Annotated in this window: 95 protein-coding genes and 1 pseudogene (2 of these 96 only partly in view); 51 read left to right on the top strand and 45 right to left on the bottom strand. The window is 45.1% G+C overall.

The annotated features are described in order from the left end of the window. The 4 genes from BMX82_RS03050 to BMX82_RS03035 all read right to left on the bottom strand — a co-directional run. On the bottom strand, positions 1-1806 hold the 5' end (the start) of the coding sequence (locus tag BMX82_RS03050; protein ID WP_091765941.1) for an AraC family transcriptional regulator. Its footprint begins 1977 nt before the window's first position; 1806 of the gene's 3783 nt are visible here — the first part of the coding sequence; its start codon is at positions 1804-1806; its stop codon lies beyond the left edge, outside the window. 19 nt (positions 1807-1825) lie between these two features. Further along, positions 1826-2773 (bottom strand): KpsF/GutQ family sugar-phosphate isomerase, encoded by a 948-nt coding sequence (locus tag BMX82_RS03045; RefSeq protein ID WP_036913146.1) that lies wholly within the window; start codon positions 2771-2773, stop codon positions 1826-1828. A gap of 4 nt (positions 2774-2777) precedes the next feature. Further along, positions 2778-3542, bottom strand: coding sequence for a 3-deoxy-8-phosphooctulonate synthase (gene kdsA, locus BMX82_RS03040; protein ID WP_036913143.1), 765 nt, complete (start codon positions 3540-3542; stop codon positions 2778-2780). Positions 3543-3622: 80 nt separating this feature from the next. Further along, positions 3623-5962 (bottom strand): mechanosensitive ion channel family protein, encoded by a 2340-nt coding sequence (locus BMX82_RS03035; protein WP_091765937.1) that lies wholly within the window; start codon positions 5960-5962, stop codon positions 3623-3625. A 143-nt stretch (positions 5963-6105) separates the two neighbouring features. On the opposite strand from BMX82_RS03035, the gene BMX82_RS03030 reads away from it, so the two are divergent. From BMX82_RS03030 to BMX82_RS02945, 18 genes are all read left to right on the top strand, one after another. Next, entirely contained in the window at positions 6106-6996 is an 891-nt protein-coding gene (locus BMX82_RS03030) for a hypothetical protein (RefSeq protein ID WP_091765934.1), read from the top strand. Positions 6997-7240: 244 nt separating this feature from the next. Then, positions 7241-8542: a glycoside hydrolase 5 family protein gene (locus tag BMX82_RS03025; RefSeq protein WP_036913137.1), complete on the top strand. Its 1302-nt coding sequence runs from the start codon at positions 7241-7243 to the stop codon at positions 8540-8542. A gap of 90 nt (positions 8543-8632) precedes the next feature. Continuing rightward, the gene (locus BMX82_RS03020; RefSeq protein ID WP_091765931.1) at positions 8633-9946 is read left to right on the top strand and encodes an acetylxylan esterase; all 1314 of its coding nucleotides are present in this window, start codon (positions 8633-8635) and stop codon (positions 9944-9946) included. A 7-nt stretch (positions 9947-9953) separates the two neighbouring features. Continuing rightward, the gene (locus BMX82_RS03015; RefSeq protein ID WP_091765927.1) at positions 9954-11072 is read left to right on the top strand and encodes a glycoside hydrolase family 26 protein; all 1119 of its coding nucleotides are present in this window, start codon (positions 9954-9956) and stop codon (positions 11070-11072) included. A 12-nt stretch (positions 11073-11084) separates the two neighbouring features. After that, positions 11085-12251 (top strand): glycoside hydrolase family 130 protein, encoded by a 1167-nt coding sequence (locus tag BMX82_RS03010; RefSeq protein WP_036913127.1) that lies wholly within the window; start codon positions 11085-11087, stop codon positions 12249-12251. A gap of 1 nt (position 12252) precedes the next feature. Continuing rightward, positions 12253-13596 carry an MFS transporter gene (locus BMX82_RS03005; RefSeq protein WP_036913124.1) on the top strand — a complete coding sequence of 448 codons (1344 nt, stop codon included), beginning with the start codon at positions 12253-12255 and terminating at the stop codon, positions 13594-13596. Between the two features lie 17 nt (positions 13597-13613). Then, the gene (locus tag BMX82_RS03000) at positions 13614-14879 is read left to right on the top strand and encodes an AGE family epimerase/isomerase (protein ID WP_317039578.1); all 1266 of its coding nucleotides are present in this window, start codon (positions 13614-13616) and stop codon (positions 14877-14879) included. Beyond that, positions 14876-16393, top strand: a complete 1518-nt coding sequence (locus tag BMX82_RS02995; RefSeq protein WP_091765923.1) for an alkaline phosphatase family protein — start codon at positions 14876-14878, stop codon at positions 16391-16393. The genes BMX82_RS03000 and BMX82_RS02995 overlap by 4 nt, the downstream gene beginning before the upstream one ends. 152 nt (positions 16394-16545) lie before the next feature. Further along, a complete protein-coding gene (locus BMX82_RS02990; RefSeq protein ID WP_036913119.1) occupies positions 16546-16896 on the top strand; it encodes an NADH-quinone oxidoreductase subunit A in 351 nt (116 codons plus the stop codon). Continuing rightward, positions 16887-17621, top strand: a complete 735-nt coding sequence (locus BMX82_RS02985; RefSeq protein ID WP_036913117.1) for an NADH-quinone oxidoreductase subunit B — start codon at positions 16887-16889, stop codon at positions 17619-17621. The genes BMX82_RS02990 and BMX82_RS02985 overlap by 10 nt, the downstream gene beginning before the upstream one ends. Further along, the gene (locus BMX82_RS02980) at positions 17618-19180 is read left to right on the top strand and encodes an NADH-quinone oxidoreductase subunit D-related protein (protein ID WP_036913114.1); all 1563 of its coding nucleotides are present in this window, start codon (positions 17618-17620) and stop codon (positions 19178-19180) included. The genes BMX82_RS02985 and BMX82_RS02980 overlap by 4 nt, the downstream gene beginning before the upstream one ends. Positions 19181-19192: 12 nt before the next feature. Continuing rightward, on the top strand, positions 19193-20281 hold the full coding sequence (nuoH, locus tag BMX82_RS02975) for an NADH-quinone oxidoreductase subunit NuoH (RefSeq protein ID WP_036913111.1): 1089 nt from the start codon (positions 19193-19195) through the stop codon (positions 20279-20281). A 9-nt stretch (positions 20282-20290) separates the two neighbouring features. Then, the gene (locus BMX82_RS02970) at positions 20291-20836 is read left to right on the top strand and encodes a 4Fe-4S dicluster domain-containing protein (protein WP_036913109.1); all 546 of its coding nucleotides are present in this window, start codon (positions 20291-20293) and stop codon (positions 20834-20836) included. 6 nt (positions 20837-20842) lie between these two features. Next, a complete protein-coding gene (locus BMX82_RS02965) occupies positions 20843-21358 on the top strand; it encodes an NADH-quinone oxidoreductase subunit J family protein (protein WP_091765920.1) in 516 nt (171 codons plus the stop codon). Beyond that, complete coding sequence (nuoK, locus tag BMX82_RS02960; protein ID WP_036913104.1) at positions 21355-21663, top strand: NADH-quinone oxidoreductase subunit NuoK; 309 nt, start codon at positions 21355-21357, stop codon at positions 21661-21663. The genes BMX82_RS02965 and nuoK overlap by 4 nt, the downstream gene beginning before the upstream one ends. Positions 21664-21692: 29 nt before the next feature. After that, the gene (nuoL, locus tag BMX82_RS02955) at positions 21693-23684 is read left to right on the top strand and encodes an NADH-quinone oxidoreductase subunit L (RefSeq protein WP_091765917.1); all 1992 of its coding nucleotides are present in this window, start codon (positions 21693-21695) and stop codon (positions 23682-23684) included. Between the two features lie 4 nt (positions 23685-23688). Next, positions 23689-25209, top strand: coding sequence for a complex I subunit 4 family protein (locus tag BMX82_RS02950; protein ID WP_036913097.1), 1521 nt, complete (start codon positions 23689-23691; stop codon positions 25207-25209). Positions 25210-25229: 20 nt separating this feature from the next. Next, entirely contained in the window at positions 25230-26654 is a 1425-nt protein-coding gene (locus BMX82_RS02945; protein ID WP_091765914.1) for an NADH-quinone oxidoreductase subunit N, read from the top strand. A 429-nt stretch (positions 26655-27083) separates the two neighbouring features. Here the strand turns inward: BMX82_RS02945 and uvrA are convergent, their stop codons facing one another. Then, positions 27084-29909 (bottom strand): excinuclease ABC subunit UvrA, encoded by a 2826-nt coding sequence (uvrA, locus tag BMX82_RS02940; RefSeq protein WP_091765910.1) that lies wholly within the window; start codon positions 29907-29909, stop codon positions 27084-27086. Between the two features lie 3 nt (positions 29910-29912). Further along, positions 29913-30215 (bottom strand): annotated as a pseudogene (locus BMX82_RS02935) (gliding motility-associated C-terminal domain-containing protein); the annotation flags it as partial. Positions 30216-30394: 179 nt separating this feature from the next. Here BMX82_RS02935 and BMX82_RS02930 point away from each other — a divergent pair. The 5 genes from BMX82_RS02930 to BMX82_RS02910 are packed head-to-tail and all read left to right on the top strand — an operon-like array spanning position 30395 to position 36570. Beyond that, complete coding sequence (locus tag BMX82_RS02930; protein WP_036913086.1) at positions 30395-31753, top strand: PBP1 and LysM peptidoglycan-binding domain-containing protein; 1359 nt, start codon at positions 30395-30397, stop codon at positions 31751-31753. A gap of 22 nt (positions 31754-31775) precedes the next feature. Then, the gene (locus tag BMX82_RS02925; protein WP_255396536.1) at positions 31776-32615 is read left to right on the top strand and encodes a porin family protein; all 840 of its coding nucleotides are present in this window, start codon (positions 31776-31778) and stop codon (positions 32613-32615) included. Between the two features lie 3 nt (positions 32616-32618). Then, positions 32619-34154 carry a peptide MFS transporter gene (locus BMX82_RS02920; RefSeq protein WP_091765907.1) on the top strand — a complete coding sequence of 512 codons (1536 nt, stop codon included), beginning with the start codon at positions 32619-32621 and terminating at the stop codon, positions 34152-34154. Continuing rightward, positions 34155-35564, top strand: coding sequence for a Na+/H+ antiporter NhaC (gene nhaC / locus BMX82_RS02915; protein WP_091765904.1), 1410 nt, complete (start codon positions 34155-34157; stop codon positions 35562-35564). After that, positions 35551-36570, top strand: a complete 1020-nt coding sequence (locus BMX82_RS02910; protein ID WP_255396535.1) for an endonuclease/exonuclease/phosphatase family protein — start codon at positions 35551-35553, stop codon at positions 36568-36570. The genes nhaC and BMX82_RS02910 overlap by 14 nt, the downstream gene beginning before the upstream one ends. A gap of 3 nt (positions 36571-36573) precedes the next feature. On the opposite strand, the gene BMX82_RS02905 is transcribed toward BMX82_RS02910, so the two are convergent. The 6 genes from BMX82_RS02905 to yidC form a co-directional block, all read right to left on the bottom strand. Then, the gene (locus BMX82_RS02905) at positions 36574-38307 is read right to left on the bottom strand and encodes a phosphoethanolamine transferase (RefSeq protein ID WP_091765901.1); all 1734 of its coding nucleotides are present in this window, start codon (positions 38305-38307) and stop codon (positions 36574-36576) included. A gap of 3 nt (positions 38308-38310) precedes the next feature. Then, positions 38311-39651 carry an MFS transporter gene (locus BMX82_RS02900; RefSeq protein WP_091765898.1) on the bottom strand — a complete coding sequence of 447 codons (1341 nt, stop codon included), beginning with the start codon at positions 39649-39651 and terminating at the stop codon, positions 38311-38313. A gap of 8 nt (positions 39652-39659) precedes the next feature. Next, a complete protein-coding gene (locus tag BMX82_RS02895; protein ID WP_036913075.1) occupies positions 39660-41126 on the bottom strand; it encodes a DUF1846 domain-containing protein in 1467 nt (488 codons plus the stop codon). A gap of 7 nt (positions 41127-41133) precedes the next feature. Beyond that, positions 41134-42756: an MFS transporter gene (locus BMX82_RS02890; protein ID WP_091765896.1), complete on the bottom strand. Its 1623-nt coding sequence runs from the start codon at positions 42754-42756 to the stop codon at positions 41134-41136. A gap of 100 nt (positions 42757-42856) precedes the next feature. Next, positions 42857-45019, bottom strand: coding sequence for a dipeptidyl-peptidase Dpp5 (locus BMX82_RS02885; RefSeq protein ID WP_091765893.1), 2163 nt, complete (start codon positions 45017-45019; stop codon positions 42857-42859). Positions 45020-45023: 4 nt separating this feature from the next. Beyond that, entirely contained in the window at positions 45024-46910 is a 1887-nt protein-coding gene (yidC, locus tag BMX82_RS02880; protein WP_091765890.1) for a membrane protein insertase YidC, read from the bottom strand. 129 nt (positions 46911-47039) lie between these two features. Between yidC and BMX82_RS02875 the strand changes: the two genes are divergently transcribed. Further along, entirely contained in the window at positions 47040-48218 is a 1179-nt protein-coding gene (locus tag BMX82_RS02875) for a DUF3078 domain-containing protein (protein WP_091765888.1), read from the top strand. Positions 48219-48644: 426 nt separating this feature from the next. Here the strand turns inward: BMX82_RS02875 and BMX82_RS02870 are convergent, their stop codons facing one another. Continuing rightward, a complete protein-coding gene (locus BMX82_RS02870) occupies positions 48645-49034 on the bottom strand; it encodes a DUF1573 domain-containing protein (RefSeq protein WP_036913065.1) in 390 nt (129 codons plus the stop codon). A gap of 148 nt (positions 49035-49182) precedes the next feature. Here BMX82_RS02870 and aspS point away from each other — a divergent pair, with 148 nt between their 5' ends. The 3 genes from aspS (at position 49183) to BMX82_RS02855 (ending at position 51848) form a co-directional block, all read left to right on the top strand. Further along, the gene (gene aspS, locus BMX82_RS02865) at positions 49183-50964 is read left to right on the top strand and encodes an aspartate--tRNA ligase (RefSeq protein ID WP_091765886.1); all 1782 of its coding nucleotides are present in this window, start codon (positions 49183-49185) and stop codon (positions 50962-50964) included. A 167-nt stretch (positions 50965-51131) separates the two neighbouring features. Then, positions 51132-51446: a winged helix-turn-helix domain-containing protein gene (locus BMX82_RS02860; RefSeq protein ID WP_036913684.1), complete on the top strand. Its 315-nt coding sequence runs from the start codon at positions 51132-51134 to the stop codon at positions 51444-51446. A 60-nt stretch (positions 51447-51506) separates the two neighbouring features. Next, on the top strand, positions 51507-51848 hold the full coding sequence (locus BMX82_RS02855) for a hypothetical protein (RefSeq protein ID WP_036913059.1): 342 nt from the start codon (positions 51507-51509) through the stop codon (positions 51846-51848). On the opposite strand, the gene BMX82_RS02850 is transcribed toward BMX82_RS02855, so the two are convergent. Then, on the bottom strand, positions 51845-52435 hold the full coding sequence (locus tag BMX82_RS02850) for an acyltransferase (protein WP_091765884.1): 591 nt from the start codon (positions 52433-52435) through the stop codon (positions 51845-51847). The two genes, BMX82_RS02855 and BMX82_RS02850, sit on opposite strands and share 4 nt — an antisense overlap. Before the next feature lie 84 nt (positions 52436-52519). Between BMX82_RS02850 and glf the strand changes: the two genes are divergently transcribed. Together glf and BMX82_RS02840 are read left to right on the top strand one after the other, a co-directional pair. Then, complete coding sequence (gene glf / locus BMX82_RS02845; RefSeq protein ID WP_091765881.1) at positions 52520-53653, top strand: UDP-galactopyranose mutase; 1134 nt, start codon at positions 52520-52522, stop codon at positions 53651-53653. An 11-nt stretch (positions 53654-53664) separates the two neighbouring features. Continuing rightward, a complete protein-coding gene (locus tag BMX82_RS02840) occupies positions 53665-54801 on the top strand; it encodes a glycosyltransferase family protein (protein WP_091765878.1) in 1137 nt (378 codons plus the stop codon). A gap of 4 nt (positions 54802-54805) precedes the next feature. On the opposite strand, the gene BMX82_RS02835 is transcribed toward BMX82_RS02840, so the two are convergent. Continuing rightward, positions 54806-55711: a glycosyltransferase family 2 protein gene (locus tag BMX82_RS02835; protein ID WP_091765875.1), complete on the bottom strand. Its 906-nt coding sequence runs from the start codon at positions 55709-55711 to the stop codon at positions 54806-54808. 85 nt (positions 55712-55796) lie between these two features. Here BMX82_RS02835 and BMX82_RS02830 point away from each other — a divergent pair, with 85 nt between their 5' ends. The 4 genes from BMX82_RS02830 to BMX82_RS02815 are packed head-to-tail and all read left to right on the top strand — an operon-like array spanning position 55797 to position 60002. Beyond that, on the top strand, positions 55797-56957 hold the full coding sequence (locus BMX82_RS02830; protein ID WP_091765872.1) for a glycosyltransferase family 4 protein: 1161 nt from the start codon (positions 55797-55799) through the stop codon (positions 56955-56957). An 8-nt stretch (positions 56958-56965) separates the two neighbouring features. Further along, the gene (locus tag BMX82_RS02825; RefSeq protein WP_091765870.1) at positions 56966-57997 is read left to right on the top strand and encodes a glycosyltransferase family 2 protein; all 1032 of its coding nucleotides are present in this window, start codon (positions 56966-56968) and stop codon (positions 57995-57997) included. Positions 57998-58007: 10 nt separating this feature from the next. Then, the gene (locus BMX82_RS02820) at positions 58008-59144 is read left to right on the top strand and encodes a glycosyltransferase family 4 protein (RefSeq protein ID WP_091765867.1); all 1137 of its coding nucleotides are present in this window, start codon (positions 58008-58010) and stop codon (positions 59142-59144) included. Between the two features lie 12 nt (positions 59145-59156). Beyond that, entirely contained in the window at positions 59157-60002 is an 846-nt protein-coding gene (locus tag BMX82_RS02815; protein ID WP_091765864.1) for a glycosyltransferase family 2 protein, read from the top strand. Here BMX82_RS02815 and BMX82_RS02810 read toward each other — a convergent pair. Genes BMX82_RS02810 through BMX82_RS02800 form a run of 3 tightly spaced genes read right to left on the bottom strand, consistent with a single transcriptional unit; the run spans position 59962 to position 63850 of the window. Next, on the bottom strand, positions 59962-61140 hold the full coding sequence (locus BMX82_RS02810; RefSeq protein ID WP_091765862.1) for a glycosyltransferase family 4 protein: 1179 nt from the start codon (positions 61138-61140) through the stop codon (positions 59962-59964). The two genes, BMX82_RS02815 and BMX82_RS02810, sit on opposite strands and share 41 nt — an antisense overlap. Beyond that, the gene (locus BMX82_RS02805) at positions 61137-62687 is read right to left on the bottom strand and encodes a lipopolysaccharide biosynthesis protein (protein WP_091765859.1); all 1551 of its coding nucleotides are present in this window, start codon (positions 62685-62687) and stop codon (positions 61137-61139) included. Before BMX82_RS02805 ends, BMX82_RS02810 begins: the two co-directional genes overlap by 4 nt. Before the next feature lie 2 nt (positions 62688-62689). After that, the gene (locus BMX82_RS02800) at positions 62690-63850 is read right to left on the bottom strand and encodes a glycosyltransferase family 4 protein (RefSeq protein WP_091765856.1); all 1161 of its coding nucleotides are present in this window, start codon (positions 63848-63850) and stop codon (positions 62690-62692) included. Positions 63851-64017: 167 nt separating this feature from the next. Between BMX82_RS02800 and BMX82_RS02795 the strand changes: the two genes are divergently transcribed. Both BMX82_RS02795 and BMX82_RS02790 read left to right on the top strand, forming a co-directional pair. Next, the gene (locus BMX82_RS02795) at positions 64018-65052 is read left to right on the top strand and encodes a glycosyltransferase family 2 protein (RefSeq protein ID WP_091765854.1); all 1035 of its coding nucleotides are present in this window, start codon (positions 64018-64020) and stop codon (positions 65050-65052) included. Between the two features lie 12 nt (positions 65053-65064). Further along, on the top strand, positions 65065-66081 hold the full coding sequence (locus BMX82_RS02790; RefSeq protein ID WP_091765851.1) for a glycosyltransferase family 2 protein: 1017 nt from the start codon (positions 65065-65067) through the stop codon (positions 66079-66081). Positions 66082-66084: 3 nt separating this feature from the next. Here the strand turns inward: BMX82_RS02790 and BMX82_RS02785 are convergent, their stop codons facing one another. After that, positions 66085-66984 carry a WaaS/CpsH family glycosyltransferase gene (locus BMX82_RS02785; protein WP_036913029.1) on the bottom strand — a complete coding sequence of 300 codons (900 nt, stop codon included), beginning with the start codon at positions 66982-66984 and terminating at the stop codon, positions 66085-66087. A gap of 1 nt (position 66985) precedes the next feature. Next, positions 66986-67927 (bottom strand): glycosyltransferase family 2 protein, encoded by a 942-nt coding sequence (locus BMX82_RS02780; protein WP_177171995.1) that lies wholly within the window; start codon positions 67925-67927, stop codon positions 66986-66988. Positions 67928-68041: 114 nt separating this feature from the next. Here BMX82_RS02780 and BMX82_RS02775 point away from each other — a divergent pair, with 114 nt between their 5' ends. After that, a complete protein-coding gene (locus tag BMX82_RS02775) occupies positions 68042-69190 on the top strand; it encodes a glycosyltransferase family 4 protein (protein WP_036913027.1) in 1149 nt (382 codons plus the stop codon). Further along, positions 69187-70290: a glycosyltransferase gene (locus tag BMX82_RS02770; RefSeq protein WP_091765845.1), complete on the top strand. Its 1104-nt coding sequence runs from the start codon at positions 69187-69189 to the stop codon at positions 70288-70290. The genes BMX82_RS02775 and BMX82_RS02770 overlap by 4 nt, the downstream gene beginning before the upstream one ends. A 13-nt stretch (positions 70291-70303) precedes the next feature. On the opposite strand, the gene BMX82_RS02765 is transcribed toward BMX82_RS02770, so the two are convergent. Further along, a complete protein-coding gene (locus BMX82_RS02765) occupies positions 70304-71326 on the bottom strand; it encodes an acyltransferase family protein (RefSeq protein ID WP_091765842.1) in 1023 nt (340 codons plus the stop codon). Positions 71327-71406: 80 nt separating this feature from the next. On the opposite strand from BMX82_RS02765, the gene BMX82_RS02760 reads away from it, so the two are divergent. After that, the gene (locus tag BMX82_RS02760; protein ID WP_091765839.1) at positions 71407-72420 is read left to right on the top strand and encodes an acyltransferase family protein; all 1014 of its coding nucleotides are present in this window, start codon (positions 71407-71409) and stop codon (positions 72418-72420) included. On the opposite strand, the gene BMX82_RS02755 is transcribed toward BMX82_RS02760, so the two are convergent. After that, positions 72411-73289, bottom strand: coding sequence for a UbiA prenyltransferase family protein (locus tag BMX82_RS02755; protein ID WP_036913019.1), 879 nt, complete (start codon positions 73287-73289; stop codon positions 72411-72413). The two genes, BMX82_RS02760 and BMX82_RS02755, sit on opposite strands and share 10 nt — an antisense overlap. A 286-nt stretch (positions 73290-73575) precedes the next feature. On the opposite strand from BMX82_RS02755, the gene BMX82_RS02750 reads away from it, so the two are divergent. Together BMX82_RS02750 and BMX82_RS02745 are read left to right on the top strand one after the other, a co-directional pair. Further along, positions 73576-74430: a glycoside hydrolase family 16 protein gene (locus tag BMX82_RS02750; RefSeq protein WP_091765836.1), complete on the top strand. Its 855-nt coding sequence runs from the start codon at positions 73576-73578 to the stop codon at positions 74428-74430. A gap of 18 nt (positions 74431-74448) precedes the next feature. Then, complete coding sequence (locus BMX82_RS02745; RefSeq protein WP_091765833.1) at positions 74449-75567, top strand: glycosyltransferase family 4 protein; 1119 nt, start codon at positions 74449-74451, stop codon at positions 75565-75567. Here BMX82_RS02745 and BMX82_RS02740 read toward each other — a convergent pair. The 8 genes from BMX82_RS02740 to BMX82_RS02705 all read right to left on the bottom strand — a co-directional run bounded on the left by BMX82_RS02740 (position 75564) and on the right by BMX82_RS02705 (position 85085). Continuing rightward, positions 75564-76733, bottom strand: a complete 1170-nt coding sequence (locus BMX82_RS02740; protein WP_091765831.1) for a glycosyltransferase family 2 protein — start codon at positions 76731-76733, stop codon at positions 75564-75566. The two genes, BMX82_RS02745 and BMX82_RS02740, sit on opposite strands and share 4 nt — an antisense overlap. Then, positions 76730-77902: a glycosyltransferase family 2 protein gene (locus tag BMX82_RS02735; protein ID WP_036913010.1), complete on the bottom strand. Its 1173-nt coding sequence runs from the start codon at positions 77900-77902 to the stop codon at positions 76730-76732. Before BMX82_RS02735 ends, BMX82_RS02740 begins: the two co-directional genes overlap by 4 nt. A 14-nt stretch (positions 77903-77916) precedes the next feature. Then, positions 77917-78795, bottom strand: a complete 879-nt coding sequence (locus tag BMX82_RS02730; RefSeq protein ID WP_036913007.1) for a glycosyltransferase family 2 protein — start codon at positions 78793-78795, stop codon at positions 77917-77919. Then, on the bottom strand, positions 78779-80299 hold the full coding sequence (locus BMX82_RS02725; RefSeq protein WP_091765827.1) for an O-antigen ligase family protein: 1521 nt from the start codon (positions 80297-80299) through the stop codon (positions 78779-78781). The genes BMX82_RS02730 and BMX82_RS02725 overlap by 17 nt, the downstream gene beginning before the upstream one ends. Next, positions 80299-82371, bottom strand: coding sequence for a GumC domain-containing protein (locus BMX82_RS12945; RefSeq protein ID WP_255396534.1), 2073 nt, complete (start codon positions 82369-82371; stop codon positions 80299-80301). The genes BMX82_RS02725 and BMX82_RS12945 overlap by 1 nt, the downstream gene beginning before the upstream one ends. A gap of 117 nt (positions 82372-82488) precedes the next feature. After that, positions 82489-83448 (bottom strand): TolC family protein, encoded by a 960-nt coding sequence (locus tag BMX82_RS02715; RefSeq protein ID WP_036912999.1) that lies wholly within the window; start codon positions 83446-83448, stop codon positions 82489-82491. A 38-nt stretch (positions 83449-83486) separates the two neighbouring features. After that, positions 83487-84704, bottom strand: coding sequence for a sugar transferase (locus tag BMX82_RS02710; RefSeq protein ID WP_036912997.1), 1218 nt, complete (start codon positions 84702-84704; stop codon positions 83487-83489). Between the two features lie 15 nt (positions 84705-84719). Continuing rightward, positions 84720-85085, bottom strand: a complete 366-nt coding sequence (locus BMX82_RS02705) for a response regulator transcription factor (RefSeq protein ID WP_036912994.1) — start codon at positions 85083-85085, stop codon at positions 84720-84722. A 186-nt stretch (positions 85086-85271) separates the two neighbouring features. Between BMX82_RS02705 and BMX82_RS02700 the strand changes: the two genes are divergently transcribed. Beyond that, complete coding sequence (locus BMX82_RS02700) at positions 85272-86762, top strand: xylulokinase (protein ID WP_091765821.1); 1491 nt, start codon at positions 85272-85274, stop codon at positions 86760-86762. A 26-nt stretch (positions 86763-86788) separates the two neighbouring features. Next, entirely contained in the window at positions 86789-88111 is a 1323-nt protein-coding gene (gene xylA, locus BMX82_RS02695) for a xylose isomerase (RefSeq protein WP_091765818.1), read from the top strand. 528 nt (positions 88112-88639) lie between these two features. Here xylA and BMX82_RS02685 read toward each other — a convergent pair. The 7 genes from BMX82_RS02685 to mltG all read right to left on the bottom strand — a co-directional run bounded on the left by BMX82_RS02685 (position 88640) and on the right by mltG (position 96965). After that, positions 88640-89815, bottom strand: a complete 1176-nt coding sequence (locus BMX82_RS02685; RefSeq protein ID WP_036912983.1) for a GDP-L-fucose synthase family protein — start codon at positions 89813-89815, stop codon at positions 88640-88642. Further along, the gene (gene gmd, locus BMX82_RS02680) at positions 89805-90896 is read right to left on the bottom strand and encodes a GDP-mannose 4,6-dehydratase (RefSeq protein ID WP_036912980.1); all 1092 of its coding nucleotides are present in this window, start codon (positions 90894-90896) and stop codon (positions 89805-89807) included. The genes BMX82_RS02685 and gmd overlap by 11 nt, the downstream gene beginning before the upstream one ends. A gap of 10 nt (positions 90897-90906) precedes the next feature. Next, positions 90907-91974, bottom strand: a complete 1068-nt coding sequence (locus BMX82_RS02675; RefSeq protein WP_036912977.1) for a mannose-1-phosphate guanylyltransferase — start codon at positions 91972-91974, stop codon at positions 90907-90909. 80 nt (positions 91975-92054) lie between these two features. Next, on the bottom strand, positions 92055-92693 hold the full coding sequence (locus BMX82_RS02670) for a DedA family protein (protein WP_036912974.1): 639 nt from the start codon (positions 92691-92693) through the stop codon (positions 92055-92057). After that, positions 92690-94114 carry a tetratricopeptide repeat protein gene (locus BMX82_RS02665; RefSeq protein ID WP_091765812.1) on the bottom strand — a complete coding sequence of 475 codons (1425 nt, stop codon included), beginning with the start codon at positions 94112-94114 and terminating at the stop codon, positions 92690-92692. The genes BMX82_RS02670 and BMX82_RS02665 overlap by 4 nt, the downstream gene beginning before the upstream one ends. A 3-nt stretch (positions 94115-94117) precedes the next feature. Beyond that, positions 94118-95860, bottom strand: coding sequence for a glutamine--tRNA ligase/YqeY domain fusion protein (locus tag BMX82_RS02660; RefSeq protein ID WP_036912968.1), 1743 nt, complete (start codon positions 95858-95860; stop codon positions 94118-94120). Between the two features lie 79 nt (positions 95861-95939). Then, on the bottom strand, positions 95940-96965 hold the full coding sequence (gene mltG, locus BMX82_RS02655; protein ID WP_036913674.1) for an endolytic transglycosylase MltG: 1026 nt from the start codon (positions 96963-96965) through the stop codon (positions 95940-95942). A 101-nt stretch (positions 96966-97066) separates the two neighbouring features. Here mltG and BMX82_RS02650 point away from each other — a divergent pair, with 101 nt between their 5' ends. Both BMX82_RS02650 and BMX82_RS02645 read left to right on the top strand, forming a co-directional pair. Then, positions 97067-99679, top strand: a complete 2613-nt coding sequence (locus BMX82_RS02650) for a 4-alpha-glucanotransferase (protein WP_091765809.1) — start codon at positions 97067-97069, stop codon at positions 99677-99679. A 12-nt stretch (positions 99680-99691) separates the two neighbouring features. Then, positions 99692-100330, top strand: coding sequence for an HAD family hydrolase (locus tag BMX82_RS02645; protein WP_036912963.1), 639 nt, complete (start codon positions 99692-99694; stop codon positions 100328-100330). Positions 100331-100338: 8 nt separating this feature from the next. Here BMX82_RS02645 and BMX82_RS02640 read toward each other — a convergent pair whose 3' ends face one another. Continuing rightward, positions 100339-100938: a riboflavin synthase gene (locus tag BMX82_RS02640; RefSeq protein WP_036912961.1), complete on the bottom strand. Its 600-nt coding sequence runs from the start codon at positions 100936-100938 to the stop codon at positions 100339-100341. A 303-nt stretch (positions 100939-101241) separates the two neighbouring features. Between BMX82_RS02640 and BMX82_RS02635 the strand changes: the two genes are divergently transcribed. Further along, entirely contained in the window at positions 101242-102306 is a 1065-nt protein-coding gene (locus BMX82_RS02635; RefSeq protein ID WP_036912958.1) for a UDP-N-acetyl glucosamine 2-epimerase, read from the top strand. Positions 102307-102340: 34 nt separating this feature from the next. Here BMX82_RS02635 and rbr read toward each other — a convergent pair whose 3' ends face one another. After that, on the bottom strand, positions 102341-102883 hold the full coding sequence (gene rbr / locus BMX82_RS02630; RefSeq protein ID WP_091765806.1) for a rubrerythrin: 543 nt from the start codon (positions 102881-102883) through the stop codon (positions 102341-102343). 339 nt (positions 102884-103222) lie between these two features. Here rbr and BMX82_RS13145 point away from each other — a divergent pair, with 339 nt between their 5' ends. Then, on the top strand, positions 103223-104509 hold the full coding sequence (locus BMX82_RS13145) for an OmpA family protein (protein ID WP_036912952.1): 1287 nt from the start codon (positions 103223-103225) through the stop codon (positions 104507-104509). A gap of 53 nt (positions 104510-104562) precedes the next feature. Here BMX82_RS13145 and BMX82_RS02620 read toward each other — a convergent pair whose 3' ends face one another. Continuing rightward, a complete protein-coding gene (locus BMX82_RS02620) occupies positions 104563-105594 on the bottom strand; it encodes an asparaginase (RefSeq protein WP_091765803.1) in 1032 nt (343 codons plus the stop codon). Positions 105595-105701: 107 nt separating this feature from the next. On the opposite strand from BMX82_RS02620, the gene uxaC reads away from it, so the two are divergent. From uxaC to BMX82_RS02605, 3 genes are all read left to right on the top strand, one after another. Continuing rightward, the gene (gene uxaC / locus BMX82_RS02615; protein WP_036912946.1) at positions 105702-107108 is read left to right on the top strand and encodes a glucuronate isomerase; all 1407 of its coding nucleotides are present in this window, start codon (positions 105702-105704) and stop codon (positions 107106-107108) included. A 131-nt stretch (positions 107109-107239) separates the two neighbouring features. Continuing rightward, entirely contained in the window at positions 107240-108136 is an 897-nt protein-coding gene (locus tag BMX82_RS02610; protein WP_091765800.1) for an RluA family pseudouridine synthase, read from the top strand. Next, positions 108136-108291 (top strand): sulfate transporter, encoded by a 156-nt coding sequence (locus BMX82_RS02605; RefSeq protein WP_091765797.1) that lies wholly within the window; start codon positions 108136-108138, stop codon positions 108289-108291. Before BMX82_RS02610 ends, BMX82_RS02605 begins: the two co-directional genes overlap by 1 nt. Here BMX82_RS02605 and BMX82_RS02600 read toward each other — a convergent pair. Then, positions 108281-108922: an HD domain-containing protein gene (locus tag BMX82_RS02600; RefSeq protein WP_091765794.1), complete on the bottom strand. Its 642-nt coding sequence runs from the start codon at positions 108920-108922 to the stop codon at positions 108281-108283. The genes BMX82_RS02605 and BMX82_RS02600 overlap by 11 nt on opposite strands. A gap of 71 nt (positions 108923-108993) precedes the next feature. Between BMX82_RS02600 and menA the strand changes: the two genes are divergently transcribed. Further along, complete coding sequence (gene menA, locus BMX82_RS02595; RefSeq protein WP_091766240.1) at positions 108994-109908, top strand: 1,4-dihydroxy-2-naphthoate octaprenyltransferase; 915 nt, start codon at positions 108994-108996, stop codon at positions 109906-109908. On the opposite strand, the gene BMX82_RS02590 is transcribed toward menA, so the two are convergent. The 4 genes from BMX82_RS02590 to uvrB form a co-directional block, all read right to left on the bottom strand. After that, positions 109901-112264 carry a putative porin gene (locus tag BMX82_RS02590; protein ID WP_091765790.1) on the bottom strand — a complete coding sequence of 788 codons (2364 nt, stop codon included), beginning with the start codon at positions 112262-112264 and terminating at the stop codon, positions 109901-109903. The two genes, menA and BMX82_RS02590, sit on opposite strands and share 8 nt — an antisense overlap. Before the next feature lie 3 nt (positions 112265-112267). Beyond that, a complete protein-coding gene (locus BMX82_RS12940) occupies positions 112268-112432 on the bottom strand; it encodes a hypothetical protein (protein WP_156097674.1) in 165 nt (54 codons plus the stop codon). A 3-nt stretch (positions 112433-112435) separates the two neighbouring features. Then, positions 112436-113053 carry a DUF4468 domain-containing protein gene (locus tag BMX82_RS02585; protein WP_091765787.1) on the bottom strand — a complete coding sequence of 206 codons (618 nt, stop codon included), beginning with the start codon at positions 113051-113053 and terminating at the stop codon, positions 112436-112438. Between the two features lie 100 nt (positions 113054-113153). Beyond that, the gene (gene uvrB, locus BMX82_RS02580; RefSeq protein ID WP_091765785.1) at positions 113154-115190 is read right to left on the bottom strand and encodes an excinuclease ABC subunit UvrB; all 2037 of its coding nucleotides are present in this window, start codon (positions 115188-115190) and stop codon (positions 113154-113156) included. Between the two features lie 108 nt (positions 115191-115298). Here uvrB and BMX82_RS02575 point away from each other — a divergent pair, with 108 nt between their 5' ends. Further along, a protein-coding gene (locus tag BMX82_RS02575) for an outer membrane protein assembly factor BamD (protein WP_091765781.1) crosses the window boundary here: on the top strand, positions 115299-115343 show its start. The gene runs 783 nt beyond the window's last position; the window shows 45 of its 828 coding nt (coding positions 1-45); its start codon is at positions 115299-115301; its stop codon lies off the right edge, out of view.

Genomic DNA, 115343 nt, shown 5'->3' with positions numbered 1-115343 from the left:
ATTGCGCTGTACGACGATACGGCTTACGCCACGACTGGTAGTCACCCAGATGTTGTGGTTCTTGTCTTCTGCGATGCCACAGATGTTATTGTTGCAGAGTCCCTGTTTCTCTGTGAGGTACTCGAGGTCATCGGTCTCGAGGTTCAGAATGTTCAGACCTTCGCGTGTTCCCACCCAGATGAGGCCTCGTGAGTCCTGTAATATCTGGGTGATATAGTTGTTGGTGAACGGCTTGATATTGTTCGAATTGCCTGTCACGAGTTTCTTCTCCGTGGTTGACAGATTCAGGATGATAAGTCCCTCGGCTGTACCAATCAGCAGGTTGTTAGTCGTGCCGCTGGCGTTGTAGAAAAGACTGGTGATGTTATTGGTGGTCAGTTTGCCGTTTTCGCGTGTATAAGAAGAGAATGAGTTCATCCTAGGATTATACACCTGCAGACCGCCATTGGTTGCAATCCATAGGTTGCCGATCTTATCCTTACACAGGTCGTTGATGTGATCATCGATAAGGGTTGCCGTACTGTCGCGGGCCAACGAGTACACGGTCGACACACCGTTCTTGATGCGAGTCAGACCATTTCGCTTAGATCCTATCCACAAGCTGCCGTCAGGCGTTGTCTCCATACAAGAAACCTTTAAACTGGCGAGTGGACCATCATAGCCGATGATACCCTTGTCGCTTGTTCCATACCAGACGGTGCCGTTTGCATCTTGTGTCATGGCAGTGATGTCGCCCATGAGGTTAGAGCCGAAGCGGTAGATGAAATGTCCGCAATAGGCTACGCCAGATTTCTCCGTACCAACCCACAGAAGGTCGGTATCATCAACATAGACGCTTTGGATGCTGATGATTTCCTTGATCCACTGGTTGTCGTTGATGTTACGTGGCTGAACATTTTCTGTTGTGTGCGTGTTCTGGTCCATCTTGATAAGTCCCAGCTGATCGGAGCCAATCCAGATGTTTCCGTTCTTATCGCCTGTCATACCGTTGATGTTACGATCCACACCGATGCCTGTTAATCCCAGACGTTCGCCAACACTGGTGTCCCAAGTAGCAGTGTTTTTATTGTACATCATCAGTGTACCTTGTCCGTAGAGCCAGATGTTGTCTTGCTGATCAGCATAGACCTTCAGCGACTTAGTGCGCTTACGCTTCAGGGAGGGGAAACTTTCTGTTGCCCATACCGTATGCTGTTGATGCATCACGTCGCAACATACCAGTCGGCCGTCGTCGTAGACGATGATGGCGCCGTCGCGACACTCGCCAATAGAGCAGACCGTACCCTGCGGAACGCCGTGAGCATCGTCGGTATAGCCAAATTCATAAAGCAACTGCTGCTGTTGATTGTAACATACCACACCTTTGTTGGGAATGGCGCCCCAGAGATTCTTATGATGGTCTATGAAAACTATCGATGGGATGGTTTCGATACCCATGCGTGCAAAGGTCTGCTTCATGTCGCGCTCGAAACTCTCTGTCTGCGGGTGGTAGATGCAATAACCCGAGGAGGTCGAGATCAGCAGGTTTCCGTCGAGCATCTCCTGAATGGAGTTGATGTAACTGTCGTTCAGCGACGAACCGTCTTGCGAGTCGCTTTGGAAATTGCGGAAGGTATAGCCGTCGAAACGGTATAATCCTGCTGGCGTACCAAACCATACATAGCCACGTGAGTCTTTCAGAATGCAGTTCACCTGGCTGGATGTCAGTCCGTCGCGGGCATCCAGGGTCTTGAACAGATAGTCGGCTACCACCGCCATTGGCAGGGTCAGCAACAACACAATCAGAAGTTTCTTTATAGTTTTCATAAGGCTTCGGTTTCCTAAATTAAATCATACACGAGTAGTGGTCGACAACGCCCAGCAGATGATGGTCATCGTCAGTCACCAGAACGGAGTGTACTTTATACTGGTTCATGATTCGTTGTATCTCAGTAATCTTAGTCTCAGGTCTTACAGTCTTCGGTGTACGGGTCATGATATCGCTCACCGTTCTGTCGAAGAACTCTGCCCTCCACTTTTCCATTGCGCGACGGATGTCGCCATCGGTAATCAATCCAACGATTTTCCCTTCTACCTCTGCGATGCCAAGTCCCAGTTTACCTTTGCTCACGAGGATAATGGCTTCGCCCAGATGCATCTCAGGCGGCAGAGTGGGCAGGTCGTCCTTGAACATTACGTCCTGTGCTGTTGTAAGCAGTCGTTTGCCGAGTTCACCTCCTGGGTGGAACTGTGCGAAGTCGCGTGGCTGGAAGTTACGCTTCTCCATCAGTGCGATGGCGATAGCATCGCCCATGGCCAGCTGGGCCATCGTAGAACTTGTTGGAGCCAGATTCATTGGACAAGCCTCTTTCTCAACGCTTACGTTCAGATGGTAGGTAGAATATTTGGCCAGCAGTGACCCTGGATTGCCACTCATGCCGATAATGGGAATATGCATATGAAGTACCATGGGGATGAAACGTAGCAGTTCGTCAGTCTGTCCTGAGTTTGAGATGGCAAGCACCACATCGTCGGAGGTCATCACTCCTAAGTCGCCATGAAACACGTCGAGTGGGTTGATGAAGAACGAGGGGGTTCCTGTAGATGAGAGTGTTGCGGCGATCTTAGCGCCGATGTGCCCGCTCTTGCCTACACCTGTTACGATGACTTTTCCTTTGCACTCGAATATCAGACGTATAGCTTCGTCGAAATTCTCGTCGAGTTGTGAGATTAATCCGACTACGGCTTCAGCCTCGTCCTTGAAACATTGTATTGCGTATTCTCTTGATGTCATGGTTTTATTCTGATATTAGTTTCTCTACCAGCGACTCCAGCTTTTCCAGCTCCAGCATGTTGGCTGCGTCGCTCAGACCCTTGTCTGGGTCAGGGTGTACTTCAAAGAAATAGCCTGTGGCTCCAAAAGCCTTGGCTGCAAGTGCCATCTGAGGCACGAAACGGCGGTCGCCGCCAGTCTTTCCGTCGCTGCCGCCTGGGCGCTGTACGCTGTGTGTACAGTCCATGATGACCGTAGGTACTATCTCAAGCATATCAGAGATATTACGGAAGTCTACTACCAAGTTGTTGTAGCCCATCATGTTGCCTCGTTCTGTAAGCCATACGTCTTTAGCTCCTGACTCGCGTACCTTTTCTACTGGATATTTCATGTCTTTTCCACTCAGAAACTGTGCTTTCTTGATGTTTACGATACATCCCGTCTTAGCGGCTGCTACTAGCAGATCGGTCTGTCGGCAGAGGAAAGCGGGAATCTGCAGCACGTCGCACACTTCGCCAGCAGGACCGGCCTGATGGTGCTCGTGAATGTCGGTCAGAATCCTCAGTCCGTACTTCTCCTTTACGTCGGCCAGCATCTGGAGTCCACGCTCCAATCCTGGGCCGCGAAAAGAGTGGATTGAGGTGCGGTTTGCCTTGTCGAACGAAGCCTTAAAGATAATGTCAGTGCCCAACTTGGTGTTGATTTCCACCAGTTTACGTGCCACGGTGTCAAGCAGCTCGGCCGACTCTATGACGCAGGGACCAGCTATGATTGTTGTTTTTCTATTCATTTTATTGCTGCAAAAATACTTATTTTAATCAATTCTACCAAATTTTTGGCAAAAAAAGTTCGCTCATGTCTGTTGATGGCTCACTTTTCGCTGATGATATGTACATCGTGCTGTGGGAACGGTATCTCTATGTTGTTCTGATACAGAGTGTCGTAGACACATTTCAGCACTTCGCTTGTCACGTAGGATTTCTTCGGAGCCTCAGCCCAAACGGTAAGTTTGAAGTTTACGCTCGAGTCACCCATCTCAGAGACAACGCACTTCACTGGTTTCTTCTTGTCCATCCATTCTATATCCAGCTGGTTGGCAGCCGTCTCCACGAGTTCGGTTACCTGCTTTAGGTTTGAACCATAGGCTACACCGAAGGGCACGATGGTGAGCACGTAGTTGTGGTTTCGTGTCAGGTTCTTGTAGTTCTTAGCGAAGAGCTGTGCGTTCTGGAATGTGATAACCTCGCCGTAAATCGACTCTACCACCGTTGAAGTGTAACTGATGCTGGCAACTTTTCCCATGCGTCCGTCGACCTCAATCCAGTCGCCCACTTTTATGCGTCCTGTCATCAACGTGGCACCGTAGTAGATGTTCTCGATGATATCTTTCGAAGCGAAACCGATACCTGTCGACAGACCGCCAGAGATGGCGAGCAGCCAGCCTACGCTGATGTGGAGCAGTGAGAGCGATATCATAAGCCAAATACCCCATACGAATACCTGAATCACGTTCTTGCCCATTACCTCTTTCGAGGCTGCTGTGGTGGGGTCGCTATCTTCGTAGTGTAGCTTCAGCAGCGCTAGCACGGTTTTTACGATATAACGGAACACATACCACAGGGTGATGACCATCGCAAGCTTCAGAATGCTCACTAGCAGGTTCTCCATGTTGATGAAGTTGTATTTGAATATCCGCCAGCACAGTTCGCTGAGGTTGAACACTTTGGCTGCCCAGTAGACGGAGAACATGACAGAGTAAACGCTCAGCACAGGCATCACCACCTTCTCTATAAACAGATAGGCCCAGGTCTGTGTGATTGGTTTTTTGTCGTAGCCCTTACGTTTTGCATAGATAGCCAGATACTTGCTCACACAAGTGATGGTGAGAATGCATGTCAGCTGCATGATCCACCAGGTGATGAGTTGTACGGCAAGTAGCGTGTAGCCCACCCATGAGCAGACGACCGAGGCGATGGATACCGTGAGTGAGATATAAGTGTAGAAGATGTCTGACTTGGGGATGTTCTGGTTATGCTTTCTGATAACGAGCCATTGCCAGATGGTGCAGGCGAGCAGAATTGGCGGGAGGGCTATGTTCACCAACTCGTTAGGAATCAGGATGATTCTACATCCTATCACGATGAAGCCTACGGCTATCAGTGGTGCATAGATACGGAATGCACTACCCAGTTGGTCCCCTTTTACGCGCAGGAGCAGTGAGATAAGAATGACGCCCAGCAGCCAGGCATATTCCACCAACAGGTTTGAGGCCATGATGAGGAAGTTCTGGCTGGCGTTGTTCATCAATACCCCTTGTATGATGGCAAACGTGATCGTGGTGGTGGCCATTGTGATGGCGCCCTGCTTCTCCTTGAACTCTTCGGTCTTGAACCGCTTGGGCAATATAAAACGGAAGAACAGCAGGTTGAGTACCACGGCGATGATGATGTAGAAGGCGATGGCTACGAACAGACCGAAAATCCATCGCGAGCTCCACTGCGAGTTGTCGTTGTCATTGATGGTGTACTTCTTCTTTACCGTCTCGACCATCGAGTTCCAGCGCCGTCCGATATTGCTTAGCAGGGTGGGGTAGCTGTCGCCACCGTTGATGAAGATGCTGCGCTGAATGTCGCTGTATCGCTTCTGTGCATAGTCGTTGAGTTCGCTTAATCGCTGTTCCGTCTGATTGTAGTAGCGTATGTTGCGCTTCAGCTGGCTCTCGTTCTCAATCAGCGTCGAGCGTATGCTCTTGGCCAGTTTCAGACATGAGTCGCGTCGTTGCGCGCCGTATTTCGTGGTCATGATCTCAGGCAGCGCCTCCAGTCTTCTTACCAGACTGTCGTAGCGTGCACGGTCGCGCTCACTCCTTTCCAGAAATGCCGTAAACGGTATCTGACGTTTGTGAAAACTTCTGTACTGTTTCGTGGCTTCCTGACAGGCGTAGGTCATGTTGAACACGTTATCCTGATCCTGTGAATATAGCATCAGAGCATTCTGGTCGGCCTGCTTCATGGTGAGAAACAGCTGGGTGATCATCTGCTTCGTGCGTGCCTTCCGTACGGTGGAGCGCATAATAAGCTCGTTGTTATATTGTTCCAATTCAGCCTGAAGAATCATGAGTGTCTGTTCCAAATCCTTCTCTTTCAGCACGGCACTAGCCTCGACGGCACAGCCCAGCAGGATGGCGAATGTCAGTAGAAAGCGTTTCATATTGTTCGTTTATCTTGATGTGAATTTAGCACTGCAAAGGTACAAAAAAAATATGACTAAAAGAAAGTTTTCCGCCATAATCTTGCAGTTTTATATCTTTTTTGATTACTTTTGCAGTCAGAAACCACTTAAACATAAATAATATGATTCTAATAGCCGATAGCGGAAGCACTAAGACTGATTGGGCCATCGTCACCAGCGGTCAAGAACCTGTAGTCATTAATACCCAAGGCATCAACCCTGTTCATCAATCGCGTGAGGAGATAGTCCGTATCCTGCGTGAAGAGTTTGGAACAAAGATGACTGAAGATCCTGATGTGAGACGTTTGAAAAGTTCTAATATCCTGACCCCTCAGTTTCCTTATGCTGTATATTTTTATGGTAGCGGCGTACGCCCTGAGATGGAGTCGCTGATGACTTCGCTTTTGCGTGAGACATTTCCTCAGGCCGATGTTATTGAGGCGCATAGCGATCTGCTGGGAGCTGCACGAGCTCTATGTGGACGTAATTGCGGAATAGCCAGTATATTGGGTACCGGTGCCAATTCGTGCCTGTATGACGGCGAAAAGATTATTCAGCATACGCCAGCCCTTGGTTATATCATTGGCGACGAGGGTAGTGGTGCTGCGCTTGGGAAGCGTTTTGTGCATGATTTGTATGGTGGTGTTTTGTCAGAAGAAATCAAAACTGCTTTCGAGGCGGAGACGAAACTGTCACTGCCTGAAATCATTAACCGTGTATATCGCCAGCCGCTGGCCAACCGTTTCCTGGCTTCTCTGTCTGTGTTTATTCAGGACCATATAGGCGACGCAGGCGTGCACAAGGTGGTGGTTGATAACTTCATCGACTTCCTGGACTACCATATAGCCCCTTACCAGCGCAAAGATCTGCCTGTCTCGTTCATCGGAAGTGTGGCTTTTCACTACCAGGAACAGCTCAGGGAGGCTGCCGAGCGGCTGGGGTATACTATCGGAACCGTCTATGGCAGTCCGCTTGCGGCACTTATCCGCTTTCATACCAGAGGGATGGAGTAGGGGCTTCTCGTAAACCAACCCCTTCGGTATTTACGACAAACGCCCTTTTCTCGTTATGCCCCCACATTGTACACGCATATACGCATTGTGGTAGGGGCACGCAGTTTCACTGTTTCAAAATGTAACTGTGTGAGGGGGAATTGGTGCTTACCAAAAAATATTGAATTTTTCTTCCCGGAACTCTTGCATGTGTCATATTTTTATTGTACCTTTGCATCCGTTTGTGAAACTATAAATATACGATATGAAATTGAAACTTATTACCACCATTCTGATAGCAGCTGTCCTTTCATCCTGCGCTTCGAAGCAGGGTTCAGTGCAGTCTCCATTCGTAAAGGTGGAGGACGGACACTTTGTGAAAAATGGCCAGCCATATTATTATGTGGGTACGAACTTCTGGTATGGTGCTATTCTCGGCTCAGAGGGACAGGGCGGTAATCGTGAGCGCCTTTGTAAGGAACTCGACCTGATGAAGCAGATGGGAATTGACAACCTGCGTATTCTTGTGGGTTCCGACGGTGAGCGTGGTTTCAAAACCAAGGTGGAACCAACGCTGCAGGTAGCTCCGGGCGTGTATAACGACACAATCCTCGCAGGTCTCGACTACCTGTTGCAGGAGATGGGTAAGCGTGAGATGGTGGCTGTGCTTTACCTGAACAACTCGTGGGAGTGGAGTGGCGGCTACGGCTACTATCTGGAGCAGGCTGGCGAAGGGAAACAGCCGAGACCAGACGATGTAGGCTATCCTGCTTTCATGCAGGCGATGAGCAAATATGCCACTAACGAAAAGGCGCACAAGTTGTTCTATGACTATATTCGTTTCATCATCGGTCGCACCAATCGCTATACCGGTCTGGCGTATAAAGACGATCCTGCCATCATGTCGTGGCAGATAGGCAACGAGCCTCGTGCCTTCTCTACAGAGGCGCTGCCTGCCTTTGAGAAATGGCTCGGTGAGGCCTCGGCACTTATCCGCGAACTTGACCCTAACCATCTGATCTCGATAGGCTCAGAGGGCGCGTGGGGCTGTGAGGGCGACTTTGGCTGCTGGGAGCGTATTACGGCCGACAAGAATATTGACTATGCCAACATCCATCTTTGGCCCTATAACTGGGGGTGGGCAAAGCAAGACTCACTGATAGAGAACCTGCCGCGTGCCAAAGCCAATACGAAGGAGTATATAGACCGTCACTTGCAGATATGCGAGAAGATCAGAAAACCGCTGGTGATGGAGGAATTCGGCTATCCTCGCGATGGCTTCAATTTCGCTCTCGGCACTCCTACACAGGGTCGCGACGGTTTCTATGAATATGTGTTCTCCCTTGTGGGCGACAATATGGAGCAAGGGGGATACTTTGCTGGCTGTAACTTCTGGGGATGGGGCGGACTGGCCCAGCCGAAACACGAGCAATGGCTCATAGGCGACGACTATACGGGTGACCCCGCTCAGGAGGCTCAGGGATTAAACTCCGTGTTTGCTGGCGACAAGTCGACGCTGGCAGTTATCAAGGCCCAAATAGACAGAATCGGCACTTTGGCAAAATAGTGTAAGTAATGAGCAAATAAAAGTACTGACGTTCGCGTAATAAGTCGTATCTTTGCACCGCAATTTTGTAATCATCTTAAAGCAAAAGCAATGAAAAGACTACTATCAATTATTTTCTGTATGATGGCGTTCTCGACGCTGTCTGCACAGATTCGCGGCAGCAGTATTCAGGTTGTGGTGCAGCCTGATCATCAGGACTGGACGTACAAGGCGGGCGAGAAAGCCGGTTTCGTGGTTCAGGTGCTCAAGTCGGGCACGCTGCTCGACAACGTAAGCATTGATTTAGCGGCTGGTCCGGAGATGTATCAGGATGTCAAGAAAAGCATGACGCTCAAGGATGGTACCTATAAATTGACGGGTACTATGAGCCAGCCTGGTTTTTATCGTGTCGACGTGACGGCCCATGTAGACGGCAAGGATTATAGGGGCGCTTGTGGCGCAGCTTTCTCGCCAGAGCGGCTACAGCCGTCGACGGTGATGCCTAGTGACTTCTGCGATTTCTGGCAACATGCCATCGCCCAAGCCCGCAAGACGGAGCTGAACCCAACGAAGCGCCTGCTTCCTGAGCGATGCACGAAGGATGTCAACGTGTATGAGGTCTCATTCCAGAATATGCAGGCTGGCTATCGTACGTATGGCATCCTCTCAGTACCAGTAAAAGAGGGCTGCTATCCAGCCCTTCTGCGTGTGCCAGGTGCTGGCGTACGTCCTTATGGCGGCGATATCTGGACAGCCTCTCAGGGCGCAATCACCCTCGAAATCGGTATTCACGGCATACCTGTGACGATGGAACAGAAGGTCTATGACGATATATACAATGGTGCGCTCTCTGGCTATTGGGAGTATAATATGGATTCGCGCGAGAAACATTATTATATGCGCGTGATATTGGGTTGTATCCGTGCGCTTGACTATATCGAGCAGTTTACGCCCTGGAACGGAAAGGAACTGGGTGTGACAGGTTCGAGTCAGGGCGGCTTTCTGTCGCTGGCCACAGCTGGTCTCGACAAACGCGTCACCTTCTATGCTCCTGTTCACGCTGCCCTCTGCGATCATACTAATTCGCTTAAGGGCGCAGCCTGCGGTTGGCCACACTATTTCTATTGGCAATCGGCCGAAGGACGCTCGCAAGGCGAGATCAAAGGACGGGAGAAGCAGATAGAAGTGAGTCGCTACTACGACGGCGTTAACTTCGCCCGTCTGATTACTGACCAGCAGAAAGGCTGGTTCTCGTTTGGCTATAACGACGATGTTGTGCCTCCGACAACGGCCTGGGCTACCTATAACACAGTGAAGGGACCGAAAGAGATTTCCCCCTATCAGGCCACCTGGCATTTCTGGTTCCAGGAACAATGGGACGAGTGGGAAGCGTGGCTGCTTAAACAAATGAATATAAAAAATTAGAGGAATTATGAAGAAGCTTGTTTTTATGACGATAATAGCGTTTGCTGTGGCAGCATGTTCTACGGCAAAGCATAGCGAGAATGAGAAAACCAAGGCGGAGCAGCTGATGGAGCGCCTCGACACACTTCGCCAGAAAGGCTATATGTTCGGTCATCAGGACGATTCGTTCTATGGACTAACTTGGGAGTATCAGAAAGACTCGAGCGACGTGAAGAACGTGTGTGGCGACTATCCCGCCGTGATGGGTTTCGAGCTCGGTGGTATCGAGATGGGCGACGAGAAGAGTCTCGACAGCGTGCCCTTTACCAGAATATCTGAAGAAATCATCGCCCACCATCAGCGTGGAGGTATCATAACCATCAGTTGGCATCCGCGCAATCCCCTCACTACCATCGAAGGCGGCGGAAATGCAGGACAGCAGTACCCTGAAGGTACAGCCTGGGATATCAGCGACACAACTGTGGTGAAGAGCGTCCTCGAAGGTGGTTTGAAACATGAACTTTTCCAGACATGGATGCAGCGCCTCTCTGACTTCCTCGCTACCTTGAAGACGCCAGATGGAGAAAAAGTTCCTGTTATCTTCCGTCCTTGGCACGAGAATACAGGCTCTTGGTTCTGGTGGGGCGAGAGACTCTGTACGGCAGAGGAATACAAGGCTCTGTGGAATATGTTGCAGGATAAGCTCACTGCCGACGGCCTTGACAATCTGCTCTGGGCATATTCACCAGGAATGGCTCCTGACCTGACGGCAGAAAAGTACATGGAACGCTACCCTGGTGACGACCGTGTAGGAGTGGTAGGTTTTGACGGCTATCAGTGGGCGCCAGATGGTAAGATTGATTTTCAGCGTCTGTTGGATATGAATCTGACGATGCTCTGCAAGTTTGCCGAAGATCATGGCAAGGTGGCTGCGCTGACAGAATGCGGACTGAAGAATCTGAGCGATCCGACATGGTGGACTTCCACCTTGCAGCCTGTGGTTGAGAAACATCTCATCAGCTACCTGCTGGTGTGGCGCAATGCGCCTCACGAGTGGTTCGGTCCTTCGCCCGGTAAGCCCGATGCCCAGTATTTCGTCGACTTTCACAACAATGAGAAATCATTATTCCTAAACGATATTAAATAAACAGAAAAGATAATGCAGAATTTCAATGATAAAGTTGCTGCTCTCCGTAAGCATCATGAGGAGCTGTTGAGTCGTAGAAACGAACCCTTGGAGTGGGGCAACGGCATATATGACAAGTATAAGTATCCCGTAGTGACTGCTGCCCATATACCCTTGGAGTGGAAGTACGACTTCAACGAGAAAGATAACCCCTATCTGATGCAGCGCATCATGTGTAACGCAACACTGAACTCTGGCGCCATTAAATGGAATGGTAAGTATCTGCTCATCGTTCGTGTTGAGGGTGCCGACCGAAAGAGCTACTTCGCTGTGGCTGAGAGTCCTAATGGCATTGACAATTTCCGTTTCTGGGAAGAGCCTATCACAATGCCTGACGACGTGATTCCTGCCACCAACATCTATGATATGCGTATCACACAACATGAGGATGGCTGGATTTATGGTGTGTTCTGTGCAGAGCGTCATGACGACTCGCAGCCTGGTAATCTCAGTGCTGCCACTGCTACGGCAGGTATCGCTCGCACCAAGGACTTGAAGACCTGGTATCGTCTGCCAGACCTGAAAACCAAAAGTCAGCAGCGCAACGTGGTGCTTCACCCTGAGTTCGTAGACGGAAAGTATGCTTTCTACACACGTCCTCAGGACGGATTTATCGACACTGGTAGTGGTGGCGGTATAGGGTGGGCACTGGTAGACGACATCACTAATGCAGAGGTGAAAGACGAGAAGATTATCAATGCCCGTCACTATCATACCATCACTGAGGTGAAAAACGGCGAAGGTCCGCACCCCATTAAGACACCCAAGGGCTGGCTCCATCTGGCTCATGGCGTGCGTGCTACGGCCGATGGCCTGCGCTATGTGCTCTATATGTATATGACTGCGCTCGAAGACCCCACAAAGGTAATAGCTCAGCCTGGCGGCTATTTCCTCGTGCCTGAGGGTGATGAGTATCTGGGCGATGTGATGAACGTAGCCTTTGCCAATGGTTGGATAGCCGATGAAGACGGCAAGGTGTTCATTTATTACGCATCGGCCGACACCCGTATGCATGTGGCTACGTCGACCATCGATAAGCTCATCGACTACTGCATGAATACGCCAGAAGACGGCCTTACCACAGCAGCCAGTGTTGAGACCATCAAACGCTTGATAGCAAAAAATAAAAACTTAAAATAATATGGCTACACTAAAAGAAAAGATCGGTTACGCCTTGGGCGATGCTGCTGCTGGAGGTATCACATGGAAAATTATGTCGATAGCCTTTCCACTGTTTTTTACAAATGTGTTCGGATTGACGTTTGCTGACGCTGCTACACTGATGCTGATAGCACGTATGTTCGATGTGGTGACAGACCCGTTGATGGGCTCGCTTGCCGACCGTACGCAGAGTCGTTGGGGCACTTATCGTCCATGGCTGATATTCGGTGCCATCCCATTCGGACTGGTGTTTGCACTCTTGCTTTATACCCCTGAATTTGGACTGACGGGTAAACGCATCTGGGCTTACAGCCTGTATCTGCTGATGATGGCTATGTATACGGCTGTGAACGTGCCTTACGGATCGCTGTTGGGTGTAATGACCGACGATGACAATGAGAAGAACCAGTTCTCGAGTTTCCGTATGGTGGGTGCCTATGCTATGGGATTCATTACCCTACTGTCGTTCCCGTATCTACAGCGGTTGGTGGGTGGCACAGAGCAGCATCAGTATGCCGTTCTGGGCGCTTTCTTCGGCTTTATCGCCGCCGCTGGTACGTTGGCTTGCGGATTCCTGACAAAGGAACGGCTGAAGCCCATACGCGCAGAGAAATTCTCGTTCAAGCAGTTTGGCGATCTTTTTAAGAATAAGCCTTGGATTATATTGACGTTGATAGGCATCTGTACCAACTTCTTCAATGGATTCCGCTATGCCGTAGCCGGTTATCTGTTGGAGTATTGTCTGCATGGTGATGTGACGGTAAGCGGACTGATTATCAATTACACAGTGTTTATGACCTTTGGTGAACTGACTTGTATGATTTTCGGCGGTGTGTCGCCAAAGTTCACACAGATCATCGGTTCAAAGCGTAAGGCTTTTATGGCGGCGGCCCTCATTTGTGTAATCTTTTCGGTAGCATTCTTCTTTGTGCCGATGGACCCAAGTTATATCTGGGTGATGGTGGCATTGGTGATACTTACGTCAATAGGCATCGGACTCTATTCGCCTCTGTTGTGGAGTATGTATGCCGATGTGGCCGATTATGCTACAGAGAAGAATGGAACATCATCGACAGGACTGATATTCTCGTCAGGTACGATGGCGCAGAAATTTGGTACCGCCATTTCTGGCTCGCTGGTGGCCCTCTTCTTGGGATTGGCTGGTGCAAGTATGATTACAGATGACATGGGTAATACGATGGTTGACCCTGCTTCAATCACAGAGTCGGTGCTTGCCATGGTGTGGTCGCTCTTCTCGCTGTTCCCAGCCATCATCGCTGGACTGATTGTTGTTCTTACCTGGATCTATCCTATTAAAAAATGAGCGGGCACGTAGAAACAATGAAGCAAGAGATGCAGGATGTTTTGGAAAAGAACATCCTGCGCTTTTGGCTCGATAAAATGGTCGACCATGAGAATGGAGGCTTCTATGGACGTATCGACGGCAGTGGGGTGCTCCATCCTAAGGCAGAGAAAGGCGCCATCCTCAACGCCCGTATTCTATGGTCGTTTTCTGCTGCTTATCGCGTGCTGGCCAATCCGGAGTATCTGGAGGCTGCCACTCGTGCAAAGGACTATATCATCGACCACTTTATCGATAAGGAGTATGGTGGCGTTTACTGGAGCCTCGACTATAAGGGTAATCCCCTTGATACCAAGAAGCAGTTCTATGCTATCGGTTTTGTCATCTATGCGCTAACGGAGTATACAAGGGCTACGGGTGATAGGGAGACGCTGGACTATGCACTCCAACTCTATGACTGCATAGAAGAACACGCCTTGGATCGCGAGCATAACGGCTATATTGAAGCTTGTACGCGAGAGTGGGAAGAAATTGCAGATATGCGACTCTCAGAGCTCGACGCCAACTATCCTAAGTCGCAGAACACCCATCTGCACATTATCGAGCCCTATACAAATCTGCTGAGGTGTCTTAAAGAAATGCGTGCTCAGGAATCGTGCGACTATGTACCAGTCATCGGATCGGTACTTCCTGTGGGGATTAGTGTTCCTCAGGAAACCATTGTCGGTGTAGAAGCCTCGCTGCGCAACCTGATTAATATCTTTACTGATAATATCCTGAACCCTGAGACCCATCATCTCGATTTGTTCTTTGAGATGGATTGGACGCGAGGCGCTGGTCATCTGGAGAGCTATGGACATGACATTGAATGTTCGTGGCTGCTGCATGAGGCTGCGCTGGTATTGGGCGACCAGAAAGTGCTGCAGAAAGTGGAGCAGGTGGTGCGTGAAGTGGCGAAAGCTTCAGAAAAGGGCTTGCGGCCAGATGGCTCGATGATTCATGAGGCCAATCTGGATACAGGCCATGTTGACGATGATCTGCATTGGTGGGTGCAGGCCGAAAACGTGGTGGGTTGGTTTAACCTCTATCAGTATTTTGGCGATGAGCAGGCCTTAGAGCGTGCCGTACGCTGTTGGGAGTATATCAAGACTCAACTGATTGACTGGGACAATGGGGAGTGGCACTGGAGCCGTCATTCCGATGGTACGTTGAATACCGTTGATGATAAGGCCGGTTTCTGGAAGTGCCCTTACCATAACAGCCGTATGTGTTTGGAAATTATAGAACGTTTAAAGGAAATATGAAAAAACTATTACTATTTATTACAATGACAATGTGTCTGTCGGCTCAGCTACAGGCGCAGACAAAATTTAACGAGCGTCCGAAGCTCGTAGTGGGAATTATGGTAGACCAGATGCGTTGGGACTATCTGGGCAGGTATTATGATCAGTTTGGTGATGACGGACTGAAGCGTCTGATTAATAAGGGATATAGCTGTGACAACTGTCTGATTAACTACATCCCTACCATAACAGCCATCGGTCATACCTCAGCCTATACAGGCACAACGCCAGCTTTCCATGGCATCTGTGGTAATGACTTCCAGATTGATGGAGTGCCCGTTTATTGTACCGATGATAAGTCTGTAGATCCTGTAGGTTCTGACAATCGCAAGAAAGGATGTATGTCGCCCAAGAACCTGTTGGCATCGACGATTGGCGATCAGATCAGGTTGCATACAGACTTTAAGTCGAAGGTGATAGGCGTGTCATATAAAGACCGTGCAGCTATTCTCCCTGCCGGTAGAAGTGCCAACGGTGCTTATTGGCTTGACACGGAAAACGGACAGTTCATCACAAGTACCTATTATCGTACGGAACTTCCTGATTGGGCAAAGAGCTATAATCTTGAACTGAAGAAAAACAAGGAACTCCAGAAGGTGGGCAAACAGGTAGGCTTATATCCTCTATGCGGACATATCACCACTGATATGGCTATCGCGGCTTTGAAGGGTGAATCTCTTGGTAAGGGCGAGGCCACTGATATGCTTTGTGTCAGCTTCTCGCAGACCGATGTTATCGGACATGAGTGGAGTACTCGAGGCGAACATACGGACGAGGCCTATATTGAACTCGACAAAGATATCGCACGATTACTGAAGGCATTGGACGACCAAGTGGGCGAGGGAAACTATCTGCTTTTCCTTTCTGCTGATCATGGCGCAGCTCATAATTTCCAGTTTATGATTGACCATAAGCTTGGAGGCGGCGCATGGAAGTGGTCGGATGAGATAGCTCCTCAGTTGGAAAAAGAACTGAAAGAGAAACTGAATACTGACCTGAAGGTTATTTCTTCAGTGTTGGCATATCGCATCTATCTCAATAAGAAGTATATTGCTGAACAGGGTCTTGACGAGGCTAAGGTCCGCAAGACGATTGTTGACTTCCTGAAGACTGCTCCCCATGTGCAGTTTGTGGCCGACTTCGAACATGTTCAGAATGCCGCCATCCCTGATCTGATTCGTTATCGTGCATTGATGGGCTATCATCCTCGTCGCTCTGGTGATATCTTTGTTGTTCCTGAGCCAGGATGGTATGAGTTCAGCAGATGGTCGTCGCCAGTGGGAACAACTCATGGTGAATGGAACCCCTATGATGCCCATATCCCCCTGTTGTTCTATGGATGGAACGTGAAGCATGGCGCTACCAGTCGTGAGGTGCATATCACCGACATCGCTCCAACGATATGTCAGAAGCTCCATATTCAGCAACCAAATGCTTGTGTCGGAGAAGCAATCACCGAAGTAATCGACGACTGAATATACAATAATTAACGATTTTTTTATAAATATTCGTTAGTTTTACAACTATAATTAGTACCTTTGCAGCTGAAAAGCCGTGAAGGTACTTTCATTTTTGCCCTAACTGCTTAAGAACGAGAACGATATTGTTATAACATTATAAATTATTTATGAACTTTACTTTGTTAATTACCGTTTTATTGACGGCTTTGACATTGGTGGCGGGGGCTTACGTTGTCGCTAAGTTGATTGGTCCGCGATCTTATGCAAAGGTAAAGGGTGAACCTTATGAGTGTGGTATTCCCACACGAGGGTCCAGCTGGTTGCCTATTAGTGTGGGATTCTACCTGTTCGCCATCCTGTTCCTGATGTTTGACGTGGAGACAGTATTCCTGTACCCGTGGGCTGTGGTTGTGAAGGAGTTCGGTGCTATGGCATTGCTGAGCATTGGTTTCTTCTTAGTAGTTCTGGTTTTAGGCTTGGCATATGCCTGGCGGAAAGGAGACTTGGAATGGAAGTAAGAAAGCCTCACATCAAAAGCATCCCCTACGAGGAGTGGAATGACAATGCTTCGTTAGAGAAGATTATCGACCAGCTCCATGAGGGTGGTGTCAATGTCCTGACGGGTTCGCTCGATCAGCTGATAAACTGGGGACGTAGTAACTCACTATGGTCGCTTACCTTTGCAACCTCTTGTTGTGGTATTGAGTTCATGGCCTGCGGATGCGCCCGTTATGACTTCGCCCGCTTCGGTTTCGAGGTTACGCGTAACTCTCCCCGTCAGGCCGACCTGATTATGTGCGCAGGAACGATTACACACAAGATGGCTCCGCTGCTGAAGCGCCTGTACGATGAGATGGCAGAGCCCAAGTATGTGATTGCCGTAGGTGGCTGTGCTATCAGCGGTGGCCCATTCAAGTCGAGCTATCATGTAGTAAAGGGTATCGAGGAAATTGTGCCCGTTGACGTGTTTATCCCAGGTTGTCCTCCGCGTCCAGAGGCTATCATGTACGGCATGATGCAGCTGCAGCGTAAGGTGAAGATTGAGAAATTCTTTGGAGGCGCCAATCACAAACAGACCAAGGAAGAGCGTGAACTCGGTGTTTCTAACGAGGAACTTACATTCCGCAATAAGTTAGGCGATCATCGCCGTGAGCCGATGGTTATAACGGATGTACCCCAGGAGTTTGTTGAAGAGATCAAGTCTGCACAGACGGAAACTAAAGTAGAGGAGGGCAAGGCATGAAATTAGAATTCTTATCATTCGATTTTGACAAGTTCGCCTCAGAGATGCAGAACTTGAAGGAGAAGAAGCATTTTGACTATCTGATTACCATTGTTGGTGAAGATTTTGGCGAGGAAGGCCTTGGCTGTATCTATATCTTAGAGAATACTACAACCCATGAACGTTGTAGTGTTAAGATGCTGGCTAAGACTCAGAAAGAAACTCCATATATTCCTACGGTTTCTAATATCTGGCATGTGGCTGACTTGCTGGAGCGTGAGGTTTACGACTTCTTCGGTATCGTGTTCCTCGGTCATCCAGACATGCGTCGTCTGTTCCTTCGTAGCGACTTCAAAGGATATCCCTTCCGTAAGGATTGGAAATTCGATGATTCTTATACGCTTGATGACGATAACGAGCCTGATTACGGTCTGGAGTATTATCTTGACAAGGATGGTGTTCTCCAGTCTAAGCAGAATAAGCTCTTCGGTCCTGATGCCTATGTTGTGAACATAGGTCCTCAGCATCCTTCTACCCACGGTGTGCTTCGTCTGCAGACTGTGCTTGAGGGTGAGACGGTGAAGCGTGTTTATCCACATCTCGGCTATATCCATCGTGGTATCGAGAAGATGTGTGAGTCGATGACTTATCCTCAGACTCTGGCTCTGACCGATCGCTTGAACTACCTTTCTGCTATGATGCATCGTCATGCTTTGGTGGGCGTCATCGAGGAAGGTATGGGTGTAGAACTTACCGATCGCATCAAGTATATCCGTACTATCATGGACGAGTTGCAGCGTCTTGACAGTCACTTACTGTATGTTGGCTGCTGTGCTCAGGATATGGGTGCTCTGACAGCATTCCTCTATTCAATGCGTGACCGTGAGCACGTGCTCAACGCGATGGAGGAGACCACAGGTGGTCGCCTGATTCAGAACTATTACCGCATTGGTGGCTTGCAGGATGATATCGATCCGAACTTCGTGAAGAACGTGAAGGACCTTATCAAATATATGAAGCCCATCATTCAGGAGTATGTTGATGTGTTTGGTGATAATATTATCACACACAACCGTTTCGAGAAGGTTGGTCCTATGTCAATGGAAGACTGTATCTCTTACGCTGTTACAGGTCCTGCCGGACGTGCTTCTGGTTGGAAGAACGACGTGCGTAAGAATCATCCTTACGATATGTATGACAAGGTTGAGTGGGATCAGATAACAATGACAGGTTGTGATACGATGGATCGTTACACTTGTCATATTCAGGAGATGTACCAGAGCTTGCGTATCATTGAGCAGCTCATCGACAACATTCCTGAGGGTGATTTCTACGTGAAGCAGAAGCCTATTATCAAGGTACCTGAGGGACAGTGGTATTTCGCTGTTGAGGGTGCAAGCGGTGAATTCGGTGTATATCTTGATTCTCGTGGCGATAAGAGCCCGTATCGTCTGAAGATGCGACCCATGGGTCTCTCACTGACTGGTGCGCTCGATCCGATGCTGCGTGGTCAGAAGATTGCCGACCTTGTAGCTACAGGTGCTGCTATTGACTTTGTAATTCCTGATATTGACAGATAAAAGCGAAGGATTATGTTTGATTTTAGTATTGTTACACAATGGTTCGACGCTCTCCTGAGAGATACGTTTGGATTAGGAGATTTTCTGTCGATATTGATTGAGTGCGTGCTGGTGGGTGCTGGCATTCTGGCCGGATATGCCCTGCTTGCAATCGCATTGATATTCATGGAGCGTAAAGTGTGTGCCTACTTCCAGTGCCGTCTTGGCCCGATGCGAGTAGGTTACTGGGGCTTGCTTCAGGTGTTTGCCGACGTATTTAAGATGCTCATTAAGGAGATCTTCATCGTCGACCGTGCTGATAAGCTGCTTTATATCGTTGCTCCTATCCTTGTGATTTTCGGTTCTGTTGGCGCTTTCTCTTTCCTGCCTTGGAATAATGGTGCTACGGTGCTCGATTTCAATGTGGGTGTGTTCCTGCTCACAGCCATCTCTTCGATTGGCGTAGTAGGTATCTTCCTTGCAGGATGGGGCTCAAATAACAAGTATTCTGTTGTTTCGGCTATGCGTGGTGCTGTGCAGATGATTTCTTACGAGATGTCGCTCTGCCTCTGTCTGATTACTGCTGTGATTCTGACAGGTACAATGCAGATGAGTGGTATCGTTGAGGCACAGACTGGTCCTTGGCGCTGGTTAATCTTCCAAGGACATATTCCTGCCATCATTGCCTTCCTCGTTTTCCTCGTAGCAGGTAATGCTGAGGCTAACCGTGGTCCGTTCGATATGGCGGAGGCTGAGAGTGAGTTGACCGCCGGTCATCATACAGAGTACTCTGGTATGGGCTTTGGCTTCTTCTATCTCGCAGAGTTCCTCAACCTCTTTATCATCGCTGGTATTGCCGCTACCGTATTCCTTGGTGGCTGGGCTCCCGTTAACATCGGTATAGATGCCTTCGACGAGGTGATGAACTATATCCCAGGTATTGTCTGGTTCTTGGGTAAGGCCTTCTTCCTGGTTTGGATTCTGATGTGGATTAAGTGGACGTTCCCTCGTCTGCGTATCGACCAGATTCTGAAACTTGAGTGGAAGTATCTCATGCCGCTGGCTCTGCTCAATCTTGTGATTATGACTGTAGTAGTAGCTCTTGGCTTATATATTAAATAAGGTATAGCAATGGAAGATAATAAATCATATTTCGGAGAAATCGGACATGCTGTCAAGACTTTGGCTACTGGCATGAAGATTACTTGGAAGGAATATTTCAAGGATTTCTTCACCAACAAGTCAACTGAGCAGTATCCCGAGAACCGCAAGACCACACTTCATGTGGCAAAGCGTCATCGTGGTCGCTTGACTTTCAAGCGCAACGAGGACGGCAGCTACAAGTGTACGGCTTGCACATTGTGTGAGAAGGCCTGTCCTAATGGAACCATCAAGATTACCGCTCACATGGAGGAAGATCCTGAGACAGGCAAGAAAAAGAAGGTGCTCGATGATTATCTGTACGATCTGGGCGACTGTATGTTCTGTCAGCTCTGTACTAATGCCTGCAACTTCGACGCAATTGAGTTTACAAACGATTTCGAGAACGCTGTGTTTGATCGCAGTAAGCTGGTACTTCACCTGAACAAGGAGGTTTACAAGGGTGGTTCACTGCCTAACCTGATTGATGGTGGCGCTCCTCTCGAGGTTGGTAAGTTTAATACTAAAACTAAGTAACGCCGTATGGGAAATATAGTAATGTTTTGCATTCTTGCGGTTGTCATTGTGGCTTCAGCGCTGCTTTGCGTGACAACTACTAAGATTATGCGAGCCGCAACCTATATGTTGTTCGTGCTCTTTGGTGTGGCAGGTATCTATTTTCTGCTTGACTATACATTCCTGGGGGCCGCTCAGATCTCTGTCTATGCCGGTGGCGTTACGATGATCTATGTGTTCGCTATCCAGTTGGTGAGCAAGCGTACTCTTCAGGGACTTGAGGAGAGAGTTAAGTCTGGCAAGATGATAGGTGGAGCACTGGCAGCCTTTGCAGGCTTGGTAGTGGTTAGCCTGATTTTGCTGAAGACTGGCTTCTATACTCAGGAGATTGCCAATGTAGAGGTGCCGATGAAGGAAATCGGTATGGCACTCGTTGGTTCAGAGAAGTATCAGTATGTACTGCCTTTCGAGTTCATCTCAGTATTCCTGCTGGCATGTATCATCGGAGGTTTGGTTGTAGCAAGAAAGGAGGATAAGCAATGATACCTGTTGAATGTTATTTCGCACTTAGTGCTCTGTTGTTCTTTATCGGTGTCTATGGTTTCGTCACTCGTCGTAACCTGATTGCCATGCTCATTTCTGTCGAGTTGGTACTTAATGCCGTTGATATCAATTTTGCCGCCATCAACCGCCTTCTCTATCCCAATGGAATGGAGGGTATGTTCATGACGCTCTTTGTGATTGGTGTTGCAGCCGCAGAGTCGGCTGTGGCTATTGCCATCATCATCAATGTGTATCGCAACTTCAAGAGCGATAGTGTTGATGCTATTCAGAATATGAAACGATAGTAAAGTAAAAAAGTAAAAAGGTAAAGAATATGTTCGAATACACATTATTTATCATGCTTCTGCCGTTGCTGTCGTTCATCGTTCTTGGACTGGCTGGCATGAAGATGCAACATAAAGTTGCCGGACTTATCGGCACTTGTTCACTGGCTATAGTGACAATTCTGTCTTACCTCACAGCGTTCCAGTACTTCACTGCTGATCGTGTGGAGGGTGTCTATCAGACAATTGTCCCCTATAACTTCACTTGGTTGCCTCTGGGCAATCTGCACTTCGACCTCGGTATTCTGTTGGATCCTATCAGCGTAATGATGCTGATTGTTATCTCTACGGTTTCACTGATGGTTCATATCTACTCATTCGGCTACATGCATGGTGAGAAGGGATTTCAGCGTTATTACGCTTTCCTCTCTCTCTTCACGATGTCTATGTTGGGCTTGGTATTAGCTACCAACATCTTCCAGATGTATATGTTCTGGGAGTTGGTAGGTGTAAGCTCATACCTGCTCATCGGTTTCTACTACCCTCTGAAGCCCGCTATTGCTGCTTCTAAGAAGGCATTCATCGTGACGCGTTTTGCCGATATGTTCTTCCTCATTGGTATTCTGACCTTTGGTTATTTTACCGATTCATTCAGCTTCTGGTTTGCCGATCAGGGTACCGATATCGTAATGGGCGCTGGTTCAACTCCGTTCATCCCTGGTAACATGCTGAAGGCTGTTACTGCCGGTGGACTTATCATCCCTACAGCTCTCACGCTGATGTTCATTGGTGGTGCCGGTAAGAGTGCCATGTTCCCGTTGCACATCTGGTTGCCAGATGCCATGGAAGGTCCTACACCTGTTTCTGCGCTCATCCATGCTGCTACGATGGTGGTAGCTGGTGTGTTCCAGATTGCCCGTATGTTCCCTCTCTGGCTTCAGTACGCCCCCGAGGCTCTGAGCATCGTGGTATGGGTGGGTGTGTTCACCGCTTTCTATGCTGCTGCTGTGGCTTGTGCCCAGAGCGATATCAAGCGTGTGCTGGCCTTCTCGACAATCTCTCAGATTGCTTTCATGATGGTGGCACTCGGTGTATGTCTTGTAGGTCACGAGCGTATGTGGGACAATCACGCACAGCTTGGTTTCATGGCTGGTATGTTTCATTTGTTTACTCACGCCATGTTCAAGGCTTGCTTGTTCCTTGGTGCTGGTTGTATCATCCATGCCGTTCACTCAAATGAGATGGCTTTCATGGGTGGTCTCCGCAAGTACATGCCGATTACGCATATCACGTTCCTCATCTCTTGTCTGGCCATCGCCGGTATTCCATTCTTCTCTGGTTTCAGTTCAAAGGATGAGATTATCACTGCCTGCATGCACTACAGTCCTGTTGTAGGATGGATCATGACAGGCATTGCAGCAATGACTGCTTTCTATATGTTCCGTCTGTACTACGGCATCTTCTGGGGAACAGAGAATAAGGAGGCCCATGAGCATCATACTCCTCATGAGGCTCCGCTCACAATGACCATTCCTCTGATTGTGCTTTGTGTGATTACTGTTGGTGTTGGTGTTTACACCACGCTTGGTGGTTTCCTCGGATGGGGCGGCTCTTTCGGCAGTTTCGTTACTGCAAGCGGTGAGGAGTACACCATTCACTTCGATCCACAGATCGCAGCTACATCTACGATTATTGCCATCTTGAGCATTTGTCTGGCCACCTATATCTATAAAGGTGAAACCCAGCCAATTGCCGATCGACTGTATAAGACGTTCCCCAAGTTGCATCGTGCAGCCTACAAGCGTTTCTATCAGGACGAGATATGGCAGTATGTAACACATCGAATTATCTTCCGTTGCGTCAGCACGCCTATCGCTTGGTTCGACCGTCATGTCGTTGATGGTACATTCAACTTCCTGGCATGGGGTGCCAACGAGGCTGGTGAGAGTATCCGTCCTTGGCAGAGTGGCGATGTCCGTCAGTATGCCGTATGGTTCCTTACTGGTACGGTTGCATTAACATTAATCCTTTTATGCATCTAAAGATATGAGTATATTAACATTATTCGTAGTAATCCCCGCTCTGATGTTGCTTTGCCTCTGGTTGGCAAAGAACCTCAATCAGGTGCGTGGCGTGATGGTGACGGGTGCCAGCTGCCTGTTGGCCCTCTCTATCTGGCTGACGATCTATTTCGTTCAGGAGCGTGCTGCAGGTAATACGGCTGAGATGCTGCTTACTTATAGTGTGCCCTGGTTCAAGCCTCTTAATATTGCCTATTCTGTAGGTGTCGATGGCATTTCTGTTGTCATGCTGCTGTTGTCGAGTATCATTGTGTTCACTGGCACATTTGCTTCATGGCAGCTGAAGCCCATGACAAAGGAGTATTTCCTTTGGTTCACACTCCTTTCAACGGGTGTATATGGTTTCTTCATTTCAACAGACCTCTTCACCATGTTCATGTTCTATGAGGTGGCTCTGATTCCCATGTATCTGCTGATTGGCGTATGGGGTAGTGGTCGTAAGGAGTATTCGGCCATGAAGCTTACGCTGATGCTGATGGGAGGTTCAGCCCTGTTGATTCTCGGACTGCTGGGTATCTATTATTTCAACGGTCTCTACAGTGGCGAATACACCTTTGAGCTCACCAAGATTGCCGCTGCCCATAAGATTCCGAGCGACATCCAGAACGTGTTCTTCCCCTTCATCTTCATTGGTTTCGGTGTGCTGGGCGCCCTGTTCCCATTCCACACATGGAGCCCCGACGGTCATGCCTCAGCGCCTACCGCCGTGTCTATGCTCCATGCCGGTGTGTTGATGAAGCTCGGAGGCTATGGTTGCTTCCGTGTAGCTATGTACCTGTTGCCTGATGCTGCTCAGGATCTCTCTTGGATCTTCCTCATCCTGACTACAATCTCTGTAGTCTATGGTGCCTTGAGTGCTTGCGTTCAGACCGACTTGAAGTATATCAATGCTTACTCTTCAGTGTCACACTGTGGTCTGGTGCTCTTCGCCCTGCTGATGATGAGTCAGACGGCTGTAACCGGTGCTGTGCTCCAGATGCTGTCTCACGGTCTGATGACGGCTCTCTTCTTCGCCCTCATCGGTATGATCTACGGTCGTACCCACACTCGTGACATCCGTGAGCTGGCTGGTCTCATGAAGATTATGCCTTTCCTCGCTGTTGGTTATGTGATTGCCGGTCTGGCCAACCTCGGTCTTCCCGGTTTCTCTGGCTTCATTGCTGAGATGAGCATCTTCGTTGGCGCATTCACTGCCCATCCGATGGATGGCGATCCCAACACATCGTTCCGCATGGTGGCTACCATCATCGCTTGTACGTCGATTGTCGTAACGGCAGTCTACATCCTGCGTGTTGTCGGTAAGATTCTGTATGGCGAGGTAGAGAACAAGCACTTCCTCGAGCTCACCGATGCTACATGGGATGAGCGCGTCGCAGTGATCTGCCTTATCTTCTGTGTGGCTGGTCTCGGTTGTATGCCGTTCTTCTTCAGCGATATGATTTCGCCTGCGGCAGGCAGCATACTTCATTCAATTGGTGTCATGTAAAAGTTAGGAGGACTTAAGATATGAATTACGGACAATTCTTAAATATGATGCCTGAGGCATTACTCGTTCTCTGGCTTTTGATAGTGTTTGTGGCCGACTTCAGTCTGATGAAGAGCGAGCGTAAGGTCAGTGTGCTTGGTAAGCTGACAGCTACCCTGTTGCTGTGTCAGACCATCCTGATGTTCGGCATCCAGCCCTCTGAGGCCTTCGGCGGACTCTATGTGTCGTCGGCAGCCGTGAATGTTATGAAGACCATCCTGGCCTTTGGTACGTTTATCGTTGTGATGATGGCCCAGTCGTGGGTTGAGACCCGTAAGCACTTGGCTGGTGAGTTCTACATGTTGATTCTCGCCACCCTGCTCGGTATGTATGTCATGATGTCGAGTGGCAACTTCCTGCTGTTCTTCCTTGGTCTTGAGACTGCCTCTGTGCCTCTGGCATGTATGGTGGCCTTCGATAAGGATCGTAAGAATTCAGCCGAAGGAGCTGCCAAGTACATCCTTGTGGCTACTTTCTCAAGTGGTGTGATGCTGTTTGGTATCTCGTTCATCTATGCCGCTACAGGTACGCTCTACTTCGATGATGTCGCAGCAGTGATTACTGCCAAGCCTCTCACCATCATGGGTCTGGCATTCTTCTTCAGTGGTCTTGGCTTCAAGATCTCACTCGTGCCTTTCCACTTCTGGACGGCCGATACCTATCAGGGTGCTCCAACCCCTGTTACCGGTTATCTGAGTGTTATCTCCAAGGGTGCTGCTGCCATCACACTGTGCACCATCCTTATGAAAGTGTTCCAGCCCATGGTAGAGTATTGGGATTACATGCTCTATGTAGTCATCGTTCTCTCTATTACCGTGGCCAACCTGTTTGCCATCCGTCAGAGCGAACTCAAGCGCTTCATGGCGTTCAGCTCTATCTCGCAGGCCGGTTATATCATGCTTGCCGTGGTTGGTAACAATCAGTTGGGCATCGCTGCACTTACTTACTATGTACTTGTTTACATCGTAGCCAACATGGCAGTCTTCACCGTTATCAACGTAGTGGAGCGCAACAACGAAGGTCGCACCGATATGGCTGCCTATAACGGATTCTACCAGACAAACCCCAAGCTCTCGTTCCTCATGACCTTGGCGCTGTTCTCTCTGGCAGGTATTCCTCCGTTCGCAGGTATGTTCTCGAAGTTCTTCGTGTTTATGGCTGGTGTCCAGAACGGTGAGCCCTTGGCTTACTTCGTAGTATTCATCGCCTTGGTCAACACAGTAGTGTCACTCTACTACTACCTGCTGATTGTGAAGGCTATGTACATCACGAAGACCGACACTCCGCTGCCAACGTTCCAGAGCGACGTTAACACGAAGATGGCCCTCGCCATCTGTACTGCAGGCATCGCCCTCTTCGGCGTTGTAAGCTGCATCTACGAGTGGATCGCTGCCGCTGGCATGTAAAGAAATAATGCTTAAAAAGCGCCTCCCGCTTTGCTCAATCTAGAGCTGCGGGAGGCGCTTTTGTTGGTTAAAACCGATAGGAAACGGGTTTCTCGTAATGAAACTATGGGTTGTATTACGACAAACTTAGGGTTTCATTACGACAAACCCAGGACCTTTTCAGATAAAACAAGTTGTTTTATCTTGGTTCAGATAGTCTCTAAAGGTATTGCAGATTGTCTCTTCGGGTACAAAACAACTTGTTTTGTACCCGAAGATGACGTCTTAACGAAGGAGGGAAATTGTCTTTTTCCGTAAAGGGCACGTTATCAGAGACTTACGAAAACGGTCCAAAACTCGCATATTTGCGACCATTGGACCGTTTGCTGACTACGGCGCGATTCTCACGAGACCGTTTGTAAACAATATTTGCAACCCTTTCTGAATAGCTTATTTCAACACGTTCTTAAGGAACTTGGGGGTGTAACCCTTCTTGCTCTTGGCCACTTGTTCTGGAGTGCCAGTGCTGAGAATCTGACCTCCCTTGCGGCCGCCCTCAGGACCGATGTCGATAATCCAGTCGGCCAACTTGATGACGTCGAGGTTATGCTCAATGATGACGACGGTGTTTCCACGGTCTACGAGCTTATTGAGCACATCCATCAGGATGCGGATATCCTCGAAGTGCAGGCCTGTAGTCGGTTCGTCGAGTATGTAGAGCGTCTTACCCGTATCTTTCTTGGAGAGTTCGGTTGCCAGTTTCACACGCTGGCTCTCGCCACCGGATAGGGTGGTGGACGACTGTCCCAGCTTGATGTAACCCAGACCTACATCCTGAATGGTCTTGATCTTACGCAGGATATCGGGTACGTTCTCAAAGAACTCTACAGCCTGGTTGATGGTCATGTCGAGTACGTCGGCAATAGACTTTCCCTTGTAGCGCACCTCTAAGGTCTCGCGGTTGTAGCGCTTGCCGTGACATTCCTCGCAGGGCACTTGGATGTCGGGCAGGAAGTTCATCTCGATGGTCTTGTAACCATTACCGCCGCACGTCTCACAGCGTCCGCCTTTCACGTTGAACGAGAAGCGGCCCGGCTTGTAGCCTCTGATCTTGGCCTCGGGCAGGTTGACGAAAAGTGAACGGATATCAGAGAACACACCAGTATAAGTGGCGGGATTTGAACGGGGTGTTCGTCCGATAGGCGACTGGTCGACATCGACCACCTTGTCTATATATTCCAGTCCTTCGATACTCTCGTAGGGCATCGGTGCTTTCAGCGAACGATAGAAGTGCTTTGACAGGATGGGCTGGAGGGTCTCGTTGATGAGCGTCGACTTACCGCTACCGCTGACACCTGTTACGAGGATGAGTTTGCCCAAAGGAAACTCAACGTCTACGTGCTTCAGGTTGTTGCCCGTGCAGCCGCGCAGGACGAGACTGTGTCCGTTGCCCTTGCGCCGCTCTTCCGGAATGGCGATCTTTTGCTGGCCGTTCAGATACTGTGCTGTAATGGTGTTGGTCTGCAACATCTCTTTGGGTGTGCCCTGGAACACCACCTCGCCGCCTTTTCTTCCGGCGCGTGGACCGATGTCTACGATATAGTCGGCATTGAGCATCATGTCTTCGTCGTGCTCTACTACAATCACTGTGTTGCCCAGATCGCGCAACTCCTTGAGCGACTTAATGAGCCGTTCATTGTCGCGCTGATGCAGTCCGATGCTGGGCTCGTCGAGAATATAGAGCACGTTGACGAGCTGTGAGCCAATCTGCGTGGCCAGGCGTATGCGCTGACTCTCACCACCCGAGAGCGAGGCCGACTGACGGTTCAGGGCCAGATAGTCGAGTCCCACCTCAAGCAGGAAGTCGAGTCGGGTGCGTATCTCTTTCAGAATCTCGTGGGCTATCTGCTGCTGATGATGGTCAAGGTGGCTTTCTACCTCGTCTAACCATTCGCGCAGTTCGTTGATATCCATCGAGGCCAGCTGGCTGATGTTCTTGTCCCATACCTTATATGAAAGCGCCTCGCGGTTGAGTCGCTGCCCGTGACATTCAGGACACTCGCACTCTGCCAGAAACTGGTCGGCCCATTTCTGTCCGGCAGCGGAATCATCGTTCTCCATGACATTGCGCAGATATTTGATGATACCATCGAAAGAGATGAAGTAGTCGCTCGAGGTGTGAACCAGTTCCTTGTCAATACGTACATTCTCGAGTGAGCCATAGAGCACTTCCTGCATGGCGTCGTCGGGGATGTCCTGAATAGGGGTCTTGAGGTTGCACTCATACTTCTTGAGGATGGATTCCACCTGCCAGAAGATCATCTGGTTCTTGTATTTCCCTAGGGGAACGATGCCACCGTCGTGGATGTTCATCTTCTTGTCGGGCATCACTTTCTCAAGGTCGATCTGGTTGATTGTACCAAGGCCCTTGCAATAAGGACATGCACCTTGGGGAGAATTGAACGAGAAGTTGTTGGGTGCGGGATCGCTATAGCTGATACCGGTAGTGGGGCACATCAGGCGTTTGGAGAAATGCTTAATGGCTCCCGTTTCCTTATCGAGAATGAGTATCAGACCTTCGCCCTGCTTCATGGCTATCTGTACAGATTTCTTGAGTCGCTCCTCATCCTTGGGCGATACGGCCAGCTTGTCGATGACCACCTCAATGTCGTGGTTCTTATATCGATCCACCTTCATGCCACGGGTAATCTCCATGATTTCACCATCAACACGGATATTCAGATAGCCCTTGCGGCGCATGGCCTCAAAGAGTTCACGATAGTGTCCCTTACGGCTGCGAACTAGGGGGGCGAGGATGAAGATCTTCTTACCCGCATAGTCGTTCAGTATCATGTCGAGCACTTTCTCCTCGGTATATTTCACCATCTCCTCGCCAGTGGCATAGCTATAGGCTTTTCCGGCTCGGGCATAGAGCAGTCGCATGTAGTCGTAGATCTCAGTGGTCGTACCTACTGTAGAGCGCGGATTCTTGTTGGTGGTCTTCTGCTCGATGCTGATAACAGGCGACAGACCGGTTATCTTATCCACATCGGGGCGTTCCATGCCACCGAGAAAATTTCGGGCATAGGCCGAGAAAGTCTCGATATAGCGTCGTTGACCCTCGGCAAAGATAGTGTCGAAAGCCAGTGAAGACTTGCCGCTGCCACTGAGACCGGTAATCACGGCCAGCGAATTGCGCGGAATCTCCACATCGATATTCTTCAGGTTGTGTACACGAGCTCCGTATACGTTTATCTTATCGTCTTCTCTCTTCATTTCTTACTTCTCACTATTGATAAAGCCTCTTAGCAGATTCACATCTTTACGGATGTTGTACGTCTTGCCGTCTACACCTTTCGCCTTGGCGAGTACGAAGTATACACCCTCTTTCACATTCTTGCCGTTGTAGGTGCCGTCCCAGCCCTCAGCAGGGTCGGTCCACTCATAGAGCTTCTGTCCCCCTCTATTAAAGATGTATGCATGGAACTCTGCCAGTCCCTGTTGCTCTTTGGCCTTGTAGATATCATTGATTCCGTCGCCGTTTGGCGAGAAGGCATTGGGGAATGTCAGCTTGCTCTCACTGGCATTAGGTATGTCATCCTGTGCTTGAACGAGAAGCGGTAGAAACGCCATCAAGGCGACTGAAAGAATGTGTTTTATTCTCATTTTTATCTGCATTATCGTGCAAAGATACGAAATAATTTGTATATATCACAATTATTATGTACTTTTGTAGGCGAAAATTGCTAATTTCGAAGTTTATGACACGACTATTAAGATCTTCATTGCTTGTAATAGCACTCTTCTTGGCTGTAGGCATTGCTTCTGCCCAGGTTACTGATTCTATCCGTGGCTTGCATAAGGTTAAGAAGAAGGAAACCATCTTCGGTATCTCCCGGATGTACGACATCACCATAGATGAGTTGATAGAGGCAAACCCGGATATGAAGGCTCCTGGCTATGAACTGAAGAAAGGAGTAGTGCTCAGGATTCCTTATGCGGCAGGTCAGGCAAAGCCCGCAAAACCAATAGCCGAGGTCAAGGCTTCTGCCGACGATGTGCGTAATCGCGCCATCCGTCTGGGTGTGATGCTGCCGCTGCACGACATCAATGGTGATGGCAAGCGGATGATAGAATATTATCGTGGTGTGTTGATGGCATGTGACAGTGTGAAGAAACTGGGTATCTCTGTGGATGTTCATGCCTGGAATACCCCAGAGGACTGGGATATCCGTCAGACTTTGCTCGACGAGGCTGCCGCCAAGTGCGACTTGATTATCGGTCCGCTATATTCCAAACAGATGGATGCACTGTCGGCCTTTGTTGCAAAGCATGACATAAAGCTGGTGATTCCTTTCTCAATCAATGCGCCCCAACTGAATGACAACCGTCATATCTTCCAGATTTATCAGACACAGGCCGAGATTAACGAGGCTTCGGTAAATCTGTTTGTCGACCAGTTCAAAGGTTTCCATACGGTAATCATCGACTGTAACGACTCTACTAGTAAGAAGGGACCTTTTACCGCAGGTGTGCGCCGCCAGCTGGAACAGCGCGGGCTGGAGTATTCTGTGACTAGTCTGAAGTCGGGAGAAGATGATTTCTCAAAAGCGTTTAGCCGTAAGAAGTCGAATGTGGTGATACTCAATACCGCTCGCTCTCAGGAGTTGGGCGTCGCCTTCTCGAAGATTGACGGACTGAAAGTGGTTAGTCCAGAACTAAATATCACGATGTTCGGCTATACAGAGTGGTTGATGTACAATCGTTCGTACTTGGAGAATTTCTATAAGTATAATACTTATATACCATCAACGTTCAACTATAACCCGTTGACTCCATCAACTCAACGAATAGAACAGAATTATCGCAAGAACTTCCATTCGGATATGCAGAACCGTTTGCCACGATTAGGTATTACGGGTTTTGATCAGGCATATTTCTTCCTGCGTGGACTCCATAAGTATGGTAAGACATTCAATGGCGCTGCAGGTATGCTGGGCTATGAGCCGGTGCAGACACCATTGAAGTTTGAGCGTTATGGCAATGGCGGGCTTCGCAACAGGTCTATTGTGTTGGTTCACTATGCCCCCAGCCATAAGATAGAAACTATCAAGTTTTGAAAAGTAAAAAGAAAATAAGTAGATGAGAAATGTGATGAAAGGGTTCCTATGCTGTGTGGTAAAGGCCGTACCTTTATACTTTCTTACCCTTTTACCCTTAAATACATCGGCTCAGGTAGGTGAGTATCGTACTGATTTCGCTATAGGTGTGAACGGTGGTTATGTGTTGAGTAACGTAGCTTTTGTACCAAAGGTTCCCCAGTCTATGTTTGGTGGTGTCACAGGTGGTATATCGGCACGTTACACTTGTGAGAAGTATTTCAGTAGTATATGCGCCGTAACGGCCGAGGTTAACTATGCGCAGATAGGTTGGAAGGAGAATATTCTCACGATGAATGATCAGCCAGTGCCGCTGCATACTGATCCCTCACAGAATCTCAGTTTTTCAAGGAAGATGACCTACGTACAGGTGCCTTTGCTGGCTCGCTTGGGATGGGGACGTGAACGTAACGGCTTTCAGGGTTTCATCCATCTGGGTCCGCAGATAGGTTTCTATCTCAACGATAAGACGGAGAGTAATTTCGATGTGCGTGATCCTGCCTTCAACCCTAATATATCAGAGCAGGGCTATTTCGGACCGGAGTATCAGTATGCCAATGTTCGTGCCAACCATGTGGTGGCTCAGGATACAATGGCTGTGGAGAATAAGTTCGACTATGGTATTGCCGTCGGTGCTGGAGTGGAGTATAGTAACCCTCATTTGGGACATTTCGTGATTGAAGGCCGTTACTATTACGGTCTGGGTAACATCTACGGTTCAACAAAGCGTGACTATTTTGGCCGTTCTAATTTCGGCAATATCGTCATTAAGTGTACCTACCTGTTTGATATCATTAAAACCAAAAATTCTAAAATAAAATAACTTATGTTCGAAGGACAACCGAAAGGATTATTCGCGTTGGCTTTAGCCAACACTGGTGAGCGATTCGGCTATTACACGATGCTTGCCGTTTTTGCTTTGTTTTTGAGAGCTAACTATGGATTGTCGCCTGCTTTAGCCGGTACTATCTACAGTGCGTTCCTCATGTTAGTGTATTTCTTCCCGCTGATTGGTGGTATCATGGCCGACAAGTTCGGATTCGGCAAGATGGTAACGACGGGTATCATGATTATGTTCGCTGGTTACCTGTTGCTGTCTGTTCCCCTTGGTGGTGACACCACGGCTCTGGTCGTGATGCTGGCAGCCCTGCTGCTCATTGGCTTTGGTACGGGTTTGTTCAAAGGTAACCTTCAGGTGATGGTGGGCGACCTCTACAACGATCCGAAGTATAAGGACAAGCGCGACTCGGGCTTCTCTATCTTCTATATGGCTATCAACATCGGTGCTCTGTTTGCTCCGACCGCAGCCATCAGAATCAAGGAGTATGCCGAAACAGTCTTAGGCTATTCAAGCAACGATGCTTATCACTTCTCGTTCGCTGTGGCTTGTGCCTCACTGATTTTATCGATAGCCATCTATTATGTGTTCCGTTCAACTTTCCGTCATACGGAGGGTGGCGCGAAGAAGGCTGCTGTTAAGGATGACACGACAACAGCAGAGCCAGAGCTGTCGAAGGAAGAGACCAAGCAGCGCATTGTGGCTCTGTGTCTCGTATTCGCTGTGGTCATCTTCTTCTGGATGGCATTCCATCAGAATGGATTGTCGCTGACCTATTTTGCTGACGAGTTCACCGCACAGTCGGCTGAAGGCTTGCAGGCGATGTGCTTCAATGTGTGGAATCTTGTGGCTGTCATCTTCATAGTCTATGCATTGTTCTCACTGTTCCAGTCAAAGACTGGTAAGGGTAAGGCCATTTCTGCCATTGTCATCTGTATGGCTTTGGCTTTCCTTTGCCTGCAATATGATGCTGATGGTAGTATCACTGTTTCTGCTCCAATCTTCCAGCAGTTCAACCCCTTCTATGTAGTGGCACTGACCCCTGTTTCGATGGCAATCTTTGGAGCACTGGCTGCTAAAGGAAAGGAACCATCGGCACCTCGTAAGATTGCCTATGGTATGATTGTGGCTGCCGTAGCATACGCACTGATGGCTTTCTCTTCATTCGGCTTGCCTATGCCTCAGACGGAGATCGGTCCCGATGGCAATCCTGTGGCTGTTCATGTGGCTGACGTCACTCCGAACCTGCTGATAATGGTATATCTGGTGCTGACTTTCGGTGAGCTGCTGCTCTCGCCCATGGGAATCTCGTTTGTTTCTAAGGTGGCTCCTCCCAAGTATAAGGGTATGATGATGGGTGGCTGGTTTGTGGCTACGGCTATCGGTAACCAGCTCGTAGTGGTAGGCGGTCTGCTCTGGGGCGCTGTTCCCCTTTGGATATGCTGGAGCGTCTTTCTTGGTGTCTGCCTCGTGGCCGCCATCTTCATGTTCGCTATGATGAAACGACTCGAGAAAGTCTGCTAAATGGTATATATCCCATTTTTAGTTTTAATATTGCTCATCACGTGTTGCGTTGCTGCTTTCGGCAGCGCAACACTGGATGGTGCATCGCAGGTGTCCCTGTTGGCAGCATCTGCCGTGAGTGTACTTATTGGTCATTTCACGAAACGTCTGGAATGGGAGAATCTTGAGAAAGAGATAACGGATAAGATAGCCAGTTGTACACCGGCAATTATTATCCTATTATTGATTGGCGCCATCGGTGGTACATGGATGGTGTCGGGTATCGTGCCGACGATGATTTACTATGGCATGCAGATTATCCGTCCCGAGGTGTTCCTTGTCAGCAGCAGTGTGCTATGTGCATTGGTTAGTTTGATGATAGGTTCCTCGTGGACTACGGTAGCTACTATCGGTGTAGCGCTGATGGGTATCGGTAAGGCCCATGGTTTCGACGATGGTTGGATAGCCGGCTCTATTATCACTGGCGCTTATTTTGGTGATAAGTTGTCGCCACTTTCTGATACAACAGTGTTAGCCTCAAGTGTGTCGGGAACACCACTCTTTACTCATATCCGGTATATGCTTTATACTACCGTGCCCACGTTCTGCATCTCTCTGACCATCTTCTTTATTGCAGGTTTTACAATGGATGTGCAAGGACATGGCAATGTGGTAGAATTCATGGATGGTCTTCAGCGAACGTTTGTCATTTCTCCATGGTTACTGGTCGTTCCTGTGCTGACGGGAGTGATGATAGCACGTCGTTGGCCTTCAATGGTTGTTCTGTTTTTAGCGATCTTGTTGGCTGTTATTGTGGCTTTAATAGTTCAGATACCGCTGGTTCATACCATCTCTGGTGATGTGGACGGGGGCTTGCTGGCCTCATACAAAGGAATGATGCAGGTCTGCTATGGTAGCACGAACATTGAGACGGGAGTTCCTATGTTGAATGAATTGGTACATACAAGTGGTATGGCTGGTATGATGCCAACCATCTGGCTGATTATCTGTGCTCAGACCTTTGGTGGTGCACTGACGGCTACGGGACAGTTGCAGGAACTGATGCGTAAGGTCTTGCATTTTGTGAAGAGTACTGCATCACTGGTTGCCTCGACTGTAGGAATTGCGATTTTCTGTAATATCGCCACTGCCGACCAGTATCTGTCGATAATGCTCTCAAGTTCTATGTTCAAGGATACTTATAAGAAGATGGGGTGCGAATCCCGCTTGTTGAGCCGCAGTTGTGAGGATGGTGCAACGGTGACCTCGGTATTGGTGCCTTGGAACACCTGTGGACTCACGCAAAGCACAGTACTTGGGGTGGCTACACTTACTTATCTGCCTTATTGCTTTTTCAATTTCTTATCGCCGGTAACAAGTATCGTCGTTGCTGCCATTGGCTGGAAAATCAAACGGAATGAAAGTAGATAGAAGAAGATATAGGAAGATAGAAGGAGGTATAAGACATATGTTTTTTATCTTCTTTTTTCTTCTTCTGCCTTCCTTTTACTTCCTTTCGGCTGCTGCGCAGCGGCAGTTCACTCTCGTCGAACTCAATTGTGAGAATCTGTTTGATTATTCTCATGACGAGGGGAAAGACGATACGGAATATTTGCCGGAGGCAACGCGCCATTGGACAAAGAAACGTTACTGGCGCAAGTTGAACAACATTGCTCAGGAATTGCTTTCCTGTTCTGATGATGGTATCCCTGACATGATTGCGCTTTGTGAGGTCGAGAACGATTCAACGATGCATGACCTTACGAAGCGCTCATTGCTAAGGAATGCGGGATATGAATATATGATGACTTCATCGCCGGATCTTCGTGGTGTTGATGTTGCTTTGTTATATTCTCCGTTTTCCTTTGCACCAATATCCAGCTATAGTATCCGTGTTAAACCTGTTGAGGGTATGCGTCCTACGCGTGATATCCTCTATGCCTGTGGACATGTTGTTTCTGGTGATACGCTGCATGTGTTTGTTGTCCATATGCCGAGCCGATATGGTGGAGAACATTATAGTCGTCCTTTCCGTCAAGCAGCGGCAGAGCGCCTTTGTGAGAGCATAGATTCTATCTGTGCTGTATCATCGCAACCAGGAATCCTGATAGCTGGCGATTTCAATGATGATATTGATAGTCCTGTGATGCAAGAGATTTTCAGACATCGCATCAAGAGTCTTACGTGGCAGTCTTCAGCTCCCAAAGATGTTCGAGGCACATATCGTTATAAAGGCCATTGGGAACAAATCGATCATATACTGGGTTCCCCTTATATATATAATAAGGTTGAAAAGGCCTTCATCCATGCACCATACTTTCTTCTGGAGGAAGAACGGCTATATGGAGGATTCAAACCTCGTCGGACATACAATGGTATGCGCTATCAACCTGGTTATAGCGACCATCTTCCGTTAGTTGTCCGTTTATCGTGGTAATACTTAGAGTGAAAGAATATCATATTCTTTCGTCTGCGGTTCAAACTCAGGACTGAACAAATCGCGCGCTGGCTTATATTCTTTAGTCTTGATGCCTGCAAGACGGAAGAGAAGATGGCACACGTTGTCGGTAGAGAACTCACGATCTGTTGCTTTTCCAATTGCTTTCCATTCTGTTTCGTGCGTGTGTTTCCATTTGTCAGAGCACCATACGACGAATGGGATTTCCAATTGGTATTTAATCAGCTCTGGTGTGATTTTATCTTCTCCGAGAATCTGTCGCCCATAGAAATCACGATAGTCATATACCTCTTCACCATGGTCGGGGAAGTAAATCAACAGTGTGTTCGTATGCTTGAAGAGATTCATAATCTGCCAGATGACCTCATCATTATAGCGCGTGGCATTTGCGTATTCAGCAATACGCTGACGGCTTTCGTTATTCAGATATGGAGCTTTGTCTTTGATGTCGTTGGCAGAGAATATTTGATAGCTTTTCTCTTGTGGGTATTGCATGCTGGCAGGGAAATGCTGACCTGCTAGATGGAAAATCATCAGGTTATGCTTACCGAGTTGCTCTTTCTTGTTTTTCTCGAAGTCGGCGATGAGCCCTCCGTCGTATGTAGAGCCTGTCTCGTTGATGGCTGTATACGATAGTTCCTGTATTCTCTCATTGAAAAGGACCGAATTAAGCGTAAATGCCCATGCTGCATCAGGATCCCATTTGTATTGATTGTCCCAGAACCATACGTCGTAGCCTGCCTTCTTGAAGATGGCTGGAAAGAACGGGAAATCATGCCACCGTTCTCCCTCATGGATGTTGTTGCAGCAGAGTACGTTCTTTAGGACGATACTGGTCATGTTGTGTGGAGCTTTTACATGATTGAAGGCATAGAGGTTACCTCGTTCGCGCTCTTGACACTGATAAGGTGTTGTGTTGAGTGGATATCCGTAAAGAGAAGCGTGGTGCTTATTATACGATTCACCAATGACAAGTACGATGTTCAGAGAGTCGTTTTGCTCACATCTCACATCACTGATTGCAGCTTCTGTAGCGTTAATCATATAATAGAGGTCTTGCCCAGACATGTGAATCGCATCCACCGAGTAGCAGAGGTTAGGCATTGGCATTCCTTTACGATAGGGTATTTCCATAAGCCATCGTTCTGCCTCGAAAGTGTTCTTGCACATAGCAAGTCTGACATATCTGCCAATGGCTCCCGCGCCACCAACTGCGCCAAGCAGAAGGATGGGTATTAATAGCCATACGGTGATTGGCCTTCTGATGAGTCTGGTGATTTTCTCACGGTATAATTCGCCAATGACGGTTAATAAGAGCATAAAACTGACGATGGCTATGGTTTTATACATGGCCGGAGTCATAAAATAGGTTTTAAAGAAACCAGTAATCTCTTTATTGTTGGTCTCGAAAAGTAGCAAAAGAATCTTTGGCGATATGTCTGTACTATATGCATAGCGCAGGTAACAGTTGACAGCGTAGATGGTGAATAGAATAATATAGAAAGCCACTTTCAGATGAATCTTTCTCAGCCAGTATGAGCAGAGACAAATCAGATAGGCTTCCAGAATCATTTCTCCATAAGCCGATAACATGCCCATGGTGTCGTTCTCATGGAAATTGTACTGGTGGTAGAATACATCAAACCCGCCAAGCAACAAGATGGAGATGATGAATAGTGTGATATTGTCTAGGATTGGTTTAAGTATCTGTTTCATAACTTACGATTTAATATTAGGCAGTTGTAGGCCGTAGCCTTTCTGACGGTTGACGTAGAACATGGCAACAGCAATGAGGGCTGCGCCAAGGGCTGTAAAGCCGAAGATAAGCATGGAAGTGGTGTAGGAAGAATCAGTCTCATTGGCCTTTCCTACAAACATGGGAATGATGGCACGTCCGAAGTTCTGGATGAAGAAAATCATAGAGTAGGCTGTGCCAAGACATTTCAATGGAATGATTTTGGGCACGCAGGGCCATAGGGCGGCTGGCGCCAGAGAATAGCCTATACTGAGAATCACCATTAGGGCAATGGCTATGGTGCTGTTGTGCAGAGGCAATGAGAAACCGAAATGTACGCATGTCAGCATGAGAGCTCCCGTGATAACAAGAGTCACGCCTTTGCCATAACGGTCATTTATCAGTCCGAAGACTGGTGTCATCATGATAGTACCGAAGGGTGCTATCGATGAGAAGAAGCCTGCGATATCTGTGTCAACGCCATACTTTATCACCATCAGTTTCGTAGAGAATTTCAGGAAAGGAGACACAGCAGAGTAGAAGAGTACACAGAAAAGTGTGATCAGCCAGAAACCAGGATTGCGCAAGGTTACTCTGATATCGCTCCAATGGAATTCTTCACTATTAGTTGTTTGTGACGAAGCCGATGAGTCCAGTTTGCGATCCATGACACAGAATACAAGGAATGCCAGCAGGCCGATGATGAGGAATGCCAGAGAAACGAGTAGTGGCATGGAAAGTGTGAAGTGCCTTGCTATTGGCGCAGAGATGCTCAGTGCAGCAGCTGTACCTAAGCGAGCCATTGCCAACTGAATGCCCATAGCTAATGCCAACTCATGGCCTGTAAACCAACGTACCATTGCCTTAGAAACGGTAATGCCAGTCATCTCATAGCCAACGCCAAAGATAGCAAAGCCAAGCGAAGCCACAGCTACAGACATGGGTAGCTCGAAGCCGAAGAATGATACCATATCTGAGCCGAAGTCGACCGTAACACCATAAAGCTTCAGCAGGGTTCCGAGAACCATCAGACTACATGCCAGAATACCTGTGAATCGGATGCCCATCTTATCGAGAATCAGTCCCGAGAAGAACAGCATCAACAGAAAAACATTAATCAGTCCACTGGATCCGGAAAAGAATCCGTAATCGCTAGGTGTCCATCCAAGGCCGCCCGCCTCCTTGGGCATTTCCAACAACGTCTCTAACGGAGACATTACATCGTTTACGAAGTAGCCCATCATCATAGCTGTTGCTACAATGAGTAGTACGGTCCATCGTGCAACGGGCGAGTCGTTGAGTCGTTGTCGGATAGCCTCAGTCACGATTCTTACTATTTCTTTTTAATGGGATCGCAGGTTAGGTTGCAGCCAAGTTTCTTGAAGATCTTACGGTCTACTTCTGAGAGCATTACTGTAGTGTGTACTTGACAATCACGTAGCTTCGGAAGCTGAGCTAATGCCTTGCGACAGTTCTCGTCATGGGTTGAAAGTACACTCAGGGCTACAAGAACCTCATCGGTATGCAAGCGAGGATTCTTTCCGCCCAGATACTCAATCTTTGTCTTCTGAACGGGTTCGATAAGACTCTGTGGAATAAGCTTCGCCTCATGGTCGATTTCTGCCAGATATTTGGTCGCATTAAGCAGAAGGGCAGCGCTACAACCCAGAAGTGGTGTTGACTTGGCTGTAATGATGGTGCCATCTTCAAGTTCGATGGCTGCTGCCTGAAGTCCTGTTTCCAGTTTCTTTTCGTAGGCAGCTGTTGTAACAGGACGGAAAGCAGTAGTGATCTTTGCCTGGTTGAAGAGCATACGGATTTTGTTCACCTCACTTTCGTTGTCTGCTCCATCAGCCATCTTGTTGGTTGCATCGTAGAAACGGCGGATGATTTCATCTTTTGAAGCCTTACAACATACTTCGTCGTCGCTGATGCAGAAACCAATCATGTTAACACCCATATCCGTAGGCGACTTGTAGGGATTCTCGCCATAGATGCCCTCAAAGAGCGCATTCAGTACAGGGAAGATTTCAATGTCGCGATTATAGTTAACGGCAGTCTTGCCATAGGCTTCAAGATGGAAGGGGTCAATCATGTTCACATCGTTGAGGTCGGCAGTCGCAGCCTCGTAGGCAATGTTGACAGGATGCTTCAATGGCAGACTCCATACTGGGAAGGTCTCGAATTTCGCATAACCTGCACGGATGCCGCGCTTGTTCTCATTGTATAGTTGTGAGAGACAGGTTGCCATCTTGCCGCTACCAGGACCTGGCGCAGTTACTATAACGAGTGGACGAGTGGTCTCCACATAGTCGTTTTTTCCAAAGCCCTCATCGGAAGCAATGAGCTCCACGTTATGTGGATATCCGTCAATGGGGTAGTGGATATAAGATTTGATACCCTCGCGCTCCAGACGGTGACGGAACTGATCGGCGGCATGCTGTCCGTTATAGTGGGTGATGACGACGCTACCTACCATGAAGTTGCGACTCATGAACTCATCGCGCAGACGGAGTACGTCTTCGTCGTAGGTGATTCCCAGGTCGGCACGTATTTTATTTTTTTCGATGTCCTCAGCGCTAATCACGATGAGAATCTCGATGCTGTCGCGCAGCTGGGCCAACATACGGAGCTTTGAATCAGGCTTGAAGCCTGGCAACACACGTGAAGCATGGTGATCGTCGAAGAGCTTGCCACCTAACTCCATATACAGTTTACCGTCAAACTGGGCAATACGTTCTTTGATATGCTCAGATTGTATCTTGAGGTATTTATCGTTATCGAAACCTATCTTCTTCATTGTTGTCTTATTCGGTTATGTTGGGTAATTCCAGTCCAATTCCTTTCTTGCGATCCACAACTTTCAGTACGAAGCCGAGAATCAAAGCGGCTACACCCAGCGATGCGAGCATTACAAGTGGTGCGGTATAGTTGAAGTGTGTGGGATCAGTAACACCAGGGTTCGTCTTGTCGAGCACTTTGCCGATGAGCAGAGGGAACAGCCAAAGACCAATGTTTTGGATCCAGAAAATCAGGGCATAGGCAGAGCCAATCACCTTGGCATCAACCAACTTGGGTACTGATGGCCACAATGAGGCAGGAACCAATGAGAATGAAGCACCCAGCACAAGGATGGTGGTATAGGCAATGATGATGCCGCCAACAGCATTGCCCTTGAACAAAGGAAGTACGAAAGCGAATGTCAGGTGACAGGCAATCAGCAGAATGCTACCCAAGACAAGCATCGAAGCCGCCTTACCGTGATGGTCGAGATAGCTGCCAAGGATTGGAGTAATCAGTACTGCGAGCAGTGGGAAGACAGCAAAGATACTCTCAGCCGACTGACGCATGTAACCCATATAACAGTAAGTAATGAGTGCCACGATTGAAAGACCGAGAAGACCATATTTCAGATTAGCCTTTTTCTGGAAATTGCTGGCGAAACCAGCGGCGGCAACAATCAGCATGATGATGTACTGTATGATGGTCACACTCGACGAAGCCCAGAATGAATCGGCGTCGGGAGTTGTTAGTGTCAGATTGCACTGAAGCATGTTCACGGCGTATTTCTGGAATGGGAAGATGGCAGAATAGTAGAGTACACAGAGTAAAGCTACAATCCAGAATCCTGTATCGGTCAGAATCTTTCCAAGGTCTGAGATTTTGAACGGGTCGTCCTTCTCTTCTGCCTCGCCAGTCTGGCTGTCGAGCTTCTGATCCATGAAGAAGTAGACGATGGTCATGATCAGGGCGATACACATCAACACGACGCCAAAGGCAACGCTACGACTAACGCTCACCTCGCCACCCAAACGGGCGAAGAACGGCGAGAAAATCATACATGTGGCAACACCCAGACGGGCCAGAGCCATCTCCGATCCCATGGCCAGAGCCATCTCGCGCCCCTTGAACCACTTCACGATTCCTCTTGAAACGGTGATACCAGCCATCTCGCAGCCGCAACCGAAGATCATGAATCCACAGGCAGCAAACTTGGCTGATGCTGGCATACCCTCATAGAAAGGCGATACGCCTAATTCGTCGAAGACGGGGATATAGTTCAGATTGTTGTTAAACCAAGTCTCGAGTCCTGTACCCATGAAACTCTCGCTCACGGCATACCATTTTACGCAGGCTCCGACTACCATCACAGCAGCAGAAAGCACAGCAGTGAAACGTACACCCATCTTGTCGAGAATGATACCTGCGAAAATGAGGAAGAACACGAACACGTTGAGGAATACCTCTGAACCCTGCATGGTTCCGAATGCCGTAGAGTCCCATCCGCGAGTCTCCTGCATCAGGTCCTTGATAGGTGAGAGGATATCCATGAAGATGTAGCTGCAGAACATCGCCATAGCGAGCAGCAGCAAAGCGGTCCACCTCATTCCAGCGGAGTCGCGTAATGTTTTTTGAATTGCTTGAGTCATTATTCTAATTTCTTTGTATTTTGCTTCTATATGTTTACTCCGACTAAAGTCTCATTTTACTCCGGGTAAAGTATGGGTTTACTCGGAGTATACCTCCGTTTTATTTCAACCAACGGTCGAGCCAGTTGAAGAATGTGCGCTGCCAGAGTACACCATTCTGGGGTTTCAGTACCCAGTGGTTCTCGTCGGGGAATATCAGCAGTTCAGCTGGGATTCCACGCAGACGGGCGGCGTTAAATGCGCCCATACCCTGATTGTAGACGATGCGATAGTCTTTCTCGCCATGGATACAGAGGATAGGTGTGTCCCACTTGTCTACGAACTTATGTGGAGAATAGTTGTAGGTGCGAGTGGCATTAGCTGTCTGATCCTTGTTCCAGAAGGCATCATCATATTCCCAGTTAGAGAAGAATACCTCTTCTGTGTCTGTATACATCGACTCGAGATTGAAGGCGCCATCGTGAGAGATGAAAGCTTTGAAACGCTTGTCGTGATGACCAGCCAGATAGTAGACACTGAACCCACCGAATGAGGCGCCCACAGCACCCAGCTTATCCTTGTCGACATAAGGCAGATTCTTTGCCGCATCGTCGATGGCTGCAAGATAATCCTTCATGCACTGACCTGTCCAGTCGCCGCTGATTTCTTCAAGCCACTCCTGTCCGAAACCTGGCAGACCACGACGGTTGGGGGCTACTACAACATAGCCGTTGGCAGCCATGATCTGGAAGTTCCAGCGATAGCTCCAGAACTGAGACACAGGACTCTGAGGACCTCCTTCACAGAAGAGCAGAGTGGGGTATTTCTTGTTGGGGTCGAAGTTTGAAGGCAGGATAATCCATGTCAGCATGTCCTTGCCGTCGCTTGTCTTCACCCAGCGCTGTTGTACCTTACCAAAAGAAAGTTGGTCTGTGATATGCTTGTTCTCGAAAGTGATCTGCTGAACGTCAGTCTGCTTCTTGCCAGGTGTGACAATGTAGATGTCGTTAGGCGCAGAGATGCTCTGACGGATGGCGAGCAACTTATTGCCGTTGTTGGCGTGAGCGATGCTTACCCAGTCAGCCCAGTCTTCTGTCAGTTGTTTGATACTTCCTTTTTTATCAACAGCATACATATTCACGCAACCGTGCCATACGCCGATGAAATAGAACTGAGCGTCTTTGTCTTTTGGCTTAGCCCATACGAAAGCATCGACGTTAGAGTCAAAGCTCTCTGTCATGTATTTCTTCTCGCCAGTAGCTAAGTTGTACATACACAGGCGGTTGCGGTCGGCCTCGTAACCATCTCGCTTCATCGAGGTCCAAGCCACATACTTGCCATCGGGTGAGAACTGAGGATTCTGGTCGTAACCGACATTGTTAACGAGATTTTCTTCTGCATTAACCTTCTGATACTTCATGGTCTTTGTAGGATCCAGTTCTGGCTCCACATAGTCAGCGGGCTTGCAGAGATTCTTTGTCTCACGCGTACCTATATTATATAGGTAGATGTCTGAATCGGTAGAAATGGCATATGCTCTGCCAGTCTTCTTTCTACAGGTATAGGCAATTGACTTAGAGTCTGGGCTCCAGGCTAACTGCTCAATACCGCCAAACGGCTCCATCGGGCATTCGAAAGGTTCGCCTTCCAGCATGTCTATGCCGTCCTTGATACCGTCCTCTGTCACTTCTGCCACGAATGGGTGCTGAATGCTCTCCACATAGTGATCCCAATGGCGATACATCAGGTCTGTCACCAGACGGCCTGATGCCTTTGGAAGATCCTCAGGATTCTTCTTGATAATCTCATTGAAGTCGAGGCTGTGAAGCAGAATGACTTTGCTGCCATCTGGTGAGAACTTAAAGCCCTCGATATCTTTGCTTGTCTTGGAAATCTGCTTGCGGTCAGAACCATCAGCGTTCATTGTCCAAATCTGGCCTCCAGAGAGGAAGGCTATCTTGCCTTGGAACCAAGTGGGATCGGTCTCGCTTTTAGAGCCTGTAGTCAGCGTTGTGTTTCCAGTGCCATCAGCATTGATGATGGCAATCTTCTGTTGGCTCTTGTTGGCCTTTACGCTATAATAACCTACCTGATAGACAATCTTGCTACCGTCGGCATTTGCCTCGGCAGCTCCGATTCGTCCCATGGCCCATAGTGCCTCTGGGGTCATCAGGTCGCTCTCGAGTTTGATATTCTGCTTTCCGATTTTCACGTCGTTATCTGCATTTACGCTACCTGGCAGCATCAGAGCTACTAAGGCAACAATGGTTGTTAGCTTCTTCATACCGTTATCGCTTTTGATTCATACGCTGACGCTGCATTTCCTCTGCCTGCTTCTGCATGGCTTCAAGGCGCGCAGCGAGTCCGCTTGTTTTCTTGTTGGGGTTGCTCTTGTTCTCCTGATACTTTGCCTCGAGGATGGCAAGCAGTTTCTCGTCGTTTGTGGTCTTGCGGAGCACCCACATGATGGCTGCCGAGAGGAACAGCGAGATGAAGTAGTAGAAGTTCAGACCAGAAGAGTAGTCGTTAAGCAGGTAGAACATGAAGAGGGGCATGAGGTACATCATCCACTGCATCATCTTCATCTGCTCGGCTTGCTGACCCACCATCTGGTCGCGCTGCTGGCGCATGGTCATGTAGCTGTAGAGCACGTTGGCCACACAGAAGAGAATACAGGTCAACGACAGATGGTCGCCAATACCCCAGATATGGGTGCTCCATTCCACGATAGGATCGTAGGTTGAAAGGTCATCGATCCAAAGGAAAGACTGACGGCGCAACTGGATAGCGTTTGGTACGAAGTTGAACATCGCAATCCAGATTGGCATCTGAATCAGCATAGGCAGACAGCCGCTCAGGGGTGATACGCCATACTGAGAATACATCTGCATCATGGCCTGCTGCTTTTTCATCTGATCCTCTGGCTTGTCATACTGTTTGGTGGCCTCGTCGAGTTTCGGTTTCAGCACACGCATCTTGGCAGATGACATGTAGCTTTTCTTCACCATTGGGAAGGTAATAGCCTTCAGCAACAGGGTAATCAGAATCAGTACGATACCCATTGAGAAGCCCCATGACGTGAGCCAGTCAAACACGTAGATCGTGAAGAAACGGTTGATATAACGGAACAAAGGCCATCCGAGATATACCAACTGCTCCAGATCGAGATCCTTTCCAAAAGTACTCTGTTCCTCAACATCCTTAATCAGTCGGAAATCGTTAGGACCAATATACATTTCAAATTCTGACGGGCGCATGCCTGAGGGGTCGAATGCGGTTTTCATCTTAGCATTAAACTGCTTCAGATAGCCTGAGCCCTTCTGCTGAGGGATGCTGGTCATCAGAGAATTAGCTGCGAACTCGTCTTTGGCAATCAAGGCAGCAGAGAAGAACTGGTTTTTGAAGGCCACCCAGTCGAGTTGCTCATCAATCTTCTCGTCGATTTTCTCAGAAGTCTCACTCAGATAGTCTGTGCTGCCCTTCTTCTCCTTATAGGTCAGGGTAGAGTAGCGGTTCTCAAAAGTAAAGCCTTTCTCCTGCTGACGAATCAAGTCTGTCCATTCAACGTCTATCTCCTTATAGTTAGGAGCGAACATGCCATTCAGACCATTAACCTGCAAAGTGAAGTGGAGCATATAGTCCTGTCCTAGTATATAGTTGAATATGATGCTGCCACCATTGCCAGCCTGAGCGGTCATCGTCACGGTAGAGTCGGTTACGTTAGATGGTGTGAAATACAAATCCTGGGTGATGATATTCTCAGACTTTCCTGCGAGCATGAAGTTCATCTTCTGTGTCTTCTCGTCGAAAAGTGTCACATCCATCTTGTTGTCACGATCCTCAAAGCCCTTGATGACGGCTTTGCTGATAGTTCCGCCTTTGGTGTTGAAGGTCAGTTCTACCTTGTCGTTTTTCAGCACGACAGGCTGGGCGGTGCCGTTGAGCGCTGAGTAGAAGAGTGCCGTTGAGTCTCCTTTTGCGTCTGTCTCAGCCTGAGCTTTTTGTGCAGCCTCTTCAGCTTGCTGCTTTTTGGCAGCGTTATCCTTGATGGCTGTTGCAATACTGTCTTGTTTGCGTGCGGCTTCAATTTCCTCTGCCGATGGCTGATTATACCAGCTGAAGCCGATGAGAACCAGCGCAATAAGCACAAAGCCGATGATAGTGTCTTTGTTCATTTCTGTTTATTTTTATTTTTTATATTTGCTTTATTAATTAAAGTTCACAATAAATCAAGGTGCAAAGGTACAAAAAAATCTGCTAATTCTGCGAAATCTATTATAAATTTTGTATCTTTGCCACCAGTTATGAGAAAAAACATATTATTCATCGCGGCAATTTTTGCGCTCAGCGTAAAGGCCGCCCAGCCAAACGACAGTGTCGACGGACGATATTATCGCCTGTTTGCACCGATGACGTTCTACCACAATGTAGCTGATAAAACATTGGACATAGCCTCTAATGATACAGGTAAGGATGCTGTGGCTGATGCTGTTGACGCTGCGTTGTTGAATATTTATCTGAATCGCCCGGATCTGGTTAGCGCCACAGAAACAGAGCTTCAGAAGTCTGGAGAAATCCGTAAGGATGTAGATGCTCCTATAGAGAATAAGGTGGAATTGGTTGAGAAGGTTGAAGAACCGATATTCGATATGCCAGAGGATGTGCCTACCGACGTAATGGTGCAGAAACCTAATTTCTGGACAAAAAAAGGCGATGGCTTCCTGCAGTTCATGCAGAACTATGTTTCTGGCAACTGGTATAAGGGTGGTGAGTCGAACTACTCTGCGGTCGGCTCTTTGACGCTAGAAGCCAACTATGACAATAAGAATAAATGGAAGTGGGATAATAAGCTGGAGATGAAACTCGGTTTCCTGCGTTCTCGTACGGACTCTCTTCACAAGTTCAAGTCAAATGAAGACCTCTTGCGTTTTACAAGTAAGGTGGGACTTGAAGCTACCAAAAATTGGTATTATACTCTCCAATTGCTCACTTATACACAGTTCACTCGAGGTTTGAAATCAAATGATGCCAAAACCTATTCTGATTTTATGTCGCCTTTTAATCTGAATATCGGTCTTGGTATGGACTACAAGGTAGAGTCGAAAAATAAGAAACTGACAGGAACGGTCAACCTGTCGCCCCTTGCAGTGAACTATCGTTATGTGGGGCGTCTTGCTCTTGGACCAAGTTATGGTTTGAAAGAGGGCAAGCACTCGCTTCTTGATTTCGGTTCGCAAGTGACGGCCGATCTTGTCTGGAAGATGAATGATGTTGTAACGTGGAAGTCGCGCTTCTATGCCTTCACTTCTTATAAGCGTGCTGAGATTGAGTGGGAAAACACCTTTGAACTGCGTGTTTCGAAATATATCTCTGCCAACTTGTTCCTCTTCCCACGTTTCGACGATGCCGGAGTTAAGGATGACGATCTTGGCTATCTCCAGTTCAAGGAGTATTCATCGGTGGGATTTACCTATAACTTCTAATTCTTGTTTTGTTATATAGGTAACTACTAGTTAGTCGTAAGGAAACTATGGGTTTGTCGTAATATAACTCATAGTTTCCTTACGACTAACTTTTTCTATAGATATAATTTTTTTCTTTTTTATTCGGTTTTTTTTTGCGAATCCGTCACTTCTTGTTGTAACAGCCTGATATACTGATGTCTAAGGCGGGTGATGGTTTCTTGTTATCTGTCACTTACCTTCACGCCTTGAAAGTAGGCCTTTAAATGTTTGAGAATAAGGATTATACGCTTAATAGACGTCATGCAAAAAAGTAAAACAACTTGTTTTACCTTTGAAAAGACTATCTTTTTCTATGTAAAAGACGATACTTTAGAAAGTAAAACAAGTTGTTTTACTATAGACAAAACCATCTGCGCGCCTCATATACGTATGAGGCCTGAGTGGTTATTTTGCTTCAGTCATTTCTCCTTCAATATAGAGACGGGTCATCTCAACGACGCCGTTGGTGCGAACGGTGATAGATTTCTTGAAATGCCCAGGGAATTTACCTGTACCATTATAGGTTACTTTGATCTGCCCCTTCTCACCTGGCTTGATGGGTGTCTTGGTGTACTCTGGAACGGTGCATCCACAGCTGGCTACAGCCTGATTGATAATCAAAGGCGACTCGCCTACATTGGTATAGGTGAATGTATAGGTCACAACAGGACTGCTTTCGGAAAAAGTTCCGAAGTCGTGGGTCAGTTTGTCGAACTTAATCTCGGCGGGTTTCTGTGCCAAGGCAACCGTCAGGCCGCACATCAGCAGTAAAGTCATCAATGCAATCTTTTTCATATTCAAGTGTTCTTTGTTAATTTCTGATGCAAAGATAAGCATTTTAATTAACTAAGGACACTAAGGACACTTTTTTTTCATCTTTTTTTGGTTTTTTACTCGCTTATTCGTACCTTTGCACCTCAAAAGGAATAAAAGAATAATAAATATGTATAGAAGTAAGACTTGTGGAGAGCTCCGTCTCTCCGATGCAGGTAGTGTTGTAACACTTGCAGGTTGGGTTCAGCGTAGTCGTAAGATGGGTGGCATGACATTCGTCGACCTGCGTGACCGTTACGGATTGACTCAGTTGGTTTTCAACGAGGCAGATGATGCGGCTTTGTGTGAGCGAGCCAACAAGCTTGGTCGTGAATTCTGTATTCAGGTAAAGGGTGAGGTTAGCGAGCGTCAGAGTAAGAATCCTAAGATGCCTACAGGTGATATCGAGATACTGGTCAAGGAACTGAATGTGCTGAGTGAAAGCCTTACACCGCCGTTTACTATTGAGGATAACACTGACGGAGGCGATGACATCCGTATGAAGTATCGTTATCTCGACTTGCGTCGTAATGCTGTTCGCAAAAACCTTGAACTGCGTCATCGTATGACCATCCTGATTCGTAACTTCTTGGACTCTAAGGAGTTTATTGAGGTTGAGACTCCTATATTGATTGGTTCTACTCCAGAGGGAGCTCGTGACTTTGTAGTCCCCTCTCGTATGAATCCTGGTCAGTTCTATGCATTGCCACAGTCACCTCAGACCCTGAAGCAGTTGCTGATGGTTAGTGGTTTCGACCGCTACTTCCAGATTGCCAAGTGCTTCCGTGATGAGGACCTACGTGCCGACCGTCAGCCTGAGTTCACACAGATTGATTGTGAGATGTCGTTTGTTGATCAGGAGGATGTACTCCAGATTTTCGAGGATCTCGCTCGTCATCTGTTCAAGGAGGTTCGTGGTGTCGAACTGCCTGCACTCCAGCGTATGACATGGCATGAGGCTATGCGTCGCTTCGGTAGTGATAAGCCCGATTTGCGTTTCGGCATGGAGTTTGTTGAGCTGATGGACCAGCTCAAGGGCACAGGCACTTTCCCTGTTTTCAATGAGGCTACCTATATCGGAGGTATCTGCGTGCCTGGTTGCGCTAACTATTCTCGTAAGCAGCTCGATGAACTTACCGAGTTTGTAAAGCGTCCTCAGGTAGGTGCTAAGGGCTTGGTTTATGTCAAGTTCAACGAGGACGGTACTGTTAAGTCATCTATCGATAAGTTCTATACACCTGAGGTTTGGGCTAAGGTTAAGGAGGCATGTGGTGCCAAGGATGGTGATCTCGTGCTGATTCTTAGTGGCGACAATGCTAATAAGACCCGTGTTCAGCTTTGTACACTCCGTCTGGAGATGGGTGATCGTCTTGGTCTTCGCGATAAGGATAAGTTCGTATGTCTCTGGATTGTCGACTTTCCACTCTTTGAGTGGAGCGATGAGGAACAGCGCCTGATGGCTACTCACCATCCGTTTACGATGCCTAATCCTGATGATATTCCTCTGTTGGATACTGATCCTGCTAAGGTCCGTGCCGTAGCTTACGACTTTGTTTGCAATGGTGTCGAAGTTGGTGGAGGTTCACTGCGTATCCACGATGGAAAGCTGCAGGAAAAGATGTTCCAGATTCTGGGCTTCACCCCCGAGCGTGCGATGGCACAGTTCGGCTTCCTGATTAATGCCTTTAAGTATGGAGCACCTCCTCACGCAGGTTTGGCCTTCGGTCTCGATCGTTTCGTAAGTCTCATGGCTGGTCTCGATAGCATTCGTGACTGCATTGCCTTCCCGAAGAATAACAGTGGTCGCGACGTGATGCTTGACGCTCCTGGAGAACTTGATCCTAAGCAGTTAGAAGAGCTGAACCTTTCGATTGAACTTCGTTCTAGCTCCTCCTCGCAAGACAGTGAATGAATTTCACTGTACTTGCTTCGTTCGCCGCTTGATATTCGTCAAGAATAAGCTGTGTTCTGCCAAAAAAACTTAAATATCAATAACTTGTCTGAATTAATAGTGCTATTTTTGCACTCGAAAAGATGAGAGAGATAAATAACTCAATAAAGAATAAATTATTAAGAACTATGGCAGAAAAGAAAACAACAGCTAAGAAGGCTACTGATACAAAGGCAGCCGCAGCTAAGAAAACCGCAACCGTGAAGAAAGCCGCAGCTCCTAAGAAGGCCGCAGCAAAGTCTGTTCTCGCAGTGAATGCTGAGAATATAGGTTTCAAGGCAGGAGATGTTTATCAGGCACTGGCTGCAGCAGGTAAGGCTCTCACCGTAAAGGAGATTGCTAAAGCTGCAAAGATTTCTGAGGAAGAGACTCTTCTCGGACTTGGATGGCTCTTTAAGGAGGGCAAGCTTGCTAACGACGGAGAGAAAGTTACATTGGCATAAGACAATTAACGTACAATAGAAGAAGGTCGGTAATCGCTTTTACCGGCCTTTTTTAATAGAATGATATACGACAGGCAGATATTAGACATTCTTATGGAGGTCGGTGATAAGGGCATCAGCGTGCAGTTGTTGGCCAAGCATATCTATAATTGTAACTCAAGCCTGTTTTTTACTCCTGATTTGGATGAAATCCGTGCCTATGTTCAGCAATACCTTCTGAAAAACTCCAAGTCTTCTCTCTCTCTGGTTGAGGCAACTGGCAAACGTGGCTGTTATCGATTGAATACTCAGAATAATTCCGATGCCCGCCAACTTATGATAGAGTTTAGCGAATCCCGTCAACAGGAGAACAAAGAGGAGAAGCCTGCTGTTGACCTCTCCTTGAATTTATTTGATTCTTAGATTTGTTTTATGACCTTGGCGGGGACTCCTGCTACGAGAGAGTGGGGAGGGACATCTTTGGTGACAATCGCCCCTGCAGCTATGACAGAGTGGTCTCCTATAGTTATGCCAGGAAGAATAACGGCATTAGCTCCAACCCAGATGTCATTTCCTATGACAACGGGTTTTGTCGATACACCCTGTTCGTCAATTCTTATGTCTGGATTCTCAAATTTATGATTAAGGGCAGTTACTGTGATGCCCTGCGCTAAATTTACATGATGACCAATGGTCACAGGGCCGATAATGGTATTGTGTAATCCGATCCTCGTGTAATTGCCAATGATTACATCTCCAACAGCATTGTTAATACAAGCAAATGATTCAATTACTGAATAGTCGCCAAGCGAGAACTTTCTATAAGGTGGGGTGTCCATCCTGACAGAACTATGAATCACGGAATGTTTGCCCCGATGCTGGTAGAGAGGTGATAATATCCTGATAAACCAACGTGGCCTTGTCTCCACCTGATTCATGATAATCCAATCAATGAAATTCTTCCATTTCGGATTCTTCTTAAACATTTCTCTGATGGCTTCGTTATTCATCGCTTTTGTTATTTATGACTACAAAAGTACGAATTATTTTGTATATTAGCAAATTTTTCTCTAATTTTGCAGAAAAATCTGTGAATGATGGACAAACATTACGATTATCTTATTGTTGGAGCAGGTATTTATGGCGCTACGTTTGCTTATATGGCTCATCGTCAGGGCAAGCGTTGTCTGGTCATTGATAAACGCAACCATCTTGGAGGAAACATCTATTGCGAGAATATCGAAGGCATCAATGTTCATAAATATGGTGCTCATATTTTTCATACATCAAACAAAAAGGTGTGGGATTTCGTGAATTCTATAGTTGAGTTTAATCGCTATACCAACTCGCCCATCGCCAATTATAAAGGCAAACAGTACAACCTGCCTTTCAACATGAATACCTTCTATCAGATGTGGGGAGTTCTTACACCAGCAGAAGCTCAGGCAAAGATAGAGGAACAGCGTCAGGAGGCGCTTGCGAGGATGCGGGCCGATGGCGCTACGGAACCTCGTAACCTTGAGGAACAGGCCCAGGTGTTGATAGGAAAGGATATTTATGAGATCCTTATAAAAGGATATACAGAAAAGCAATGGGGACGTAAGTGCAGCGAACTTCCCGCTTTTATTATCAAGCGTCTGCCCGTTCGCTTCATCTATGACAATAACTATTTTAATGATCGCTTCCAGGGTATTCCTATGGGGGGATATAATAAACTTATTGATGGTTTGCTTGAAGGGGTAGAGACCAGGTTGAACTCTGACTTCTTCGGTGATCGCCAGCATTGGGAGTCTATCGCTGACAAGATTCTTTATACTGGTAAACTCGATGAGTTTTATGACTATCGCTTTGGTAAGTTAGAGTTCCGTACTGTTCGTTTTGAGGAAGAAATCCTTGATTTGCCCAACTATCAGGGTAATGCTGTCATGAACTTCACCGATGCCGAAATCCCCTACACCCGTATCATCGAACACAAGCATTTCGAGATGTTTGGTGACGATGTATATAAATGCCCCAAGACTATTATCTCCCGTGAATACTCTACGGAGTGGAAAGAGGGTATGGAACCCTATTACAGTGTCAACGACGAACGTAACATGTCGCTCTATCAGCAATATCGTGATTTGGCAGAACAAGAACCCAACCTGATTCTTGGTGGGCGCCTTGCAGAGTATAAATATTACGACATGGCTCCTATTGTTGAAAAAGTGATGGGGCTGTTTGAATAGATAGGTTGTAAATGAAGATTCTTTTCCTCGTTTATCATGGCTTTTCAGAAGTCAGCGGTATTAGTAAGAAAATTCACCACCAAGTGAAGGGACTTCGTGAGAATGGTTATGAAGTCCACCTCTGCTACTATGGCTATGCCGAGAATGGTCATAAATGTCGATATATTGACGACGAGGTTATTGAAGATTATGGAAAAGGTCTTTTTGCCGGACTTCGTCAGCGTATTGATTATGAGTGTATTTATGAGTATTGTAAACTCAATGGCGTTCACCTTGTATATGCTCGCTGTTTCCAAAATGCCAATCCATGGTTGATAAGGCTGTTTAAAAGGCTAAGGAAATTGGGCATCAAAACTGTGACCGAGATTCCTACCTATCCTTATGATGCAGAGTTCGTTGGCTTTCCATTTATAACACGTGTGAATTTGAAAATTGACCAACTGTTCAGAAATCGTCTTTCTAAGCAGATGGATGCTATAGTGACATTTTCTGATGCAGAACAGATATTTGGACAGCGTACTATCCGAATTAGCAATGGTGTTGATTTCGATAGTATACCTTTGCATGATTACCATCCTTTAAGTGACGGAGCAATTCATTTGATTGGAGTCGCAGAAGTTCATTATTGGCATGGCTTTGACCGTCTGATAGCAGGAATGGGAGAATACTATAGGAATACCTCCAAACCAAGATCAATTTTCTTCCATATTGTTGGCGGAGTATGGAAAAGTGAAATGTACGACTCGATGCACGCTCCAGGTTTTGTTGAGTTAATGGATCGTTACGGTATTCGAGATAAAGTGTTTTTCCATGGTCAGTTGTTTGGTGAAGAACTTAATCGTGTCTTCAATCAATGTTGCTTTGCTGTAGGTAGTCTGGCCCGTCATCGTTCAGGTATTAAGATAATCAAGACATTAAAGAATCGCGAGTATGCCACCCGTGGAATTCCATTTATTTATTCTGAGACTGATAGTGATTTTGATGATAAACCTTATATTATAAAAGCCTCTCCAGACGAGAGCCCTATCAACATCCAGGAGATTCTTGATTTTATTGATCATAACAAATTCGCTCCCCAGGAGATACGTAAGACTGTAGAAAATTTGAGTTGGAAGATTCAGATGAAACGTGTTGTTGAAGAGGCCTGATTTTTTATCGCTTTAGCCAAAAAACCATACAAGATTTGATTCCGATATATTTTATATAGCCAGATCTTAATGCCCTTCCAAATACACTGAATTTATCTTTGAAAGGTATGATGTGCCCAGTATAGAAAACCTTGCTCAAGGTATATTTTGCAAATTTGTGGATTATTGGACTCTTTTGCCATCTTAAGAGTTCATCAATGACGGTCAGATAACAGTTTATATTTCTTTTTGAATAATGCTTCCCCATAGTAGAAACAGACCTGACACGATGATTGACGAAACTCTTTTTTAGACAATATATATTATTGCTTTGTAAAGTTAACTTCGTAGTGAAGAGCTCGTCTTCATGGATAATTCCTGGATAAAAGCTGAGACCAATCCGTTTGAGATAGTCATGTTTAATTAGAAGAAGCCATACTACACAGTTGTGTTTGCTAATGTCTAACATTCTATTTAATAAATTCTCCCCTATAATGGCTTTGTTTTCTTCCCATTCTTGTGTCCTTTGATAGTTCCATGTAAGGGGGGCTGCTCCTTCTTCTTGTATGATATTGCCATCAAAGAAGATAAAGTCAGCATGGTTGTCCTCTGCATAATCGTAACAGATCCTTAACGCTTCTCTATCTGCTAAAATATCGTCGGAGTCCATCATATAGATATATCTTCCACTGGCATGTTGTAAAGCAAGATTGCGGGCAACGGACTGACCTTGATTTGTCTGACTATAGAAACTGATACGAGCGTCCTGTCCTGCATATTTTTTTATGATTTCTTCGCTATCATCGGTAGAACCATCATTAACGGCGATGATTTCAATCTCTTTTAACGATTGATTGATAAGAGATTGGAATGCATCGTCCAGATAAGGTGCAACATTATATATTGGGAGTATGACGCTGACTTTTATCATTTTTCTTCATTCTTGGTGCAAAAATAAGGATTAAATTTGATTTTTCCAAATAATCTCAGTATATTTGCATAAAATATGAGACATTATGGATGACAAGCCTCTGAGAATAGTGTATTGTACACCAGCCTTGTATATGGCTGGAGGGGTTGAACGTGTATTAACACTCAAAGCCAACTATTTTGCAGAGCATGATGGGTATGATATCACTATTATTCTGACGGAAGGTAAAGATAAAGCATTATTCTATCCCTTGTCTGATAAAATCAAGGTTATTAATCTTGATATCAACTTTGAAGAACTGTGGAACTGCTCATTCGCAAGGAAGATATATGTCTATTTGAAGAAGCAGAGAATATACAGGAAAAGACTGACTGCTGAACTGATGCGTATCCGCCCTGATATAACCATTAGTCTTTTGCGACGTGAGATTAATTTTCTGACCAGTATTCGTGATGGCAGTAAGAAGATTGGTGAACTCCATGTCAATCGTAATAACTATCGCAATTTTGAGGTAGAGAATTCTAATGTTTTCAAGAATATCTTCGCAAAGTTCTGGATGAAAAGTCTTGTGTCTCATCTTAAGCATCTAGACTGTTTTGTCGTTCTGACTGAAGAAGATAAGTCTGCATGGTCGGAACTGAATAATGTAGTTTCAATTCCAAATCCTTTAGCTTTTGATATAGATGAGGTGAGCCCATTAACCAATAAGCGTATTATCGCGGTTGGTCGTTATGTCTATCAAAAGGGATTTGACCTGTTGTTGCAAGCATGGTCAAAGGTTGAGAAACAAATGCCGGATTGGTCATTGGCAATTTATGGCATGGGTGATCGTTCTGCTTATGAGAAATTGATGGAAGATCTCAGGATAGATAGTAACAGATGCCATTTATGTGGTCCAGTCGATGATATTAAGCATGAGTACTTGAATAGTTCTTTGTTTGTATTTAGTTCTCGCTTTGAGGGCTTTGGTATGGTTCTTATCGAAGCAATGGCTTGTGGCCTTCCTGTCATCTCTTTCGATTGCCCATGCGGCCCTAAGGATATTGTCCGACACATGGAAAATGGTATATTGGTCCCATCTGGTAGTATTGAGAAATTGGCAGAATCGATGAGAATGCTGATGTCTGATGAGATTATGCGACATAACATGTCATCATGCGCATTGGTTGATGTACATCGGTTCCAGATGGATGAAATTGCTGAACGGTGGAGAAGATTATTTGAGAAAGCAGTATCTGAAGAATAGAAACGAGGATGCAATACGAAGTAACTATAGGAATTCCGGTTTATCGGGCTGCTGGATACATTGAAAAGACAATGGAATCAGCTCTTTCGCAGACATTCCCAAGCATTGAGTTCTTGGTTTTGGATGATTGTGGAGGAGATGGCTCAATGGATGTGATTGAACGATTGCAGAAGGAACATCCTCGCGGTAAGGATATCCGTATTCTTCGTCATGAAAAGAATTACGGAATAGGAGTCGCAAGAAACAGAATACTTGATGAAGCAAGAGGTAATTATCTCTTTTTCCTTGATTCTGATGATATAATAATGTCTGATACTATTCAGTTGTTGTTTGATCATGCCCAAAAGATTGATGCAGAAATTGTATATGGGTCTTGGGAAAGAATAGATGTCATTGATAAGAGCCCGTCAGTTCAATCTGTTTATCCTTATATGCTGTTTACAGAACCTGATGGACTTGCAATGTATGCCTTTAAAAACTATTCAACATTTAGAATCTCTGTATGTAATTGCTTGATGAAAATATCAACTCTTCGTGATACCCATTTGCATTTTGTTGATGCAATTTTCTGGGAAGATATGGCTTTTACATATGAGATGGTTACTAAAGTTCGTCGTGCCATTCTATTGCCCGAAATTACCTATTATTATATATGTCGTCCAGATTCACTTTCTCATTTCCAAGAGCGTAAAACATTGCACAAGGAAGAAATACTTAAGAACGCATCTGTAGTCAATTATCTTAAAGATAAGTTGGAAGTTCTACGAGGTCATTCTTATGTCCCTTACATGAATTATAATTTGGGAATGAATAGTTTCTATGTAGTATGTTATGTCCTGAAGCATCAGTCAATAATACACCCAATGATCTCAAATTCGGAACTAAGACAGTTAATGCAGATGCCATTAAAGTTTTCCGACATTATATGCCGTCGTGGAAGGTTGATGGGTAATATGGCGCTTTGGACATTATCTCATATACCAAACTCTTTGTTCGTGCCTTTTGTTCGTATAGCAGGGAAAATAAAGAAAGTCATATAAACGGAGACATATGAAAAAAATAGTGTACTTTGTGGGAGGCCTTTTATCTCCCAACGGAATGGGAGCAATCCTTAGCCAGAAGATCAATTATCTGGCAGAGCATACGAACTATGATCTTTATATGATTTTGACGGAGAAGGCTGGTGCTCCATGGTTTTATGATATCAATCCTAAGGTTAAATGGGTCAACTTTGACATCAACTTCGATGAGTTGGATGTTATGCCTATATATAAGAAAGTCTTGTTTTATTGGTTGAAACAGCGTAAGTTCAGGCAGATGTTTACAGACTATCTGATGAAAGTCCGTCCGGATATTACAGTTTCAATTTGTCGTCGTGAAATCAATTTTATTAATAATATTAAAGACGGAAGTAAGAAAGTCGCAGAGATACATTTCGCACGTCCTTTTTATAGAAGATTTGAAAAGCCCTTCTTTCCTAAATTAATAAATGAGTGGATTAGTAATTTATGGGTAGGTAGTTTGATAAAGCAGCTTAAGCGCCTTGACCGTTTTGTTGTTTTGACGAAAGAAGATTCCAAGAATTGGCCAGAGCTGACTAATCTGGTTGTGATTCCTAATTTCGTGTTTTCTAATACTTCTCTAAAGTCGGATTTGTCGTCTAAAAGGGTTGTCGCAGTTGGTAGATATTCTTGGCAGAAAGGCTTTGATATGTTGATAGATGCATGGAAAATTGTGAGTGCTCGTCACCCTGATTGGCACTTGGATATATATGGTAGTGGAGACAATATTTCATATCAGAAATTGGCAGATGAATTATGTTTATCATCATCAGTGACCTGTCATAAGTCAGTGGGTCATGTCTATGAGAAATATTCAGAAAGCAGTATCTATGTTTTAAGTTCACGATATGAAGGCTTTGGCTTAGTGTTAGTTGAGGCTATGGGAACAGGTTTGCCAGTTGTTTCATTTGCATGTCCTTGTGGCCCTCGGGATATTATTGAAGATGGTGTGAGTGGTTATCTGGTTGAGGCTGGTGATGTTCGGAAAATGGCAGAGAAAATCTGTTATCTTATAGAGAATAGAGATGTTCGTGAATCAATGGGGCAGGCTGCGATTGCTAGAGCTGGCATGTTCTCAAGAGATCAAGTTATGCATCGTTGGATAGAATTGTTTGAATCACTTTAAAACGATATAGATATGGCATGGTATGATAAGTATTTGTCCATTTATGGCAAGCCGTTTAGTGAAGTTCCCCAGGACATTATTGATGGAACTCGTGAGCGTTTAGCTGCTTTACAGAGCGACCAACCATTAGCATCTGTAGTCGTGATCGGATATAATGAAGAAACTCATCTTCAAGCGTGCCTGTGGGCTATTAGTGAGATTAAATGCAAGTATCCGCTGGAGATTATAGGAGTAGATAATAATTCTAAGGATCGAACGGCAGAAATTTTTGAAAAATCGGGAATCCCCTATTATAGAGAGTATCAGCACTCTTGTGGGTATGCTCGTCGCTGTGGCCTCCAACATTCAAAAGGACGCTTTTATTTTGATGTCGATAGTGATACTATCTATCCTCCATACTATTATGAGGTAATGCTTGAGCAGCTATTGAAACCTGGAGTCGCTTGTGTTTCAGCTACATGGAGTTATTTCCCTGATTCAAATCATTCTAAGCTAGGTTTGAAGATATATGAGTTAACTCGTGATCTGTTTCTATGGATTCAACATTTTAAAAGACCGGAATTAAGTGTTAGAGGCTTAGTCTTTGCGTATAATGCCGACTATGGACGCCAGGAGCCATATCGTGTTGATATTATTCGTGGAGAAGATGGCTCAATGGCTTTTAATCTTAAGAAATATGGTAGAATTGTATTTGTTCGCGATAGACGGTGTCGGGCTATAACGGGCTATGGTACTATGGGACAGGAGCCTCTATGGCAAAGTTTCTTGAAACATATTAAGGTGCAAATGAAAGGAATAACACGTTTGTTCTATAGAGCTAATCATTATGAGGATAATGATGATAATATTGTGCATTGAACAACTCAATCCATCTTTTCATGATTGCATCCATATTGAATAAAAGAGCCTTTTTTCTTGCTTCACTTCCCATTTTCGCACAATCTTGAGAGTGAGTTGCCAACCATAATATCTTCCTTGCCAGCTCTTTGATGTCACCATCCTTTATTAGCAAACCATCTGAGCCGTCAGAGATGATGTCTTCAGGACCATATTCACATCGAAATGCTGCACACGGAATTCCACAAGACATAGCTTCAATTAAAACCAAACCGAAACCTTCGTAACGGGAGCTAAGTACAAGGAATTGACTCTTTTTGTATTCATCATAGATAGAATTGGAAACTCCCTTCAAGTTAACACGTCCGATAAGGCCCTTCTTATCAATCAGGTCTCTAAGCAGATCCCTATCAATTCCCTGTCCGTAGATATCAATATACCAATTGGGTATCTTGGACGCAATGAGGCTGAATGCTTCTATAAGCAAGTCAAATCCTTTCTGAGCATGAAGCCTGCCTACGGCTATAATACGATTAGGAATCTTTTCAACGTCATCAATTTGATCAGGTATATGGGTCACTGGATTCGGTATTACTATAACATTCTTGCAATATTTTCTCCAATTGTCTGCATCTCCCTTGGTCAGTGCCACAAGTTGGCTGCAATGATGTAATGGACGAAGATTCCATATATCATATAACTTTGCAAGGTACCATCTCGCAGACTTTTTAGCAAAATCATTTTGTTTAATAGTTGCCTTGAATGCCAAATGTGATTCTAATATAAGAGGAATACCCGTAGCTTTGCATGCACGAGTTGTTAGGCGTATGTTCTTAAGTGGCATAATTGTAGACGTTATGATGTCAGGACGTAGTTCGTTCAAAATAGCGGTCAAACGCCTAATATATATCTTCCGCATGAGATGTAAGGAATGAACCTTCTTCAATAGCGGCAGATTGGTAATAGTAAAGAAACGGGTATCTAGGTCAACGTGGTTGATGGAATGATGCAAAGGATATACTAGCTCATGTTGCCCCTGTTCTGATGTTATCAATGTTACTTCATGTCCATGTTCGGCAAGATAATTCATCTTGTCTGCCATCACTCTTTCTTCTCCGCCTTTAGCAGCAAATGATTTTAATAAATATACTATTTTCATCTGAGTAGTTTATTTTGAATCTTGGAAATAACAGGGACTCTATTGCCAAGGTCTTTCATGCCTGGGGTAAATAGATACACAAATACTGTGTATAAAACGATGATGGGAAGGGAGATGCAGATTGCATATAGAAGAATACTGATGAGTGTGAATTCTGCTTTTTGTGAGAGCGCCAATGCAAGGAAGTAATTGCCTGCAAGGCATAAGAGAAGTATCAAATAGTGAATAATAATATGGCGCCAGTATTTTGCGACATGTTGTTTGAAACCATGTCTGTATAGAAAATATGGTTTCCAGATTACTACAAGTAATATCATACTAATAGTTTTACCTAATAAAATACCGATAAGTCCGTAAAAGTATCCTATAACGAGTGTGATTATTAGGTTTATTGCTCCTTCTGTATAGGCAGCCCATACATCATCATATAGTCCGTATGCATTAATAAATAAGTCAACGGAAGGACGCGTGAGCATGATGTACATGTTGAGAAGAACCAAGAAAACAATATGGTCTTTTAAGATATATTGTGGGCCAAGCCACCACCCAATAAATGGATTAATTATAAATGTTAAGACTATGATAAAAATACCAGTAATCCAGTACCTAAAAGTTGCGAATTCCCAAAAGACCTTTCTGATGTTCCTTTGATTTCCTTCTGCAACAAGATTACCAATACTGGCATTCATTCCTGTAAAAACTGTATTGAATAAGCCAGTTAGTCTGCCGACAATCATCATGTAGTTACCAAAACATGTAACCATGCGTAGTGATTCGAATGCGAAAACAAGAATTTCATCGCTTTTAGAAAGGAAGAAATTCTTCATACGATGAATAAAGACTTGTTTTGTTTTTTTGAGTATCTCTGGATATCGTTTTAAGATGAGTTTACCTTTGCTTTTGTCACTTTGAAGCCAAGGATACTCTTTATCAATTACATAGTTAACAGCCCAGCAGATAAACAGGCAGAAGACGAACTCGACTCCTACAAATATATAGTAATTCTTATAGTAGTATGCTAATAATATCTGAACAATAGTCTTAACTATTCCCCCTGTCTGTATCCATATCGTGTATTTGTATGTCTTCTGATCGCTGTCCAATAGGATATGACGGTAATTGAAGTAATAGCCTATCACATCGGAACCAAGAAATGAATATGTCATGAAAAAGATGATTCCTAGAGGCATCCCCGAATTTGAGAAAACAAAGGGAAAAAACAGGCTGATTATAATACCTCCACATAGAATGATAGTTCCAACAATACGGTATAACCACCCAAAGAGTGAGACGATTTCGTTTATAGTATCCTGATCTCTATTTGCAAGAGGCTTGTATAAGAAATATCCGATACTTGTGGCAATACCCACTTCCGTAATATTAAGAAAACCGAGAATACTTGAGATAGTACCAGTGAGTCCGATAAAGTCAGCGCCCAGGTTGTCCAGAAAAATACGGCGTGAGAAGAATGTCATAATGATAGACGTAAAGTAGAATATGATTCCTACTTTTGCATTCAATAGACTCTTGTGTACTCTTTCTGCCATATTTAATCAATAACAATATTCTCAAAAAAATGTGATGAATATGATTCTATATTGAATCTGGGATCTAACTTGTTGCCAATGTAGCTGTTATAGTTCTTCTTGATCTTAAGTATGGCTTGGGCCAGCTCACTTACAAGGTTGTCATTTTTATCCAGAAGAATATGTTTTTGCCCAACTAATGTTTCAGGTATACCTCCATCGTTTGTCGCAATTACAGGAAGCCCCATAGCTGTAGCTTCTATGCAAGTCATTCCGAGTGCCTCGTTAATGTGAGAAGGAATAATGGCGACATCTGCTGCGGATAAGTAACTTGATAGTTTGTTGTATGGAACAAAACCAGTAAAATGTGCGTTGGCGTTCTTCCCCAAATTATAAAGACTTTCTATAAATGGATTTTGATTCTTGCTGTCAGCAAAATTTTCCCCTCCAACTACAATCAGTTTTATATCGGGGTGATCTTTTAGCAATATAAATGCCTCTAAAAGCTCTTTAATTCCTTTGTCAGGAATTAGGCGTCCAGTATATATGGCAACAAAATCATTCTTCTCAATGCCCAATGCCTCACGAATGTTGTTAGGTTTGTTGGGGCTTGTGAAGTTTTCCGTGCATAACCCATTATATACAACAGCAATTCGGCTTGGAATTCCTACGGATTCTATTTGTCTTTTAAGGAAATCAGATACAACAATAAACTTGTCTGTTGCTCTTATAATACTTTTCGTCTTTTCATCAGATGCACATATCATATTGGTATGTAGGTGTGAGACAATGGGTGTGTTTAGTCTTTTTTTTAGTTTTAAAGCAAAGCCTGGCCGATTTTCAAGAATTATCAAATCGAAATTCTTTCTTTTTAATCTTTTATAGACTTTCTCAAAGAAATACTCGAGTTTGTACGAATAGCATTCGTTCTTGTGGAATTGCGCATATATTCTTGCTCCAAAACGAGCCCAGAGGGACTTTGTATCGATGTATTCGTAATGATTTTCTTTCGACTGGAGTGCTTTGTGCTTCTTAATCTGAGGGTGGCTAACACTATATATTGTTATGTCGTGAAGGTGATGTTGATGATTGTATTTTAGATAATAATCGATAAGATTCTCTACAGCTCCACCTAAGACTGCAGGAATTGGCAATATTCCAGATGTAATAATTGCAACTTTCATAAAGTGAACATTATCTTTGTGCAAAAGTACAAAAAAAAATGAAGAAATACGATGAATGCTCTGAATTTAACTTAAAGACAAGCATTTTAATGTGACTTTCTTGTTGAATTCGTTTTTTATTCGTACATTTGCACCATAAGTTATGTTTTTAAATATCTAGGCCAAAGATGGATGTCTCAATAATTATTCCAGTATATAAGGTTGAGAAATACATTACACGTTGTATTCAATCCATAATGAATCAGTCGTGTGAGAATATCCAAATTGAATGTATTATTATTGATGACTGTACTCCAGATGCAAGTATTGATATTGTAAATGGAGTATTATCTGATTATAAGGGAGATGTGAAATTTATAATCTTGCGTCATGAGAAAAACTCTGGTTTGTCTGCTGCAAGAAATACGGGAATAAAAGCATCTACAGGACGTTATTTGATGTTTGTCGATTCAGATGACTATATTACTGATGACGCAGTTTCGAAACTATGGAATGCTCATCTGACATATCAGCATGCAGAACTGATAGTTGCTACCTATTATAGTGTTAAAGACTCATGTCCCTTTGATAATGGTATAGATAAACAGACATTGGTTGATGGTAAGCGGCTTAGAAAAATGTTAATGAATTATCAGGTAACCTGTAATGCATGCTGGAGATTAATACCAAGAGAACTGATAATAAATAATAATTTGTTTTTTACTCCAGGATTGTTATATGAAGACATTCTGTGGTGTCATCGATTGTTTGCATTGGTAGAATCAGCAGTTGTCTTGCCTGATGTGGTCTATTATTATGAAAATAATCCGAATTCTATAACAAACACAACAAAAGAGAAAGCTATACGCTCTGTAAGAAGTTATGCTTATAACTGTGATGAGATGCTTAAAAAGCCTTATAAAGATGTATATGTAGATCATCAGTTGTATGTGTTGACTTTTTTAATGAGGGCACTGGATACTCGACGAGACTATAAAGTTCGAGGTGAAGTCAGTAAAAAACTAAATGATGTCCGTTTTAGACTTGTGCGTTCCACTTTGTCGGAAGGTAGGCTTCTATTAGGCTTGTTTTTCCTGATTACATACCAGCCTCTTTATTCTCTTTTTAGTTGTCGTTGGTTTCGTTCACATTATTATATGTTGGAATCATTTATACGACATAGGGCTAATTTCTTAGATAGTATATTTCACAGGAACAATTAATAATATATTGACATGATTTCTTTATCGATTATTATTCCAGTCTATAAAGTTGAAAACTATATTCGTCGTTGTCTGGAGTCTGTTATTGCTCAGGAAGATAGTGGAGTTGAGATGGAGTGTATAGTGATTGATGATAAGGGACCCGATAATAGTATGGATATTGTACACGATGTTATTAGTAATTATCATGGTACTATAGATTTTAAAGTCGTAGTTCATGAAAGAAATCGTGGAGTAGCTGCAGGAAGAAATACTGGAGCTAAAATGGCAAACGGAGAATATATCATGTTTATAGATTCTGATGATTACCTGAAGCCTGGATGTGTCAAAAGTCTGCTTGGGGCTTCAAAAGATTATCCTCAGGCGGATGTTATTATTGGTCAGTTCTATAGTGTTAGAGAGCAGAAGCCATCATATGATTATTTATCGAGCCCTGTCTTATATGATAATAAAGAAGAGATTCATAGAAATTTTCTTAGGGTAATATTGGATTGCTTTCCTTGGAACCGGCTACTGCGAAGGAAGTTAATTGTGGATAACCAATTATATTTTCAGGAAGGAACAATCTTTGAAGACGTAATTTGGTCATATCACCTATTTGATAAGGTTAATGCAGTTTTGCTAATACCTGATATTACTTATGTTTATGAGAATAATCCAACATCAGCAATGAACTCGACAAAGGAAAAATCTACGGCTACAGTTCGGAGCTTTGTCTTTTTCTGTAACGAGATGTTAGACCAGCCATACAAGGGTATGTTTGTTGACCATCATCTATATGTCTTTAATATCTTAATGAAGGCTATAGATACTCGTATGCATGCATGTGTTACTCCTGAGGTTAGTCTTTCGTTGAATCTTGTGAGAAACCGTATTTTCCGTGAGACGTTGTTGAGCGGACGCATCTTTTTGGCAATGTTTTTTCTGACTGCTTTTCCGCCTTTTAATAATATTCTTCGTTTCTCCTGGTTTAGAAGCCATTTCGATAGATTGGGAAGCGTTATTAGATCCTTAACATTAAGGAAGTGAGATTTACTTGAAAGTCTTTATCCATGAACAGAAAGAGAACTTCTCTATAATGTCGGAACTGATAGACGCCATCTCTTCATTTAAGAAATTTCTAATGAGTTCTTCATCTTGATTATCCCAGATGAAGATATTCTTTGGATTGTAAAATTCGTAATTGACAATGTCTTTGCTATTGGTTATTAACTTCTTATGATAGATTAATGCCTCTAGGGCTCGTAGAGTAATTCCTGTTTGTCCATCTTGCAATATTTCAACGATACAATGGCTTTGGCAGACATATTTTATATTCTCTTCATATGTAATTTGTTGCTCTTTAGACTCAGGAACAATACATTTCCCCACTTTCCCTATGTTGGATAGCTTGTTTGTAATTAAACGTAGTGTGTCAATTCTTCCTTTGGGGAAGCCTAAAAAATAGTAGTCGTAGGATGCTATAGATGTATGAGGTATGTCTTTCTTTCTAATAAATTGATCTTTGTATGTTATCTCATATTTTATCGCGTCATCTCTGTCGAATGTTGATATGTTACATCCCAGATCTTTCAACTCTTGAATTCTTTGTTTTTCATTAGTAAATAACTTAGAGACTGGATTCCAAAAGAAAGTATGGAACTTGCAATCCTTGCATATGCTTCTCTTTATGTATTTTATAAGTGTAATATCCGCGATGTCAAAGACAATGATGGTGTCGTTCTTTGATGTCAGACGCAGAGCAGAAAATCCTGGCATCAATTTGAATAGAAAAGGAAAAAACAGATTCTTATCACGTGCGAATTTCATAAGAAGGTTAAATAGACGAGATTTCAGGTGTTGATCTGTTATCCTAACGAAATGACAGTCGTTAGTTTCACCTAATAATATATTGTCAAGCAAATCTGTACTTTTATAGATAAGGTATCTCATATTATATGAATCGATTCTTTATAGCTTTTAGTGTGCATCGGATATAACGAGAAAAAGAAATGTTATGTTTCTTTCTGGCATAAAACCAAAAACAACTTCTCGAGAAGAATTTCTTACGGATGTCAAATTCTACCATGTCATCTACTTCTCTTTGCTCATATTTCGCAACATCTTGTTTTATAAGTTCTGCAAGACGACTGTCTTCCGGATTGTCAGCGTGCTGGCTGGCAATGAAGTTTTTTCGCCATGTCACGGATGTTCTGACGGCTTCGATCTTATCCTCAATACAGCTTAGATCGTGACTGATCGATTGGCCGTTGCCGCGATATTGAAATCCTACTTCTTGAGTGTTAGCCATTCCGTGTGAGGCTGCAGCGATAAAAGCGGTAATATCATCGCTTTGCCATCCATAAGGGAGCTTATAGAAGCCTCCATTTTTTCTGAGCGTTTCTGTTTTAAAAAGAAAATCCCCCAAATGCGAATTCCTGGGATTATACATTAGAGAGTATACGGATTCCCATTCAGGTCGTTCTTCTAATACGCAGACAAGATTTGAATGATCGTCAATAATTTCACTTCTTGCATGATATAGGTCTAGATTAGGATATTTCATGATTAGTTCTGCAAAATCATGGAGACATCTTGGTGTTAATTTATCATCATCACCCATACAAATCAGATAATCTCCTGTTGCATAGCTAAGACATATGTTCCAGTTGTCTACAACATCCTTGGCTCCGCAGTTTTTCTTATTTTTGAAATAGTGAATTCGCTGGTCATCGTATTTGTAAACAATACTATCAAGATCGTATGGAGATGCATCGTTAACAATGATTACTTCAAAATTGTGGTAGGTCTGAGCTAAGACACTATCAATCGCTTCTTTTAAATACCTGTCTTTATAGGCCGGTATTGTAACACTGAATATGATGTCTTTAGTCATTAGTATATTATATTTGCCACAAAAGTATAAATAAAAACCGAATAAGGCAAATTTATTCTTGTTTTTGTTCTTTAATTTGCAAAGAATGTGTATTTTTGCATAAAAAAGTAAGGAATGAAGATAACTTATATCTATACGGCTCTTGTTACAAAAGGTGGAGCTGATCGTGTAATAACCAACAAGGCAAATTGGCTGGCAGATCATGGGTATGATGTTATGATTGTAACGGATACGCAGTTGGGACGAAAGCCGATTTTCCCTCTGTCAGAGAAAGTTGTCTTGCATGATCTTGCAATTGATTTCAGTTTGGAGTATGGTCATTCCTTATTAATCAGAGCATGGTGGTATTTCTGGTTGATGCGTAAGTATAGGAAAGAATTGACATCAGTTTTGCTGAACCGTCATTCTGATGTTGTGATTACAACATTAGGGAGAGATTTGGATTTTCTGACTCGAATTAATGATGGAAGTGTCAAGATTGGTGAATCTCATATAGCCAGACAGTATTCCCGGAATTTCCATTTGATGGAGCAAAAGGGAGGTCTCCACAAGTTGCTGGCTAGGTTTTGGCGGAAGAAGCAAGAAAGAGATGTGAGAAAGCTGGATGCCTTGGTTTTGCTAACGCAAGCTGATGCAGAAAGTTGGAAGGGAGTTACGAAAACATATGTGATTCCCAATCCTACTCCATTTTATCCAAAAAGTTGTTCATCGTGCGAAAGCCATAAGGCAATCTGCGTTGGTCGATTAAATGAGCAGAAAGGCTATGAGTATCTGATTGCTGCATGGACAATTGTGAGCAGACGTTTCCCTGACTGGGTGCTTAATGTTTATGGGGAAGGCGAGATTAGAGAGCAACTTCAAGTTTTGATAGATAAGAATGGAATTACTAATACCTTTATTTTGAACGAACCGGTTTCTCAAATCGAAGACAAGTATTTGGAAAGTAGTATTTATATTATGAGTTCGAGATTTGAGGGGTTCCCGATGGTCTTATTAGAAGCTATGTCTTGTGGACTTCCTTGTGTCTCTTTTGATTGCCCCAATGGCGCGAGAGATATGATTCAAGATGGACAGAATGGCTTTCTAGTTGATTATCTTAACGTAGAAATGCTTGCAGATAAAATCTGCGTGCTTATGGGTAATGAAAGACTTAGAGTTGAGATGGGGAAAAGAGCTAGAGAGTATGTCGCAAAATATGACAATAATCAGATAATGATATTGTGGGAGAATCTGTTTAACGATTTGTCTAAGATTGGAAAATGAAAGTATTAGAAGTTATACGTCAAGGTCAGATAGGGGGAGGTGAGTCTCATCTGATAGATTTGGTCTCTTTTCTTGATAAAAAGAAGATTGAACCTGTGTGCCTTTCATTTTCTGGAGGTGAGATGATAAATCGTCTGAATGAGATGGGTATTATTTGCTATGTGCTTGAAACGCAAAGACCTTTTGATCTGCGAATTCAGAAACAAATTATAGAACTGATACGTGACAATGATATTCAACTTGTTCATGCTCATGGCAGTAGAGCAGCTTCGAATATGTTGTATCCTGTTCGCAAATTACATATACCTTTTGTGTATACTGTTCATGGATGGAGTTTCCATGATGACCAGTCTTTCCTGGTAAAGAAACTTCGTGCTTGGAGTGAAAAACTGATTTGCCATTATGCAGATGAGGTGATTTGTGTCTCTCAAAGCAATGCGGATACTGGGCGTGAATTGTTTGGATTGAAAATGGCTCACGTAATCGATAATGGGGTTAATCTAGATAGGTTTAATCCCCAGAATAGTCTAAAGGACCTCCGACCTGTATTTGGATTTGACAAGGATGACTTTGTTGTGGGGTTTATCGCACGTTGTACGATTCAGAAGAATCCGCTTCTCTTCTTGGAGTCGCTTCAGTTAGCGCATAAGGTGTATCCCGAAATAAAAGGTCTCTTTGTTGGGGAAGGAGATATGGATTCCCAAGTAGATGAATATATTGCATTACATCAGATGCAGGATTATGTCTTTCGCTCTCCTTTCCGTATTGACGTGCCAGATATATTAAATTGTATAGACGTCTATTGCCTTCCAAGTCTGTGGGAAGGTCTTTCTATTGCATTGTTGGAAGCTATGGCTATGAGCAAGGCCATTATTGCGACCCCAACAGATGGAACTAAAGAGGTGCTTCGAAATGAGGAAAACGGTTTGCTTATACCTGTAAATGATATATCAGCCTTAACGGATGCGATTCTTCGATTGCATGACGATTATTCTTTAATGGAAAAGTGTAGAACAAACGCTCGTATGTTTGTCTCAGAACGTTTTAATGCCAATCGGGTTGCAGAATCTGTATCAGCAATATACTCAAAATATAAATAAACTATAATTCTGATTATATCGTAGTAGTCTTCCCTATTAAACAAAGTGCCCGCTTTTTTGCCCAAAGAATGATTGGGTAGAGGAGAGTACAGATGAAAAGAGTGCAAAGAAGGGCTGTATACCAATGGTAGTTGGGAGTGGCATTGGTTATGAAAAGATGACTTATTACATAATTTATCACACTAATAGTTGGGGCGTGAAGGCCGATAACGACCAAGGTGCCAATGCTGAGATTTGTGATGATAGGGGATTTGACGCCATTGAGAACTTTGCATCCATATAGTATTCCAAAAAGAAATAATATGTTGACGGGGTAGAAGAGAGCTATATGTAACATGTGTTCTCCTGAATAGAAAGTTTGCATATGCCATTGGAAGAACAGGATGCTTATTGTTATGAATAAGATACAGAGAACAGCACTTTGCTTCTTGTTGAGGCTGAGGAAAGATTTATTTACCCCCATGACATACCCGATATAATAGAAAGGCAAACGGCTGATGATGCCGATGAAGGTAAGATTAGGTAGAAAAGCATATTGCTTATTGGCTGCATATACAAAATAGGATGCCGCGCAAAGTGTTACCATGATGTGGTGTTGGTAGCGCGTTTTTCTGCACAAATCAATAAGAACGTGCATTGCCAGGATGGCTGGCAGATACCAGAGAGGACCATTGAGTGACTCGCAGAATATATTCTCATGTTCAAAAAACAGAGCCCCCAAAACTGGTCTCAAAGCAGAAAAACAGTCTGGCGCTTCTCCGTTAAGCATAAAGTATTTTATCAGCCAATAGGGATAGGCGATGACGTTATAAATTAAATAAGGTATAATAAGCGCATGCCAATACTTTCGCCAATTCTCATGAGTGCTTCCTCTGTCTTTCTTCAGGTAGCCTGAGAAGAAAAAGAATATAGTGATAATTGTAGTTTGTAGAAATCGGTAATAGAACCACTCTTGCGATTGAGGCATATGGCAGAACACCACGCAACAAACGGCGAGTGCTTTTCCCCAGTCAATCCAGTTAATCCGTTCCTTCATGCTGCAAAGATAGCAATTACTACTCAAAAACGCAAATTAATTTGGCATTTTACGCACTTATTCGTATCTTTGCCAATGAAATGGCAAGTCGGCGAATAGAATACATTGATGCGATGCGAGGATTTACGATGATTCTCGTGCTCTTTGCGCATGTGTGCTATTTTTGCATGGACGATCCTAAGATGGGATATAATGCTGTGTTTTTCCTCTTTCGCCTGCCTTGCTTCTTTATGATCAGCGGTTGGTTGTTCGAGCCAATAGCCCAACATCCGTTTAAAATCGTGGCACGTCATAAAGCGATGGTTCAGTTGCTTCCGACTTTCATTTTCCTGCTGCTTTTAGCTCCTCCACCAGAGTTCTTCCATCAGTTAGGAGCTGTGAAGGGAGGCTATTGGTTCACGTTTGTATTGTTTGAGTTCTTTATTCTTTACATGTTGATTGTCCGTCTGGGCAGGAAGTGGGCTCCTTGGATGGCATTCTTGATAACTTTCTCGTCATTTGTTTATGCGCGGTATTATGATTGCATCCAATCATCTGCAGTGGGTTTTCAATCTATGATAGTCAGTGGGCTTGGCTTCCTGAGTGTCACGTTGTGGCGCTTCTTCTTATTTTTCTATATTGGCACTTGGATGCGGAGAAACTTTGATACATTCATTCGCTGGACCAATAAACCTATAGTTGTTCTTGTTATTGCCTTCTTGTTTTTGGCTATTGCATCTTCACCTCATCTTGACCTCTTGTGGTATGAGATACTCAGATTCTATGTAGGTGGAATAATGGGAATGTGGCTTGTTTTTACATGTTTTCGCCTTTTTGGCTCTTGGCTTAAGAAGCTACATCTGTCTCGTCCTTTGCAGTATGTAGGAACACGTACGTTGGATATATACCTGTTACACTTCTTTTTCTTGCCCCGTTTTCTGATGCCTTATGCAGATCAGCTGAGAGCTTACGATAGTCGGATTGTTGAGTTCTTCGTCATTCTCGCTATCGCTCTCGTCGTATTGGCCATTACTTTATTAGCAAGTTATCTTATTCGTCTCAGCCCATTTCTTGGACATTATCTCTTTGGCGTGAAGTATGAACGCTACAAATAGATTATCACAAAGAAAGAGGCAAGCCATCCAAGGATACAGAACTGGATAAAATGATCCTTGACGAGCGACTTCGTTGGGGAGCCACTGAGGCCATAAACAATCATATTTTGCAGATAACGAAGCATTCCTGCCAGCACCCAGCCGCTTGTCAGGTAGACGTAGCGGGTTCCCATACGGGCAATCACTTCTTCCGACATCGTATACATGATGTAGCAAACGAGTGTGACGGAGGCGATTATCGCCGTAGCCTCATTAATAAAAGTCTTATTGTAACCAGTAATGGAAACGCGTGGTTTTATGCCTGTCTGTTCATAGATGCGATAGTCGTCATTACGTTTTGTAAAGGCTAGGAACAGTGCGATAAGGAATGTCATCATCACCAACCAATGTGATATCCAGATGTTTGAGGCAACGCCTCCGATAAGCACTCGAATTACGAATCCAACGGCTATAATCGCCACATCAAGGATGGCATATTGCTTCAGTTTGATGCAATATGCTATGTTCATCAGCCAATATGCGGCTAGAATGATATATAAATAAGGTATGTTTACACTGTTTGAGAAAGGTAGCAACATATAGGCTCCTACCATTGAAAGTACCATCATAGCATATCCACCCTTAACGGAGACTTTTCCAGAGGCTATCGGACGCTTGCATTTCTTGGGATGCTGGCGGTCGGCTTCTACATCTCGCAAATCGTTGAAGCAATAGATAGAGCTTGAGATTAAACAGAACGACGCAAACACCACAAGCGTAGGCCACAGCAAATCCCACTTCAACAGGTTATTGCTGAAGAAAATGGGCGCAAACACGAATCCGTTTTTGAGCCACTGTAGTGGGCGGAGCAACCTGATATAATGTATCATTGGGTGCAAAGGTAGTACAAATCGAGTGAAATGCAAAACAATTAGGGATTTATTTTCATTTCCGTGGTATGGTATACCATCAAGTGTCCAGATGTTTGTTTCCATATGTTTCGCTAAAGGGAACTGATAGTTTCCTCCGAGGAAACAACCTGTTCCCAACGTGTAAACTATCAGTTCCCTTTATCGTTACTATAACAAGGAACTATTTATAATAGGTCTTTTCTATTATTTTTGTTTGGATAATATTAGGTCATATCTTTGAAAATTGCTATATTTGCAGAGTTTTATGGATATTAGAAAGAATATAGGAACTATATTGTTCTTGTTATTATCAGTCATTGCACAAGGACAAAAGGAATATCGCCTGGTATGGAGCGATGAGTTTGATGTGGATGGACGGCCTTCGAAGGATTGGACCTTTGAACGTGGATTTGTTCGGAATCAGGAACTTCAGTGGTATCAGCCGCAGAATGCTTTCGTAAAGGATGGATGTCTGGTAATCGAAGGTCGTCAGGAACATCGCCCTAATCCGGATTACGAAACAGGTAATGGTGATTGGCGTAGGAATCGTGAATATATAGAATTCACATCCAGCAGTTTGACTACTCGTCTGAGCCGGCAATTCCTTTATGGCCGTTTTGAAGTGCGTGCTAAAATCCCTGTAGCTTCAGGCTCATGGCCTGCCATTTGGCTTTTGGGCAATAAATGGGAATGGCCTCTGAATGGTGAGATTGATATGCTGGAGTATTATATTAAAGACGGTCGGCCTTCAATTCTTGCCAATGCTTGTTGGGGGGCATCAGAGCGATGGCATGCTATATGGGATTCTGTTGTTACGCCTTTTATTCACTATACAGAGAAAGATCCTGACTGGGCAAATAAGTTCCATATCTGGCGTATGGACTGGGACAAAGACTTCATCCGTCTCTATCTGGATGATGAACTTCTGAACGAAATCGATCTCAAGCAGACTTTCAACGGAGGCTATAACGGCAATACTGAGAATCCGTTCTCAAACAACGTCCCTGGTTTCAAACACTACATTCTCCTCAATCTCGCTATAGGTGCCAATGGGGGCGAACCTGATATCTCTCAGTTCCCCCTGCGATACTATATCGACTATGTCAGGGTGTACGAGTAAAGTAAAAAGTGAATCAAGATGAGAATTCTGTATATCACAGATGCATTAGCTGTTTGGGGCGGTATTGAACGCGTCCTTAGCAATAAGATGAATTATCTTGTTGAACACTTTGGTTATGATGTGTATGTAATCACAACTAATCAAGGGAAACATGTTGCCCCTTATCCACTAGACAGTCGAATACATGCGCGTGATTTGAATATTCAGTTTCATCATCAATATAGGTATTGTGGATTGAAACGTATTCTTGTTTATACGAAACTGAATCGGTTGTTTCTTAAACGCCTTAAAGCTGCTATAAACGAGATAGAGCCGGATCTGATGATATGTATTCGCATGGAATTTGTTGGTTTAATCCGTAAAGCTGATAAAAGAATACCTTTAGTTTATGAGTCGCATTCCATGTGTAATAGTTATTTATATGAAAAGCTATCCTTGTTGAGAAGAATTCGCCAATATTTTGATAGGAGAAGTGTAAACAGGGCTGATTGTGTTGTGTCGTTGACAAACGGAGATGCTGATGACTGGCGAAGATATAATGATAATGTTTATGTTATACCTAATCTGTTGAATTTTAATCCTTTAGGAAAGCATAGTGGATTGCAGTCGAAGAATGTTATATTCGTTGGAAGATTCTCAGAGCAAAAAGATGTATGGAGTTTGTTGAGTATATGGCAATTAGTACACCATCGTCATCCTGAATGGAAACTCAACGTGTATGGTGAGGGTGCCTTAAAGAACAACTTTTTAGAAGTGATAAAGGATGAGGATTTAAATATTGAGGTATTTCCGCCTACAGATGAGATTTTGGATAGATATTTAGAATGCTCATTATTGATCATGACATCACGCTATGAACCGTTTGGCTTGGTATTGCCAGAGGCAATGAGTTGTGGCTTGCCCGTTATTGCTTTTGATTGCCCATATGGCCCTGGTGCGATTATCTCAGATGGACATGATGGATTCCTTATTGGAAAATATAGTAAAGAACTGTTTGCAGAACGAATATGCCAATTGATAGAAGATGATTCGCTTCGTCTGTATATGGGAACTAATGCTGTAAGTTCTGCCAAACGTTATAAAAGTGATAGTGTTATGCTTCAATGGAAGCAACTGCTTGAGAGGTATTCATGTTAACCATGTTGAGTATGAATGAAATCCGTGTTCTTGCGATCCATGTGGAGAATATTTCTGAACATGCGTAATACAAGTCCAGGAATTGCTAGTGCTTTGCTGAATGAGCGTATTCGTAATTGCCTTGGGATGGCGATAAAGAGAGAGAAAGAAAGGACTGCCAGAAGAATCCACCACTTTTCACTCCATTGAGGAACGATAATCGTCATCAGGATGGATATACCTGTCAATAAGACAATAAGGATTGAACGGGGAATCAAAGCCTGCTGAATCGTCTTATCGATGAAATTAATTTTGCCATGGATGAGGGCTTCAGGGATTTTGGGGAGATTACTAAACAGACTCTGTATCTGAGCCGTCATCCAACGCATGCGCTGACGTTGGAAACTCTCTTGACTATTAACTTTCTCATCAAATACGTGAATATCCGGAGCATATTTGATAAATATCTCTTGATGGAGTAAGAGCGCTTCTAATTCGCGATCTTCTCCTGCGGTTTTTAATTGGAATACATTCTTTTTAAATAGTTCGTAGTTGAAACACATACCAGAACCGATTAATGCTGATGCCAAACCTAATCTGTTATGAGCTTTGCGGAAAATGGTGTTGTTGATTTCTTCACTAGCGCCATCAAGAACAGCGACGCTGTTATCTGCGTTCTTGGCGCAGCGGTGGCATTGAATGGCATCGTAAACACTGCAGAAAACATTCAGTTGCGATAGGAACTCTGGTCGTACAACGTTATCAGCATCTAAGATGACGACATTGTCGAAATCACCTTGTACTTCGTTGATGGCATATTGCATAGCTTTAGCCTTTGAACTCTTCTCAAAAGTCGGTGTAAGAAGGGTAATAGGTAATTTGCGAAGATGTTCATTCGTTTCTGATTGCATGTGATCAGATATGACGACAACTGTATAATGGTCTTTGGGATAATCTTGTTCAAGAAAACGCTCTACGGCATTTATAATTACGCGATCCTCATTATAGGCTGGGTATAGAATGAGAAATTTTGCCATTCTATTGTGGAGGGCAGCAGCATGGATGGCAATTCTGTCTTCTTTTTCATAAAAGAGAGATATAAAGGTAAAGAATGCTACATATGCTACAGAGCCAAGGATAATCACCCATAGCGTAATGTCTATGATATGTAATATCTGCCACATCATCGTATACCTTTTTTCTTAAAGCTTAATCCCAAACTCAATAATTTTGTACTGATGATCCCCCATAGCGTAACAAATGGAGATCTTAGAAAGGTCTTATCCCACATTTCATCGACTAGATAATCTGGTGTGGCTAAAGCAAAGATGAATAATGCAACGAAACCAATAATCCACCATTTTATAGCTATAGTTAAGTAAATAAATGGTAGTATGATACTCATTAACATAATGATTCCGACCATTGAGGTGCGCGGCATTAACATCCATTGTATGATTTTGTCTGCCAAGTCGTACTGTTTTTGGAATATTGCTCCTGGTAGGAATTTGATGTTCCTAATGAGATTCTGTAGTTGCTGATAAGCCCACCGTTCGTGTTGCTCATTCATTTTAACTGTTGTACGCATCTTCTCACCATATACCAGGATGTTATCAAAGTAGTCAATGAAATATCCCTGACGCAGCAGAAGTGCTTCCATTTCTTTATCTTCACCAGCAGTTTTAGCTTTCATGACATTGGTCTTAAACCAGTTAAAATCATAGGCTGTACCAGAACCGGCTAATGCGGATGATACGCCAAGATTGATATGACCACGACGGAAAATAGCGTTGTTGATTTCTTCAAAGATAGATCCCATGCGTGCAGCTGCAGTGTCACGGTTTCGTGATATGCGATGTAACTGAATAGCTTTCGTGGCCGCAGTCTCGAAAGCATCATTGACATTGGTCAGAAAATCTTGATCTACAATATTGTCAGCATCCAAGATAAGGGCAATGTCGTAAATCTTAAATTCAGGTAAGTTTAAGATTGCATACTGGAGTGACTTTGCCTTTGTGCTTTCTTCAAAGTCAGGTGTAAGGAGTGTAATAGGATATTGGGCCAACTTCATGTTTGTCATCTCACTCTGATGGTCTGAAATGACAACAACATCAAACAAACGTTGAGGATATGCCTGTCCCAAAATAGAAACAACAGTATGCTCAATTACCTCATCTTGTTTGTGTGAAGGAATCAGAATCGCAAAACGTTTCTGAGTCTTTGCCTTATTGATAACCGTATTCTTTCCAAATAGGGAAGCAATGGCATACACACCTAAATACAAGACAGTGCAAGCAACAAACGCATAGAGTGTCCAATCGATAATATATAATATGAGCCAAAAATCTAAATTCATATTCTGATTATAGTTTATAGTTTAATGATGAAATCCTTCAACCCTCTCAATATCGGAATTGTCAGACTGAATTTCCTTTGTAATAAATACTTGGTGATGTCGCGGGGTATAACTATACCTATTATATATATATAGGAAAGATATCTAGTGACTCCCTGTCGGTTACGTTTAATAAAAAGGAGACGATTGCGAGTGAGGTAGTAAGCACGTAATTTGCTATTCCGTCCTGTACTCTGGCTTTCCTTGTGATATATAGTACAAGCAGGCTCATACCATATCTCATAGCCAGCATTAGTAAACATCATCGACCAGTCTAATTCCTCATAATAGAGGAAAAAGCATTCTGGCATCAAGCCGACTTTCTCAATGGCTTCACGTTTGATAAGCATAGCTGCTCCATGAGCGTATGGAGTAGGGTGGGCTGTTTCATACTGCCCATTATCTTCTTCTCCGAAACCTATAGCTTGATTGCGGATCGTTATCTTGGATAGCGGTGTATATCCTGCAAACTGAATTGGATGGTTGCCCCAGTCAAAACGAATCTTGGGACATACTATGCCAATAGATGACGATGACTCTATACGGTCTATTAATACCTGAATGTTGTAATCTTTAAAGACAGCGTCATTATTAACAAGAAAAAGATATTTGCCTTTTGCTTGTTTAATACCAATGTTATTTCCACCAGCAAAACCCAGGTTTTGCTCACTTTTAATAACCTTAATCTGTGGATAACGTTCTTGAATAACGCTTGCTTCGTTTCTTTTTGATGCATTATCTACTACAATCACCTCTGTATCGTCTGTGAAGGTGATACTATCAATTAGTTCACAGGTATCTTGAAGACCGTTGTAATTGACTGTGATAATAGATAATTTATACTCTTGATGCAAGTTTCTTTTCTAACTTTATACGTTTCCTTTCTTCTTGTTTAGCCAACAGTTTTGCTTCATATTCAATCCATTCATTCTCAATATATGGTAGGATGTATACAACACTGATGGCTCCATAGAAGACCAATCCGTTAGGGAACTGCATGAGTACTTGGTTTCCGTATGCTCCCAATTGCTGGGATACGAAAGCACAGCACATTCCTGCCCCGATACCTCGTAGTGAGGGACTCTTAAGTTTAAAGAATACAATGCGACATGCCCCTAAAAGGATCATTATTGTGGTTATTATAAAGATCGTAATTCCAATTACTCCAGTATGTAACCATATAAATACATATTCAGAGTCGGGCGCAATAGTTGCCATTCTTCTATATTTATTATTGGCTGGCACATTATCCATTCCCATACCAACTCCAATCCCCCATGGAGCGTCTCTCATATACTTCTTCATGGTTTCTTGGTTGATGCTTCTAACATTTGCGGAAGCATCTGTCTTGTCAAATGCACTTCTCATACGTCGAATCTGCTGGTTGCCATTACCAATATTTGTAAAGACAAGAATGAAAGCTCCCAAAGCGAACAGTATTGTGAATGGGATTGCGATCTTGAAAGATTTTGATAAGAAAATGTATAAAATGAAACCAGCTCCAACACAAGCTATTGCTGTACGGGTTCCAGATGGGAACATGCCCCATATGCATAAGATTCCGATGAATAAGAAGATATATTTGAACTTCTTTATTTTTGAAGTAATACCGAAAATTATAAAAGCAACACCAGTTGATGCCATCGCAATGCCATAATTAGCAGCATCACTGTAAATAGACCAGTATCTTATAAGAGTTCCTGCTTGTAGTAGGTGAGTGTTACCTCCTGGGCCAAAATATAACCAACCGTATTCATATGTTGTTAAACCTATGTTTTGTTGTTTCCATGCCCAAAATACGGCAAATAAAGCCAAGGCTCCCCAGAAAAACAAATATTGGACTAATATTTTCGGATTTGAAATGTATATGCAGAAAACAAGGAAGATGTATAGCATTTGAAATGCAAGCATACGTGCTCCCGTATACCATGCCCCTATATTAAATCCCAGTCCGCAGGTGTCATTTAACATCTCTAATGTACAGAAGCCACACCATATTAAAAGGGCAAATAGCATTATATTGCCCGTTCTTTTGAAGTTACTATCTTTAATATCAATGAGTGCTATGGCCAGAAGTAGAATCTCCAGAATCTCATTGGGAAGCGATCTTGGTCCAGGCAGAGAAGGAAAGTCTTGCATTTGATTAAAGTAGTTCAAGAAAAACAATAACCAAAACAAGAACATTCTGTACTTGAATGAAATAATAGTAACGACAACGAATAAAGGTATTAGGCATACAATTGCGAATGAAGTGTAGCCTGATGAATAGAATTCATAGATTGCCAGCAAAAATAGAAGGAAAAGTAATAATACTCTTCCTCCATTTTCTTTGGAATATGTTGCTAAACTATTCTGCATTATTTAGCATGACTGTTTTCAACGGCTGTCAATCCCATCTGAGAAATACGATATACGAAGTTGTTAAACTTGGTATATGGTGGTAATTGACCAACGAATTCCTCTACTGCATAGCGTTGACATTCTGTCAAGTACATATAGAGTGTGTTCTGATCCTTCAGTTGTGATTGTAGTTCTTTCAACGACTTCTGATCCACATCTTTCCATGTACGATTAGCTCGTGTGACTATCAAGTTGATAGTTCCCATATTGAGTAGCCCTGATGGAATGGAATTATCGTCCAGATTGGGATATTCAACAATCGCGATCTCATTTGGCAGAATGTCAGGACATATGTCCTTGATATCATTAGCCATGATGAATCGACTGTCTTCTGCCAGGAAATCCTCATCGTAGGTCAAACGACGAACTTGTAGACCAATGGAAATCCAATAGTTCTCCAGTTCCTGGGCAATGTAACTCTTTCCGTTTGCCGCATCTGTAGAAAGCAGATTCAGAACATTTTGCTGACCTTCCTTAAAGTGTGGCAGCAGAACCTTACTTAGTTGGCGCAAGGCCATGTCGGCGATAGTCTTGTTAAAACGGCGATAGCGCAAAGTGCTTTCTTTGGGGAAGCAGCCCATGACAGGTATCTTCGTGATCTTTTCAGAACGCATACGGTCACGAAGTGTTCGATCCAGAAGTTCGATGATGAAGAAGTACATAGCTGTTAACATGAATGTCAACAGGAAAGCTCCTAATAGAATCATCATACGATTAGTGGGCTGGGCATTCATCGGGAACATTGGCGGGTTCAGTACACGGAGTGTCGCTGTGGTCATTTGCAGATTCTTTTGACGGAGGCGGGCTGAGTTAAGTGCCTTTAACATCTCCATGTAATTACCTTCAATAAAACCGATATGCCTGTCTTTTCGATTAATTGTAGCACCAATGGGGGCATAGTATAGAATTTCTTTATCCAATTTCTGGCGCATAATATCTTGGGCACTCTCGTGAGCTTTTGTTTTCTCCAAAAGTAGAACCTGCTCAAGCCATTTGCCAATCATGTCGTTAGCTTTTACGCCTGTCTCTGTGCTATAAGTACCAGCCTCGATATCCTTAACAAGTCCTCTAACATTGGCTGTTGCATCTTGCAACATGCGTTCGGCCTTTGCTAATTCAAGTTGGGACTCCACACCACTTCCACTACCTTCACTACTCATTAGTCGAAGATTAGAAATTCGGGATTGGATACGAGATATGTCTGTGATTTGGTTTGTAAACTCCTTATTTGCTTTGATGATTTTTGCACGGTCACCTAATTGACGTTCCAAATAGTCCATCAATGCACGAGTCGTTGTCTTATCAATGAGCAGCGAGTTATCTGATACTTTCTGGTTCGCATCCAGCGCTGATAGCTGTTTGGTTTGTTCACCATAGTTTATGATTCTCTTTTCAACATTATATCGGATCAGGTCATCTTCAGCATTAGTCAGAATACGATACAGACGAGCGACCTCACGTTCAAAGAACTTGATAACATTATTGGTTTCACCATAACGCAACAATGCGTATTGGCGTGCAAATACTTCATTTAGGATATCCAATGTGTTATAGGCAATTCCTGCATCATTGGCTGAATAGCCAATATCTATGATATCACTCTTCTGAAGTTGTAATACCTTCAGGCGAGCTGTAATGCTGTTAATTCCAAACCATGGGTGATAATTCGTTAATCCAAAAAGATAATTCTCCGCAGTAGGCTTTTCGTAAGCCTTAAGATTTGCATATGTCGCATTCTCACTATTGTGATTAATAAGCGCTTTGACTTCAGCTGGTACACTGTTATTCAGCTGTCTGAAGTGTTCAGCAGAGATGTAATTATTGTCTTTGTTGGGATTACCATACATCATACAACGCGCAAACAGCCTTAGAGATACTTCGTGAATCGTTGCGTCGGTTGTAATCAATAGTATCAGGTTCGTCATGTTCGTCTGTGATTGTCCACCGGCAGTCCCGACTCCTCCTTCAATATTATAGCCGGTAATCATACCCGTATAGATTGTAGTATTAGTATCATATACGCGCTCCATATTGCGAGTTAAGAACCACGCTACTATTAATGCAATTAATGGTAGGATGATTAAATACCAACGTATCTTATATAAGAACCTGACAATATATCTAAATAAATCCATAATATTCAGAATTTAGTTGTTATTTTGTTTTTTGGCAGCTTTGGCTGCGGCTTTCTCTGCTTTTGCTTCAGCTTTTTCCAATTTCTTTTCTTTTTTGTCTTCTTCCTTTACGGCTTTCTTTATTCGCTTTTCTACAGATTTGTTTTCTTTTGCGATCTCTTTATTCGATTTATGCGTCTTTTCATCTAATGTAATCTCTGTCGTTGAGTTTGTGATGATAGGCGTATGTGTTAGTATTTCTAATGTGATGATGTCTGTAGTGATTTCTGTCTGAAGCGATTGATAGCCTTGAACCACACTAATCTCGTGTAATTTGTCATATGCATATCCGCTAATATCCATATTACCGTTTTCAAAATCTTCACGATTCAAGGCACCTGCTCCTTGATATGCTGCGGCAGCCTCTCCTGATGTCTTCAAAGCGACTAGGTTGTTGGTAATCTTAACATATAAAGAGGCAATATGTTGTTTCAACTGGTCATAAGCGATGTCTTTTGCAATGACAGCCTGGTCAACTTCCAGTCTTTTGCGCTTTACTGCTGCAGTCAAGTCTAAGATGTCTTCTACAGGAAGTGATAAGTTAACACCAATGTTCCAATAATTCGTTTCTGTCCCTTGGTATTGCATAAGCATAGGGGAGTAAGCGTTACTGGAGCTTCCCCACATGTCACCTTTTCCCCAACTATAGCTCGCATGTGCTGTCAAATATGAGAAAATATGACGCTTTTGTTTAGCAACTTCTGCCTGGGCTATCTCTCTGGCTTTCTCAAGTGAAAGAATCTGGGGCGTTGTTTTTGCATTCTCCAGTAACACAGATAACGGAGGCAGGTGGAATTCCGAGAAGTTAATGTCCTTCTCTTTGCTGGAATCGAAGAAACCTGCAGCGATACCACTCTCGTCGAATTGAGCAAAGGCGTTGGTGCCTGCTCCTGCAATGGCTACAACCAGTACGAGTCGTTTTATCTTGTTCATTGCTATGGGTTTAGGTTAATACCTTATCTTTTATGTTCTTATACGTTGTCTTTCTGAACAAAAGCCGTTAGTGTACGGAAGATAATCTGCATGTCCAACTTGAAACTGTAGTTACGACCGTACTCGATGTCCAACTGCTTGCGCTCCTCAGCAGACATCATGCCACCTTTGCCACGCTCCTCGACCTGCCAGAGACCTGTAAGTCCTGCAGGAGCCATGAAGCGGTCGATGCTCTTGTCTGCTGTAAGCTTTTCTGCTTCGTAGAGGGGAAGGGGACGATTGCCGACAATCGACATGTCACCCTTGAGAATGTTGAAAAGTTGTGGAAGCTCGTCGATGCTGTATTTGCGAATGAACTTCCCCACTTTGGTAACACGGGGGTCGTTTTCAATCTTCACAAAAGCGCTTTCAATCTCTTCCTTCTTTTCTTTGGCATAGTCGCTTTCTGCTACGACATAATCATCGCCAACGAGCATCACCTCGTCGTCGCTAATCATCATGTCAGACTCCATGCCCATATTCATCATCATCATTTCAGCCTCAGTGCCGAGCGGCGCTGTTATGGTATGTTCGTCTTCTTGTGACTTTTCTTCTTGCTTATTCTCCATATACTGGTTGCCGGCTTCTTTTGTCACCTCCTTCAGACGCTCTTCTGCATCGCAGTACATAGAGCGGAATTTAAGAAAATCGAAGATGGTGTAGTTGGTTCCGACACGCTTCGACTTGAAGATGACGGGACCTTTGCTTTCCAAGCGAATGGCGATGGCTGTCAGAATAAATACGGGTGACAGCAGGATAATGGCTAATGCTGAGAATACAATGTCGAAGAGACGCTTCCAAACTGGAATCTTGAACTTCAGCATCCGGTAGCGTGGGGCTGCGTCGTCGAAAAGTTGTGCCTCACGATCGGCAATAAATGTGATTTTCTTATTGAGTTCTGTGATGGAAGCACCTGCATCAAGGGTGTCGTTAATGCCGCACTTCTGATACATCTTGCGATCGTCCATCGTCAGCTGATGGGTGAGCAAAATGATATAGATGCTCTTATTGTGTTTTTTCAGATAGGTGATGGCCGTGATGTCCTCGGCTTGTACGCTCTGCTCGAAGAACACAATGAAATGCTCATTGCGAACATGAGTAGAACAAGCTGCTGCGGCTTCTTTGTAATTCTTTGTGTATTGAACCAGACGGCCAGGGATATATTTCAGTCGCTCCTCAGTCTTCGGGTTACTACCAAGATATACTACACCTAACATATTATATATAAGTGCTTATGGGATAATTTTCTTGACTCGGATTTTTAGCTCCATCGGGTTGAAGGGCTTTACAATGTAGTCCTCTGCGCCAATCTCCAGCAGACGGATACGCTCACTGGTGGAGTCTTCGCTGGATAGCATGATGACGGGAATGTGTTGGAACAGTTCGTTCTGCTTAATCCACTCCAGAAAGTCATCGCCTCTCATGCCTGGCATGCGTATGTCGGAGATGATTAGGTCGGGAGTGTTGCCTGCTTGAAGCCATTTGACTCCCTGCAGCCCGTCTGGCAGCCACTGAACATCGTAGTCGCTCATCAGGTAAATAGAGAGGACCTTTGCAATGGTCTCCTTGTCGTCAAGTATTAGTATTTTTTTCTTCATATATGAATTTAATTAGTCTGGGTAATTACGTTATTCTAAAGTGCAAAGGTAAACAAATTATTTTAATTGTGCCCAAAATAACGTAAAAAAATCACTTTTTCTTTAAAAAAAAGTTGTTAGAATGAAAAAAAAGGGGGAATTTTGCAGTATAAACGTATTATAAATAGACGCTAATTAAATAATTATATGGCAAATAGGTATCTATTAGGTTTTGATGTCGGTAGCTCGTCAGTGAAGGCATCGCTTGTTAATGCCGATAGTGGCAAGTGTGTAGCAACAGCATTCTACCCTGAAAAGGAGGCTCCGATTCTCGCCGTAAAGGCAGGTTGGGCAGAGCAAGATCCTCAGATGTGGTGGGAGAATGCTAAGTTAAGTTTGAAGAAGATCATGGCCGATTCTGGCGCTACTGCAGAGGAGATTAAAGCCATCGGTATCTCATATCAGATGCATGGTCTCGTTTGCGTGGACAAGAATCTGAAGGCGCTTCGCCCTTCTATCATCTGGTGTGACTCTCGTGCCGTTCCTTATGGCGAGAAGGCTTTTAAGGATCTTGGTGCAGAGCAGTGTCTCGGTCATCTGCTGAACTCTCCTGGTAACTTTACGGCCGCAAAACTGGCATGGGTAAAGGAGAATGAACCTGATCTTTATAATAAAATATATAAGGTAATGCTGCCTGGTGATTATATCGCCATGCGACTCAGTGGAACGGTGAATACAACCGTAAGTGGACTGAGTGAGGGTATGTTCTGGGATTTCAAGAACAATCAGGTGGCCGACTTCCTGATGAAGTATTACGGATTCGATCAGAGCCTGATCGCCGATATCGTTCCAACTTTTGCTGAGCAGAGCGTGGTAAGCGCTGAGGCAGCAGCCGAGTTGGGTCTGAAGGCTGGCACTCCGATTACATATCGTGGTGGTGATCAGCCAAACAATGCGCTCTCTCTGAATGTGCTGAATCCTGGTGAAATCGCTGCTACGGCAGGTACGTCAGGTGTGGTCTATGGTGTGCTCGGTGAGGTGAACTATGACAAGCAGAGCCGTGTAAATACTTTTGCCCATGTGAACCATGCCGCTGATCAGACTCGTCTGGGTGTGCTTCTCTGCATTAATGGAACGGGTATCCTGAATGCATGGACACATCGCAACATTACTCCTGAGGTGGGCTATGCCGAGATGAATGATCTGGCTGCTACTGTGCCCATTGGTAGTGAAGGTGTAACCATCATTCCTTTCGGTAATGGCGCTGAACGTGTACTGGAGAACAAGGAGATTGGTTGTTCTATCAATGGCTTGAACTTCAACAAGCACAATAAGGCTCATCTGGTTCGTGCTGCTCAGGAGGGTATCGTCTTCTCATTCTGCTATGGTATGGAAATCATGCAGCAGATGGGTATGGATATTCAGAAGATCCACGCCGGTAAGGCTAACATGTTCCTTAGCCCCCTGTTCCGAGATACATTGGCTGGCGTAAGCGGTGCAACCATCGAGCTCTATGATACTGACGGCTCTGTAGGTGCTGCTAAGGGCGCAGGTATCGGTGCTGGCATCTATGCCAACGCTGATGAGGCTTTTGCTACACTCGACAAACTGCAGGTAATCGAGCCCGACGAGAAGCATCGTGCTGAATACCTTGCCGCATATGCCGCTTGGAAAGAAACACTTAAAAAGAACATTTAATCATAAACACTTAAACATTTAAAAAGATTATGGCAAAAGAGTATTTTCCATTTACTGGTAAGATTCCTTTCGAAGGAAAGGACAGTAAGAATGTAATGGCCTTCCACTACTATGATCCCGAGAAGGTCGTTATGGGTAAGAAGATGAAGGATTGGCTGAAGTTCGCTATGGCTTGGTGGCACACACTTGGTGGCGCATCTGCTGACCAGTTCGGTGGACAGACCCGTTCTTATGAGTGGGATAAGGCAGGGGATGCCGTACAGCGTGCTAAGGATAAGATGGATGCCGGCTTCGAGATTATGGACAAGCTGGGTATCGAGTACTTCTGCTTCCACGATGTCGATCTCGTTGAAGAAGGTGACACTATCGCAGAGTATGAGGCTCGCATGAAGGCAATCACTGACTATGCTCAGGAGAAGATGAAGCAGTTCCCCAACATCAAGTTGCTCTGGGGTACAGCCAACGTATTCGGTAATAAGCGTTATGCTAATGGTGCCAGCACCAACCCTGATTTCGACGTAGTGGCTCGCGCTATCGTTCAGATTAAGAACGCTATCGACGCTACCATCAAGTTGGGTGGAACCAATTATGTGTTCTGGGGCGGCCGTGAAGGTTATATGAGTCTTCTGAACACTGATCAGAAGCGTGAGAAGGAGCACATGGCTACTATGCTGACTCTGGCTCGTGACTATGCTCGCGCTAAGGGCTTCAAGGGCACGTTCCTCATTGAGCCGAAGCCCATGGAACCTTCTAAGCACCAGTATGATGTCGACACTGAGACCGTTATCGGTTTCTTGAAGGCACATGGTCTGGATAAGGACTTCAAGGTGAATATTGAGGTGAACCACGCTACTTTGGCTGGCCACACCTTCGAGCACGAGCTGGCTTGTGCTGTTGATGCTGGTATGCTGGGCTCTATCGACGCTAACCGTGGCGACGCTCAGAATGGTTGGGACACCGACCAGTTCCCCATCGATAACTTTGAACTGACTCAGGCTATGATGGAGATTATCCGCAACGGCGGTCTTGGCAATGGCGGTACAAACTTCGACGCGAAGATCCGTCGTAACTCTACCGACCTTGAGGATCTCTTCATCGCTCACATCAGTGGTATGGATGCTATGGCCCGTGCACTGGAGAATGCTGCCGCTATTCTTCAGGAGAGCGAGATCCCTGCCATGAAGAAAGCTCGCTATGCTAGCTTCGACAGTGGTATTGGTAAGGACTTCGAGGATGGCAAACTGACCCTCGAACAGGTTTACGAATACGGTAAGAAGGTAGAAGAGCCCAAGCAGACTTCTGGAAAGCAGGAGAAGTATGAGACCATCGTTGCTCTCTATACCAAATAAGACAACAAAGCAACGTGATATATATCCGAGAACGGCCCTCGCTATAATTTAGCGAGGGCTATTTGTATGCAATCCTTTATACGTAAAAATATATTCCCGAAAAAACGTCTCTCAGTTTTGCTCATTCTAGAGCAACGGGAGGCGCTTTTAAGGTTTATTACCGACAGGAAACGGGTTTGTCGTAAGCAAACTATGGGTTATATTACGACAAACTTAGGGTTTCCTTACGGCAAACTTAGGGCCTTTTCAGGTAAAACAAGTTGTTTTACTTTTGTGGAGATTGTCTCCAAAGGTGGAAGAGATAGTCTTTTCGAGGACAAAACAAGTTGTTTTGTTGTGAAAGAAGCTATCTCAACGAGTGCTAAGAATTATCTTTCTGTGTAACAGTCACGTTTTCAGCTGTTTATAAAAACGGTCCAAAACTCGCGTATTTGCGACCTTTGGACCGTTTGCTGACTACGGCGCGATTCTCATGAGACCGTTTGTCAATAAATTGTCTAGCACATGTCATGGAGTATGACTAGTCTCTCATTGGCATTGCAGACTTGACTTGTACCATTCAAATAGTTTCTTGACGCCGTCCTCGATTTCTACCTTGTGCGTCCAACCGAGGGAGTGGAGCTTTGATACGTCGATGAGCTTGCGCATGGTTCCATCGGGCTTGGATGTGTCAAACTCTACTGTTCCTTCGAAGCCAACGGCCTTGACCACTAACTCTGAAAGTTCGCGGATAGTGAGCTCCTTGCCTGTTCCAACGTTGATGTGGCAGTTGCGGATCTCTCCTAACTTGGGGATGGCTCCACCGCGACCAGTTGAGTGGTTACGGTCTACGGCACCATCGGTTGAGGCACCATAATGAACACTTGAGTATTTCTCGATGCCGATGATATCAGAGAAGTTTACATTCAGAAGCACATGTACGCTGGCGTCTGCCATGTCCTCGCTCCAGAGGAACTCGCGCAAGGGTGTGCCCGTTCCCCAGAGTACTACCTTATTGTCGAAGATGCCGTACTTGGCAAGAATCTCGAGAATCTTGTCATGGCTGGCATCGCCAGTTACGCCCTCAACGGGGCGTTTGTTCAGGTCGATGGCAATCTTGTCCCAATCACCGTCGTGGATGAGTTTAGCCAGGTATACCTTACGCATCATGGCTGGCATGACATGAGAGTTTTCCAGATGGAAGTTGTCGTTCGGCCCATAGAGATTGGTTGGCATCACTGCTATATAGTTTGTGCCATACTGGAGGTTATAGCTCTCGCACATCTTCAGGCCGGCAATCTTGGCGATGGCATACTCCTCGTTGGTATATTCGAGTGGTGATGTCAAGAGGCAGTCTTCCTTCATGGGTTGAGGCGCGTTCTTGGGATAGATGCAGGTAGAGCCTAAGAAGAGCAGTTTCTGTACACCGTGGGCATAGGCCTCGGAGATGACGTTGCACTGAATTTTCATGTTCATCATGATGAAGTCGGCACGATAGAGCGAGTTTGCCATAATACCGCCTACAAAGGCTGCAGCGAGTACCACGGCATCAGGACGCTCTTCATCGAAGAACTTCTTGACAGCAACCTGATCTGTAAGGTCAAGTTCTTGGTGACTACGACCTACAAGATTGGTATATCCTCTATGAAGGAGATTGTTCCAAATAGCAGAACCCACAAGTCCGTGATGCCCGGCTACATATATCTTACTATCCTTACTGAGCATCGTCCATGTGGGCTTTAATGAAAAGCTTCTTCACAAACTTCATGTCGTGCTGAACCATAATCTTCACCAAATCCTGGAAAGAGGTCTTCTGGGGATTCCATCCCAACTTGGCCTTGGCCTTGGCAGGATTACCCAGCAGCTGGTCAACCTCAGCAGGGCGGAAGTACTTAGGATCAACCTCGACAAGCGCCTTGCCTGTGGCCTTGTCGTAACCCTTCTCGTCAACGCCGTCGCCACGCCATTCGAGCTCGATGCCTACCTCCTTGAAAGCGAGGGTAGCAAACTCGCGTACGGTGTGATACTCACCTGTGGCAATCACGAAGTCATCGGGCTCTGGCTGCTGTAGGATGAGCCACATACACTCGATATAATCTTTGGCATAGCCCCAGTCGCGAAGTGAGTTCAGGTTACCGAGATAGAGCTTGTCCTGATATCCCTGAGCAATGCGGGCTGCTGCCAACGTGATCTTGCGGGTAACGAAGGTCTCACCGCGGCGTTCGCTCTCGTGGTTAAAGAGAATACCGTTGCAGCAGTACATTCCATACGACTCACGATAGTTCTTCATAATCCAGAAGCCATAGAGCTTTGCTACAGCATATGGAGAACGGGGGTAGAATGGGGTGGTTTCTGACTGAGGAACTTCCTGAACTTTACCATAGAGCTCAGAAGTGGAAGCCTGGTAGATGCGACATGTGTCTGCCAGACCGCAAATGCGCACGGCCTCCAACAAACGGAGTACACCGTTGGCATCAGTATCTGCGGTATATTCAGGTACGTCGAACGAAACCTTTACATGGCTTTGGGCGGCGAGGTTATAAATCTCGGTAGGACGAATCTTTGAGATGACACGAATCAGCGAAGAAGAATCTGTCATATCGGCCCAATGAAGGTTCACAAGGCGTGCTTTCTTCATATCACGTACCCACTCGTCGAGATAAAGATGTTCGATGCGAGCGGTATTGAAAGAAGACGAACGACGCATCAGTCCGTGAACTTCATAGCCTTTCTCAATAAGAAATTCTGCCAGATAGGAGCCGTCCTGTCCGGTAATACCTGTAATAAGAGCAACTTTTTTATCCATATTTTGTTTCTTAATTATTTCCAGAGAATTGTTTGATTCGCTGTTCTTCTGATAGCTTGCATATCAATAGCGTGTTGTCCTTCTCGGCAATGATATATCCGTCAAGTCCTTGTACAACTACCTTCTTCTCCTGAGTGGTGTGTACAATGCAGTTGTGACTCTCAACCAGACTGATGTCCTGCCCGATGCTGACGTTGCCATATAGGTCTTTTTTGCTTTGCTCATGTAGAGAACCCCATGTGCCAAGGTCACTCCATCCAAAGTCGGCTGGACAAACGAAGATCTCCTCCGCCTTCTCCATGATGGCATAGTCTACGGAGATGTTCTCGCATTCAGGAAAACGCTTGTTGATTTCTTCCTGCTCCTTGTCGGTGCCATAGATGGGCAGCATCGACTCGAATATCTTCGACATTGAGGGCTGGTAGATGCGGAATGCGTTCACGATGGTGTTTACGTTCCAGATGAATATGCCTGCATTCCAGAAGAAATAGTTTTTCTTGATATATTCTTGTGCGGTTTCGAGGTTAGGCTTCTCTTTGAAGGCATCAACACGATATATTTCTTTGTTTCGCAAGGAACTGGTACTGAGGTCTGCCTGAATATAACCGTAGCCTGTCTCTGGGCGGTTAGGCTTCATGCCTAATGTGACGATTGCGTCGGTTTCGCTTGTGAATTGCATGCATTCCTTGATGACACGCTGAAACTCGGTTGTATTTGTCACAATATGATCGCTGGGGGTCACTACGATGTTGGCTTTCGGATCTTTCGATTTAATGCGCCAGCTGACGTAGGCAATACATGGAGCGGTGTTGCGACGGCATGGCTCACAAAGAATATTGCCCTCAGGCATACTGGGTAACTGTGTCTTCACGATGTCTGCATATTTCTGATTGGTTACTACCCATATGTTCTCGGGTTTAACCAAATTGCCAAACCTTTCTACGGTGAGCTGGAGTAGGGTCTTCCCTACACCCAGAACATCGATGAACTGTTTGGGATTCTCTGATGTGCTCATAGGCCAGAAGCGGCTGCCTACACCGCCTGCCATGATAACCAGATGATTGTTTGTCCTTGCCATAACTAACTAAATGCTGATAATAATCGGCAAAGTTAGATAAAAAAAAGGAAAAGAGCAAATAAAATGATAAAAAATCCCTTTTACGCCCGATTATCTTGCTTTTTCTTAGCTTTATTCTTTATAACGAAGTAAACTACGGCCACAATCAGAAGTACGAGAATGGCAATCTTGATGTATTCTGCATATTCGCTTATTTTCTCATTCAGCTGATCTTCTGGTACGATGGCGTGGAGATACCAGCCCATAGCAGCCAACACACTATGCCAGCCACCAGCACCGATAGTCGTGAAAAGCAGGAACTTCCCGTAATGCATCCGAGCGAGACCCGCAGGGATGGAAATAAGGTGACGAATCACAGGGACAAATCTGCCAGTGAGTGTGGCTGCTATGCCGTGGTCGTCAAAATATTTCTCGCTTTTCTCAACTTTCTCCTGATTCAACAGACACATCTTACCCCATTTGCTATTGGCAAAGCGGTAAACCACGGGGCGTCCTACATAAAGCGCCACAAAATAGTTGATGCTGGCACCGATGTCTGCACCAAGTGTGGCAAACAGAATAACCAGAAAGACATTCAGTGAACCTGTGGCTGCATGATAGGCGGCTGGAGTGACGACGAATTCTGAAGGTACGGGTACAACAGTACTTTCCAATAGCATCAGAACGAAGATTGTTGGATACCAGCCAAGGCTGTTCAGGATATTTGTAATCAGATTCATGATTTCTTCTTCTTTTCGTTAATCATATACTCATAATAGTCTTTCGACTTGATGTCTTTTGGGAATAAACTTCCTAAGACCCGTCTAGCTTCTTTGGGATTCTTCTCGCATGCCAGTTTAAGGTATTCCATGAATTCGTCATCCTTTTTCAAATCCTTGCAGCATAGTGCCATGTAGGAATAGCCGTCTTTCCAATCTTCATCAACGTGCTTCAGAAAGTTCTTTAGTAACTGGTATGAGGCCAGAACCAAGTGGTTGTCGTAGAATGAAACGATGATGCGGAGCATGACCTTTGGTGAACTTCCCGATAGACTGAGTGCTTCTGCAAAAGCAGATTCCGCCTCTGATACCATCTTGTTGGCCAGATAAATGTGACCTTTAATAATCTTGATATTGATATGATCGCACTCTAAATTGTCTGTCTTGTCGAGATAGTAGATGGCTGTCTCTGGCTTTTCTAAATCGCAATAGGCGAAAGCCATCTCCTGATAAATGTCAGGCAGATGTGGAGAGTTCTTGTCGGCAACTTCCTCTGCCTTCTCCAGCATAGAGATGGCCTCTTCAAGGCGCCCTAAGTTCATTAAGCAGGTTCCCTGATGCATTAAGCCGAACTCGTCGTCTGGCATCTTCTCAGAATATTTCTTGTAGTAGGTGAGAGCCATCTCGTAGTTTTCGAGATTAAAAAGACTATTTGCCTTTGACAGAATACTTTCTGCATCATTCGGGTCGATGGCAATGGCATATTCGCTGCTGGTGATAGCTGAGCTGTAGTCTTCCTGCATGAATTGCGTACTGGCCAATGCATTCCAGTAACGGACGGAATAGGGATTATGGTCTATTAGTTCGTTGAATATACGTTCGCTGTCCTGGAATTTCCCTAACCCGAAGAGTGTTCTGGCCATCAACTCCTTAAAGTCGTCAGAGTTGTCACCCTGCGATCTGGCAGCCCATTCAAAGGCTTTGTCATAAATGTTGTAGTCAGAATAGATGCTTGCAACATCGAAAACATAATCCATCAGCTCATCGGGCATCACCTCCTTCATGTGTTCTCTATACAAGTTGTCTGCTGCTTCTTCCTTGCCTTCGCTGATAAGAATCTCGCCTTGCAGATAGAGAGCTTCGACTGCGTCAGTTGCTTCTATCCGTTTGGCGTATTCTCTAGCTGTATCAAAGTCTTTGAGCGACATGGCTTCTCTGGCTTTGTAAAGCAGAGGCCCTACGGCTTGCGGATTATAACTCAGAGCCAGATCGATGGCTTGTTCCGCTTCTTCCATATGCCCGTTGTACTGATAATAATCAGCGATATCAGCCAAGTCATCGGCATCCATATAAGCTGGATGCCCTGACTTGGCCGACTCTTCGTATTTACTTAGGATTTTCTTGAACTCCTTAGTGTTGAAATATTCGAGATTATCTGCCATTATTTAGCTTTTCAGTCCTACGGTCTTGTTGAAGATAGGCTTCTCGGGGGTAGAATCTGAATCAGGTGTGAAATATCCGATACGCTGGAACTGCAGGTATGTGAGTGGCTTCATCTGAGCGGCAAATGGTTCGATATAGCATTCCTTCAACACGTTCAGGGAGTCGGGATTAATCATTTGCTTCATGGCTGTAACAGCATCGCAGCCTTGTCTTTCGCGGATATCGGCCATCTCGTCACGTGGATTCTCTACTTTCCAAAGACGCTCATAAAGACGTACCTCTGCCTTGACGGCATGCTGGCAACTAACCCAGTGCAGAGTTTTTCCCTTAATCTTACGGTTTGAGCCAGGAAGGCCACTGCGCGACTCTGGGTCGTATGTGCAATAGATGGTGGTGATACGGCCGTTCTCATCCTCATCGCAAGGGTGCTCCTCGTCGCACTTGATGATATAGGCGTTTTTCAGACGTACCTCTTTGCCAGGAGCCAGACGCATGAACTTCTTCTCGGCTTCCTTCATGAAGTCATCGCGCTCAATCCATAGTTCACGACTGAACTCAACGGTGTGCGTTCCGTCGGCCTCGTTCTCAGGATTGTTGATAGCTGTCAGTTGCTCAATCTGTCCCTCAGGATAGTTGGTAATAACTACCTTCACAGGGTCGAGAACAGCACTCACGCGGATAGCACGGCTATTCAGATCATCGCGAACTGCACTTTCCAACAACGCCATCTCGTTGAGAGCATCGTAGGTGGTATATCCAATCTTATCAATGAACTTGATGATACTTTCGGGGCTGTAGCCACGACGACGGAACCCACAGATGGTAGGCATACGAGGATCGTCCCAACCATCAACCAAACCCTCATTCACCAATGCTAGCAGATTGCGCTTCGACATCAGTGTGTAGCTCAGGTTCAGTTTGTTGAACTCTGTCTGACGAGGGCGGTTGTCTTCAATATTATCTGTCTCACCCTTCCATTCTTTCATCCAGGTCACGAATAAATCGTACAAGGGACGGTGTTCTACGAACTCCAGTGTACACCAAGAATGTGTAACCCCTTCTAAGTAGTCGCTTTGGCCATGTGTGAAGTCATACATAGGGTATGCGTTCCACTTGTTGCCTGTACGGATGTGTGGAATGTTCAGAACGCGATAGATTAGCGGATCGCGGAATAGCATGTTTGGATGAGCCATGTCAATCTTCGCACGAAGAACCAGTGTTCCAGGCTCACACTTGCCACTGTTCATATACTCAAACAGTTTCAGGTTCTCCTCTACAGGGCGATCGCGGAATGGACTGTTAGTACCTGGGCTCGTGGTGGTACCCTTCTGCTGGGCAATCACCTCGGCACTCTGTTCATCCACATAGGCACGACCCTGCTTGATGAGCCATACGGCAAAGTCCCACAACTCCTGAAAATAGTCGCTGGCATAGTATATGTTTGCCCACTGGAAGCCTAACCACTTAATATCATGCTCAATGCTTTCGATGTATTCTGTATCTTCCTTGATGGGGTTGGTGTCGTCGAAACGGAGGTTACACTGACCACCGTATTTCTTGGCCAATCCAAAGTCGATAGCGATGGCTTTGGCGTGTCCGATGTGCAGATAGCCATTTGGTTCAGGTGGGAAACGGGTCTGCATTCTGCCTCCGTTCTTGCCTTCTGCCAAGTCGTTAATCACCTTCTGTTCAATGAAGCTGACAGACTTTTTCTCCTCGCTTTCGTTTACTATTCTTTCTTCCATTTTTATCATTGTCTTTTTATTTGTGGCTGCAAAATTACAAATTTATCCTGAAAATCCTGCAAAAAAGCCCTACTATTAACTATTTTATACCCCTCTCGTTCAGTGCCTTACTATATTTTGCAGCATTTCTCAGGTGTTCCGAATATGTCTTTGCAAAGTTATGGGTACCCGAAAAGTCTTCTTTTGCACACATATATAGGTAGTCGTGATCTACTCTGTTCAGTACGGCATCGATTCCTGCAATAGATGCAACCTTGATGGGGCCGGGAGGCAAACCTGTGTTCTTATAAGTGTTGTAGGGACTATTATAAAACAACATATCGTGATATATACGGCGCAGGGCGAAATCCTGTAGGGCAAACTTGATCGTCGGGTCTGCCTGAAGTGGCATACCTACTTTTAAACGATTCAGATACATACCCGCAATCATTGGCTTTTCTGCATTGTTTGCCGTTTCCTCGTCAATGATGCTGGCTACAGTACAGATTTCGTTGGGTGTAAGTCCAAGTGCCTGAGCCTTTGTTAGTCGCTCTTTGTTCCAGAAGTGCTTGTGCTCTTTCTGCATACGTTCCATCAGGTGGTCTATGCTGGTGTTCCAATATACTTCATAGGTGTTGGGCACAAACAAGCAGACTATTGTAGCAGTATCATATCCCCAACGCTTGCAGAAAGCTGTGTCTTTTAAGCAAATAGCCAGAGCAGTACTGTCTATCATAAGCTTTTTCGATAATGCTCCCGCCAAACGATCCGTTGTACGACTCTCAGGAATTGTAAGTTTTACGGGCTCCTGGTGTCCGTTCTTTAGATGGCGGAACACAGTGATGGCGCTCTCACCTGGCGCTATGGCATATCGTCCGCTCCGAATGTTTTCTGCATAACTGCTGTGGCGTGCCATCGTTGTAAAGGCCATGATGGTATGCTCGGATGCGATGTCGTTCAATTTGGCACTTACGGAGTCGATGTTGTCGTTATCGTCAATGTAGATGTACTCAATCTTGTCTGATAGTGACAGACTGCTCATAAAGAAGTAGTAGCCCAACCAAACGATACCAAGCAGGCACAAGGCAATTGGTATCAGATAATACTTTCTTTGAATCTTCTTCATTTTCATCATTTCTTCTAAAATTGGTGCAAAGTTACAAAATTCTCTTAATTCTTCACGATTAATATTAATAATTTTGTACCTTTGCATGAAAATCATAGTTTATGAAACTAAAGTTTGCCATTCAGTATGGCACCAAGTGGGGCGAAAACCTCTATGTGTGCATCACGTACAGAAGTCAGGATGGAACAGAAAGGGACGATCGTCTGATGATGCTCACTACCGATGGGTGGCAGTGGGAACTTGAGACGTCAGCCCTTGAGTCTCGCCAACACCCCATAACCTCTTTCTCTTATTATTATCAAGTAGAGGATGCTGATGGCAACGTTCTTCGTAGGGAGTGGACCGCAATCCCGCGAACTTATTATTTTGATTCAACAAAAAACTATGTGCTGGCTGATTTGTGGCGTGAGGTGCCCCTCCAGTATTATCTCTATAGCAAGGCCTATCAGACTACCACCCATCTGTCTCTTGACGAGGAGGTAAAGGCGCTTCGGGTGCCCCTTTATCGCAAAACAATTATCTTCCGTGTCTCGGCTCCTCAGCTTCAAGAAGGGCAGTCGTTGGCTATCATTGGCAATCATCCCGCTTTGGGCGACTGGAATCCTGCACGCTACCTGAAAATGGAGTATGTAGGGCGCTGTGAATGGCTATTATCTGTAAACGTCGACGCAGTATTGCTGCCTATCGAATACAAATATGTAATTATTGATGATGCCACCCATACTTTGATGACGTGGGAGGAGGGTGATAACCGTACTACAGATGGGTTGATGCCTTCTGAGCAGAACGCCGTTCCTGATGGTGTTGTTCTGGTAGTTTATGGTCAGATCTTGAGGGTCAAAGAGCATACATGGCGAGTTGCTGGGGTTGTGATTCCTGTATTTTCGCTTCGTAGTAGTCGTTCATATGGCGTTGGAGACTTTGGTGATTTGCGTCATTTTGTCGATTGGGTTGTGAAGACGGGCATGAAGGTTATACAGTTGTTGCCAGTCAACGATTCCACTGTGTCGCATGGATGGAACGATTCCTGCCCATACAACATAGTCTCAGCCTTTGCGCTCCATCCGCATTATATTGACTTAGAGGCTCTTGGAACCTTGAAAAACAAGAGCAAAATGATAGCCTTCCATCGCCAACGTCAGGAACTTAACAACCTGAGCTATAGTGATTATGAGGCTGTAGATTGCGTAAAGATGGCTTATGTTAAGGAAATCTTCGCTGAACGAGGCCAACAGACCCTCGACTCAAAAGACTTTAAGGTATGGTTTATTGATAATAAAGACTGGCTTGAACCCTATGCTAAGTGGACGTCTGATGATGTTAATATAATTTACTATCTTCAGTATCACCTTCACATTCAACTGAAGGCAGCCTCAGACTATGCCAGAGAGAAAGGCATTTTCATCAAAGGTGATGTGCCTATTGGGGTAAATCGCGAAAGTGTGGAAACAGCTACTCATCCTGAGTTATTCCACATGAATACGCAGACGGGGGCGCCTCCTGATGCCTTTTCGCAGAACGGGCAGAACTGGGGCTTCCCTACTTATAATTGGAGCGAAAGTTCGTTAGTCAGTTGGTTCCGCAAGCGCATACGTTGGATGGAACAGTATTTCGATGCCATCCGAATAGACCATGTATTGAGCTTCTTCCGCGTTTGGGAGATTCCCGGTGATGCTGTCTATGGTCTTTTGGGACATTTTTCTCCAGCATTGCCAATGACTGTGAGCGAAATCGAGTATTTCGGCCTTCCGTTCCATAAGGAACTCTATACCCGTCCGTTTATTAACGATCGTGTGTTGAATCGCCTTTTTGGTATGCATGCTCCTTATGTTAAGGAGACTTTTTTGGTGAGTCGTAGTTATGGATTCTATGATTTGAAGGCCGACTATAACAACCAAAAGAAAGTGCAGGAAGCTTTTGAGGGAAAATGCGATGAAAACAGTCTTTGGATTCGTGATGGCCTTTATCGCCTTATCAGCGGAGTGCTCTTCCTCGAAGATCCAGAGCAGCCAGAGATGTATCACCCTCGTATAGGAGCGTTACACGAACCAGTATTCGATGCTCTGACAGCAGAAGAGAAAGATGCCTTCATGCGTCTCTATAATAATTACTTCTATCAGCGCCATAATTTTTTCTGGGGTAATCAGGCTATGAAACACCTTACTCAGGTGTTTGGCGACACTCGTATGCTCTGTTGTGCAGAGGATCTGGGTATGTTGCCCGATTGTGTGGCGCCTGTGCTCGACAGCCTTCGTATCCTGTCGCTCGAGATTCAGTCGATGCCCAAGGAGAGTGGATTTGAGTTCGCTCATCTCGATGCAAATACTTATCCAAGTGTGGCAACTTTCTCAACCCACGACATGTCGCCTTTGCGCCTCTGGTGGGAGGAGAGCCCTGAGCGCACCCAGCGTTATTATGTTACCATGCTTCAGAAACAAGGGCGAGCGCCTGAGCATCTGCCAGCCCACATGGCAGAGGAAATCATTGCGCGCCATCTCTATTGTCCGTCAATGCTCTGTGTGCTATCTTTGCAGGACTGGCTTGCGATGGATACGGAGCTCCGTTCGAAGAATCCGCGCGAAGAGCGTATCAATGTGCCTAGTGATGCCTTTCATCGTTGGAGATATCGCATGCACCTCACTATTGACGATCTGATGAAGGCTGATAAGTATAATAATAAGGTACATACCATGATAACAAGAAGTAAAAGGTAAAAAAGATAGGAAATGTATTCTACATATATATTTGATTTAGACGGGACGCTGCTCGATACGCTTGGCGATTTGGCTGCGTCTGTGAATTATGCGCTCCGCATGCATGGCATGCCTGAACATACAATCGACGATGTGCGTCATTTTGTTGGTAATGGGGTGCGCCTTCTCATGGAGCGTGCTATCCCTGATGGGGAACAGAATCCTGATTTCGAGGCTACATTTGCTACCTTCCGACAGCATTATATGGAACATTCGCTCGATACCACCCGTCCATACGAGGGTATTCCTGACGCCTTGAAAGCACTCAGGGCTCAGGGCTGTCGCTTGGCTGTGGTGAGTAATAAGATGATGGCTGCCACTCAGGAGCTCTGTCAGCATTTCTTTCCTGATACTATCGAAGTGGCAATAGGTGAAAACGAGGCTGCTGGCATCCGCAAGAAACCTGCGCCAGACACTGTGTATGCTGCTTTGAGGATGCTAAACGTGGGACAGAAAAACGCTGTGTATGTGGGGGATAGCGATGTGGATGTTGAGACGGCAAAGAATAGCGGCTTGCCTTGTATCAGTGTGCTTTGGGGCTTCCGTGACAAAGAATTCCTGATACGACACGGAGCGAAGACTTTCATCTCCGCTCCGTCAGAATTGTTATAGTTGAGGGCCTATAGGCTCTGCAGCCTTGCAATATATTTCCCTAAGATGTCGAACTCGAGGTTGACAACGGAGCCAACCTTAATGTCGCAGAAGTTGGTGTGTTCAAAGGTGTAGGGGATAATCGCTACCTGGAATGTGTTTGAAGTAGGATTGCAAACCGTGAGCGATACGCCATTCACTGTGACTGAGCCCTTATCCACGGTAAAGTAACCCTTTTTCGCCATTTCGCGGTTCTCTGGATATTCGAAAGTGAAGTATATGCTTCCGTCAGCATCGTCTGTGGCGATACACTTGGCCGTCTGGTCTACGTGACCTTGTACGATGTGACCGTCCAATCGTCCGTTCATGAGCATCGAACGCTCCACGTTCACCTTGTCGCCTATTTTCAGCAATCCCAGATTCGTTCTGTCGAGCGTCTCCTTCATGGCTGTCACCACATATGTGCCGTTCTCAATTTTCACGACTGTGAGGCACACGCCGTTATGTGCCACACTCTGGTCGATTTTCAGTTCGTCGACAAACGAACATTTCAGAGTGAAATCTATATTCTCGCGATCCTTATTGATTGCTATAACAGTAGCAAACTCTTCGATAATTCCAGAAAACATAATACCTAATTTTCAATGATAAACAAAAAAGCGGGTTCGTGCCGATGATTTGGTGAAAACTCCTGTTTCACACGATGTGGGTGCTCCCTGCTGTTGTAATCCACCGGCATTGCTGCTCTCCTCGTGGAGGATCATTGTGGCCCGCCATTGGCAAGGGAAACGGTCCCGATGATTTAATTAATGTAGAGTATCCCGATCTATGCGGCACGACCCGTATTCTGAGTGCAAAGTTACTAAAAAAATCCGAATAACCTAATATCTTGCGGATTTTTTTTCTATCTTTGCACCATAAAAAATATAGCTATGGATAAGACGATATGTATTCTTGCAGGAGCAAGACCGAATTTTGTAAAAGTTTCGCCTTTGGTGCGTGCCATTGGCCGTCGTAGTGATGCTAAGTGTTTGCTGGTATATGCGGGATGTGAGGACGATCCTACGTTGGAACCCTCGCTCTTTGACGATCTTCAGATAGAACGCCCTCAGTTTTTCCTAGGTGTTTCGTCTACAAGTCTTAACGAGATAACCAGTCAGGTGATGGCCGCTTTCGATAAGTTTCTTGACGAGCATCCTGTCGATGTGGTCATAGTCGTCGACGATCTGGCTTCTACGATGGCTGCCGCTATCGTCACTAAAAAACGTGCCATCCGTCTGGCTCACCTCGTTGCTGGCACGCGTTCCTTTAATATTAATATGCCTAAAGAGATTAATCGTCTGGTGATTGATGCACTGAGCGACTACCTCTTTACCGCTGGAGTGAAGAGTACGGGTGTTGCCACTCGTGAGCAGAGCGACGCTTCACAAACTTATATGGTAGGCAACATCCTGATGGATACGCTCCGATTTAACTACGATCGTCTGAAACGACCTGCCTCGCTGCCCGCCTCGGTACAGGAGGGTGACTATTTGGTTTTCACCCTTAATCGCAAGGCTCTCTTGGCTGATACAGACAATCTGCAGAAGATGCTACAGGCGATGGTTGAGGCTGCTGGAGATATCCCCGTCATTGCGCCTTTGCGTGGGTTGGCCCGTGATAAGGTATGCGAACTGAATCCTGATATTCTAATTATTCCGCCTTTGAGCTATCTTGAGTTCGGATGGCTCACTGCTCATGCTAAAGGTATCATTACCGACTCGGGCAACGTGGCTGAAGAGGCAACGTTTAACAGTATACCTTGTATTACTCTCAATGACTATACTGAGCATCAAGAGACTGTTTCTGTGGGCTCTAACGTTCTCGTGGGCGAAGACCCTGTAAAACTTTCCGCGTCTGTCGCTCAGATGGTGCGTGGCGAATGGAAGCACTCTGCGCTACCAGAACGTTGGGACGGGCGTACTGCCGACCGCATTCTTCAAATCCTTCTATCATAAAAACTCCCCTCCTGACTCAGGAGGGGAGCTTGTTTTAATAATTCTCGGCCTTGACCTGGAAGTAGGCCTGCGGATGGTTGCAAACGGGGCACATCTCGGGTGCCTTCTTGCCAATTACTATGTGTCCGCAGTTAGAACACTGCCAGATAACGTCGCCGTCTTTTGAGAATACGCGTTCCTTCTTCACGTTGTCGAGCAGCTTGCGATAGCGAGCCTCATGCTCCTTCTCAATCTTTGCCACGCCCTCAAACTTGATGGCAATCTCTTCAAAACCTTCCTCGTGAGCCTCCTTGGCCATGCGGTCGTACATGTCGGTCCATTCGTAGTTCTCACCAGCGGCAGCTGCCTCCAGATTCTCCTCTGTGCCCTTAATGCCACCGCCCTCCAAGTATTTGAACCACAGCTTTGCGTGCTCCTTTTCGTTGTTGGCAGTCTCCTCAAAGATGGCTGCTATCTGTACGAAACCGTCCTTCTTTGCCTTTGATGCCCAGTAGGTATACTTGTTACGTGCCATGCTCTCGCCTGCAAATGCTTCCAGCAGGTTCTTCTCTGTCTTTGTTCCTTTCAAATCTTTCATAAATGTACTTTGTTTTAGTTTTGCGCAAAATTGCATTGTCACGTTGCAAAGATAAGCAAAATCCTCCACTCTGCCAAATAATTCAGCCAAGTAAATTCTTAAAAAACAATAATGGAAGCACAAAGGGACTTTCCTCGGAGTAAAGTCCTGCTTTCATTTGGCGAAACCCATGCTTTCCTCCAGACAGAATCTTTTTATCCGTTGCAGTGTTGCAACGCTGCAACGGATTTTTGAGGAGTAAGACGAAAAAAAAGTTGTGATTTCGTTTGGTGATTTCGGATATTTTTCGTAAATTTGCAATTAATATATACAATTTATGAACCTAGAACAAAAGAGCGTATGAAAAGACTGATTTTGATGCTGATGATGGCGATAGCTTTCTCGGTAAACTCCGATGCCCAGGGATGGTTGGGTAAGCTCAAGGACAAGGCTGTGGATGCAGCGAAGAACGCTGTGGAGCGTAATGTAGAGAGAAAGGCCGATAAGGAGGCTGATAATGCTTCTGACAAGGTGCTTAACGGTAAGAAGCAAGGCAAGAAAGGGAAGAGCTCAAAGTCTGACAATGATAGTGATGAAGAGGTTGATGACACTCCTAATGCCGTAGGTCAGAACCAAAAGAGTGACTTCGTCCGTGGTAGCGTGATTCTTTTCGAGGATGACTTCGCAAACGAGCAGATGGGTGAGTTCCCATCCAAGTGGGATATCAGCGACGGTAGTCTGGAGGTGGCGTCTGTCAACGGCAAGAAGTATGCGCATAGCAATGCTTCAGGAGGTACTATATTCTCTCCTCTGATGGAGAACATGAGGTCTTATCTGCCTGATGTCTTTACCCTCGAGTGGGAAGAGTTTATGTGCAAACCCGGTGATATAGACCAGATGGCATGGCATATCTATTTCTATCAGGGTGACGACGAGCTTGGCAATATCTATAAGATGTTCCGTCCAGGTAGTCCGGATGTTTATGGAAACTATTCGTTTAAGAAGGGTGGCGGCGCTTCAGGCAATGTGACTGGTGATTTGAAATGGGAAGATATGGAAGAATGTGTTAAGTTTGGACAGTGGAACCATTTCGCTATCTCGTTCAACAAGCGTGCTTTCAAATACTATATCAATGGACAACGTGTCATCAATCTGCCTAATGTGGCTGCTCCCAGTCGTTTCGAATTCCATGTCCAAGATGGATACCCGTATCGTGGCGTGGGCCATGTGATTCTCGCTAAGGGCGCTGTAGAGCTCTATCAGCGTCAGACCACAGATCTCAGTGCCGTTGAGAAGGCTATAGCAGAGACTGGAAAGTTTGTGACGAACAACATCCTCTTCGAGACGGGCAAAGCTACGCTGAAGCCAGAGTCGATGGAAGAGATTCAGAAAGTTGCTGACTATATGAAGAAGAACCCTACGGCTCGTTTTGAGGTGCAGGGCCATACGGACAATCAAGGTAGCGACAAAATTAACGATCCGCTCTCGCAACAGCGTGCAGAAGCTGTGGTTAAGGCGTTAGAGGGATTAGGTTGCGATGGCTTCAACCTGCGTGCTGTAGGTAAGGGTAGTCATGAGCCTGTAGCTGACAACAAGACTGACGAAGGCCGTGCCAAGAACCGTCGTGTGGAGTTTATTAAGAAATAAGAGTAATATTATTAAAATAAAAATCCCCTCTTAAAAAGTATGAGGGGATTTTTTTATACGGAGATTTCTCCTCTGAGACTCTGACTCATGAATTTGCGAACTGTTTCTGGATCGTCGGGATAGTGGCTTTGTAGGAACATGAGTTTAGTGACTGCGCCCTCTACTGTAGAGTCGCGCCCGCTGATAACGCCTGCCTCCTGAAGATGCCATCCACAATCGTAACGACTCATCTCTACGGCTCCCTGCATGCACTGACTGATGTTTACAATCACCTTGCCGTTGCGTGTGCCTTCTCTCAGGGCCTTGAGCAACCATGTCTTCTGAGGCGCGTTTCCTGAACCAAATGTACGCATCACGATGGCCTTTAGGTTGGGCGTATGGATGATATGGCGTATCAGATCTTCGCGGATACCTGGGAAAAGCGAAAAGATTATCACGTTGTTATCTAAGCGGAAATGGGGCACCATTGGCTTCGAGAAGTCGGGTTTCAGGATACGGTCGCGATGGTAAGTAATATTGACACCAGCCTCTACAAGATGGGGGTAGTTGAACGACTCGAAAGCGTTAAACTCTTCAGCGCTCTGCTTGGTGGTACGATTACCTCGAAGCAGATGACCGCCGAAATAGATACCCACCTCGGGCACCATAGCATGACCCTTTTCATCCTTGGCTGCTGCTATCTCTACAGCTGTGATGAGATTTTCCTTGCCATCGGTACGAAGTTGGTCAATGGGTAGTTGCGAACCTGTGATGACAACGGGTTTTGTCAGATTTTCCAGCATGTAAGAGAGGGCCGACGCGGTGTAGGCCATCGTGTCTGTACCGTGAAGCACCACAAAGCCATCATACAAATCGTAGTGGTCAGCAATGCAGTGACTCAGGTCGGTCCACATGGCTGGCGACATGTCACTCGAGTCGATGGGGGGATTGAACTGGTATGTATCTATCTGTATATCAAACTGTTTTAGCTCTGGTACATTTAGTAATAGATGCTCAAAGTCGAAAGGCTCAAGGGCACCGGTCTGCGGATTTCGGTTCATACCGATAGTACCTCCAGTGTAAATGAGTAGTATTCTGCTGCGCATAGAAAACGTTTACGTTTTGTTTTTTGTGCAAAGTTAGTGTTTTTCTGCGAATAATTTAGTATCTTTGCACAAATTTTTAAAGAACCGATAAAACAAACTATCAAATTATGAAGCAATTCAACGACGATAACTTTGTTCTTGAGACCCAGGTGGCTCAGGACTTGTATCACAACCATGCGGCTAAGATGCCCATTATCGACTACCATTGCCATCTGATTCCGGAAATGGTGGCCAAGGATCATAAGTTTAAGAGTATCACTGAGTTGTGGCTTGGTGGTGACCATTATAAGTGGCGTGCTATGCGTACCAACGGTATAGAAGAGAAATATTGCACGGGCAAGGATACTACCGATTGGGAGAAGTTCGAGAAATGGGCTGAGACGGTGCCTTACACTTTCCGCAATCCACTGTATCACTGGACACATCTGGAACTGAAAACCGCTTTCGGCATTACCAAACAGCTCTCTCCGAAGACTGCTCGCGAGATTTTCGACGAGTGTAACGAGAAACTTCAGAAGCCAGAATTCTCTGCCCGCGGACTGATGAAGCACTACAACGTGGAGTGTGTCTGCACCACTGACGATCCTATCGACGATTTGCATAGTCATATAGAGTATGCAAAGCAGAAGGCTGCCGACGATCCTGTTATGCTGCCTGCATGGCGTCCCGACAAAGCCATGAACATCGAGAAGCCTGAGTTCTCGAAATATATTGAGCAGCTGAGTGAGGTTTCGGGTGTGACCATCACCAAGTTTACTGATATGATAGACGCTCTTCAGAAACGTCATGACTTCTTCGAAGAGCAGGGATCTAAGTTGTCTGATCACGGTATCGAGGAGTTCTATGACGAAGAGTACACCGATTCGCAGATTGAAACCATCTTCGAGAAGGCCATGCGTGGCTTACAGCTCTCACAACTTGAGATTCGTCAGTTCAAGAACTGCTTCCTTACGGTGATGGCTGAAATGGACGCGGACGCAGGATGGACACAACAGTTCCACTATGGAGCCATTCGCGACAACAATACTGCGATGTTCAACCAACTTGGTCCTGACACGGGCTTTGACTCTATCGGAGAGTTCAATACCGCCAAGGCTATGTCGAACTTCCTGAATAGACTGAACTCGAAGGGTAAGCTTACGCGTACCATATTATATACGTTGAATCCTTGTGCCAACGAGGTGATTGCTACCATGCTGGGTAACTTCCAGGGTGGTGAGCCTGGTAAGATCCAGTTTGGTTCAGGCTGGTGGTTCAACGACCAGATGGATGGTATGGTTCGTCAGATGAACGCCCTCTCCGTATTGGGATTGCTGAGCCGCTTCGTTGGTATGCTCACCGACAGTCGCTCGTTCCTAAGCTATCCACGTCATGAATACTTCCGTCGTATACTCTGTAATATGCTTGGTAATGATGTGGAGAGAGGTCTGTTGCCTTGTGATATGGATATTTTGAGTCGTATGGTAGAGGATATCTCGTACAACAACGCAAGACGTTACTTCAAGTTCTATTAAGCAAGAGCAGAATCATGCTTGCACGAATTCTGCCGAGCGTGTAAGAACTCGAGCAAAGTTCAAGTTCTACTAATAAAAATAACCGCAGATTTCTTTGAATCTGCGGTTTTTTTATTAATTTTGCACCCAATATGAGATATAACGCAGGATATAATCGTGAGGGCGACTACGAACACTATACTGTGTCGGAGCCGATGCCGCTATTGGAGTGGCTGTTGAAGAACGTACCACAGACGAAGACCAAAATCAAGGCCACGTTGCAGGGTAGGGGAATCAAGGTGAATGGTAAGACTGTGAGCCAGTTCGACTTTCAGTTGGAGCCTGGAATGAAGGTTGCTGTGAGCAAGACCAAGCGCAATCAGCAAGGATTCAAGAGCCGCTATGTCAAGATAGTCTACGAAGACAAGTGGCTGATTGTGGTTGAGAAGGCTGTCGGAATTCTCTCGATGGCTGCTGGTCACTCTTCGCTCAACGTGAAGTCGGTGCTCGACGATTATTTCAAGAAGTCGCGTCAAAAGTGTACGGCCCATGTAGTGCACCGTCTGGATCGCGATACCAGCGGACTTATGGTTTATGCCAAGGATATGGAGACGGAACAGATATTGGAGCACAACTGGCACGATATCGTCTATGATCGTCGTTATGTGGCTGTCTGCTCTGGTGAAATGGAGAAGGATGAGGGAACTATTGAAAACTGGTTGAAAGACAATAAAGCCTACATCACCTATTCTTCGCCTGTAGATAATGGTGGTAAGTTGGCTATCACGCATTTCCATGTATTAGATCGTACTACTGAGCATTCGTTGGTCGAGTTCAAACTCGAAACGGGGCGTAAGAACCAAATACGTGTTCACTCTGCTGACATGGGGCATCCTGTGTGTGGCGACCCAAAATACGGCAATGGCGACGATCCAATCCATCGTCTTTGCCTGCACGCTTGGTTGCTCTGTTTCCATCATCCTGTAACAGGTGAGCCCATGGAATTTGAAACTCCAGTTCCTACGGATTTTAAGAAACTATTCAAATAATGGATAATATAGGATATTATATCTTTGTGCTTGTGGCACTGATTGTGGCTTTCCTTGTGGTGAAGAAAGTCGCATCGTGTCTTATCAAGTCTGCTGTTCTGATAGTGCTGGTAGTGGCTTTGGCCACCATTTACTGGCTCTACTTTATGAAATAGAGATTTCTTCAGCAAATATCTGGTCGAACATTTCGCGGAGTTTCTTGGGTTGTTCAATCATGTTCTGCAACTCTGCAAGCTTTTTTGCGTTGGGCGAGTTCGGAATCCATAGCTTCATATAGCCATCTTTCGAGTATTTCTCGTTCATGTGGTCCATGAAGCGCTTCCAATGTCCTTCCTTGTCGAGTTCTGGATAGTTAGCCATGCCAAACTGAATGGTGCGACGGATAACTATCTGAGGATCAATGTCACGATCGGCCTCGGCTACAATCTTACCATAAATGCTACGAGGAGCCCGACTGGCAGAAGCGCGATGATCCTCTACGGCCTCTTTCATAATCTTTATCTGTTCGGGTGAGAACCATTTTTTTAGGCGGGCGTCACGCTCAAGAATCTTTCCTCCTATGATATGATGGCTGGCTCGATGACCGCTCATACCTAGGTCGTGATAGGCTGCAATAGTGTAGGCCATATCGATGTCGGCTCCGGTAATCTTCACTAGTTCAAGCGAACTTCGGATGACACGAGTAACATGTTCCATGTTGTGGGCACGGTCAAAAGCAGCGTATTGCGGAAGTATCTGCGTCTCGATAAACTCAACTAATTCTAAGTTTGGGGTATTGTTAATCATAAAAAGTCTTTATTTTTGTTTGCAAATTTACGAAAAACTATGTACTTTTGCAAATAAAAATAGAAAAAATGATGTCTGAAGAAAGAATTATTAAGACAGATTCTGTTAAGGCGTGGCTTTTGGCAGCACGTCCGAAAACCCTTACGGGTGCCGCTGTTCCTGTAATGATAGGGGTGGCTTTAGCTTGGGTTGATGCCAAGCTGTATGATGGTGAGGCATTCAACTGGGTGGCTGCTTTGCTTTGCCTGTTATTCTCATTTTCCATGCAGATTGATGCAAATTTTATCAATGATTTCTTCGATTTCGTAAACGGTACTGACGATGTTGAGACGCGCCTGGGACCTCGCAGAGCTTGTGCTCAGGGATGGGTGAGACTCGATTCTATGAAAAAAGCCATAGCCCTGACCACTTGTACAGGTTGTATGATAGGTCTGCCTCTGGCTTGGTTTGGTGGAATGGAGATGATTCTGGTGGGGGCGCTCTGTGTGGTGTTTGCCTTCCTTTATACCACTTTCTTCTCATATCAGGGTTTGGGCGACCTGCTGGTGCTTTTGTTCTTTGGCATCGTGCCCGTTTGCTGCAGCTATTATGTGCAACTTCACACCATTACGTGGCAGGTATTCCTGGCTTCATTGGCATGTGGACTTGTAATCGATGCTTTGCTGATAGTGAACAACTTCCGCGATAGGGACAACGATTCCCTGGCTGGCAAGAACACCATCATTGTTAAACTCGGAGCTCAGGCTGGTCTTCAGCTCTATTTGGCTGTAGGTGTTGGCGCATTGATACTAGGAGGTACATTTTTGTTGAATGGCCATCTGCTGGCTTTTATCCTGCCATTCATCTATTTCGTGCTTCACATCTTCACGTTTTTGAAGATCAAGCGCATCTATCAAGGAAAAGCGCTGAATCTCTGTTTAGGAGAAACAGCGCGTAATATCTTCATCTATGGGCTCTGTGTGAGCGCAGGTTTGTTGCTTAGTTGAAGAACGGCCAAGATACGCCAAAGTGGAGTACTGAACCATTCACGGGATAGTGTGGGGTGAGGAATTTCATGTGGTTACCAGCTCCATTGAGTACGTTGGTCATTACAAGAAAGAAACGTACACCCTTCAATGACATGTTGGCATAGACATCCATGAATGGATAACCACCCATTTCCACGCGACTGTCTTCGTTCTGCTGAATGGCAAACTGATTGAGTCCTGGACAGAAATCGGGGGCGTTATACTTGGTGAAATATGTTACGTCAGTTCCTAACTCAACACCCAATACCTTAGCTATGCGGAATTTTAAGTAGAGGTTAGAGAAGAAGTTCCAAGTGGGCAGAGGAAGCACCTCTGACTTACTGCTGTTCTGATAGGTAATCACGTTTTCCCAATTCAGAGGTCCCAAGCGGAAGTTCTGGTGCAACTGAGCTATCAAGACGTTGATGTTGCTTGATTCCTGATAGGTGCTGGCTGTCATGTGTGTGCGTCCGCTGGTGGTTGCATCGTAGCTCATACCAAAATAGGTATAGTTCTTGATGTTGTCCATTGCCACACGGATCTGGGTGCTAGTCTTGGAATAAGAGAAAATTCCCTCAATGCGGGTGCGCGTCTCCCGTTTCATATCATCCTCTAAATCCCACCAGAAGTGTTTGGAATGATATTTCGACACAAAGAAAGCTGGCCCCACTTTATGCATATAAGCTTTAGCTGCCAGTTGAACGGAATCTCCAAATAAAGGGAAGTTGAGGTCGGCATTGAAGTCGAGTTTCAAGTCACCGCTATTAGGACCTCCAACCCAAGCTTCTGCTTCAGCGCTGAAATGTAGAATCTTGCCTTGGGTTTTGCTGAATACACCACCCACGCTGAGATCGTTTTCCGTCCATTTTCTTATCCTAGATATCTTGGTTCCCTCTACAAGGTCTGGCATCTGGTAAGTGCACATGTCGTAGCTGATAAAACCTTTCAGTCCTGCCTTTACGTATTTGTTGAAGCCTTCAAGCAGAGCAATGCCAAAGGTATTTTTGATTTGCGTGAATTTTGTCTGGTCGTATATGGTATCGTTGCCATACTTTGTGCCTTGGTCGTAGTAACGCCTCAGATAGTAGTCCTCTGGAGTGTAATACGACTGGTATATATGATCGTGTTTGTTCAACTCAAAGGTGTGGATAAAGCTAGTTACAGGCACGTATTCACGCTTCATCGTGGCATTGATGGAGTCTTGAATGGCTTGCAAACGATTCAGGCTGTCAATTGCAGCCTGACCGTTTACCTGAATGCGGGTACTATCGGTGGCGGCCATATTGAGTGAGTCTTTCTGGGGCTCCTTGCCCATGACGATGGCACCGTCGGGGCGACCAGTAGGCGCTTTGATTTCCTTTCGCTTACTATCACGACTAGGGGGCGTGCTGTTGCCGTCTTGTTTGTTTAGTTCATCTTCTTCATGCTGTTTTCTCGACTCCTCAGCAAATTTACGAGCCTTGATTTCCTCGTCTGTCATCTTTACCATGCGATAGAAGCCAACGTTGTAGCGATGACTCAGATAGAGGTGCTGATGGTTATTACGGTTCCAGTTGGATGAGAGCACGGTAGGAATTTCGTTTTCTGCATAGTTGTCTTGGAACGACTCAGGATGGGTGACATATTCGTCATTGGCGATACCGCCATTCTCTGCCGTTTTTTGATGGGCGGCATTGAAGAAGAAATGCATTTGGTAACGATCACCTTTATAAGAGGAAAATAGTGTGCCATTGAAGTGGGAAACGCTCTGATTGCTGTAATAACCACGTGCGTAGGCATAGTCGAGATCGAAACCAAAATTCAGACGTTTGTTTGCATTGACAGAGAATTTTGCATCGATATGGTCTTCACCATTCTGTTTGTTTCCACAATTGTCGTAAAGCACACTAGTGTATGGCGACAATGTGTTGAAAAACAGGAAGGCTTCAGGCTCCTTAGCCACGAAACTATAGGGCTGGGTGAAGAAGAAATTGTTAAACTCGGGTCTGTCAACGAAGATACGACTCTCGCGAGCAGAATAATTATTACCTATGGTGTTGTAGTCGCCATAGAAACCTGTATTCAGCGTGGCGTTAGGAAATAAGTGTGGCAGGGTGTCTGGCTCAGCGGGGATAATGTCGCCAAGTCGACGATCGATGTTCCACACATAGAATCCCTTAGGAATCTCCTTGTGCTGCTTGGTCGTGTCGTTGTTGTGCTTGTTGAAATTGTTATTCTCGCTGCGCTGGGTGATGGTGCCGTTCTCGTCTATCTGATTATAAGTACGAGTATTTTGCGCACTGACCTCTGTCAATACCAGCATCAGCAATAGTAGCGTAGATAATGTTTTCCTCATATATTACTTGATCATGCGTAGTGAGGACTCGGCTATTTTGAAACACATTGAGATGAGAATGATATAGGTGCCAATAGTCCTGTCTTTGGTGAGATAGTATATCACACCAACAATTGCTCCAATCATGAAGATGATGTTGAGCAGGTTACGAATCTTATCCTTGTTCATTGATTATTTTTCGTTCAGGAGTGTTTCAAACTTCTTAAAAATGAAATCTTTGCGATCGATAGTCTTGCGACGGAACTTACCAGAGATAGGGTAGAGCTTTGTGTGCTTCTTGTTCACTGCATATTGGTCGGTAATCCATTCCTCGGCCTTGTAGTGAATAGGTTTACGGTCTGTATCATAGTCGTAAGAGATACGGGTTATCTTTACGTCTGCCTGACCGTCGCTACAATTAACGAGAATCTGGAAGTTAAACTGGGTCTGATCTATAGACAAGGCGGTGTTCTTGAATACCAGCCACTCGTGGTAGGCAGCTCCAAGCTCATGCTTCTCTTCGTTCTTAACTGCTACAATACTGTTGGCAATCTGATTGGGCTCCTTGGTCATCTTCTCCATCTGTTTGAGCAGAGTCTGATAAATCTGGTTGGCGTTCTTTCCTGGAGCTTGAATGGTAGTTGTGAAGCATACAACACCGTCAACTTCTGGTACAGCGTTCTTTACCAAATACTTAGCGTCAGGATTTTCCTTTTCAACAGGTTCCTGTTCTATTCTCTCCCAAGTATTGTCCTGAGCCGTTGCCAGCATGGGCATCAGCATCATGAGGGCTATCAAAACCTTTTTCATCTTTACTTAATTTACAATAGATGGGTGCAAAAATACATAAAAAGAATGATATAATAAAGGAAAGGCCTTTACTTTTTTACTTTTTTACCTTTTGAACCTTTTACTTCATCTCCAGTTCTTTCTGTAAACGGATGATTTCATCGCGATATTGGGCGGCCTGCAGGAACTCGAGGTTCTTGGCGGCCTCTTTCATCAGACGAGTTGTCTCGGCAATACTCTTCTCCAATTGCTGGCGCGTCATGCGCTCCACAATCGGGTCTGCTGCCATCATACCAGTAATTGCACTATCAGCCGCCATACTAGAAGCGCGTTTCAATTCCTTTACATCTGCACGGTCATCTTTCTGCAGGGCGTTGAATGTCAGGTTCTTCACAATCTGTTTCGGAGTGATGTGGTTCACCTCGTTATAATGCATCTGCTTCTCACGTCTGCGACGGGTCTCATCTATTGTGAGTTGCATTGATGTTGTTATGGTATCAGCATACATGATTACTTTACCATTCACATTACGGGCGGCCCGTCCTGCAGTCTGGGTCAGACTGCGATGGCTACGCAGGAAACCTTCCTTGTCAGCATCAAGGATAGCCACCAACGATACCTCTGGCAAGTCGAGTCCTTCACGCAAAAGGTTGACACCGACAAGTACGTCGTAAACTCCTTGGCGGAGGTCGCTTAGTATTTTCACGCGATCCAATGTAGCCACGTCGCTATGAATATAGGCGGTGTTGACGCCATGATTCAATAAGAATTCGCTCATTTCCTCAGCCATGCGTTTGGTCAAGGTCGTAACTAATACGCGTTCGCCTCTATTTCTACGGGTTACAATCTCGTCGAGTAAATCGTCTATCTGGTGTTCGCTGGGGCGTACTTCTATCTCGGGGTCAAGTAATCCTGTAGGACGGATAACCTGCTCGACCACAATGCCTTCTGCCTCATCCAACTCGTAGTCGGCAGGGGTTGCGCTCACGTAGATTACCTGATTCACTTCCGCCTGAAACTCCTCAAACTTCAAGGGACGATTGTCGAAAGCCGCGGGCAGGCGGAAACCATATTCCACCAAGTTCTGCTTGCGACTTCTGTCGCCACCATACATGGCATTAATCTGAGGCACAGATACGTGGCTCTCATCGATGAATAGCAGATAATCGTTAGGGAAGAAATCGAGTAGGCAATAAGGACGTTCACCAGCCTGACGCCCATCGAAATAACGGCTGTAGTTTTCAATGCCAGAGCAATGCCCTAGTTCCTTGATCATCTCCATATCATACTCCACACGCTCTTTGATGCGTTGCGCCTTGATGCCATCACCCATCTCCTCAAAGAATGCCACCTGTTTCACTAGATCGTCCTGAATCTGGCGGATGGCAATGTCTGTCTGCTCCTTGGATGTCATGAACAGGTTGGCGGGATATAGTTTGTATTCCTCGAAGCTGGCCAGACGATCGAAGGTCACGGCATCCATCTCTTCGAGGGCGTCAATCTCGTCGTCCCAGAAGGTAACGCGGAGAACCACCTCGCTGTAGGCCATTGCAATATCTATCGTGTCGCCCTTCACACGGAAGTTTCCTCGTTGCAGGTCAAGGTCGTTTCTGATATAGAGAGACTGAACTAATTTTCTTAACAACACGTTGCGGTCTATCTTCTGCCCTACGTGAAGTTCTATCACGTTCTCCTGTAAGGCAACTGGACTTCCCATACCATAGATACATGAGACAGATGATACGACGATGACATCGTTTCTTCCAGAAAGCAGGTTTGATACGGCCGAGAGGCGCAAACGGTCTATCTCGTCGTTGATGGCCAGGTCTTTCTCGATATAGGTGTCTGTCGTAGGAAGATAAGCCTCTGGTTGGTAATAGTCATAATAGCTGACATAATACTCGACGGCGTTTTCCGGGAAGAAGCCTTTCATCTCTTCGTAAAGCTGGGCGGCAAGCGTCTTGTTGTGACTTAGAATCAGTGTAGGACGGTTGCGGTTGGCAATGACGTTAGCCATCGTAAACGTCTTACCAGACCCCGTAACACCTAACAGCACCTGTGCCCGGTCTCCACGTTCCAATCCTTCAGTCAGTTGTCGGATAGCCTCAGGCTGATCGCCTGTTGGCTTATAGTCAGATGAAAGTATGAATTTACCCATATCAGGGCGCAAAGATACATAAATATTTCAAAATTACCTGCGCGCAATTCATAATTTTTATAAAATACTTTGTTATTTTGCCGAAATGTCGTAACTTTGCACCCCGATATGAAGAAAGGTATCATTATACTCTCGTGTGTCGTTTTCCTGATG

Source organism: Prevotella sp. khp7 (assembly GCF_900109055.1).
Classification (GTDB): domain Bacteria; phylum Bacteroidota; class Bacteroidia; order Bacteroidales; family Bacteroidaceae; genus Prevotella.
This window is presented reverse-complemented; position numbering and strand designations above follow the sequence as displayed.

Bases quoted from the DNA above. Each gene is read 5' to 3' on its own strand.
- BMX82_RS02895 (WP_036913075.1), bottom strand. From the start codon at position 41,126: ATGAAGAAGATAGGTTTCGATAACGATAAATACCTCAAGATACAATCT.
- BMX82_RS02930 (WP_036913086.1), top strand. From the start codon at position 30,395: ATGACACGACTATTAAGATCTTCATTGCTTGTAATAGCACTCTTCTTG.
- BMX82_RS03035 (WP_091765937.1), bottom strand. From the start codon at position 5,962: ATGAAACGCTTTCTACTGACATTCGCCATCCTGCTGGGCTGTGCCGTC.
- BMX82_RS03005 (WP_036913124.1), top strand. From the start codon at position 12,253: ATGGCTACACTAAAAGAAAAGATCGGTTACGCCTTGGGCGATGCTGCT.
- BMX82_RS02585 (WP_091765787.1), bottom strand. From the start codon at position 113,053: ATGAAAAAGGTTTTGATAGCCCTCATGATGCTGATGCCCATGCTGGCA.
- BMX82_RS02700 (WP_091765821.1), top strand. From the start codon at position 85,272: ATGGCAAATAGGTATCTATTAGGTTTTGATGTCGGTAGCTCGTCAGTG.
- BMX82_RS02675 (WP_036912977.1), bottom strand. From the start codon at position 91,974: ATGGCAAGGACAAACAATCATCTGGTTATCATGGCAGGCGGTGTAGGC.
- BMX82_RS02950 (WP_036913097.1), top strand. From the start codon at position 23,689: ATGAGTATATTAACATTATTCGTAGTAATCCCCGCTCTGATGTTGCTT.
- BMX82_RS02790 (WP_091765851.1), top strand. From the start codon at position 65,065: ATGATTTCTTTATCGATTATTATTCCAGTCTATAAAGTTGAAAACTAT.
- BMX82_RS03045 (WP_036913146.1), bottom strand. From the start codon at position 2,773: ATGACATCAAGAGAATACGCAATACAATGTTTCAAGGACGAGGCTGAA.
- BMX82_RS02860 (WP_036913684.1), top strand. From the start codon at position 51,132: ATGGCAGAAAAGAAAACAACAGCTAAGAAGGCTACTGATACAAAGGCA.
- nuoL (WP_091765917.1), top strand. From the start codon at position 21,693: ATGTTCGAATACACATTATTTATCATGCTTCTGCCGTTGCTGTCGTTC.
- BMX82_RS03010 (WP_036913127.1), top strand. From the start codon at position 11,085: ATGCAGAATTTCAATGATAAAGTTGCTGCTCTCCGTAAGCATCATGAG.
- BMX82_RS02740 (WP_091765831.1), bottom strand. From the start codon at position 76,733: ATGATGTGGCAGATATTACATATCATAGACATTACGCTATGGGTGATT.
- BMX82_RS03025 (WP_036913137.1), top strand. From the start codon at position 7,241: ATGAAATTGAAACTTATTACCACCATTCTGATAGCAGCTGTCCTTTCA.
- nhaC (WP_091765904.1), top strand. From the start codon at position 34,155: ATGGTATATATCCCATTTTTAGTTTTAATATTGCTCATCACGTGTTGC.
- BMX82_RS02685 (WP_036912983.1), bottom strand. From the start codon at position 89,815: ATGCTCAGTAAGGATAGTAAGATATATGTAGCCGGGCATCACGGACTT.
- BMX82_RS02745 (WP_091765833.1), top strand. From the start codon at position 74,449: ATGAGAATTCTGTATATCACAGATGCATTAGCTGTTTGGGGCGGTATT.
- BMX82_RS02810 (WP_091765862.1), bottom strand. From the start codon at position 61,140: ATGAAAATAGTATATTTATTAAAATCATTTGCTGCTAAAGGCGGAGAA.
- uxaC (WP_036912946.1), top strand. From the start codon at position 105,702: ATGAAGCAATTCAACGACGATAACTTTGTTCTTGAGACCCAGGTGGCT.
- BMX82_RS02670 (WP_036912974.1), bottom strand. From the start codon at position 92,693: ATGAATCTGATTACAAATATCCTGAACAGCCTTGGCTGGTATCCAACA.
- BMX82_RS02620 (WP_091765803.1), bottom strand. From the start codon at position 105,594: ATGCGCAGCAGAATACTACTCATTTACACTGGAGGTACTATCGGTATG.
- BMX82_RS02780 (WP_177171995.1), bottom strand. From the start codon at position 67,927: ATGACTAAAGACATCATATTCAGTGTTACAATACCGGCCTATAAAGAC.
- BMX82_RS02785 (WP_036913029.1), bottom strand. From the start codon at position 66,984: ATGAGATACCTTATCTATAAAAGTACAGATTTGCTTGACAATATATTA.
- BMX82_RS02800 (WP_091765856.1), bottom strand. From the start codon at position 63,850: ATGAAAGTTGCAATTATTACATCTGGAATATTGCCAATTCCTGCAGTC.
- BMX82_RS03020 (WP_091765931.1), top strand. From the start codon at position 8,633: ATGAAAAGACTACTATCAATTATTTTCTGTATGATGGCGTTCTCGACG.
- BMX82_RS02775 (WP_036913027.1), top strand. From the start codon at position 68,042: ATGAAGATAACTTATATCTATACGGCTCTTGTTACAAAAGGTGGAGCT.
- BMX82_RS02590 (WP_091765790.1), bottom strand. From the start codon at position 112,264: ATGAGGAAAACATTATCTACGCTACTATTGCTGATGCTGGTATTGACA.
- BMX82_RS02995 (WP_091765923.1), top strand. From the start codon at position 14,876: ATGAAAAAACTATTACTATTTATTACAATGACAATGTGTCTGTCGGCT.
- BMX82_RS02760 (WP_091765839.1), top strand. From the start codon at position 71,407: ATGGCAAGTCGGCGAATAGAATACATTGATGCGATGCGAGGATTTACG.
- BMX82_RS02990 (WP_036913119.1), top strand. From the start codon at position 16,546: ATGAACTTTACTTTGTTAATTACCGTTTTATTGACGGCTTTGACATTG.
- BMX82_RS02910 (WP_255396535.1), top strand. From the start codon at position 35,551: ATGAAAGTAGATAGAAGAAGATATAGGAAGATAGAAGGAGGTATAAGA.
- nuoH (WP_036913111.1), top strand. From the start codon at position 19,193: ATGTTTGATTTTAGTATTGTTACACAATGGTTCGACGCTCTCCTGAGA.
- BMX82_RS02715 (WP_036912999.1), bottom strand. From the start codon at position 83,448: ATGAACAAGATAAAACGACTCGTACTGGTTGTAGCCATTGCAGGAGCA.
- BMX82_RS02755 (WP_036913019.1), bottom strand. From the start codon at position 73,289: ATGATACATTATATCAGGTTGCTCCGCCCACTACAGTGGCTCAAAAAC.
- BMX82_RS02985 (WP_036913117.1), top strand. From the start codon at position 16,887: ATGGAAGTAAGAAAGCCTCACATCAAAAGCATCCCCTACGAGGAGTGG.
- BMX82_RS13145 (WP_036912952.1), top strand. From the start codon at position 103,223: ATGAAAAGACTGATTTTGATGCTGATGATGGCGATAGCTTTCTCGGTA.
- BMX82_RS02650 (WP_091765809.1), top strand. From the start codon at position 97,067: ATGAAACTAAAGTTTGCCATTCAGTATGGCACCAAGTGGGGCGAAAAC.
- BMX82_RS02805 (WP_091765859.1), bottom strand. From the start codon at position 62,687: ATGGCAGAAAGAGTACACAAGAGTCTATTGAATGCAAAAGTAGGAATC.
- BMX82_RS03015 (WP_091765927.1), top strand. From the start codon at position 9,954: ATGAAGAAGCTTGTTTTTATGACGATAATAGCGTTTGCTGTGGCAGCA.
- BMX82_RS02770 (WP_091765845.1), top strand. From the start codon at position 69,187: ATGAAAGTATTAGAAGTTATACGTCAAGGTCAGATAGGGGGAGGTGAG.
- mltG (WP_036913674.1), bottom strand. From the start codon at position 96,965: ATGAAGAAGATTCAAAGAAAGTATTATCTGATACCAATTGCCTTGTGC.
- BMX82_RS02705 (WP_036912994.1), bottom strand. From the start codon at position 85,085: ATGAAGAAAAAAATACTAATACTTGACGACAAGGAGACCATTGCAAAG.
- BMX82_RS02765 (WP_091765842.1), bottom strand. From the start codon at position 71,326: ATGAAGGAACGGATTAACTGGATTGACTGGGGAAAAGCACTCGCCGTT.
- BMX82_RS02875 (WP_091765888.1), top strand. From the start codon at position 47,040: ATGAGAAAAAACATATTATTCATCGCGGCAATTTTTGCGCTCAGCGTA.
- glf (WP_091765881.1), top strand. From the start codon at position 52,520: ATGATGGACAAACATTACGATTATCTTATTGTTGGAGCAGGTATTTAT.
- nuoK (WP_036913104.1), top strand. From the start codon at position 21,355: ATGATACCTGTTGAATGTTATTTCGCACTTAGTGCTCTGTTGTTCTTT.
- BMX82_RS02885 (WP_091765893.1), bottom strand. From the start codon at position 45,019: ATGAAGAAGCTAACAACCATTGTTGCCTTAGTAGCTCTGATGCTGCCA.
- BMX82_RS03000 (WP_317039578.1), top strand. From the start codon at position 13,614: ATGAAGCAAGAGATGCAGGATGTTTTGGAAAAGAACATCCTGCGCTTT.
- BMX82_RS02600 (WP_091765794.1), bottom strand. From the start codon at position 108,922: ATGATTAACAATACCCCAAACTTAGAATTAGTTGAGTTTATCGAGACG.
- BMX82_RS02840 (WP_091765878.1), top strand. From the start codon at position 53,665: ATGAAGATTCTTTTCCTCGTTTATCATGGCTTTTCAGAAGTCAGCGGT.
- BMX82_RS02645 (WP_036912963.1), top strand. From the start codon at position 99,692: ATGTATTCTACATATATATTTGATTTAGACGGGACGCTGCTCGATACG.
- BMX82_RS02920 (WP_091765907.1), top strand. From the start codon at position 32,619: ATGTTCGAAGGACAACCGAAAGGATTATTCGCGTTGGCTTTAGCCAAC.
- BMX82_RS02890 (WP_091765896.1), bottom strand. From the start codon at position 42,756: ATGACTCAAGCAATTCAAAAAACATTACGCGACTCCGCTGGAATGAGG.
- uvrB (WP_091765785.1), bottom strand. From the start codon at position 115,190: ATGGGTAAATTCATACTTTCATCTGACTATAAGCCAACAGGCGATCAG.
- BMX82_RS02830 (WP_091765872.1), top strand. From the start codon at position 55,797: ATGGATGACAAGCCTCTGAGAATAGTGTATTGTACACCAGCCTTGTAT.
- BMX82_RS02795 (WP_091765854.1), top strand. From the start codon at position 64,018: ATGGATGTCTCAATAATTATTCCAGTATATAAGGTTGAGAAATACATT.
- BMX82_RS12940 (WP_156097674.1), bottom strand. From the start codon at position 112,432: ATGAACAAGGATAAGATTCGTAACCTGCTCAACATCATCTTCATGATT.
- BMX82_RS02725 (WP_091765827.1), bottom strand. From the start codon at position 80,299: ATGCAGAATAGTTTAGCAACATATTCCAAAGAAAATGGAGGAAGAGTA.
- BMX82_RS02735 (WP_036913010.1), bottom strand. From the start codon at position 77,902: ATGAATTTAGATTTTTGGCTCATATTATATATTATCGATTGGACACTC.
- BMX82_RS02835 (WP_091765875.1), bottom strand. From the start codon at position 55,711: ATGATAAAAGTCAGCGTCATACTCCCAATATATAATGTTGCACCTTAT.
- BMX82_RS02815 (WP_091765864.1), top strand. From the start codon at position 59,157: ATGGCATGGTATGATAAGTATTTGTCCATTTATGGCAAGCCGTTTAGT.
- menA (WP_091766240.1), top strand. From the start codon at position 108,994: ATGTCTGAAGAAAGAATTATTAAGACAGATTCTGTTAAGGCGTGGCTT.
- rbr (WP_091765806.1), bottom strand. From the start codon at position 102,883: ATGAAAGATTTGAAAGGAACAAAGACAGAGAAGAACCTGCTGGAAGCA.
- kdsA (WP_036913143.1), bottom strand. From the start codon at position 3,542: ATGAATAGAAAAACAACAATCATAGCTGGTCCCTGCGTCATAGAGTCG.
- uvrA (WP_091765910.1), bottom strand. From the start codon at position 29,909: ATGAAGAGAGAAGACGATAAGATAAACGTATACGGAGCTCGTGTACAC.
- yidC (WP_091765890.1), bottom strand. From the start codon at position 46,910: ATGAACAAAGACACTATCATCGGCTTTGTGCTTATTGCGCTGGTTCTC.
- BMX82_RS02640 (WP_036912961.1), bottom strand. From the start codon at position 100,938: ATGTTTTCTGGAATTATCGAAGAGTTTGCTACTGTTATAGCAATCAAT.
- BMX82_RS02610 (WP_091765800.1), top strand. From the start codon at position 107,240: ATGAGATATAACGCAGGATATAATCGTGAGGGCGACTACGAACACTAT.
- BMX82_RS02965 (WP_091765920.1), top strand. From the start codon at position 20,843: ATGGGAAATATAGTAATGTTTTGCATTCTTGCGGTTGTCATTGTGGCT.
- BMX82_RS02970 (WP_036913109.1), top strand. From the start codon at position 20,291: ATGGAAGATAATAAATCATATTTCGGAGAAATCGGACATGCTGTCAAG.
- BMX82_RS02825 (WP_091765870.1), top strand. From the start codon at position 56,966: ATGCAATACGAAGTAACTATAGGAATTCCGGTTTATCGGGCTGCTGGA.
- BMX82_RS02665 (WP_091765812.1), bottom strand. From the start codon at position 94,114: ATGGCAGATAATCTCGAATATTTCAACACTAAGGAGTTCAAGAAAATC.
- gmd (WP_036912980.1), bottom strand. From the start codon at position 90,896: ATGGATAAAAAAGTTGCTCTTATTACAGGTATTACCGGACAGGACGGC.
- BMX82_RS02635 (WP_036912958.1), top strand. From the start codon at position 101,242: ATGGATAAGACGATATGTATTCTTGCAGGAGCAAGACCGAATTTTGTA.
- BMX82_RS02905 (WP_091765901.1), bottom strand. From the start codon at position 38,307: ATGAAACAGATACTTAAACCAATCCTAGACAATATCACACTATTCATC.
- BMX82_RS02870 (WP_036913065.1), bottom strand. From the start codon at position 49,034: ATGAAAAAGATTGCATTGATGACTTTACTGCTGATGTGCGGCCTGACG.
- BMX82_RS02660 (WP_036912968.1), bottom strand. From the start codon at position 95,860: ATGGAAGAAAGAATAGTAAACGAAAGCGAGGAGAAAAAGTCTGTCAGC.
- aspS (WP_091765886.1), top strand. From the start codon at position 49,183: ATGTATAGAAGTAAGACTTGTGGAGAGCTCCGTCTCTCCGATGCAGGT.
- BMX82_RS02820 (WP_091765867.1), top strand. From the start codon at position 58,008: ATGAAAAAAATAGTGTACTTTGTGGGAGGCCTTTTATCTCCCAACGGA.
- BMX82_RS02605 (WP_091765797.1), top strand. From the start codon at position 108,136: ATGGATAATATAGGATATTATATCTTTGTGCTTGTGGCACTGATTGTG.
- BMX82_RS02855 (WP_036913059.1), top strand. From the start codon at position 51,507: ATGATATACGACAGGCAGATATTAGACATTCTTATGGAGGTCGGTGAT.
- BMX82_RS02925 (WP_255396536.1), top strand. From the start codon at position 31,776: ATGAGAAATGTGATGAAAGGGTTCCTATGCTGTGTGGTAAAGGCCGTA.
- BMX82_RS12945 (WP_255396534.1), bottom strand. From the start codon at position 82,371: ATGGAGCGCGTATATGATACTAATACTACAATCTATACGGGTATGATT.
- BMX82_RS02710 (WP_036912997.1), bottom strand. From the start codon at position 84,704: ATGTTAGGTGTAGTATATCTTGGTAGTAACCCGAAGACTGAGGAGCGA.
- BMX82_RS03030 (WP_091765934.1), top strand. From the start codon at position 6,106: ATGATTCTAATAGCCGATAGCGGAAGCACTAAGACTGATTGGGCCATC.
- BMX82_RS02750 (WP_091765836.1), top strand. From the start codon at position 73,576: ATGGATATTAGAAAGAATATAGGAACTATATTGTTCTTGTTATTATCA.
- BMX82_RS02850 (WP_091765884.1), bottom strand. From the start codon at position 52,435: ATGAATAACGAAGCCATCAGAGAAATGTTTAAGAAGAATCCGAAATGG.
- BMX82_RS02945 (WP_091765914.1), top strand. From the start codon at position 25,230: ATGAATTACGGACAATTCTTAAATATGATGCCTGAGGCATTACTCGTT.
- BMX82_RS02980 (WP_036913114.1), top strand. From the start codon at position 17,618: ATGAAATTAGAATTCTTATCATTCGATTTTGACAAGTTCGCCTCAGAG.